Origin of the sequence: Youngiibacter multivorans, assembly GCF_017873395.1 — a bacterium.
Lineage (GTDB): Bacteria > Bacillota > Clostridia > Clostridiales > Clostridiaceae > Youngiibacter > Youngiibacter multivorans.
Genome location: NZ_JAGGKC010000003.1, coordinates 57,672 through 148,756, shown reverse-complemented (window position 1 = coordinate 148,756; position 91,085 = coordinate 57,672). Strand labels below are relative to the sequence as shown.

Annotated in this window: 87 protein-coding genes (1 of these 87 only partly in view); 12 read left to right on the top strand and 75 right to left on the bottom strand. The window is 45.9% G+C overall.

The window, feature by feature from the left end; genetic code table 11:
• Window positions 1–158: 158 nt before the first annotated feature.
• The 7 genes from J2Z34_RS03260 to ychF all read right to left on the bottom strand — a co-directional run bounded on the left by J2Z34_RS03260 (window position 159) and on the right by ychF (window position 6,083).
• Window positions 159–881 (bottom strand): NmrA family NAD(P)-binding protein, encoded by a 723-nt coding sequence (locus J2Z34_RS03260; RefSeq protein ID WP_209458423.1) that lies wholly within the window; start codon window positions 879–881, stop codon window positions 159–161.
• Window positions 878–1,294: a MarR family winged helix-turn-helix transcriptional regulator gene (locus J2Z34_RS03255; RefSeq protein WP_209458422.1), complete on the bottom strand. Its 417-nt coding sequence runs from the start codon at window positions 1,292–1,294 to the stop codon at window positions 878–880. The genes J2Z34_RS03260 and J2Z34_RS03255 overlap by 4 nt, the downstream gene beginning before the upstream one ends.
• 217 nt (window positions 1,295–1,511) lie before the next feature.
• Window positions 1,512–3,209, bottom strand: a complete 1,698-nt coding sequence (locus tag J2Z34_RS03250) for a M3 family oligoendopeptidase (RefSeq protein ID WP_209458421.1) — start codon at window positions 3,207–3,209, stop codon at window positions 1,512–1,514.
• Between the two features lie 9 nt (window positions 3,210–3,218).
• On the bottom strand, window positions 3,219–3,509 hold the full coding sequence (locus J2Z34_RS03245) for a DUF503 domain-containing protein (RefSeq protein ID WP_209458420.1): 291 nt from the start codon (window positions 3,507–3,509) through the stop codon (window positions 3,219–3,221).
• Entirely contained in the window at window positions 3,506–4,048 is a 543-nt protein-coding gene (locus J2Z34_RS03240) for a cyclase family protein (protein WP_209458419.1), read from the bottom strand. The genes J2Z34_RS03245 and J2Z34_RS03240 overlap by 4 nt, the downstream gene beginning before the upstream one ends.
• Window positions 4,042–4,875, bottom strand: coding sequence for a CPBP family intramembrane glutamic endopeptidase (locus J2Z34_RS03235; RefSeq protein ID WP_209458418.1), 834 nt, complete (start codon window positions 4,873–4,875; stop codon window positions 4,042–4,044). Before J2Z34_RS03235 ends, J2Z34_RS03240 begins: the two co-directional genes overlap by 7 nt.
• A 113-nt stretch (window positions 4,876–4,988) precedes the next feature.
• Window positions 4,989–6,083 carry a redox-regulated ATPase YchF gene (gene ychF, locus J2Z34_RS03230; RefSeq protein ID WP_209458417.1) on the bottom strand — a complete coding sequence of 365 codons (1,095 nt, stop codon included), beginning with the start codon at window positions 6,081–6,083 and terminating at the stop codon, window positions 4,989–4,991.
• A gap of 413 nt (window positions 6,084–6,496) precedes the next feature.
• On the opposite strand from ychF, the gene J2Z34_RS03225 reads away from it, so the two are divergent.
• Both J2Z34_RS03225 and argH read left to right on the top strand, forming a co-directional pair.
• Entirely contained in the window at window positions 6,497–7,720 is a 1,224-nt protein-coding gene (locus J2Z34_RS03225) for an argininosuccinate synthase (protein ID WP_209458416.1), read from the top strand.
• A gap of 24 nt (window positions 7,721–7,744) precedes the next feature.
• Window positions 7,745–9,136: an argininosuccinate lyase gene (argH, locus tag J2Z34_RS03220; RefSeq protein ID WP_209458415.1), complete on the top strand. Its 1,392-nt coding sequence runs from the start codon at window positions 7,745–7,747 to the stop codon at window positions 9,134–9,136.
• Window positions 9,137–9,243: 107 nt separating this feature from the next.
• Here the strand turns inward: argH and J2Z34_RS03215 are convergent, their stop codons facing one another.
• The 28 genes from J2Z34_RS03215 to hflX all read right to left on the bottom strand — a co-directional run bounded on the left by J2Z34_RS03215 (window position 9,244) and on the right by hflX (window position 38,628).
• On the bottom strand, window positions 9,244–10,023 hold the full coding sequence (locus tag J2Z34_RS03215) for an HAD-IIB family hydrolase (protein WP_209458414.1): 780 nt from the start codon (window positions 10,021–10,023) through the stop codon (window positions 9,244–9,246).
• A gap of 68 nt (window positions 10,024–10,091) precedes the next feature.
• On the bottom strand, window positions 10,092–10,736 hold the full coding sequence (locus J2Z34_RS03210) for a cyclodeaminase/cyclohydrolase family protein (protein WP_209458413.1): 645 nt from the start codon (window positions 10,734–10,736) through the stop codon (window positions 10,092–10,094).
• Between the two features lie 12 nt (window positions 10,737–10,748).
• The gene (gene hutH / locus J2Z34_RS03205; protein WP_209458412.1) at window positions 10,749–12,245 is read right to left on the bottom strand and encodes a histidine ammonia-lyase; all 1,497 of its coding nucleotides are present in this window, start codon (window positions 12,243–12,245) and stop codon (window positions 10,749–10,751) included.
• A 94-nt stretch (window positions 12,246–12,339) separates the two neighbouring features.
• Window positions 12,340–13,752: a sugar transferase gene (locus tag J2Z34_RS03200; RefSeq protein ID WP_209458411.1), complete on the bottom strand. Its 1,413-nt coding sequence runs from the start codon at window positions 13,750–13,752 to the stop codon at window positions 12,340–12,342.
• A 104-nt stretch (window positions 13,753–13,856) separates the two neighbouring features.
• On the bottom strand, window positions 13,857–15,638 hold the full coding sequence (gene aspS, locus J2Z34_RS03195; protein ID WP_209458410.1) for an aspartate--tRNA ligase: 1,782 nt from the start codon (window positions 15,636–15,638) through the stop codon (window positions 13,857–13,859).
• Window positions 15,639–15,649: 11 nt separating this feature from the next.
• Window positions 15,650–16,894: a histidine--tRNA ligase gene (hisS, locus tag J2Z34_RS03190; protein WP_209458409.1), complete on the bottom strand. Its 1,245-nt coding sequence runs from the start codon at window positions 16,892–16,894 to the stop codon at window positions 15,650–15,652.
• Between the two features lie 10 nt (window positions 16,895–16,904).
• Window positions 16,905–18,329: a coproporphyrinogen dehydrogenase HemZ gene (gene hemZ, locus J2Z34_RS03185; protein WP_209458408.1), complete on the bottom strand. Its 1,425-nt coding sequence runs from the start codon at window positions 18,327–18,329 to the stop codon at window positions 16,905–16,907.
• The gene (locus J2Z34_RS03180; RefSeq protein ID WP_209458407.1) at window positions 18,313–18,915 is read right to left on the bottom strand and encodes an MBL fold metallo-hydrolase; all 603 of its coding nucleotides are present in this window, start codon (window positions 18,913–18,915) and stop codon (window positions 18,313–18,315) included. The genes hemZ and J2Z34_RS03180 overlap by 17 nt, the downstream gene beginning before the upstream one ends.
• A gap of 14 nt (window positions 18,916–18,929) precedes the next feature.
• Complete coding sequence (dtd, locus tag J2Z34_RS03175) at window positions 18,930–19,379, bottom strand: D-aminoacyl-tRNA deacylase (protein ID WP_209458406.1); 450 nt, start codon at window positions 19,377–19,379, stop codon at window positions 18,930–18,932.
• Window positions 19,380–19,393: 14 nt separating this feature from the next.
• A complete protein-coding gene (locus J2Z34_RS03170; RefSeq protein WP_280922293.1) occupies window positions 19,394–21,601 on the bottom strand; it encodes a RelA/SpoT family protein in 2,208 nt (735 codons plus the stop codon).
• Window positions 21,602–21,679: 78 nt separating this feature from the next.
• A complete protein-coding gene (locus J2Z34_RS03165) occupies window positions 21,680–22,198 on the bottom strand; it encodes an adenine phosphoribosyltransferase (RefSeq protein ID WP_209458404.1) in 519 nt (172 codons plus the stop codon).
• 13 nt (window positions 22,199–22,211) lie between these two features.
• Complete coding sequence (locus J2Z34_RS03160) at window positions 22,212–22,988, bottom strand: single-stranded-DNA-specific exonuclease RecJ family protein (RefSeq protein ID WP_209458403.1); 777 nt, start codon at window positions 22,986–22,988, stop codon at window positions 22,212–22,214.
• An 86-nt stretch (window positions 22,989–23,074) separates the two neighbouring features.
• Entirely contained in the window at window positions 23,075–23,986 is a 912-nt protein-coding gene (secF, locus tag J2Z34_RS03155; RefSeq protein WP_209458402.1) for a protein translocase subunit SecF, read from the bottom strand.
• On the bottom strand, window positions 23,979–25,229 hold the full coding sequence (secD, locus tag J2Z34_RS03150) for a protein translocase subunit SecD (protein WP_209458401.1): 1,251 nt from the start codon (window positions 25,227–25,229) through the stop codon (window positions 23,979–23,981). Before secD ends, secF begins: the two co-directional genes overlap by 8 nt.
• Before the next feature lie 97 nt (window positions 25,230–25,326).
• On the bottom strand, window positions 25,327–25,611 hold the full coding sequence (gene yajC, locus J2Z34_RS03145) for a preprotein translocase subunit YajC (RefSeq protein WP_245250488.1): 285 nt from the start codon (window positions 25,609–25,611) through the stop codon (window positions 25,327–25,329).
• A 98-nt stretch (window positions 25,612–25,709) separates the two neighbouring features.
• The gene (tgt, locus tag J2Z34_RS03140) at window positions 25,710–26,840 is read right to left on the bottom strand and encodes a tRNA guanosine(34) transglycosylase Tgt (protein ID WP_209458400.1); all 1,131 of its coding nucleotides are present in this window, start codon (window positions 26,838–26,840) and stop codon (window positions 25,710–25,712) included.
• Between the two features lies 1 nt (window position 26,841).
• Window positions 26,842–27,867, bottom strand: coding sequence for a tRNA preQ1(34) S-adenosylmethionine ribosyltransferase-isomerase QueA (gene queA / locus J2Z34_RS03135; RefSeq protein WP_209458430.1), 1,026 nt, complete (start codon window positions 27,865–27,867; stop codon window positions 26,842–26,844).
• Between the two features lie 13 nt (window positions 27,868–27,880).
• Window positions 27,881–28,909, bottom strand: coding sequence for a Holliday junction branch migration DNA helicase RuvB (gene ruvB, locus J2Z34_RS03130; protein ID WP_209458399.1), 1,029 nt, complete (start codon window positions 28,907–28,909; stop codon window positions 27,881–27,883).
• Between the two features lie 9 nt (window positions 28,910–28,918).
• Complete coding sequence (gene ruvA / locus J2Z34_RS03125) at window positions 28,919–29,506, bottom strand: Holliday junction branch migration protein RuvA (RefSeq protein WP_209458398.1); 588 nt, start codon at window positions 29,504–29,506, stop codon at window positions 28,919–28,921.
• 116 nt (window positions 29,507–29,622) lie between these two features.
• Window positions 29,623–29,946: a hypothetical protein gene (locus J2Z34_RS03120; protein WP_209458397.1), complete on the bottom strand. Its 324-nt coding sequence runs from the start codon at window positions 29,944–29,946 to the stop codon at window positions 29,623–29,625.
• 115 nt (window positions 29,947–30,061) lie between these two features.
• Window positions 30,062–30,988 carry a pseudouridine-5'-phosphate glycosidase gene (locus J2Z34_RS03115; protein WP_209458396.1) on the bottom strand — a complete coding sequence of 309 codons (927 nt, stop codon included), beginning with the start codon at window positions 30,986–30,988 and terminating at the stop codon, window positions 30,062–30,064.
• Window positions 30,969–32,081, bottom strand: coding sequence for a PfkB family carbohydrate kinase (locus J2Z34_RS03110; RefSeq protein WP_342453082.1), 1,113 nt, complete (start codon window positions 32,079–32,081; stop codon window positions 30,969–30,971). The genes J2Z34_RS03115 and J2Z34_RS03110 overlap by 20 nt, the downstream gene beginning before the upstream one ends.
• Window positions 32,082–32,198: 117 nt before the next feature.
• The gene (locus J2Z34_RS03105) at window positions 32,199–32,963 is read right to left on the bottom strand and encodes a zinc ribbon domain-containing protein (protein ID WP_209458395.1); all 765 of its coding nucleotides are present in this window, start codon (window positions 32,961–32,963) and stop codon (window positions 32,199–32,201) included.
• A gap of 699 nt (window positions 32,964–33,662) precedes the next feature.
• Complete coding sequence (locus J2Z34_RS03100; RefSeq protein WP_209458394.1) at window positions 33,663–34,475, bottom strand: ZIP family metal transporter; 813 nt, start codon at window positions 34,473–34,475, stop codon at window positions 33,663–33,665.
• A 32-nt stretch (window positions 34,476–34,507) separates the two neighbouring features.
• Complete coding sequence (locus J2Z34_RS03095; RefSeq protein WP_209458393.1) at window positions 34,508–35,245, bottom strand: YebC/PmpR family DNA-binding transcriptional regulator; 738 nt, start codon at window positions 35,243–35,245, stop codon at window positions 34,508–34,510.
• A 52-nt stretch (window positions 35,246–35,297) separates the two neighbouring features.
• Window positions 35,298–35,948: a YigZ family protein gene (locus J2Z34_RS03090; RefSeq protein WP_209458392.1), complete on the bottom strand. Its 651-nt coding sequence runs from the start codon at window positions 35,946–35,948 to the stop codon at window positions 35,298–35,300.
• Window positions 35,948–36,841 carry a nucleotidyltransferase domain-containing protein gene (locus tag J2Z34_RS03085; RefSeq protein WP_209458391.1) on the bottom strand — a complete coding sequence of 298 codons (894 nt, stop codon included), beginning with the start codon at window positions 36,839–36,841 and terminating at the stop codon, window positions 35,948–35,950. Before J2Z34_RS03085 ends, J2Z34_RS03090 begins: the two co-directional genes overlap by 1 nt.
• Window positions 36,838–38,628 carry a GTPase HflX gene (gene hflX, locus J2Z34_RS03080; protein WP_209458390.1) on the bottom strand — a complete coding sequence of 597 codons (1,791 nt, stop codon included), beginning with the start codon at window positions 38,626–38,628 and terminating at the stop codon, window positions 36,838–36,840. The genes J2Z34_RS03085 and hflX overlap by 4 nt, the downstream gene beginning before the upstream one ends.
• Window positions 38,629–38,726: 98 nt before the next feature.
• Here hflX and hpt point away from each other — a divergent pair, with 98 nt between their 5' ends.
• Window positions 38,727–39,248 carry a hypoxanthine phosphoribosyltransferase gene (gene hpt / locus J2Z34_RS03075; protein WP_209458389.1) on the top strand — a complete coding sequence of 174 codons (522 nt, stop codon included), beginning with the start codon at window positions 38,727–38,729 and terminating at the stop codon, window positions 39,246–39,248.
• Between the two features lie 157 nt (window positions 39,249–39,405).
• On the opposite strand, the gene J2Z34_RS03070 is transcribed toward hpt, so the two are convergent.
• Window positions 39,406–41,136, bottom strand: coding sequence for an IS1634 family transposase (locus tag J2Z34_RS03070; protein WP_209458388.1), 1,731 nt, complete (start codon window positions 41,134–41,136; stop codon window positions 39,406–39,408).
• A 299-nt stretch (window positions 41,137–41,435) separates the two neighbouring features.
• Between J2Z34_RS03070 and J2Z34_RS03065 the strand changes: the two genes are divergently transcribed.
• Together J2Z34_RS03065 and J2Z34_RS03060 are read left to right on the top strand one after the other, a co-directional pair.
• Window positions 41,436–43,772, top strand: coding sequence for a transglycosylase domain-containing protein (locus J2Z34_RS03065; RefSeq protein WP_209458387.1), 2,337 nt, complete (start codon window positions 41,436–41,438; stop codon window positions 43,770–43,772).
• Between the two features lie 5 nt (window positions 43,773–43,777).
• Window positions 43,778–44,248: a methylated-DNA--[protein]-cysteine S-methyltransferase gene (locus J2Z34_RS03060; protein WP_209458386.1), complete on the top strand. Its 471-nt coding sequence runs from the start codon at window positions 43,778–43,780 to the stop codon at window positions 44,246–44,248.
• Window positions 44,249–44,304: 56 nt separating this feature from the next.
• Here the strand turns inward: J2Z34_RS03060 and J2Z34_RS03055 are convergent, their stop codons facing one another.
• Both J2Z34_RS03055 and J2Z34_RS03050 read right to left on the bottom strand, forming a co-directional pair.
• On the bottom strand, window positions 44,305–44,946 hold the full coding sequence (locus J2Z34_RS03055; protein ID WP_209458385.1) for a lactate utilization protein: 642 nt from the start codon (window positions 44,944–44,946) through the stop codon (window positions 44,305–44,307).
• Between the two features lie 41 nt (window positions 44,947–44,987).
• Window positions 44,988–46,961, bottom strand: a complete 1,974-nt coding sequence (locus J2Z34_RS03050) for a transketolase-like TK C-terminal-containing protein (RefSeq protein WP_209458384.1) — start codon at window positions 46,959–46,961, stop codon at window positions 44,988–44,990.
• A 119-nt stretch (window positions 46,962–47,080) separates the two neighbouring features.
• Between J2Z34_RS03050 and J2Z34_RS03045 the strand changes: the two genes are divergently transcribed.
• Together J2Z34_RS03045 and J2Z34_RS03040 are read left to right on the top strand one after the other, a co-directional pair.
• Entirely contained in the window at window positions 47,081–47,818 is a 738-nt protein-coding gene (locus J2Z34_RS03045; protein WP_209458383.1) for a YaaA family protein, read from the top strand.
• Window positions 47,815–49,089: a DUF1576 domain-containing protein gene (locus tag J2Z34_RS03040; RefSeq protein WP_209458382.1), complete on the top strand. Its 1,275-nt coding sequence runs from the start codon at window positions 47,815–47,817 to the stop codon at window positions 49,087–49,089. The genes J2Z34_RS03045 and J2Z34_RS03040 overlap by 4 nt, the downstream gene beginning before the upstream one ends.
• A gap of 47 nt (window positions 49,090–49,136) precedes the next feature.
• Here the strand turns inward: J2Z34_RS03040 and hemW are convergent, their stop codons facing one another.
• Both hemW and lepA read right to left on the bottom strand, forming a co-directional pair.
• Entirely contained in the window at window positions 49,137–50,267 is a 1,131-nt protein-coding gene (gene hemW, locus J2Z34_RS03035) for a radical SAM family heme chaperone HemW (protein WP_209458381.1), read from the bottom strand.
• A gap of 1 nt (window position 50,268) precedes the next feature.
• The gene (gene lepA, locus J2Z34_RS03030) at window positions 50,269–52,071 is read right to left on the bottom strand and encodes a translation elongation factor 4 (protein ID WP_209458380.1); all 1,803 of its coding nucleotides are present in this window, start codon (window positions 52,069–52,071) and stop codon (window positions 50,269–50,271) included.
• A gap of 275 nt (window positions 52,072–52,346) precedes the next feature.
• Here lepA and rpsT point away from each other — a divergent pair, with 275 nt between their 5' ends.
• Window positions 52,347–52,610 carry a 30S ribosomal protein S20 gene (gene rpsT / locus J2Z34_RS03025; RefSeq protein ID WP_209458379.1) on the top strand — a complete coding sequence of 88 codons (264 nt, stop codon included), beginning with the start codon at window positions 52,347–52,349 and terminating at the stop codon, window positions 52,608–52,610.
• A gap of 90 nt (window positions 52,611–52,700) precedes the next feature.
• Here rpsT and J2Z34_RS03020 read toward each other — a convergent pair whose 3' ends face one another.
• The 24 genes from J2Z34_RS03020 to msrA all read right to left on the bottom strand — a co-directional run bounded on the left by J2Z34_RS03020 (window position 52,701) and on the right by msrA (window position 76,270).
• The gene (locus J2Z34_RS03020; RefSeq protein ID WP_342453081.1) at window positions 52,701–53,405 is read right to left on the bottom strand and encodes an alpha/beta hydrolase; all 705 of its coding nucleotides are present in this window, start codon (window positions 53,403–53,405) and stop codon (window positions 52,701–52,703) included.
• Entirely contained in the window at window positions 53,402–54,217 is an 816-nt protein-coding gene (locus J2Z34_RS03015) for an alpha/beta hydrolase (RefSeq protein WP_209458377.1), read from the bottom strand. Before J2Z34_RS03015 ends, J2Z34_RS03020 begins: the two co-directional genes overlap by 4 nt.
• 8 nt (window positions 54,218–54,225) lie before the next feature.
• Window positions 54,226–55,278, bottom strand: coding sequence for a DNA polymerase III subunit delta (gene holA / locus J2Z34_RS03010; protein ID WP_209458376.1), 1,053 nt, complete (start codon window positions 55,276–55,278; stop codon window positions 54,226–54,228).
• Window positions 55,279–56,853: a ComEC/Rec2 family competence protein gene (locus tag J2Z34_RS03005; RefSeq protein WP_209458375.1), complete on the bottom strand. Its 1,575-nt coding sequence runs from the start codon at window positions 56,851–56,853 to the stop codon at window positions 55,279–55,281.
• A 26-nt stretch (window positions 56,854–56,879) separates the two neighbouring features.
• On the bottom strand, window positions 56,880–57,482 hold the full coding sequence (locus J2Z34_RS03000; protein WP_209458374.1) for a sigma-70 family RNA polymerase sigma factor: 603 nt from the start codon (window positions 57,480–57,482) through the stop codon (window positions 56,880–56,882).
• 408 nt (window positions 57,483–57,890) lie between these two features.
• Window positions 57,891–58,688 (bottom strand): ABC transporter ATP-binding protein, encoded by a 798-nt coding sequence (locus J2Z34_RS02995; RefSeq protein ID WP_209458373.1) that lies wholly within the window; start codon window positions 58,686–58,688, stop codon window positions 57,891–57,893.
• The gene (locus J2Z34_RS02990) at window positions 58,654–59,577 is read right to left on the bottom strand and encodes an ABC transporter permease (RefSeq protein WP_209458372.1); all 924 of its coding nucleotides are present in this window, start codon (window positions 59,575–59,577) and stop codon (window positions 58,654–58,656) included. The genes J2Z34_RS02995 and J2Z34_RS02990 overlap by 35 nt, the downstream gene beginning before the upstream one ends.
• A gap of 16 nt (window positions 59,578–59,593) precedes the next feature.
• Window positions 59,594–60,559: an ABC transporter substrate-binding protein gene (locus J2Z34_RS02985; protein WP_209458371.1), complete on the bottom strand. Its 966-nt coding sequence runs from the start codon at window positions 60,557–60,559 to the stop codon at window positions 59,594–59,596.
• A 280-nt stretch (window positions 60,560–60,839) separates the two neighbouring features.
• Window positions 60,840–61,400, bottom strand: coding sequence for a hypothetical protein (locus tag J2Z34_RS02980; protein ID WP_209458370.1), 561 nt, complete (start codon window positions 61,398–61,400; stop codon window positions 60,840–60,842).
• Window positions 61,401–61,546: 146 nt separating this feature from the next.
• Complete coding sequence (locus J2Z34_RS02975) at window positions 61,547–62,833, bottom strand: murein hydrolase activator EnvC family protein (protein ID WP_209458369.1); 1,287 nt, start codon at window positions 62,831–62,833, stop codon at window positions 61,547–61,549.
• An 83-nt stretch (window positions 62,834–62,916) separates the two neighbouring features.
• Complete coding sequence (locus J2Z34_RS02970; protein WP_425348036.1) at window positions 62,917–63,330, bottom strand: HutP family protein; 414 nt, start codon at window positions 63,328–63,330, stop codon at window positions 62,917–62,919.
• 18 nt (window positions 63,331–63,348) lie between these two features.
• Window positions 63,349–63,690 carry a DUF1622 domain-containing protein gene (locus J2Z34_RS02965; RefSeq protein ID WP_209458367.1) on the bottom strand — a complete coding sequence of 114 codons (342 nt, stop codon included), beginning with the start codon at window positions 63,688–63,690 and terminating at the stop codon, window positions 63,349–63,351.
• Window positions 63,691–63,743: 53 nt separating this feature from the next.
• Window positions 63,744–65,711, bottom strand: a complete 1,968-nt coding sequence (locus J2Z34_RS02960) for a beta-galactosidase (RefSeq protein WP_209458366.1) — start codon at window positions 65,709–65,711, stop codon at window positions 63,744–63,746.
• Between the two features lie 22 nt (window positions 65,712–65,733).
• The gene (locus J2Z34_RS02955; protein WP_209458365.1) at window positions 65,734–66,774 is read right to left on the bottom strand and encodes an aldose epimerase family protein; all 1,041 of its coding nucleotides are present in this window, start codon (window positions 66,772–66,774) and stop codon (window positions 65,734–65,736) included.
• Entirely contained in the window at window positions 66,761–68,272 is a 1,512-nt protein-coding gene (locus J2Z34_RS02950; RefSeq protein ID WP_245250487.1) for a UDP-glucose--hexose-1-phosphate uridylyltransferase, read from the bottom strand. Before J2Z34_RS02950 ends, J2Z34_RS02955 begins: the two co-directional genes overlap by 14 nt.
• A gap of 17 nt (window positions 68,273–68,289) precedes the next feature.
• On the bottom strand, window positions 68,290–69,279 hold the full coding sequence (gene galE / locus J2Z34_RS02945; RefSeq protein ID WP_209458364.1) for a UDP-glucose 4-epimerase GalE: 990 nt from the start codon (window positions 69,277–69,279) through the stop codon (window positions 68,290–68,292).
• A 118-nt stretch (window positions 69,280–69,397) separates the two neighbouring features.
• Entirely contained in the window at window positions 69,398–70,558 is a 1,161-nt protein-coding gene (locus tag J2Z34_RS02940) for a galactokinase (RefSeq protein ID WP_425348035.1), read from the bottom strand.
• A gap of 17 nt (window positions 70,559–70,575) precedes the next feature.
• Window positions 70,576–71,565 carry a LacI family DNA-binding transcriptional regulator gene (locus tag J2Z34_RS02935; protein ID WP_209458362.1) on the bottom strand — a complete coding sequence of 330 codons (990 nt, stop codon included), beginning with the start codon at window positions 71,563–71,565 and terminating at the stop codon, window positions 70,576–70,578.
• A 28-nt stretch (window positions 71,566–71,593) separates the two neighbouring features.
• Window positions 71,594–72,619 (bottom strand): galactose/methyl galactoside ABC transporter permease MglC, encoded by a 1,026-nt coding sequence (gene mglC, locus J2Z34_RS02930; protein WP_209458361.1) that lies wholly within the window; start codon window positions 72,617–72,619, stop codon window positions 71,594–71,596.
• 9 nt (window positions 72,620–72,628) lie between these two features.
• A complete protein-coding gene (gene mglA, locus J2Z34_RS02925; RefSeq protein ID WP_209458360.1) occupies window positions 72,629–74,161 on the bottom strand; it encodes a galactose/methyl galactoside ABC transporter ATP-binding protein MglA in 1,533 nt (510 codons plus the stop codon).
• 62 nt (window positions 74,162–74,223) lie between these two features.
• A complete protein-coding gene (gene mglB / locus J2Z34_RS02920; RefSeq protein ID WP_209458359.1) occupies window positions 74,224–75,255 on the bottom strand; it encodes a galactose/glucose ABC transporter substrate-binding protein MglB in 1,032 nt (343 codons plus the stop codon).
• 180 nt (window positions 75,256–75,435) lie between these two features.
• Window positions 75,436–75,651: a TrmH family RNA methyltransferase gene (locus tag J2Z34_RS02915; RefSeq protein ID WP_342453084.1), complete on the bottom strand. Its 216-nt coding sequence runs from the start codon at window positions 75,649–75,651 to the stop codon at window positions 75,436–75,438.
• On the bottom strand, window positions 75,648–75,791 hold the full coding sequence (locus J2Z34_RS02910; RefSeq protein ID WP_209458357.1) for a hypothetical protein: 144 nt from the start codon (window positions 75,789–75,791) through the stop codon (window positions 75,648–75,650). Before J2Z34_RS02910 ends, J2Z34_RS02915 begins: the two co-directional genes overlap by 4 nt.
• Complete coding sequence (gene msrA, locus J2Z34_RS02905; protein WP_209458356.1) at window positions 75,791–76,270, bottom strand: peptide-methionine (S)-S-oxide reductase MsrA; 480 nt, start codon at window positions 76,268–76,270, stop codon at window positions 75,791–75,793. Before msrA ends, J2Z34_RS02910 begins: the two co-directional genes overlap by 1 nt.
• 322 nt (window positions 76,271–76,592) lie before the next feature.
• On the opposite strand from msrA, the gene J2Z34_RS17710 reads away from it, so the two are divergent.
• On the top strand, window positions 76,593–76,724 hold the full coding sequence (locus J2Z34_RS17710; RefSeq protein ID WP_280922292.1) for a hypothetical protein: 132 nt from the start codon (window positions 76,593–76,595) through the stop codon (window positions 76,722–76,724).
• Between the two features lie 562 nt (window positions 76,725–77,286).
• On the opposite strand, the gene J2Z34_RS02900 is transcribed toward J2Z34_RS17710, so the two are convergent.
• Window positions 77,287–77,634 carry a hypothetical protein gene (locus tag J2Z34_RS02900; RefSeq protein WP_209458355.1) on the bottom strand — a complete coding sequence of 116 codons (348 nt, stop codon included), beginning with the start codon at window positions 77,632–77,634 and terminating at the stop codon, window positions 77,287–77,289.
• A 25-nt stretch (window positions 77,635–77,659) separates the two neighbouring features.
• Here J2Z34_RS02900 and J2Z34_RS02895 point away from each other — a divergent pair, with 25 nt between their 5' ends.
• A complete protein-coding gene (locus J2Z34_RS02895; RefSeq protein WP_209458354.1) occupies window positions 77,660–78,025 on the top strand; it encodes a CAP domain-containing protein in 366 nt (121 codons plus the stop codon).
• Window positions 78,026–78,097: 72 nt separating this feature from the next.
• Here J2Z34_RS02895 and J2Z34_RS02890 read toward each other — a convergent pair whose 3' ends face one another.
• The 8 genes from J2Z34_RS02890 to gcvT form a co-directional block, all read right to left on the bottom strand.
• On the bottom strand, window positions 78,098–79,546 hold the full coding sequence (locus J2Z34_RS02890; RefSeq protein ID WP_209458353.1) for a tryptophanase: 1,449 nt from the start codon (window positions 79,544–79,546) through the stop codon (window positions 78,098–78,100).
• Between the two features lie 137 nt (window positions 79,547–79,683).
• Window positions 79,684–79,926 (bottom strand): hypothetical protein, encoded by a 243-nt coding sequence (locus J2Z34_RS17945; protein WP_425348034.1) that lies wholly within the window; start codon window positions 79,924–79,926, stop codon window positions 79,684–79,686.
• 71 nt (window positions 79,927–79,997) lie between these two features.
• Complete coding sequence (lplA, locus tag J2Z34_RS02885; RefSeq protein WP_209458352.1) at window positions 79,998–80,972, bottom strand: lipoate--protein ligase; 975 nt, start codon at window positions 80,970–80,972, stop codon at window positions 79,998–80,000.
• Complete coding sequence (gene lpdA, locus J2Z34_RS02880; RefSeq protein WP_245250486.1) at window positions 80,972–82,375, bottom strand: dihydrolipoyl dehydrogenase; 1,404 nt, start codon at window positions 82,373–82,375, stop codon at window positions 80,972–80,974. Before lpdA ends, lplA begins: the two co-directional genes overlap by 1 nt.
• Window positions 82,357–83,814: an aminomethyl-transferring glycine dehydrogenase subunit GcvPB gene (gcvPB, locus tag J2Z34_RS02875; protein ID WP_209458351.1), complete on the bottom strand. Its 1,458-nt coding sequence runs from the start codon at window positions 83,812–83,814 to the stop codon at window positions 82,357–82,359. Before gcvPB ends, lpdA begins: the two co-directional genes overlap by 19 nt.
• On the bottom strand, window positions 83,815–85,155 hold the full coding sequence (gcvPA, locus tag J2Z34_RS02870; RefSeq protein WP_280922291.1) for an aminomethyl-transferring glycine dehydrogenase subunit GcvPA: 1,341 nt from the start codon (window positions 85,153–85,155) through the stop codon (window positions 83,815–83,817).
• 2 nt (window positions 85,156–85,157) lie between these two features.
• On the bottom strand, window positions 85,158–85,544 hold the full coding sequence (gene gcvH, locus J2Z34_RS02865) for a glycine cleavage system protein GcvH (RefSeq protein WP_209458349.1): 387 nt from the start codon (window positions 85,542–85,544) through the stop codon (window positions 85,158–85,160).
• A gap of 17 nt (window positions 85,545–85,561) precedes the next feature.
• Window positions 85,562–86,647, bottom strand: a complete 1,086-nt coding sequence (gene gcvT, locus J2Z34_RS02860; RefSeq protein WP_209458348.1) for a glycine cleavage system aminomethyltransferase GcvT — start codon at window positions 86,645–86,647, stop codon at window positions 85,562–85,564.
• Window positions 86,648–87,034: 387 nt separating this feature from the next.
• On the opposite strand from gcvT, the gene J2Z34_RS02855 reads away from it, so the two are divergent.
• Together J2Z34_RS02855 and J2Z34_RS02850 are read left to right on the top strand one after the other, a co-directional pair.
• Window positions 87,035–88,717, top strand: coding sequence for a 2-oxoacid:acceptor oxidoreductase subunit alpha (locus J2Z34_RS02855; RefSeq protein WP_209458347.1), 1,683 nt, complete (start codon window positions 87,035–87,037; stop codon window positions 88,715–88,717).
• Window positions 88,714–89,565: a thiamine pyrophosphate-dependent enzyme gene (locus tag J2Z34_RS02850; RefSeq protein ID WP_209458346.1), complete on the top strand. Its 852-nt coding sequence runs from the start codon at window positions 88,714–88,716 to the stop codon at window positions 89,563–89,565. Before J2Z34_RS02855 ends, J2Z34_RS02850 begins: the two co-directional genes overlap by 4 nt.
• 118 nt (window positions 89,566–89,683) lie before the next feature.
• Here the strand turns inward: J2Z34_RS02850 and J2Z34_RS02845 are convergent, their stop codons facing one another.
• Both J2Z34_RS02845 and J2Z34_RS02840 read right to left on the bottom strand, forming a co-directional pair.
• Entirely contained in the window at window positions 89,684–90,850 is a 1,167-nt protein-coding gene (locus tag J2Z34_RS02845; protein WP_209458345.1) for an MFS transporter, read from the bottom strand.
• A 124-nt stretch (window positions 90,851–90,974) separates the two neighbouring features.
• Window positions 90,975–91,085 carry the 3' end of an amino acid ABC transporter ATP-binding protein gene (locus tag J2Z34_RS02840; RefSeq protein WP_209458344.1) on the bottom strand. The gene runs 630 nt beyond the window's last position, so 111 of the gene's 741 nt are visible here — the last part of the coding sequence; its start codon lies off the right edge, out of view — the gene reads right to left on this strand; it ends in the stop codon at window positions 90,975–90,977.

Below are 91,085 nucleotides of genomic sequence, written 5' to 3'. Positions count from 1 at the left end.
GGATTTTGAGCCTGTCGTCAAATGTCAGGTGAGAGTGCTTATCCATGCTTACCTCCAGTGAGGCACCATCACCAACATCTTACCCTTCTGTCAGATTAACTTCCACTTCCCACTTTGCCAGGGTAACTTCTACTGATATCTCTTTTAAATCATGGAATTTAATTTATCAAATTAGCGTCCAAACCACGTTCTTTTATGCAGTAATTCCTGTATTGCAATAACCCAGGCTTAGTGTATATTATTCTTCTGCCTGTCAAATCGCTCAAGATTTCAGCTACCTGATAATAATCCAAAGCTTCAGAACCTGTTATCGTGTATGCAGAATTCCTGTGCTTCTCAGGCTCATGGAGAACGGTAGCTGCTGCAAGCCCAATATCAGAAGCATCTATGGAACTTGTACGGCTTTTTCCTGCTGGAATAAATACTTTATTTTCTTCGTTTATCTCCTTCAAATGCAATCCTGTAATATTCTGCATAAAGAATCCTGGCCTTATATGTGAGTATGGAATCCCTGAAGCTTCAATGCGCTTTTCAATCTTATGGTGTGGAGGAATTTTATTTTTCTCAATTCCCATCAGTGAGAGGAACGAGACAAGTCTAATTGAATGTCTCTCAAGCGCTTCAATGAACGGATATATGTCTTCAGGCTTTCCAAGATGAGGAGGCCTCATCAGAAATACCCTGTCCACATCTTTCAGCGCATTCTCATATGTTTCTTCTCTGCTAAAATCAAACTCTGCTGCAGTAATCTTATCACCAAACATGCTATGAAGCTTTTTTAAGTCCGTTCCAGCAGCAATAACTTCTTCTCCTAAACAAATCAGCTCCTTAACAACGTGACTTCCGACGTTGCCTGATGCTCCTGTAACAAGTATCTTCATCTTGCCTCTCCTAATATGCAGTTAGCTAGTTGTACAAGTTCTATAAACCGATTGAACTTCTCCTCACCCATCTTACCTTGCAGCAATTCCATTGATTTTACATACTCAGCAAAGGTTGATTCTACAAGTTCTTTTCCCTCTCCTGTAATCACTAATGAATAGCTTCTCCTGTCAAGCTCAGATGATTCTTTCTTCAGATACCCTTTCTTAACCAGAGCACTTATCAGGGAAGTCACAGAAGGCTTGGAAATCCTAAAGAACCGGCTGATCATCAGCGGTGTAACTGGAACAGCTTGATTACCTGTATAAACCAGGACTCCCATCTCGCTTGGTCTGATTGGTATGTCTGATTTCAAGTTCATGCGCAGACGACAAAACAAACCCACTGCATCTGCACTTTCTTCAATGTTCATTGCCCTTATCCTCCGAAAACATAGTTAGTCTAACTAACTATATTCTACTATTCTATGTTAGAATGTCAATACTAATCGGTCCTGCAGTTTTACGGAAAAAGCTCTGAAGCACGGCGTTGCTGTATCACAAGACACAGTCACACTGGAGCTTCAGAGCTTCAATTCTTTACAACACTGAATTTTTTGGGATTGGAGGGGTCCTTTATTAGCAGAAACTTCAGTTAAGCCTCATGTCGTCTACTGAATCCAGATACTCCTCGATTCCAGGGATCACCTCTGGTATTGTCTCCTTTTCAAATGGAGATTTAAGTCCTGCAACCTTGACAAGCTCAAGGAACGGCATGCTTCCACCCTTGTCACAGAGCCTCAGATAGTCCTTCCATGCTGTTTCCCTGTCTTCCTTTGCCCTGTTGAAGAACTGGAAAGCGCACACCTGAGCAAGTGTATAGTCAATGTAGTAGAATGGAGAAACGAATATGTGCAGCTGTTTGAAGAAGAAGCCGCCTCTGTTGTAGAGGTCGTTGTCCTCGTAGTCCCTTACAGGAAGGTATTTCTTCTCAATCTCCCTCCATTTCGACTTCCTTTCAAGAGGTGTTGCACCCGGGTTCTCGTATACGAAGTGCTGGAATTCATCCACGGATACTCCGTAAGGGAGGAACAGCAATGAGTCCTGAAGATGGTTGAACTTGTACTTTCCGGTATCCTCCTTGAAGAACAGGTCCATCCACGGCCATGTCAGGAACTCCATCGACATGGAATGAATCTCGCATGCCTCAGAAGTCGGGAATCCATATTCAGGAACCTCGTATCCCCTTGACCTGAAAACCTGGAAAGCATGTCCGGCTTCATGAGTCATGACATCGATGTCTCCGGAGGTTCCATTGAAGTTGGAGAATATGAATGGGGACTTGTATTCGGAAATATATGTGCAGTACCCGCCTGCCTGCTTGCCCTTCTTTGTGACAAGGTCCAGGAGCTCCTTCTCTGTCATGAACTTGAAGAATTCGTCTGTTTCCGGAGAGAGTTCAGAATACATCTTCTTTGCGTTATCAACTATCCATTCAGGACTTCCCTTGGGGGTAGCGTTGCCTGAAGTGAATTGCACCGGCTCGTCGTAGTACTTGAGTGAATCCAGTGAAAGTCTTCTTGCCTGCCTTTCCTTCAGCTTTACAGATAACGGGACTATGTGTTCCCGGACAGCGTCCCTGTATACCTTGACCATCTCAGGTCCGTATTCGGTCCTGAGCATCCTTGCATATCCTACAGGCACGAAATTCTCAAAACCAAGCTTTCTGGCTATAGTATCCCTGGTCTTTACAAGTTCGTCGTAGATCCTGTCGAATTCAGCCTCGTGTGCGGCGAAGAATCCGCTGTATGCCTCATAGGCTTCCTTCCTGGTTGCCCTGTCCGGATCCTCCATGAAAGGCACAAGACCTGAAAGGTTCCTCTCCTCGCCTCTGAACATTATGGCTGCGGATGCGACAAGCTTTGAATATTCAGTGCAAAGCCTGTTTTCAAGCTGAAGCTCCTCGATGATTTCAGGCTTGAAGGTCTTTATAGAGAGCTCTGCAAGGTCAAGAAGGTGCTTCCCGTGCTTTGTCTCGATATCCATTCTGTAAGGACTCGAGATCAGGACCTTGTAGAAGTCAGTTACAAGTTCCTGGTAATGGGGCATCATCTCGTCCATATATGCCTGTTCCTTATCATAGAACTCGTCCCTAGTGTCAATACTTTGTCTTATGGATGCCAGAGTGAACATGGTTTCAACATGGTTTCTCAGGGCGATGTACTCATCCATTGCCTTTACGAAGCCTTCCCCGTCTGAAGCACCCTCCATCTCTGAAAGTATCCTCCTGGCATTTTCCTGAACCTCTTTGATTTCCGGTCTGGTGTATGCATATTCGCTGAATTTCATTTTAACCTCCTAAAAACTATGAATGTCTATCTCCTCGGATACAAGTTCAGCTTCTCTGTTAAGATCGATAAAGTCCGCAATCTTGTCCATTTCGCGCATCGCCGCCTCCTTGCTCCCGGATACGACTGCAACGCCAATTACAATATCCTTGTGTGAATCCATGAGTTCTGCTTCGCAGCTTGATGCGTTAAACCTTGAAGACACCCTGTTCTTAAGGCCTGACACTATACTTCTCTTTTCCTTCAGGCTGTTCACATGGTCAGCACGGAGCGTAAATCTTCCAATTGCAGTATAGATCATGTCAGAAGCACCGCCCGAAGCGGAGCTCCGTCGCCATCCCTTATCCTTAGTGGAAGCGCAACAAATCCGTAAGTCCCGTCTGGAGCATTTGACAGGTCAAGGTTCTCAATCATTATTGCACCAGCACCGAGCAGTATCCTATGAACACCATATTCAGAATCCCCCTCAGGCTCCAGGGAATTCTCGTCTGTGCCGAACACATCTATCCCTATCCGGAGAAGTTCGACAGCCCTCTTTTGGTCAAGGTCTCCCTTTCTGGAGAGAAGTATCCTTGTCCCGTCAGGGAATGCATCTCTGAAGCTTCCAGTAACGTAGGCATGCCCCAGGAGCCTTGAAATATCAAGGTCAGACATGGTGCTTCCATCCGAGTGGAAGTGGCTTGGAGCATCCATATGTGTTCCGGCATGGGTGGACATCCTTATCTCCCTTAGTGAATAGCCGTCACTTTCCACAGTCTTTTCCTCCTTGACGCTGACCTCAGGGTCACCTTCAAAGACCTCCATTCCGGAATAGATCTCCCTTGTAATGTCTATTACCAATATCCCACCTCCCTGTAAACCGGAGCCCTCTCCCTCAGGTATCTCCTTTCACTGATAAAGTATCTTAAAAACCAGGCAATGAACACAAAATCAAGGATAATGATGATAATCCCGAGTCCTGACTCAATAAGGCCTGGTTCGTTGAAGTCAAGAAACGGAATGTATGCCATCGAAAAAGAAACCAGATTGTTGAAAATATGAGCCTTGATGCTAGTTCTTATGTCACCGGTGCGGTGGTATATGAATCCAAGGACGAATCCCATTATCGCAGCCGGGAAGAACGTGGCAAAATGAAGTATTCCAAAAAAAGACCCCGATATGAATAGAGAAGCTACTACGCCAAGCTTCCTGTTAAGCATGTTGAAAAGCACACCTCGAAAGACAAGCTCCTCAATAACCGGTGCCAATATGACAATGACTATGAAGGAAGTCAGGAATCCCAATGGGTCTGTGATATCCCCCATGTTTGAAGCAAGGTTCGGACTGTTTATGAAGGCTTCATACAGTTCCGGACTGAGTGCAGAAATCAGGTTCACATATATCACCGAAGTGACGCTCATTATGAAGAATGGCGCAGCAGTCAACATGAAGCTGCCAGCATCCTCATAGGGTTTCCTTAGAATCGCAGCCCTGTCCTCAGGGGTATTTGGTGCGACAAAAAGGACGAGGTAAAGCATCAGATATGTGATTATATCTACAAGGACCAGATATGGAGAATCTTTAAAGACACCATAAGCGATCACTGCAATTATCGACATGAGGATGAAAAAGCCTACTGTTGTAAGAGTGAATTTCAGAAAGCTGTTGCGCGGAAAGTACTCATTCAAAATATCACCTCGTTCCCTTCGATTATACCACATGCCCTGTCAAGCAATAGCATACATATTGGAAACAATACAGGCCAGACAAGAAAATCTCCTTGCCTGGCCTGTATTGTAATCTACACGTTGAACCTGAAATGAACGACATCTCCGTCGCGCATGATATAGTCTTTGCCTTCGAGCCTGTAAAGGCCCTTTTCCTTGGCTGCCGACTCTGAGCCACAGGCCATAAGGTCCTTGAAGTCTACTATCTCAGCCCTTATGAATCCACGCTGTATGTCAGAATGTATCTTGCCCGCTGCATCCTGTGCCCTGGTGCCCATCTTTATAGTCCATGCCCTTACTTCCTGGGGTCCTGCAGTAAGGAAGCTCATGAGTCCCAGCAGTCTGTAGCTTTCATGTATGAGCTTGTCAAGGCCGGTCTCGGACAGGCCATATTCGTTCAGCATCTCAAGCTTTTCATCATCCTCAAGTCCTGAAAGCTCTTCCTCAAGCCTTGCACATATGGTTACAAGTCCCGATCCCTCATTAGTTGCGAACTCCTTGACCTGGGCTACCATCTCGTTCGATCCTCCTGCAAGCAGGTCTTCCTCGGAAATGTTTGCTACGTATAGCACATCCTTGGTGGTTATCAGGAACATGTTCCTGATCGCTTCTTCTTCTTCAGGAGTGACCTCCATTGTACGAAGAGGCTTTTCAGACTCAAGGTGAGCCTTCATTTTCTCCATGAGTGTATATTCTTCCTTGGCCTTCTTTTCCCCTGCCTTGGCACCCCTTACTCCCTTTTCCATCCTTCTCTCAAGGACCTCAAGGTCAGCAAGTATAAGCTCAAGGTTTATGGTCTTTATATCCTCGATCGGGTCGACTTCGCCGCTGACATGAACGATGTTATCGTCCTTGAAGCACCTGACCACGTGAACGACTGCCTCAACCTCCCTGATATGGGAAAGGAATTTGTTCCCAAGGCCTTCTCCCTTTGAGGCTCCCTTGACGAGTCCTGCTATGTCATAGAATTCGACTGCAGTGTATACCTTCCTCTTTGAATTATAGAATTCCTCAAGCGCGTCAATCCTCTTGTCAGGGACACTTACGACACCTATGTTAGGCTCTATTGTGCAGAACGGATAATTGGCCGATTCCGCTCCTGCTTTAGTAATTGCGTTGAAAAGTGTGCTTTTGCCGACATTCGGCAGTCCTACTATACCTAATTTCATTTCAATCTCTCCTTGTCTATCCATAGAATTATACCTACAATGTGACATTAATTCAAGTTATTCAATGAAAGGAGAGACTTAACAGTGTTAACTGACGCTGTTAACACGCAGTTCAAGAAAATCTTCACTACATTCTGCTATAATTAAGGAAGCGGTTCATGCAATTGAAATGACTAGAATCTGTCCTCTCATTATAGCTGCATAACTTCTGCATTTATTTCCCAATCCCGCAATTCATGCAACATTTAAACGGAGGCGATAAAATATCCAAATAATCTAATCGTTATCAGCATCAAGTTGCTTAGTCAATTCTTCAACTTATTGCCAAATGAATAAATCAGCCGAAAAATATTGCATGATTATGCTTTTTTATCTATAATTATAACATCGACTAAAAAAAGAGGGGTAATAATATGGGATCCAAAGAAAAGGTAATACTGGCATATTCAGGAGGTCTGGATACGTCCATTACAATTCCATGGCTGCAGGAAAATTACGACTTTGAAGTCATCGCGGTATGCGTAGATGTAGGCCAGGGCGAAGGCGAAACCTTCGGTGTTGAAGAAAAGGCAATAAAGAGCGGAGCCAACAAGGCATATCTTCTCGACGTCAGGAAGGAATTCCTTGATGAGTATGCATTCCAGATGCTCAAGGCGGGAGCTATATACGAGGACAAGTATCTTCTTGGAACCTCAGTGGCAAGGCCGCTCATAGGCAAGAAGCTTGTTGAGATCGCCGAGAAGGAAGGCGCAGCATACATAGTTCATGGCTGCACTGGCAAAGGAAATGACCAGGTGAGGTTTGAGCTTGCGATAAAGGCTCTGAATCCATCGATAAAGATATTAGCACCCTGGAGGGTCTGGGACATCAAGTCAAGGGAACAGGCCATCGAGTACGCTGAAGCAAGGAACATTCCGGTTCCAGTAAAGAAGAAATCTCCTTACAGCATGGACAGGAACCTTTGGCATCTAAGCCATGAGGGAGCTGACCTCGAGTCGCCATGGAACGAGCACCAGAGCTCGATCTACAAGATGACCGTGGCTCCTGAGGATGCGCCGGACAAGGCGACCTACGTGGAAATCGGCTTCGAGAAGGGAATCCCTGTTTCTGTAGACGGCGAAAAGCTGGACAGCATAGAGCTCATGGAAAAGCTCAATGACATAGCGGGCAAGAACGGAGTCGGAGTAGCCGACATGGTTGAGAACAGGCTGGTAGGCATGAAGTCCAGGGGAGTATACGAGACTCCTGGCGGAACAGTCCTTACTATCGCACACAGGGAACTCGAGAGGATAACTCTCGACAAGGATACATCACTATTCAAGGCCATGGTTTCACAGAAGTACGCTTCAATACTTTACGATGGACAGTGGTTCACACCACTCAGGGAAGCACTCGACGCATTCGTCGATTCAACCCAGGAAATGGTTACAGGAACTGTGAAGATGAAGCTTTACAAGGGAAACTGCACAATCGCAGGAAGCAAATCAAAGTATTCACTCTACAGCGAAGAGCTCGCCACCTTCAGCTCTGACGATGTTTACAACCAGAAGGATTCTGAAGGATTCATAAACCTCTTCGGACTTCCGCTCAAGGTAAGGGCAATGCTCAACAAGAAGCTGAAGGAAGAAGAAAAATAGTTACCTAAAGAAAGGGTGTCACATATGAAGCTTTGGCAAGGCAGGTTCCAGAAGGGAACCAGCTCAATTACGGAAGATTTCAACAGCTCTATAGCAGTCGACCAGAGGATGTATAGGGAAGACATCCTTGGAAGCATAGCCCATGCGAGGATGCTTGGGGAGTGCGGTATAATTCCAAAGGAAGATTCTGTCCTGATAATCAATGGTCTCGTCTCCATACTGGAGGATGCCGACAAGGGACTTTTGGAATTCACCGTAGAGGCTGAAGACATACATATGAACGTGGAGACGATCCTTATTGAAAGGATCGGAGAAGCGGGAAAAAGGCTTCATACAGGAAGGTCACGAAATGACCAGGTCGCCCTTGATTTCAGGATGTATATGAAAAAAGGAACAAAGGAGGTTGAGGACATGGTCCTTGACCTTCTGAAGGTAATACTTGACCTTTCATCTGAACACAGGGATACGATAATGGCTGGGTATACACACCTTCAGAAGGCTCAGCCTGTCACTTTAGGCCACCACCTTATGGCATACTTCCAGATGTTCTCCAGGGACCTTACGAGATTCATTGATTCCGAGAAGAGGATGGACCATATGCCGCTTGGCAGCGGTGCCCTTGCAGGCACAACCTACCCGATTGACAGGCATATGGTAGCTGCAGAGCTTGGATTCGGAAGTCTCACTGAAAACTCCATGGACGGAGTATCAGACAGGGATTTCGCACTGGAATTCCTGGGAGCGTCATCAATACTCATGATGCACCTTTCAAGGTTCTGTGAGGAAATAATAATCTGGAACTCAAACGAGTTCGGGTATGTTGAAATGGATGATGCATTCTCCACAGGAAGCAGCATCATGCCTCAAAAGAAGAATCCTGACATTGCAGAGCTTGTAAGAGGCAAGACAGGAAGGGTCTATGGTGACCTGGTAGCGCTTCTGACTATAATGAAGGGTCTTCCACTCGCCTATAACAAAGACATGCAGGAAGACAAGGAGACCACCTTTGACGCGCTTGATACTGTCAAGGCATGCCTTGCAGCATTCACACCCATGCTTTCCACAGCCACCTTCAACAAGGACAGGATGATGGAGAAGCTAAGGGGTGGATTCCTCAACGCAACTGATGCAGCTGATTACCTCGTCATGCAGGGAGTCCCCTTCCGCAGCGCCCATGAGATCATAGGAAGGATGGTAAACTACTGCATAATAAACGGCAAAGCTCTCGACGACCTTTCTGCAGATGAATTCAACTCATTCTCCGAAAAGTTCGGTGAAGACATACTCGAATTCATTAAGATGGTAAACTGTCTCCAGAGAAGGAAAACATATGGCGGTCCATCAGCAGCTGCCATGGACACTGCGATTCATAACGCCGGTGCATTCATCTCATCAATCGAAGCGCTGAAAGCATAGCTGTTCAAATACCCCGGAGGATTTCACCTCCGGGGTATTATATGTCAGCGATCAGATTTTTCGGTCCAAATACTGCCATAGTCAATCCAGGCCTTCCTAATGCCCTTCTATTCTTCAGGCAGAACATGACTTTCAATGCATTCAGCTACAGAATCAACAACAAAGTCCGCATGACCCTTAAGCTCATCCTCTGTATGCGACAGTGTGTATGAGAAACCAGCTTCCCTGAACATGGGTATGTCATTGAACGAATCTCCGATGACATGAACGTTTTGTCTTATTATACCTTCCAGTTCCATGATCGTCCTGATTCCTTCACCCTTGGAGATGCCTTTTGGTACCACATCTATGTACTTTACATTTCTATATGCTTCAATTTCCTTTCCAAATCCTGATTCGATTTCATTTCTCAGTGCCTCGATTTCATCCAAGCCCTTATTGGCAGTGATTGAAATCAGATATACCTGGTCCTTCATTTCAGCAATATCATCTATGGCGTAGACTCCTGCTACAGAATCTGAAATTCCATCAGGGATCTCACTCCTGTAGAACCAGGTATTGCTGCCGCCTTCGAATGCCACATCGAACCCGCGTTCAAGGCAAAGGTCAGCAATGATTGTGGCAGTGTCTATACCTATGGTCCTTCCGGTGATGGTCATTCCTCTTGAATCAAGAACAAGGGCACCATTCATAAGGACCATATAGTCAGGTTCGAATCCATGGTTCCGGAACACTTTCTCAACGCCATTTAGAGGCCTTCCTGTGGCTACAGCTATTGTTGCACCCAGGTTCTTCAGCTTATTAACAGCTGCCAGATCCGCCGCATCCATCTTGTCATGGTGCAGTATGGTTCCATCCAGGTCAGTTGCGAAAAGTATCTTGCCCATAGGTTGCCCTCCATTCAATATTCAGATGCAGAAAAGGACCCTTTGGGGTCCTTTAAATAAATATATTCTTATCTGCCGTAAATCTTGTCTATTACCTGGGATACTATGTCTTCCTTGATGCACCTGGAGTTCTCTACAATCTTGTCCGACTCTTCCTTTATGGCTATAGTCTCTTCATTGACCTCCATGCTTGCAAGGTTTATGAATACATTGAGGGCTGCACCCTCAATCGCACCATGCACCATGATCGCGCCTACTCCTGCATCAGAAATAGCATTCTTGTTTCCATACTCGGAAGCAACCTTCAGTGAATCATACAGTTTGTAGGATTCATTCAGAAGCTGCCTTGGAACCTGCAGTACAAGCTCCTTTGCTTCACATATCTTCTCGTTCCTTGCTGCCTTCTCCTCATCTGTATCCTTTGGCAGTTTGTAGGCTGCCATAAGGAGGTTGAATGAGTCCGCATCCTTGTCTATGAATTCGATATATCTTGCCCTCAATTCATCAGATGTGACAAGTGCGTCCTTCATCGCCGACTTTACATCTTCCGGATAATTCTCCGAAGCCTTCCTGTCCACTGTAAGGTTAAAGACCATGGATGCAAGGCTGGCTCCAATGGCCGCTGATAAGCCTGCCGCTGCGCCGCCTCCGGGAGCAGGGCTGCCGGATGCCAGTTCGTCTGTGAATTCCTTAAGGCTGAGATCTTTTAACATTTTATCACCTCGTTAGATTATTTTTCCAAGATCATATTCCTTCATTATTTCCAATACCTTGTCCATCTCTTTATACATTATGGTGTCGCTTTCTATGAACGGCACCCTTTCCCGTATCTTCCTGTATGCTTCTCCTGTTCCAGCACCAAGCATAAGGTCACCTGGTCTGAAGTCCACTGCCTGGCAAGCTGTAAAAGCCTCCATTGAAATTACCCTGGTCGTGTTCCTCACGATTTCCCTGAATTTCCTTGCTGCAAAATTTCCCATGGATACATGGTCTTCCTGGTTTGCTGAGGATGGTATCGAGTCTACAGATGCAGGATGTGCAAATGTCTTGTTCTCTGATACAAGTGATGCTGCCGAATATTGCACTATCATGAAGCCTGAGTTGAGACCACCCTTTTCTGCAAGGAAAGGCGGAAGTCCGCTCAGCTGGTGGTTTACAAGCCTTTCCAGCCTTCGCTCGGATATTGAAGCCAGCTCGCTGACAGCAATCGAAAGGAAGTCGAATACAAGAGCCATGGGTTCTCCATGAAAGTTGCCGCCTGAGTATATCTCACTGTCTGACAATACGATTGGATTGTCAGTCACCGCATTCATCTCGATTTCCACCTTTTCCCTGGCATAGTCCAAAGTGTCCTTGACGGCGCCATGTACCTGTGGAATGCAGCGAATCGAATACGCATCCTGAACCCTGATCTCATTTTGGATAGTTGTGAACTCGCTTCCTTCAACCAGCCTAAGCATTATATCAGCAGTTTCCATCTGTCCCATATGTCCTCTGGCACTGTGAAGCCTTGGATCATAAGCTGTAGTTATTCCCCTGAGAGCTTCCATCGTAAGTGCCCCTGAAAGGTTTGCAAGGTAGTATGCTCTGAATGAATCTATAAGCGATAAAGCTCCAATTGCCGTCAGCGCCTGTGTTCCATTGATCAGGGCAAGTCCTTCCTTTTCCTCAAGTATGACAGGCTTTAGTCCTTCTTCTGAAAGCACTTCGGATGACGGCACCCTGATGCCATTGTATTCAACTTCACCTTCGCCGATCATCGCCAGCACCATGTGGGCCAGCGGTGCAAGGTCACCTGATGCTCCCAGTGACCCCTTTTCAGGTACCACAGGGTGGATACCCCTGTTCAGCATCCTGACGATCATTTCAACTGTCTCCAGTCTGATTCCGGAATACCCCCTAGCAAGGGCATTTACCCTGAGGAGCATCATGGCTCTCACTTCATCCCTTGACATAGGTTCCCCGGTGCCGCATGAATGAGATACAATAAGGTTCCTCTGGAGGTTCCTGAGATTCTCCTTGCTTATCTTGATTTCAGAAAAGTCGCCAAATCCGGTATTCACGCCATATACCGGCTGTGAACCTGATGCAGCCTTTTCCAGCCTTCTTCTGGACTCCCGTATGCTGAACCTGGCAGCATCTGAAAGTTCTACCGATTCGTTTCCTCTAGCTACCCTTTCAAGTTCTTCGAGTGTAAGGGAGCTGCCGCCGAGAATGACCATGTTACGCCTCCTGCAAAAGAAAATGCAATCACGCCTTGTAATCCACGAAGTCTTCCAATCTCAGTATAATTGAAAACGTTGCGATATAAAAGGGCTAAGGCATATCTTGCGAAAACGCAGCCTCCGAGATGTCAATTGTTATGTCGAGTCCCCTTTCACGGGCTAACTCGTAAATATCAGGTTCCTTCCTAACTCCGCCGGCTTTATCCTTCATGAACATGATCTTCATTGTCAATAGGATAATCTTGATGTCCCTGAGGAAGCTGTATTCCTTGATATAAAGAAGGTCATATTTTGCCTTGTCTTCAGGACTTGATGTATAGCTTCCGTAGACCTGTGCATATCCTGTGAGACCTGCTTTAACAACTGTCCTGTACTTGTAGTCCGGTATGTTCCTTGAGAATTCCTCAAAAAAGCTTTGCCTTTCAGGCCTTGGCCCGACAATGGACATTTCGCCCTTAAGCACATTGAAAAGCTGAGGTATCTCATCCAGTCTGTTTGCCCTGAGTCTTCTTCCGATAGGAGTAACCCTCTCATCCTCGAAGTTCACGAGGGACGGCCCGGTTTCCTTCTCAGCGTCGATCACCATTGACCTGAGCTTGCATATCCTGAATACTTTATTTCCTCTTGTCAGCCTTTCCTGTGTGTAGAAAACAGACCCTTTGTCATAGGCCTTTATCTTCCATGCAGCTGCTGCAACCACTGGTGAAAAGAGTATAAGCCCGATGACAGATAGAACAAGATCCAGTATCCTCTTCAGGAACCTCTGTTCAATCGTAAGTTCGAGCCTCCTGAGCTTAATGAGAGGCTTGTCTGATACCCGTTCAAAGTGCGCCTTCAGGATATTTATCTCATAGCTCTTAGGTACTACGTATACGCTTTTCTTCATGCTCATCAGCATATCAATAAGTCTTGACTTTTCCTCTCCTCCAATGTCGTCAGAAAGGAATACAACTTCATTTTCCTCAATGTATTTTGAGACATTTCTGCTTCTCCAGTCTGCCACCGCCCGCACCTGATACAGTCTGGACATTCCTTCAATGGCCTTCACTGCTATCCTTCCGGCATCCTTCCCTCCGATGATAAGAAGGTTTTTCCTTCCATGCTCTGCAATCTGCAGCCAATACACTAACGTCCTCCAGATTGACAGCAGGATAAATGCAAGGACAAATCCCGCCATGAATATGTATTTCGGATATGCCCGGTCGATGATGAATCGGGATATCAAAAAATTCAGAGCTGAAAGAGTTCCGGCTGTCAGGAACACTGAATATATTACCTCTCCTAAGCTAAGCCTCATGGTCTTCCATAAACCGTAGGAAGTCATCAGGAATATGTACAAGAGGACCATGACTGGAACCGATTCGACAAATGGATTCCAGACCAGAGAGTTCGTTGATGTTCCGTATACCAGAAAATAGGAAAGGATGTACGCGATAACAAGAAGCATGATGTCGACAGTTAGGATCAAGAGGTCCCCAAGGTCAGTCCGCACTCTTTTGCCCATTTCCTTCCCTCCTCTTTGGTTATAATCCTATTCTAATGCCTATGGCCTTCTGCATTCAACTAAGAAAGCAAAGAAAGCCAGGAATGTTCCCGGCTTTCCATAGGCTATTGCTGTTTTTCCACTGCTATTCCAAGGTCTGCAAGCTGCACAGCTTCTACCCTGTCAGGTGCCTCTGTCATCGGATCGAAGGCATTCTGGTTTTTGGGGAACGCAATGACATCCTTTATGTTGTCAGTTCCGGCAAGGAACATAACAAGCCTGTCCATTCCAAAGGCGAGACCGCCATGTGGAGGAGGACCATATTTGAATGCCTCAAGAAGGAATCCGAATCTCTCCCAGGCTTCCTCTTCGGTAAAACCAAGAAGTCCGAATATCTTTGCCTGAAGGCTAGTATCATGGATCCTTATGCTGCCTCCGCCAAGTTCCTCACCGTTGAGGACCATGTCGTATGCCTTTGCCCTTGCTTTGCCTGGTTCTGTCTCAAGCAGCTCCAGGTCTTCTTCCATGGGGCTTGTGAACGGATGATGGAGTGCCACATATCTTCCGGCCTCCTCATCCCTTTCAAGAAGCGGGAACTCAGTGACCCAGGCGAACCTGAACCTTTCGCTGCCCTCAAGCATTCCTGTCTTCTTCGCAAGTTCGAGCCTGAGTGCTCCAAGACTCTGGAATACTACTTCGTTCTTATCAGCTACTATAAGCACCAGGTCTCCATCCACAGCATCCATCCTGGATATTATGGCTGACATTGTTTCTTCGCTAAGGAATTTTGCTATCGGCGACTTTACTTCTCCATCCTTCAGCATTACATAGGCAAGTCCCTTTGCCTTATAGGTCTTCACGAATTCACCGAGCCTGTCGATGTCCTTCCTGCCCATTGAAGCTCCGCCCTTGAGGCATAAAGCCCTTACAGATCCGCCGGCATCTATGGCGTCATTGAATACCTTGAAGCCGGTACCTCCAGTTATGTCAGTCAGGTCAGAAATCTCCATTCCAAACCTGAGGTCAGGCTTGTCAGATCCGTATCTGTCCATAGCTTCCCTGTAGGTTATCCTCTGGAACGGTATTTCCACGTCAACGTCAAGTACATCCTTGAATACCTTCTGTACAAGCCTCTCATTCAGGTCAATAATGTCATCGATTTGAATGAAACTCATCTCCATGTCGATCTGGGTGAACTCAGGCTGCCTGTTCGCTCTCAGATCTTCGTCCCTGAAGCACTTCGCTATCTGGAAGTACTTGTCGAAACCCGATACCATGAGAAGCTGCTTGAAAAGCTGAGGCGACTGTGGAAGAGCGTAGAACTTGCCCTTATAGTTCCTGGATGGAACTAGGTAGTCCCTTGCGCCTTCAGGCGTGCTCTTCGTAAGTATCGGCGTCTCCACCTCCAGGAATCCTTCCTGGTCCATGAATGCCCTTACTGACATGTATGCCTTGCTCCTCAGCTTGAAGATCTTCTGCATGTCAGGTCTCCTGAGGTCAAGATACCTGTACTTAAGTCTGATGTTCTCAGATGCATCCAGGTTTTCCTTGATCATTATCGGGGGCGTTTCTGCCTCAGACAGGATCTTCAATTCACTTCCTATGAGCTCGACCCTGCCTGTAGGCATCGAGTCGTTCACTGATTCCCTGGTCCTTACAATTCCCCTTACCGCTACCACATACTCGCTCCTAAGTGTATCCGCCTTGTCGTATGCCTCTTTTGATGCATCTTCGGTAAACACTACCTGCAGTATTCCTTCACGATCCCTGAGGTCACAGAAAATGAGCGATCCAAGGTTTCTTTTCTTGGCCACCCAGCCCATTACGGTTATCTCTTCACCTACCTGCTCTTCTCTCACGAGTCCGAGCATATGGGTCCTTTTAAAATTTCCAAGCATTTCTCCCATTGCGATCACTCCTATAGTATTGCTTTCTTTATACTTTCAGCATCAAGTGAGACTTCTGTCTGGGTCCTGTCTCGCATGTTCTTGATTACGGCTTCGCCCTTTGAAAGCTCATCGCCGCCCAATATCATCGTGTTCCTTGCACCTATCTTGTCAGCGTACTTCATCTGCGCCTTGAGGCTCCTTCCCATATGGTCGGAATCCACCTTCACTCCAAGAGTCCTCAGGCTGTTTGCAAGAGATGCGGCCTTAAGAGCTGAATCCTCTCCCATGGTACAGAGGTACAGGTCGTACCTGTCCGGCTCCTCGATAACTATGCCTTCACTCTCAAGTGTCAGCAGCAGCCTCTCAAGCCCCAGGCCAAAACCAACAGCAGGCATCTTGGGTCCGCCGATTCCCTCAATGAGGTAATCGTACCTTCCACCTCCGCATACTGTTATCTCGTCATTCACTATTTCAAAGACTGTCTTCGAATAGTAATCCAGTCCCCTCACTATCTTGGGATCAACCTCATATTGTATTTCCATCGCATCAAGGTATTTCTTGAGTAAGGTAAAATGTGTCTCGCACTCTTCACAGATGTGGTCCAGCATGAGCGGCGCATCGTGGATGAGCTTTTGACAGCTCTCTACCTTGCAGTCAAGTATCCTCATGGGATTCTTCTCATATCGCTCCTTGCAGGTGGAGCACAGACTGTCATACTTAGGGGTCAGGTAGTCCTTCAGTAAGGTATTGTATTCATTCCTGCAGCCAGGGTGCCCGATCGAATTGACCTTGAGCCTCAGGCCTTTTACTCCGAATTCGCTGAAGGCCCTCATTGCAAGGGAAATTACCTCCGCGTCAACTGAAGCGCTGCCGGCGCCAAAAACCTCAACGCCGAACTGATGATGCTCCCTCAGCCTTCCTTTCTGCACGTTCTCATATCTGAAAACGGGAGTGAAGTAATAAAGCTTTGTAGGCTGCGCTTCATTGTAAAGCGAAGATTCCACGAATGCCCTTACAGCAGGTGCAGTTCCTTCAGCTTTGAGGGTTATGCTTCTTCCGCCCTTGTCGTTAAATGTATACATTTCCTTCTGGACCACGTCAGTGGTTTCTCCGACTCCACGAAGAAACAGCTCCGTAGCCTCGAAAATAGGTGTCCTGATTTCCCTGAAGCCATATTCGTCGGCTATCCTTCTGAATTTTTCCTCTACATAATGCCATTTGTAGGCATCCTGCGGAAGCATGTCCTTAGTGCCCTTCTGAGCTTGTATCGCCATTTTGTCCTCCTTAGGTTTCAAGAAACCTGATCTTTTTTTCCATCAGTTCATCGTGCCTCAGCACATATTCCCTGACATCCTTGAAATTGGCAAATCGTTCTATCTTTCCGTTTCCAACTTTTTTAGATATTCCATCAGCACCGATGGCTATTATGCTTTCAACCTCCTCGATCATGAGGATGTTGTAGAGATTTTCCCTGCCTTGCTTTGCAAAGCCTACATTTTCATGGCTGCCTGCAATGTTCTTCTGCCTGTACATGTAGTACGGAAGAAGGCCAAGCTTTTCAGCTTCTATGTGGGCTGCAGCATACATTTCATTTAGCTCTGCCTGTGACCTTATCGGGAACCTTCCAGTCGCCACGAACTCCTCGTATAGTCTCGATGCCCTCTTCATGGACAATCCATGTACAGTCAGGCTTTCAGGTGATAATGCACTGATTCCTTCAAGTGTTCTTCTGACCTCATCAATGCCTTCTCCCGGAAGACCTATTATGATGTCCATGTTGATGTTGTCAAAACCTTCTGACCGAGCCATTCTGAAAGCCCTTTCCACATCAGCTGAATCATGATTTCTTCCAATAAGCTTTAAAGTCCCGTCATTCATGGTCTGGGGATTTATCGATATCCTGTCCGCTCCGAACTCCTTCATGGCCCTGAGTTTGTCCAGGGTTATCGAATCAGCCCTGCCGGCTTCCACAGTGAACTCCCTGACATTTCTTCCTGAAATGATGTCATTGCCTATGCACTCCATGATTTCCCTGAATTCTCGGTCTCCCACGGAGGTCGGAGTTCCACCGCCAAAATATACCGTCGTTACCTTCTTGCGGTTCCTGTCAAGGTACCCTGAAACGAGTCCGATCTCCTTTTTCATGAGCCTCAGATAATCCTCGGCATACTTGTTTCCCTTATAGGGATACGAGGCGAAGGAACAATATGCGCACCTTGTGGGGCAGAATGGCATTCCAAGATAGATCGAGACGCTGTCAGTTGTATCCAGCCCGCTGATCAGTTCCGTCTCCCTTTGTGCCACAAGCGCAGCCAGTCTGGCCTTTTTATCTGTCGCAAGGTATCTCGTTCTGATTTCAGCTGCGGCCTGATCAAATGTCATGCCTCCGTCCAGAAGCTTCCTGGCAACCTTTGATGGCCTTACGCCCACAAGTATCCCCCATGGCAGCTCCTGTCCTGTCCTTTCTTTAAGCAGTGTGAACAATGCTCGCCTCAGGTCATCCTTTTCAGCATATCCGCAAAGATGCTCCGTACCATAGAATAGGATACGGAGCCTGTCTGATGATAAGCTGATGCAGATGTCACTATCTTCATCAACCATCCTTATGTCAGCATACGGATGATACAGGGATACGATGTGGTAGGCATGATACCCCAGATCCACAGGACAGGTTATCTTGATCACATTGCTGCTATGCGAGATATCCATTGTACTTTCTTTCCCTGCCGATTGTTGTAGTCCTGTCATGACCAGGAAGTACGACAGTGTCATCAGGAAGCACCATCAGCTTTGTCTTGATTGACCTTATAAGATCATCAAAATTTCCGCCAGGAAAGTCCGTTCTGCCAATGGATCCAGAAAAGAGTGTATCTCCTGAGAAAAGGCTGTTTCCTGCAAGATAGCACATGCCGCCCCTGGTATGCCCCGGAGTGGCAATAACCTTTATCCCGTATCCGGAAAAGTCAATTGAGTCTCCGTCTGATATGATATCCATAGCTGCACTGGTGCTTCCGAACACCTGTGTATTTGTTCCCATGCTTTCCTTATCCTCGGAGGATACGTATGCCCTGATTCCAAAGTGGCTGCAGACATCATCCAGCGCTGACACATGGTCTATATGTCCATGTGTGAGGAGAACAAACTTTGGTTTTACCTTCAGTTCCTCCGCATACCCGATTATCGCACCCGGCTCTTCACCAGGATCCACTATGAATCCATCCATGCTCTCATCATCGTATGCAATGTAACAGTTTTCCATGTACATGCCTACTACAATTCTTTTTATGACCAGCATATTTGTTCCTCCTGTCAGAATTTCTTATCACTGTCCAGCAGTATGGTAACAGGTCCGTCATTGACAATGGTGACTTCCATCATCGCACCGAATTCTCCTGTCTCAACTCTGAATCCTCTCGACCTTAGCCTCTTAAGAAGCTCTTCATAGAGCGCTTCTGCCTCAGGTCCCTTTGCAGCCTGAATAAAGCTTGGTCTTCTTCCTTTTCTTGCGTCGCCGTAAAGGGTAAACTGCGAGACTACAAGGATTTCGCCGCCAACATCAGATAGGGGAAGATTCATCTTGCCATCATTGTCCTCGAAAATCCTAAGGCCTGAAATCTTTTCTTCGATGTAAGACAGGTCTTCTGCAGTATCCATCGTTGATATGCCAAGAAGCACCATGAACCCTTTCCCGATGCTTCCTGTTATCCTTCCTTCAACTCTCACGCAGGATGAAGAAACCTTCTGTATCACTGCTCTCATAATAACAACTCCATTCAGGCATTTCCGATCCTGAATACGTCGGTAACGCTGCTAATTTTCCTGAGACGCTTCATAGTCTCGTTCAGAAGATTTATATCCCTTATAAGCAGCGACATATGGACTACGCAGGTTCCATCCTTCTTACTCTCAGCATCGATGGCATTCAAAGGAATCTTCAGCTCAGTCACCACTCCCATGACATCTGTGACCATGTTCGGCCTGTCCACAGCATTTATCTGAAGCCTTGCGCTGTAAAGCTCCTTGCTTTCAGTCTCCCACTCCACATCGATCATCCTGTGCTCATCATCAATATTCAGGCTCGAAAGGTTAGTGCAGTCAGTCCTGTGGATTGATATTCCCCTGAAATTGGTGATGTACCCGACTATGCCGTCACCTGGCAGTGGATTGCAGCATTTGGCAAACCTTACCTGCACATTGTTCATTCCGGTGACCCTCACACCGAAGAAGGATTTGGACTGTTTTTCCTTTGCCTTCTTCCTGGATGCCTCTATCTGCTTTTCAGCGTTCTTGAGTGATGCCTCATTATCCTCATTCTGCTTCGCACGGATTGATTCTTCAATCGCTTCCTTAAGTGCGCTTACAACTACTGAGGGTATGACCTGGTTTGCTCCCACCACTACAAAAAGGTCTTCGATAGAATTCCCGTGGTATCTCCTGATAAGCTTTTCCAGCGTCTCGCCCTTGGCAATGTCGGCAAAATTCCTGTCCTGCCTCTTTGCTTCCTTCTCAAGAAGCTCCTTGCCCCTTTGCATGTTCTCTTCACGCTTTTCTTTCTTGAACCATGCCTTGATCTTAGTCCTTGCCTGGTTCGAAGTAGCGATGTTGAGCCAGTCGATGTTGGGACCCTTCGGCTTTGACGACGTGAGCACTTCGACTATCTCGCCGGTCTTAAGCTTATAATCAAGAGTCACCATGTTTCCGTTGACCTTTGCACCGATGGTCTTGTTTCCAATATCTGTATGGATCCTGTACGCGAAATCTATGGGCGTAGCTGCCTGAGGAAGGTTTATGACCTCTCCTTTAGGTGTGAATACGAATATTTCATCAGCGAACAGGTCTATCTTGAAGGCTTCCATGAACTCTTCAGCATCAGATGTCTCCTTCTGCCATTCGAGCATGTCCCTTATCCAGACAATATTCTGGTCAAGGGAATCCTTCGATCCTTCCCTGGATGTCCCGGTTTCCTTGTATTTCCAATGAGCAGCAATACCATACTCAGCAACCTTGTGCATCTCATAGGTCCTTATCTGAATCTCGAATGGCTTTCCCTGAGGTCCGATGACGGTGGTATGGAGGCTCTGGTACATGTTGGGCTTTGGCATCGCAATATAGTCCTTGAATCTGCCTGGTATCGGCTTGTATATTGTATGTACTATTCCAAGCGCAGCATAGCAGTCCTTGATGGAATCCACAATTACCCTTATTGCTGTCAGGTCGAAAATCTGGTCGATCCCCTTGCTCTGCGACATCATCTTCCTGTATATCGAGTAGAAGTGCTTGGGCCTGCCGTCTATATCACAGGTTATGCTGGCATTCTTAAGCTTGTCTACTATATCTGCCATGATGTTCGAGATATAGGCTTCCCTTTCCTTCCTCTTCTCGGCTATCTGGTTGACAAGGTCGTAATATTCTGTAGGATACATGTACCTGAAGGCCAGGTCCTCAAGCTCCCACTTTATCCTGAACATTCCAAGCCTGTGGGCAAGAGGTGCGTAGATGTCGAAGCATTCCTTCGCCTTCTCCTTCTGCTTGTCAGGGCTCATATATCTGAGCGTCCTCATATTATGAAGTCTGTCAGCAAGCTTTATTACTATGACCCTTATGTCCTTGGCCATAGCAAGCAGCATCTTCCTTACATTGTCTGCCTGTTCCTCTTCCTTTGACTTGTACTTGATCTTACCAAGCTTTGTAACTCCATCAACAAGCTCGGCGATTTCAGTTCCGAAAATCTCCTGAAGCTCAGCATACGTATATTTCGTATCTTCGATGACATCATGAAGCAGCCCTGCCGCCACAGTATTGGTATCCATACCCATGTCGACAAGGATCGAGGCGACCTCAACAGGATGCGTCACGTAAGGCTCTCCAGATTCCCTCTTTTGTTCCTTGTGCGCTTCCACAGCCAGGTTATATGCTTTTATGACAGTTTCCTTGTTAATGTTTCCCGCCTTGTCAATCTTCGCCAGAAGCTCATAAAGCATTGCCTTCACCACCCGATGATGTGTAAGGCCGCATTTGACGGCCATTTTTTACATTATATTGATATTGTACGTATTTGTCTAGAATTCGTACTGGACGACTGACTCGACGCTATATCCGTCAAGCTTGTCACGACCCTTCAGTCCAGTAAGCTCGATTATGAAGTCCACCGATGCAATTTTGCCTCCGGCAAGCTCAATAAGCCTTGCACAGGCTGATATTGTGCCACCTGTCGCCAGAAGGTCGTCGACAAGAGCGATCCTTGCACCCTTCTCGAAGGAATCCTTGTGGATTTCAAGAGTGTCAGTGCCATACTCAAGATCGTAGGTTATAGCCACCGTTTCTGCCGGCAGCTTCCCTCTTTTCCTTATCGGAATGAATCCAATCCCCAGCGCATACGCAAGTGGTACTCCGAATATGAAGCCTCTTGCTTCGGGTCCAGCGATATAATCAATGTTCTGGCCTTTCAGTTTTTCTGCCATGTTGTCAATAAGAGTCCTGAAAGCCGGACCGTTGCCTATAAGAGTTGTAATGTCCTTGAAGCTTATTCCCTCTACAGGAAAGTCCTCGATTATCCTGATATTCTCCTTGAAATCCATGTTATCCCCCATTTCAGCATAGTGCCAGGTTCTGAAGATATTTTGCGATCTGCTCCGCTCTGTTTCCATCGCCAGTCGTGAGCATCTCGATAATAATTCGTGAGTTGTCTAAAGCGCCTACCGGATTGTCCTTTGGCGTTATGAATTTTCTGATTCCATCGATATCGCCTCTTGTAATAGCCTTGGCTGCGCAAAGTCCGTAGTTGGTGGTGCAATCAAGCTGTTCCCGGCCAAGCGACCTGTACAGGTTTTCGTCCTTTCCTAGAGGACTCCCGGCAGGAGCACCAAGATACACGAGATCCGAGTATCTCATGAAATTCCTTGTATTGTAATACCTTGAAAGAAGCTCTGAAAGCTGGTATACATTCCCTACAAGGGACAGGTCTTCCTTATAGTATGAGAGAGCATCTCCTTCAGTTCTTGCGCCAATTGCCATTGCCAGACCTTCGCCGCCGCCGGCAGCCTCACAGGCAGCTCTTGTTATCCTCTCAGAGAGAGTTATCATAAGTCCAGGTGAGAAGAAGTCGATGTGTCGCCTTACCAGGTCCTTCAGTTCATCAGCGCTTTCGTTGCCGTCGACCACGAAATACTCCACATCTGAATTGAAATACCTAAGTACCAGTACGAGTATGGATATCCCGCAGATTCCCTCCCTGTCGCCAGTACCGTAGACTATTACCTTTTCCCTGTTGTTGATGGCCTTCGTCAGTCTTTCTATGTAAGGCGGTTTATACTCAGGAACTGCCTGAGTCCATGATGCGCCTTCTATTATTCTTTTTAGGATTCTCACCATGGAAATTCACCGTCCTGAAAACACTATAATTATAATACAAAAGAGCTGCGCCTACAAACGGCACAGCCCGGCTGCATGAGCCGTTATTTTGCCTTCGCGGCCTTGAAGGGGGCCTTCTTCTTTGCAGTATGCTTCTCTATCATCTTCTTCTCAAGCATCGTCCAGACAGGACTTGCAATGAACGTTGATGAATAGCCTCCGGAAATTATTCCGATGGTTATCGGAAGCGCAAAATCCCTGACAGCAGGTACGAACACATAAACTGCAACGATTGTGAAAAGCGTTGTTGCCAAAGTATTGATGGACCTTGTTATCGACTGGTTTATCGACTGGTCAGCAACTGCTTCAGGCGTCTTGTGCTTGTTGCTCTTTAGGTTTTCCCTTATCCTGTCGAATATTACTATCGTGTCATTTATCGAGTAGCCGAGAATTGTAAGTACTGCAGCGATGAACGGAGTATTGAGCGGTATCTGGAATATCGCATATACCGATAGCGTTATGAGGATGTCATGCAGCAGCGCGATAATTGCAGCCAAAGCAAAATTGAATCTGAACCTGAATGAGATATAAATCAGCATAAGGAGTGAAGCAATGAGTACCGCTTTGATACCGCCAGAAGTCTGCTCCGCACCTATTGCAGCACCTATTGTACTCTCAGATATTACCGGATTTTCAGAAAGCTTATATGCTGTCTTGAGCTCAGCAACAAGGTTTGCAGTGTTTTCAGTATCAAGGCTCTGGCTTCTAAGCTCCAGCTGAGTACCGTTGACCTTGGACGAGACTGCATTCGTATCGTATTTCTTTACAACCGCATCCACATCCGCCTTGTTGAAATCACTTCCCATTTCGATCACAACGCTTGTGCCGCCAGCAAAGTCGATTCCCATATTAAGTCCTTTAGTTGCCATGAAGCCAAGACCAAGGATTATTATCGCCATTGAGAACGTAAACCAGATTCTCCATTTTCCAACTATCTTGAAATTCGTCTTACGCATTTGCTATAGCCTCCTTGACACCGAAGTCGGAAGGCTTTTTTAGCATACCGGTATGCAGGCCTATCTTCAGCAGCTGTTTTGTTATTACTATTGCACTGAACATTGAAACTACAATACCTATCATGAGCGTCAGTGCAAATCCCTTCACGGCTCCTGTTCCGACAAAGTAGAGTACAAGTCCGGCTATTATCGTAGTTATGTTGGCATCAAGAACGGATGACATTGCCCTGTGGAAGCCTGCGTCAAGCGCCTTCTTAACATCCGACCCCGACTTCAGCTCTTCTCTTATCCTCTCAAAAATCAGGACATTGGCATCAACCGCCATTCCTATGGTTAGTAGGAATCCTGCGATTCCTGGAAGGGAAAGAGTAGCATCTATGCTGTAGAAAATAAGCAGAACAAGATATATGTAGAATCCCAGCGCCAGTGATGCGAGGAATCCAGGCTTCCTATAATACCCTATCATAAGGATTACGACAAGCCCGATGCCTACCATTCCCGCTTTCATTGTGTTTGGGAGTGCGTTCGCTCCAAGAGTAGGCCCTACTGTCTTGACTTCAACAGCCTTGACTGGATAAGGAAGTGCTCCGGAAGCGATGATGCCAGCTACGAACTGAGCCTCTTCAAGGGAATCCATTCCCGTGATCATTGCTTCTCCGTTTGATATCTCAGCATTGACAACAGGATTTGAAATCTGTTCAGCATCCATGTTGATTGAAATCTGCTTCCCGATGAATTTCTTTGTTGCTTCAGCGAACTTCGTCGTTCCGGACTCGTTAAGCTCAAGCGATACGATTGCCGCGCCTGTGTTGTCTACCCTGGCTTCTGCCAGCTTGACGTCACTGCCAGTTAGAATTACATTGCCGTCCGGGTCCTTGAATGTGAGGACTCCTGTGGTCGACAGGCTCTTCACTATTTCGCTGGAATTGAACGCGCCAGGTATGTCAATCCTTATCCTTTTGGCACCTTCCGTGGTTACCACGGTTTCACTGACTCCAACCTTGTTTACCCTCATTTCGAGAAGGTTCTTGATGACATCAAGCTCCGTTGTCTCAAGGCTGTCTGTCTGCACTTCCATGACGACAGTTACTCCACCCTGAAGGTCGAGGCCTCTCTTTATGACCTCCCCGAAGGATTTGAACCTGTATCCCTGCAGAGTGAAGCCCTCAAGGCCCATGTACGCAAGGAATGACAATATTAATATAATTGCGATTAGAATTGTTGTGTATCTTCCCTTTTTCATAACCTTCCTCCGTAAAATTCGATTTGGTTGCCCTTTTTCATCAAAACAGGCAACAGCCTAGGCTGCTGCCTGATTGTCATATGCTTTCTGTTCCATGTCAATCGTCCGGATTGGTTTCTTTCCTGACAAGATTCGCGACAGCGTTCCTTGCCATTTCAATCCTGACAGCATCCGGCCCGGTCTCCAGAATTATCTTGTCTTCACTTATGACGGCAATCCTGCCTACTATGCCGCCCCTCGTAGTCACTATGTCTCCTGTCTTCAGACTTCCTATAAGCTCCAGATAAGCCTTCCTTCTCTTCTGTTCGGGCATGAACGTAAGAAAATAGAAGACAGCAAGGAGGATCAGTATAGGCCAGCTCTGCATGATTATTTCAGTCATCAATGCAACTCCTTCAAATGAATATATCTTATTATAATTAAATAACGCCTTGAATTAAAGTGATTTTCACAAATTGTACATTATTTGATTACAAGAAGCTATAATTTACCCCTTACCATGGCAAGCTTTCGTTCCTTATATTCACTGAAAGTACCGTTATCAAGTGCGTCCCTTATCTCTGTCATCATTGTGTTGTAAAAGTGCAGATTGTGTAGAACACACAGCCTCATTGCAAGCATCTCCTTCGCCTTGAACAGGTGCCTGATATATGCCCTGGTATAGCTTTTACAGGTCGGACAGCTGCAGGTGGAATCTATTGGAGCATCATCAGTCTCGAACCTCGCGTTGTTGAGGTTCAGCCTGCCTGAATTTGTGAACACATGGCCATGCCTTCCGTTTCTTGCCGGAAGGACACAATCAAAGAAATCCACTCCCCTGTCGACAGCTTCCAGTATGTTTTCGGGAAGTCCCACGCCCATAAGGTAAATTGGTTTGTCCTTAGGCAGGTGCGGTACTACAGCTTCGATGACATCATACATCTCATCATGCGTTTCACCGACTGCAAGACCTCCTATGGCAAATCCATCCATGTCCATTCCGGAAATCTGCCTTGCATGAAGCACTCTCAGGTCCTTGTAGGTGCCTCCCTGGTTTATGGCAAACAGCATCTGCTTTCTGTTTATGGTATCCTCAAGGCAGTTCAGCCTGTCCATCTCTTTCCTGCATCGGTCAAGCCATCTTGTCGTACGTTCCACAGACCTTTCCACATAATCTCTCGGGGCTGGATTTTCAACGCATTCATCGAATGCCATCGCTATGGTCGATGCCAGATTGGACTGTATCCTCATGGATTCCTCAGGACCCATGAATATCTTGCTGCCATCTATATGGGAGCTGAAATATACGCCCTCTTCCTTTATCTTCCTCATTGAGGCCAGGGAGAAAACCTGGAATCCACCGGAATCAGTCAGTATGGGCCTGTCCCAGTTCATGAACTTATGCAATCCCCCAAGCTTCCTTATGACCTTGTCGCTTGGTCTGAGGTGCAGATGATAAGTGTTAGACAGCTCCACCTGGCAGCCGATCTCCTTGAGGTCCATTGAAGATACCGCACCCTTGATTGCCGCAAGAGTACCTACATTCATGAATACGGGAGTCTCGATATCGCCGTGTGGCGTCGTAAGCCTTCCTCTTCTCGCAGATCCTTCTGTTTTCAATAAAGTATACATGTTATTTAATGAACATGGAGTCGCCGAAGCTGAAGAATCTGTACTTCATCCCGACAGCCGTCCTGTAGGCCTCCATGGTCTTCTCCTTTCCCGCCAGTGCTGACACCAGCATTATAAGCGTTGATTCCGGCAGATGGAAGTTAGTGATCAGAGCATCGACGCATTTGAACCTGATGCCGGGATATATGAATATGTCGGTCCATCCCGACACTTCCCTTACATATCCCTTATCATCAGCCACCGTCTCGAGGGTCCTGGTTGAAGTGGTGCCTACTGATATCACTCTTCTTCCTTCAGCCTTCGCAGCGTTGATCCTGTCTGCAGTCTCCCTTGATATTGAAAAGTATTCTGAATGCATAACGTGAGCATCGATATCCTCAACCTTCACCGGCCTGAATGTCCCGAGCCCCACGTGAAGAGTCAGGAACACAGTTTCCACACCCTTTTCCCTGATCCTCTCCAGCAGCTCGGGCGTGAAGTGAAGCCCAGCTGTCGGTGCCGCTGAAGACCCCTCTTCTCTCGAGTAGACTGTCTGATACCTTTCCCTGTCCAAGAGCTTTTCAGTAATATAGGGAGGAAGCGGCATCTCTCCCAGAGTGTCAAGGATCTCCTCGAATACGCCTTCATACTCGAACCTTACTATCCTGTTTCCGTCATCGAGGACCTCAACAACTTCAGCCGAAAGGAGTCCCTCTCCGAAGGTGAACCTGGCTCCTGGCCTTGCACGCCTTCCAGGCTTTGCTAAAGCTTCCCAGGTATCCTTGTCTTTCCTCTTCAGGAGCAGGAACTCGATCTTTCCTCCCGAGCCTTCCTTGGACCCGATAAGCCTTGCAGGGATTACCCTGGTGTCGTTCATCACAAGCACATCGCCTTCTGTCAGATATTCCGGAAGGTCTGAAAATACCCTGTGCGATATCTCACCGCTAACCCTGTCAACTACCATCAGTCTCGAACTGTCCCTTTTTTCCAGAGGATGCTGAGCAATCAGTTCCTCAGGAAGATCATAATAAAAATCATTAACCTTCAAATCAATTTCCCTTCTAATCGAACAGGGATGCCTGTCCCTCTTCCTTATCATCCATATTTATTCCCAGATGGTCATAAGCTCTTTTAGTTGCGCACCTTCCCCTAGGAGTCCTTATAAGGAACCCCTTCTGGAGGAGGTATGGCTCATATACATCGACTATGGTATCAAGTTCCTCCCCAATGAAATAGGAGAGTGTCTCTGCACCTACAGGTCCGCCTCCGAAATTCTTAACTATAGCTTCCAGGATCTTCCTGTCTATCCTGTCAAAGCCTTCCTCATCAACATCAAGCATGTCAAGTGCCCTTGAAGCGGACTCAGTATCTATTGTATCCCTGCCAAGAACAGTAGAGTAATCCCTTACCCTTTTCAGAAGTCTGTTTGCTATCCTTGGTGTTCCTCTGCTCCTTCTTGCAATTGCAAGAGCACCCTCGTCGGTTATCCTGCAGTTTAGGATTCCTGCGCTCCTCGTAATAATCTCCCTCAGCTCATCATAGGTATAGTACTCCATGCTCAGATGAACCCCGAACCTGTCCCTGAGAGGAGAAGTCAGAAGGCCTACCCTGGTTGTTGCCCCGATTAGCGTGAACCTTGAAAGGTCGAGCCTTATCGATTTGGACTGTGCTCCCTTTCCAATTACAATGTCCAGGGCATAATCCTCCATTGCGGGATATAGTATCTCCTCAACTGTTCTTGACAGCCTGTGGATTTCATCTATGAAAAGCACATCGTTATCCTTCAGCGAAGTCATTATAGCCGCAAGGTCCCCTGCCCTTTCGATGGCAGGTCCGGAGGTTACCTTGAGCGAACCTCCCATTTCACGGGCGATTATGTTCGCAAGTGTAGTCTTTCCAAGCCCCGGTGGTCCGTGAAGCAGCACATGGTCAAGGGACTCCCCTCTGATCTTCGCAGCCTTTATGAACACCTTGAGACGGTCCTTGACCTTCTCCTGACCGATATACTCTGCAAGCCTCAAAGGCCTTAGGGAAAACTCGCTTGATATGTCCTCCTCAATGAAATCGCTTGCTGTTATTCTGTCATCCATATATCACACCTACCTCATAAGCAATTTCAATGATTCCTTGATGGAATCTTCAAGAGTTAAGCCGCCACCAGCTGACTTAAGCGCACCTTTTGCTTCCCTGTCGGTATAACCCAGTGCAATAAGTGCTGCGAGAGCTTCATTTTCCGTATTCTCTGCTGACGTATCTTCTGCCGATTCCTCACCATCGATGCCGTCGGCATGCAGCTTGCCCTTCAGCTCAAGTATTATCCTCTGTGCTATCTTTTTGCCTATTCCAGGCGCTTTCATAAGCAGACTTTCATTCCCGTTTATTATCGCAAGCTTAAGCCTGTCTGGCATACTTACCGATAAAAGTGACAAAGCAGCTTTCGGTCCGACTCCGTTGATTGTTATAAGTACCTGGAACAGATCCAGCTCATCCCTTGTTGAAAAGCCATACAGACCAAGGAAATCCTCCCTTACGATCTGTACTGTATAAAGGATGACCTCTTTCTTCTTCTCAGGCATCATAGCCATTGTATTTCCGGACGTAAATACCTTGTAGCCAAGCCCCCCGGCTTCCACCACAACACAGTCCTTCAATATTCCCATATAGATTCCTCTTACATAGTCGTACAAACTGCCACCTCCTGATTCCCTATCCTCTATGATAACATGAAGTCTCTGTCCTAACCATATTCACGGACACAAAAAGACCGCAGCCTCCATTGACTGGAGCCTGCGGCATTCATATATTATTTTTCTTCCTCATCATAATCCACATCAACAACATCATGTGTCTGTCTGAAAAAATCTTCATCCTGTACGCTTTTGACAACATTGTCAACCTCGGGACCCCTGGTTTCCTGGGGATTGCTGGATGTCGTATCCTTCTTCCCCTCCCATTCTGTCCTGTAGGTTCCGCCGGATTTGTTCATAGTCGGCCTGAGAACCCTCGAAACCACATACCATATGAGGATGAATATCGCTATGTAGGGCAATGCAGTGATTGCTATTGATATTATGAAGAATAGAATCAGCCCGCCTATGATCATTCCAAAAATGTTTCCAGTTTTCATTCAAAATCCCCCTTGGAGCCCTATGCTTCCTGAGGCACTACTCCCTTATGCTTTATCATGGATCAATCATCGATTAATCATGAGTTAATGATAACAGCAAAGGATTAAACAAGGATTAAATTTTGGAAAGACCTGCAGCAATCCATGAAGCTACCTTCGCATTGTTGAGCACAAGCTGTATGTTCGATTCAAGTGACTCTCCGCCTGTAAGCTCCATGACCTTCTCAAGTATGAAAGGTGTAACCTTCTTGCCCTTTATACCTTCTGCCTTGGCATCTGCTAGAGCCTGAGAAATTGCCGTATCGATGACAGCCTTGTCCATTGCATACTCTTCTGGAATCGGATTTGCGATTATCGCTCCGCCATCTAGTCCCATTCCCCATTTTATTTTAAGTGACTCAGCGATTTCCTCAGGGCTGTCAAGCCTGTAGTCGACATTAAAGCCACTTTCCCTTGTATAGAACGCAGGCAGCTCCTCCGTGCCGTATCCGATAACCGGGACGCCCTTCGTTTCAAGGTATTCAAGAGTAAGACCGATATCGAGGATGGATTTTGCTCCTGCACATACTACAGCCACATTTGTCCTTGCGAACTCTTCAAGGTCAGCTGATATGTCCATTGAAGTTTCAGCACCCCTGTGAACACCGCCAATTCCACCTGTTGCAAACACCTTTATTCCTGCCATATCAGCCATGATCATTGTTGCAGCTACGGTAGTACCACCATCCTTCTTTCCTGATACTACGAATGGTATGTCTCTTCTAGAGCATTTCACTACATCCTTTGCAGATCCCACGTAGTCAAGCTCTTCACGGCTCAGTCCCACCTTCAGCCTTCCTTTGATTATCGCCATGGTGGCAGGCACTGCTCCGTACTTTCTGATTTCATCCTCAACCATAAGTGCAGTCTCTACGTTCTGCGGGAATGGCATCCCGTGGGTTATTATAGTTGATTCCAGTGCGACCACCGGCAATCCCTTTTCAAGCGCTTCCTTCACCTCTGGTGCAATGTCCATGTACTTTTCAAATTCTGTTGATTTCATAATTACCCTCCATAATTTTATTTATTGATTCAACACTTGTGTTTTTGTTGATCGTATCGCTAGAAGCAAGATTGATTAGTGAAGCCCCAGTTCCAAAAATCGCAGCATCCCTTATATCAAAGCCTTCGGTTTCTGCATATACTGCGCCTGCAAGAAATGCATCTCCAGCTCCTGTCGCGCTCCTTATGTCCACCTTGAGCGCTCTGCAGATTCCTCTGTCGGTTCCGTCACTGAAGAATGTGCCATCTGGTCCTAGAGATATGAACACCTTTGACACTCCGATCTCATGAAAGTGATCTGCGTTCTTCAGAAGACCTGAATGGCCCTCAGCGCTAATACCGGAAATGGCCTCCGCTTCCAGCCTGTTTGGCTTTATGCAGTCGAATCTTCCGATCAGGTCCTTTATCCTCAGCGCCTTTGTAATGGAAACTGTGTCCAGGTATTTCATGTTTTTCTGTGCCATTCCCAGTGCTGTCTCGATAACATCATAACTAAGGTTTGCATCGAACACCGACACCCTGCTTCTTTCAAGAATCGGCATCTTGTCAAGTAGATATGACGTGTCGAGCTTGTCGTAAATCTCCATGGATGAAACAGCGATATACATGTCTTTATCTTCATCAAGTACCGAGAGGTATATGCCTGTGGACTCTCCGGTAATCTTCCTTATATGTGAGACATCGACTCCTGCTGCTCTCGTTTCCTCAAGCAGACGCCTTCCGCTTTCATCGTCGCCAACTACTGAAATAAGCTTGACCGGAAGCCCCAGTCTTGCCAGATTTTCAGCAATGTTCCTTCCGACACCTCCAGGGGAAAAAGTAACGCTTCCGGGATTCGAGTCCCTTCCGGACAGCTTCCCATATGGGGAACCCGAGATATCCATATTGCAGCCACCAATCACAGTCACATAGCTCTCGTCATCCAGCACATATCCCTTGCCCTTCACAGCGCCCTTCTTCATCAGGTTAGCAATATGCACAGCTACTGATGATCTTGTGATCCCAAGCATTTCTGCGATATCCTTCTGGGATATCATGGGATCTTTCCTTATTATGTCGAGGATCTCCTTTTCACGGTCAGTCACTGCATTCACCTCTCATAAGCTTATGTTTGCTCTCTAAATATTTGCTTATACTAATTGTACTCCTGACTATTCCAAAAATCAACATAAAAAAGAAGCATATCGAAAAAAATCGACAGCTTCATTTAATCATCTATTTATGTCTGTTATCAGCTTTGTGTATTCAACCCTTAACTCTTCAAGCTTTTCTCGTTCCTCGCTGGTGACAGAATTCTCGAAATATGTCACAATCTCCTTTTCTGTCTCGAGCAGCTTTTCCATAAGCTCATACTTGCCCTCAAAAGTCTTTGGCGGGTTTGCAAGTTCTCCCACAAGGACATCAAGAGTCTGGCTGTTTTCCCTCATGGACTTTACAGTAGATACATCCAGCAGCCTGTCAACCAGGCCGTCAGCTGCAGTCCCCAGTCCAAGCCCCTTGAAGAAGCTATTTAGGTTGAGCTTCCCGATTGAGGCCACGCTCTCATCTATCAGGGCACCCTGCTCCTCAAATCCCGAAACCACTGTGCCATACTTTTCCCTGTAGTTTTCAAGCTTTGCCAGCTCTTCAGCCTCTTTTTTCTGGTTGGCAAGCATCACTGCTTCTTCGGTGCGTTTCTGGTTAGTTGCAACTGCCAGATCAACGCTGTAAAAAGCAAGAATCGCTGCCACTGCAAGAAACACAATCAGAACAAGCCTCAGGAATATCCCGCCCTGTCTGCCGCTTTTCTTCTTCAGGGAGGCGTCCCTGTCATATATGTAATCCTCAGTAAGAGGATTTGCTATCATGTCATTCGCTTCATCATATTCGCCAAGGCTCACTTTATCGTAACCCTCCATTCCAGCGAAGGGTTTGCCGCACTGGCTGCAGAATCTGCTTCCGACCGGGTTTTCATATCTGCAATTCCTGCATTCCAATCCTTATCACCTGCCCACGTCAAATGATAATACTCATTATTTATCAAGGCCTTTTGAGAAGCTTAAAAATGGTTTAATTTTCAAAGTAAATCGGTACCGGGTAACAATTGCCAACCGTTACCAATTATTCCTCAGTAAAATATATATTATTTATAACTTGTTATTAATCTGTTAGCAAAAAATAAACATTAATTGAAGTTAGTCATACATATTTTACCAATTATAATACAATTACAATAATATATTGAGATAATTATATTTATTCCCAGATCTATTGATATTTATTTTATTTTATATATACTTATTATATCTAGTTAATAATGTCTTTAGAAAGGAAGTGCGAGATTGCCACAATTCATTATCATTGCTCTTATTGTACTAATTATTGCTAAGATGGTATCTAGGAATTCATCAAATCCAAATACTCGCAATGAAGCAAAGAAAGTTGCAGATCACATTCTTTACGGTAGAATAGGTAAACAAGCTGCTCATCAATTGTGGGGGTGCTTTGGAGTAATATTCTTAGTTACAGCATTCTTATTTGGATTCATTATACTAGGCACTGTACTTTAATACATCTACATCCATTACTATGCTATAAAAAGGGTGGTTATAAACTAATTTGTTTATAACCACCCTTTTATACTATCGGTTGTTATCAATACCTTATATTGATTCAATATAGTTTGAGATCAAAACTTATCCCAAAGCCACATCAAGTACCATCATGACAGTAAATCCTATCAAAGCTCCCATGGTCGCCACATCGGAATTCCCATTTGACTGGGCTTCCGGGATCAGCTCTTCGATTACCACATATATCATGGCACCAGCTGCGAAGCAAAGCGCATATGGCAGTATCGGTCTCATTATCGAAACAAGATAGGCACCGAGTACACCAGCTATTGGTTCTACGATACCTGAAGCCTGTCCCAGAATGAACGCCTTGAACCTTGACATCCCTTCCCTTCTGAGAGGTATTGATACCGCTGCTCCTTCAGGGAAGTTCTGAAGTCCAATACCTATCGCAAGGGCTACTGCCCCGGCAAGTGAAGCTGTGGAGATGCCATGGTATACAGCACCAAATGCCACACCTACCGCAAGGCCTTCAGGTATGTTATGAAGGGTTATTGCAAGTACCAGGAGTATACTTCTCTGCCATGAGGTCTTTATTCCCTCGGCTTTGTTAGTTGCAAGACCCTGGTGAAGGTGTGGAAGCAGTCTGTCGACAATATAAAGGAAAATACCTCCGCCCATGAAGCCAATGGCTGCAGGGACCCAGGCCACATAGCCCATTTCTTCTGCAAGAGTGATTCCTGGGTTGAGCAGCGACCAGAAGCTTGCAGCAATCATTATTCCTGCAGCAAAGCCAAGCATCGCATCGAATACCTTCTTGTTGATGGTCTTGAAGAAGAAGACAAGCGATGCTCCAAGCGCAGTTACGAACCATGTGAACATGGTGGCCATGAGTGCCTGGGTTATTGGTGACATACCGTTCAGAAAATCAAACATTTGTGTACCTCCCTCAATATGAGATGGAAGTCCTAATCTTCAAATCCCTCTGCAAACTCAGCATTGTGCCATACCGAATCCACATCATCATCCTCATCAAGCTTGTCGAGAAGCTTCTGGAACTTCTCAGATGCTTCCATGTCAAGATCAGTGTATACATTTGGAATCATAGTGATTTCAGCTTCAAGGAATTCAATTCCTTGTGCCTCAAGCGCTGCCTTCACTGCATCGAATTCCTCCGGTGCGGTAATCACTTCGTATACCTCTTCTTCAGCACTGAAATCCTCGGCTCCTGCTTCAAGTGCAAGCATCATCAGCTCTTCCTCATCCAGTTCATCAGTCTTCTCAATGACCAGCTGGCCCTTCTTGTTGAACATGAATGTGACTGAACCTGATGTCCCGAGATTCCCTCCGAACTTGTCGAAAGTGTGCCTTACATTTCCTGCGGTCCTGTTCTTGTTGTCAGTATAGGACTGAACAATTACAGCAACTCCGTTAGGTCCATAGCCCTCGTATGTGATATCTTCATAATTCACACTTTCGAGTTCGCCGGCACCTTTCTTTATCGCCCTGGTTATGTTGTCCATTGGCATGTTTGCAGCCTTTGCCTTCGCAATTACGTCCCTGAGCTTTGCATTGGTATCCGGACTGCTGCCGTCCTTGGCTGCCATGATGAGCTCCTTGCCGATCTTAGTGAATATCTTGCCCCTTTTCGAGTCCATTTTGCCTTTTTTGGCCTGTATGTTGTGCCATTTTGAATGTCCTGACAAATCTATCTCCTCCGTTTCTTACGACTCTGAATTATACCACATGGACCCCGGTCTATACAATATCCATATAGAGCCTGTCGTCCTCCTTGTAGTAAAGAGTCCTCTCCCCTGCCCTGACCTCAAGTCGACCTGATGCCGCTTCTGTCAGCCGGGATATCAGCCATGCCGTCCTTTCTTCTTCCAGATATATAGTGATTTCAACATCCTCTGAATATACAGTATCCTCGATGTGTATTCCGTCCTCTCTGAGAAGATGCTGAAATTTACCAAGGAGCTCATATGCTATCTTAACCTTCACTTCATTTCCATACACCCGTTCAACGGATCCGCATGCCCCAATCGCATCTGACGCCCCTCTAATATATGCTCTGGTCAGCCCGCTGGCACCCAGCAGCACACCTCCGAAATACCTGGTCACGACAATGACGGAATTTCTCAATCCACTTTTCCTGATGACATCAAGCACCGGAAGTCCTCCTGTCCCCTGAGGCTCTCCATCGTCGCTGTACCTTTGAATATTCTCATTTTCTCCTATGGTATACGCATAGACATGGTGCCTGGCTTCCTTATATCTGCTTCTCACCTTGTCTATGAACGCCCTTGCTTCCTCCTCGGTTTCCACTCTCCTGCCGGAACCGATGAACACTGATTTCTTTTCAGTGAACTCCGATGACCCTTCGTTCCTTAGCGTCCTATAACCCATTATATCTGGTACACATTCTCTCTGATCAGTTCTCTTCTTTCGAAGGTCTTTACCGGCCGAAGCTCCATCTTAAGGAGGTTCTTGGAATGGAGCAGTGAGAGTATCCCTTCCATCTCAATTGAAAAATCCGAGAAAAATGGATCCCTTGATATTTCCCTGGCGCTCTTGAATCCAGGATTTTCCCTGAGGTAAGCCAGGAGAATTTCTGATGCCTGCTGAATTTCCATGTCGATCGTGGTCTTCAGATATCTGTTGACCTCGGTTATCCTTGTTTCAAGGTCTCCCTCTCCGACCAGTATCCTGAACTGCCTGTCAAATTCCCTGTCAAGGTTCGCAGCCATTGACAATGTATCCTTTGATATCATATAGCCCCTTGAATTCACATATACCGAAGCGTACAGCTCCATGGAATCTATGAGCGTCCTGAATGCTCCGAACAGGTTGGATCCAACAAGGAACTTCTCTGTTGAATCTATTGTCTTTATCAACCTTCCAAGGTATGAGAGCGTCCATTTCCTTCTGTCCATATCAGGATAGAATCTTTCATCATTATACTTTGCCCTTATTTCCTCGTCCTTGGAAAAAACTATCTTCGAAGAAGAGAATATCCTGTGCATATAGCTGCCCTTCACCCTGAACCCCTTAAGGTTCAGGAATTCTTCCTTTGAAATGACCTTAAGGTGCACGGGCACGCCGAACTCTGTGGAGTAGACATTTCTAATTCCGCCTTCGGCTTCCCTCATTATCACAAAAAAATCAATATCGGAATTTTCCCAGAGGTCTCCTGTAACCATGCTGCCGAAGACGAACGCACCCAGAACCTCATGGTTGGCTTCGAGAGCCTGTGCGACATTCTGGTATGCCTTCTGATATTCCAAAATCAGGTTCTTCATTCATTTCCTCCGATCAGGAATTTCTCATACATATAGAGGTCCCTGTCAGGCACCTCGGCCTTTACATATGTTCCATCTTCCCTGTATTCCTCCGCAATCACTGTTCCTCTTGCCCTTATTGAAGAGAGCAGCTTCTGTTCGCTGTAGGGCACAAGTACCTCGATTGCGCTATGGGTCCTCGGCAGAGTTTCCATGATCATATCAAGGATCAGCTCAAGGTTCTTGCCGTTCTTTGCGGATATTTCGATGATCTTGTGCTTGCCCTCATAGAGCTCACGTATGTCATCCACTACAAAGCTCAGACCCTTGTCCACCTTATTCAGTGCAATTATCGTATCCTTGTCTCCGCATCCAATTTCTTCAAGGACGCTGTCTACAGTAATCGCCTGTTTATAGGCATCATCCGAGGATGCGTCGATGACATGCACAAGCAGGTCTGAAAAGACCACCTCTTCAAGAGTTGATTTAAATGCTTCTATAATGTCATGGGGAAGCTTCCTTACAAATCCGACTGTGTCTGTAAGGGTTATGATCCGCTTGTCCCTAAGAGCTATGGCCCTGGTTGTCGTATCAAGGGTCGCGAAAAGCATGTCGGCTTCGAAGACCTTCTCTTTGACGACTGAGTCCTTGGAAGATATCTCGTATAGAGCGTTCCTTAGAGTGCTCTTGCCAGCATTTGTGTATCCTACAAGAGAAACCTTCTGGATTTCATTTGTTTCACGGTTCTCCCTCTGGACTTCCCTGACACCGGTAATCTTCGTCAGTTCCCTTGTAAGGTCTGTAACCTTCTCCCTTATCCTTCTCCTGTCTATCTCAAGCTTAGTCTCACCTGGTCCCTTTGTACCGATTCCTCCGCCAGTCCTCGACATCACCGTTCCAAGGCCTATAAGCCTGTTCATCCTGTACTTCAGCTGGGCAAGCTCCACCTGCAGCTTTGCCTCCCTGGATCTGGCGCGTCTTGCGAATATCTCAAGAATGAGCGTCGTCCTGTCGATTACCTTCACTCCGAGCTGCTCTTCGAGGTTCCTTATCTGGGTTCCAGTAAGCTCATCGTCGAATATGACCACGTTGCTCCTTGTCAGCTGCAGCCTCTCACCAATTTCCCTGACCTTTCCGCTTCCTACAAAGAAGGCATTGTCAGGCCTCTCCCTGTTCTGGATCACAATATCCGCAACCGGCAGGTTGCAGGCTTTGGCAAGTTCCCTAAGCTCCTCGAGACTATCCTCGGTATCTATTCCAACAAGTACTGCCCGTTCTTCAGGCTCCGATATGCTTTCTCCCTGCTTCATGAGGGTTTCATTGAAAGTAATCCTGTCCAGAATGTCAAATGACAAAGCTGACTGAATGTCCATCGGCTGCGTAGCCTGTGCTGCAAGCCTTCCTTCATCGACAGTAAGGAAGCCTAACACCATTGTCGGCTCTTCACCAAGTCCTATGGCTGCAATGCAGTCCAGCTTCATCTTCACAAGGGCTGAGACATCAAGGGCTGAAAGCCTTGGGTTTCCGTTAGGATGAGTATGAATTATCCTTGTACCCGACAGCTTCCTTTCCTTAACGTCGAGAAGCGGCAGAGATACGCTGCTGGAGTCGCCTATTGTGACTTCCTGCACCTTTCCCCTTCTGTCGATTGCAACAGATATCTCCCTTTCGGTCTCCCCGGACAGCCTTAATATGAGGTCCGTGATCTCCTGCGATGCTATCTGGTATTTTGGTGTCTTTATCTCGAATATAGTCTCCAGTTCATCCAGAATCCTTTTTCTGATCCCGTCAATATTTCCTGAAATCACAAGATTTCCTCCTTCTTTTCCAAATTCTTGACATATTTCCTTTAATTATATAGTATTTAGTACAAGAATTACAGTGTACGCACAGTGCGGAGGTTCACATGGAAGATAAAAAGATGAATGTATTGATATCGGCAGATGAAATAAAGGAAAGAATCAGGGAACTCGGCGAAGAGATAACAAAAAAGTACAAGGGCCAGAAGCTCTATGTGCTCTCCCTCCTGAGAGGCAGCTTCATCTTTACCGCTGACCTGGTCCGCGCCATGGATACCGAGGTAAAGATAGGATTCATGACAACTTCATCCTATGGCCATGGAGAGGAAACAGCCGGCAGAGTTACAGTAGTCACTGATATCGCGGATGACCTTGAAGGCTTCAACGTTCTTGTTGTGGATGACATCATAGATACCGGAATCACAATGGATTTTGTCATGAAGCACGTCATGGCAAAGGGTGCAAAGGCAGCCACATGCTGTACGCTCCTGGACAAGCCATCAAGAAGAAGGGTAGAAATAGTACCTGACTTCTGCGGATTTGTGATTGACGATATTTTTGTCGCTGGTTATGGCCTCAACTACGGCGACTACTACAGGAATATTCCGTTTGTCTTCAACTGGCAGTAGAATATTCTGAAAATCCCACTAAATATTAAGATTTTCTAAAGATGCCGTTCCTTAAGGTGCGGCATCTTTTATGATATAATCCTGTCTTTGACACTTTAAGGACGATAAAAGCCTGGAAAACGTTGATATTATGCGTTTTCCGGGCTTTACAATTTTGCTATTTTTTGCGTAATGTTTTTGGGTTTTCGGTGTGTTGAATAATTTTTTTCATCATATTTTGTGTCAGCACTTCGCGGTCAGTCTGGAATCCGAACTTCTCATGCAATGTGTCTGTCAGATCTGTCCTTGTGTATGCCGGAATGTATCCCTTGGACTTTATGGGAACCATCTCCATATCTCTCAAAGTAGTGATGATCTCAGGAACTGTGTACTTATTTTCAATCTTCTGCTCCAGTATCCTCAGTATCAGCAGTGACAGGAAGCATGTCAGGAAGTGGGCCCTGATGCGGTCTTCTCTTGAAAGGTGCACTGGTCTCGCCTTGAATTCTGTCTTCAGGACCCGGAAGGACTCTTCAATTTCCCACCTTCTTCGATTGATTTTAAGTATGTCATCCACATCGCCTTCCAGGTTCGTGCATACCCCATAGAACCCGTCATATTGTTCCTCATTGGCTATTCGGTCAACATCAAGACGGACTAGTTCTTTTTGTGCAATTTCCCCATCCTGAGTGCAGTGGGTAGAACTAAGGAACCTCTTTGGGTCATTGCTTCGCTTCTGCTTGAGCTTGGCCGGCTTGTCAGCCAGTGCCTGGGCCCTTTCGATCTGCCTGCCTCGGATAGTCCTCATGTAGTTCTTGTACTTGGGGGAGTAGGTGACAATCAATCTCTGCGACAGTCCATCTTCGTTGATCCATCGTTCCTTGTAGTAGATACGTGTATTGCTGGACAAGTCGCTTACTCTCCGGATATCTATGTCCGCGTCGACATTGGGCAGATGCCAACCTGTTGGATCAAGCGCCCATTCCTTCAGGTGAGCTTTCAGTCTCTTGATGGATTGGGTGACTATGTAGGAGCGATTCTGCTTGTTGTTGAACTTGCGGTTGTCAGTGCTGCCCAAGCCGGCATCAGTGCAGACAATGAACTCGGAAAGATTGAAATCCTTGATTATCCTCTTTTCCAGTGGTGTCAGTGTATTCTGCTCATTTTTTGATCCCTCATCTATACAAAATGCCAGAGGCATTCCGCTTCCATCCATGAACAATCCCATCTGAACCAATGGATTGGGCTGATGCTGCTTCCCAACACCATATTTGCGGAGTGAATCCTCTTCTTCTATCTCAAAAAAGTAATTGGTGCAGTCGTAGTAGAGGACTTTAGTATTCCTCTCCGCTAGCTGGAGACTGTTCTTGTACACCTGCATCTCAATCTTTTCAATGTTCTGGCTAAGTAGGCTCAAAGCCCTGTAAACCTGATGCAACGAGAAATCAGGCGGTTCAATGTAATTAAGGCTGGCTTCGTAAGATGAGCGCTTGGATGAAGGGTTTAAGATCCTCGTATATAGCAGCCTGGAAAGTATGGAGTCCAGGTTGTATTCAGTTTTCGTCTCACTGGAAATGGAATGGCATATCTTGTCCAGTTCCAAACCAGTGTAGATGCTCTGGAGGAACAGATATCCGCTTTGCACCTTGTTGATCTTCTCTTTTGGAATCTGCTTTGCAGTGGAGAGCTTCTGGATTACAGTTTCCTGATCCTGGCTCTTCTTCTCATTGAGCTCCTTGACATAGGCCTGTGCCCATTCTATTGGGTCCTGGCCGTTGAGCTTAGCTTCCAATTCTTTGACAGAGCCTAAAGACTCCACAACACGGGTAGTTCGCTTGCCGTTTTCTTTGACATCCTCAATTACGAAGATATTTGTAGCGTTAGGAGATTTGGAAATGGTCAATCTCATAATTCATTCACCCCTATATATTGTAACACATTACGACACATTACGCAATATATAGAGATCAAATTTGACACAAAAAAAGAAAAAAGTCCTTGAATCCAAAGACTTTTGAGATTTGTTCAATTTGAGGAAGTGTCAAACTCCCGTCTTCAACTGGCAGTAGAATATTCTGAAAATCCCACTAAATATTAAGATTTTCTAAAGATGCCGTTCCTTAAGGTGCGGCATCTTTTATGATATAATGGTTTATAAATTTCAATGGAGGTTGTTTTCAAAGTATGAATGGAAAGCCCAAAAGAAGGGTGAACGCAAAAACTAGCGGATTCACGATGGTCATAAAAACAATAAAATTCCTTTTCATAGCTCTTGTGGTTGCGACACTTGTAGGTGGATTGTATGCCGCCAAGATAAGCCTTGCCATTGCGGAGGATGCCCCTGAACTGAACGCTGCAAAATTTATTCACCAGAACCAGCCTTCCGTCATCCTTGACTCGACTGGTACGCAGTATGACATCATCCACACTGATGAGGTGAGGTTCCCGGTTTCCCTTGAAGAAATGGGGACTACTCTGCAGAACGCCTTCATATCAATTGAAGACGAGAGGTTCTACAAGCATAACGGCGTTGACTACAGAAGGACTATTAGTGTCGTTATTCAGGATGTGGTCGGAAGAATAACCGGAAACAGAAGTATGCAGGGCGGATCAACCCTAACCCAGCAGATAATAAAGAACACATTCCTCACCAGGGACAAGGAATATACAAGGAAGATAAAGGAAATATTCATGGCCCTCGAGGCTGAAAAGGTCCTTTCAAAGGAACAGATCCTCGAGACTTACATGAATGGTATTTTCCTCGGCGGAAAGGCTAACGGAGTAGAAGCTGCTGCTAGGCAGTACTTCTCAAAGAGTGCAAAGGACCTGGCTCTGATAGAAGCTGCATATATTGCAGGTACGACACAGAGCCCATCTGTTTACTATGCGTTTTCAGACAGCTCAAAGGCCAATCCTGCAAAGTACATCAACAGGACAAAGCTCGTACTTCAGGCTATGCTCAGGAATGATAAGATCACCCAGGTGGAATATGATACAGCAATATCTGAGCTTGACGCCACCGGGATTGCCTTCAACCAGACCATGCTCATAACTGACAAGTACAACTATGAATATTTCACCAGGCCTGTAATCGACCAGGTCAAGGCAGACCTCAAGGAAAAGAATGGTCTGACCGACGAGGAAATCAATGAGCTGTTAAGCTACGGAGGCCTCACTATACACTCCACCATGAACAGGGCTGCACAGGATTATGCGCAGTCAATACTCAATGACTTCAATAACATCAAGAGCGAATACGATAAGCCGGAGCTCAGGGAAGCAACTGCAGCAGATCCGGAGAGCAAGGTCAAGACCCTTAACGATGGCTCAAGGTGGGTTGAGGAAAAGATTACTACTGAAGCACAGGCAGCTTTTTCAGCTGTGGACTATAAGACTGGACAGGTTCAGGTCATAGTTGGAGGAAGGAACCAGGATGCAGCCTCAGGCTATAACAGGGCCTATTACTCCCCTACATTCACAAATTCAGTCCTCAGGTCAATTGGTTCCACAACAAAGCCTCTCGCCGTTTATGGACCAGGAATCGATACAGGCAAGATCACGCTGGGAAGTCCTGCAAATGACACTAAGCTTGAAGCGACTCTATATAAGAGTCTCGGTTTCCCCGCTAGCCCACTTAACGTCAACAACAAATACACAGGCATGACGGACATACGCACCGCCATAGTAAATTCATACAACACCGTATCAGTCAGGACCTTTTCAGTCGTAGGAAAACAGACTTCCCAGAGCTATGGTGAGAAGTTTGGAATGATATATGCAAAGGATACGGAGAATGTTGGAGCATCTACCCTCGCCCTCGGATCGAATCATGAGGACGGCAAGGATGGAGGAAACCCACTTATACTTGCAACTGCCTATGGTGCCTTTGGAAACAGCGGAATCGTCACAGAATCGATACTCTATACAAAGGTAACTGATGCATCCGGAAACGTGATCCTTGAGAATGTGCCTGAATCAAGGCAGGTCATCAAGCCACAGACAGCTTACATCCTTTATGACATAATGAAGGACGTTGTGAAAAAGAACGTACCTAATGCCAAGCTTACAAGCATGCCAATCGCAGGAAAGACAGGAACATCCCAGGGAAGGATAGACACCTGGTTTGCAGGTCTCAGCCCATATTATTCAGCTTCAATGTGGATCGGTTCCGATACGCATGAAGAGCTTCACAAGGCAGGCTCCCGGGCAGTACAGACATCCTATGCCACCCAGGTTGCATTTGGCAAGATCATGAAATTCCTTCATGAGGGACTTCCGGTCAAGGACATCACGAGACCAGGAGGAATCGTACAGGGTTCGTTCTGTACAGAATCCGGTGCAATCCCGAATGACTACTGCACAGCGGCTGGAACTGCAAGGACAGACCTCTTCATCGATGGGACTCAGCCAACAGAGCTGTGCACAATACACATCCCGCCGGTTGAGCCAGAGCCAATACCTGTCGAACCTACCGATCCCCTTGCCCCGGTAGTAGTACCACCAGCAGGGAACAACAATAATGATAACAAACCGAAGAATCCTTGAGGCAAATGACGAAAGAAGTCGCTGTAATTAAAAGTATTGTTGGTAATATCGAGCTTGAAGGTGATGACGGAGCTGTTACAGGACTCGCCTTCACATCCAAGCCCCTTAGTGCTCCACCTGCAGGTTCAGTCCTTGAGGAAGCAGCAAGGCAGCTTGATGAGTATTTCAAACACCAAAGGAAGGAATTCAGCGTTCCCTTGGTGTTTCAGGGGACCAGCTTTCAGGAAAGGGTCTGGAAAGAGCTTTTGAACATTCCATACGGAAGTGCCATATCTTATGGTGAGCTCGCAAAAAGATGCGGAGATCCAAAAGCAGCCAGAGCCATCGGAGGAGCGGTAGGAAAAAACCCTATCGGCGTAATCATACCCTGCCACAGGATAATTGCTGGTGACGGCACTCTTGGCGGGTATACAGGCGGAACTGATTTCAAGAAGCTTCTTCTGAAGCTTGAAGGAATATCCTGGAAAAATGCTTGAAAATCAAAGAGTTAGAGAGAGAGCCGGATATGCTTGATTGCACATCCGGCTCTTTTTTAGTATCCCATGTTTTCCTTGACTATGATTACTTCTATCCTGTCCTTCACATTCTGCCTTCTTATCAGGGTGTATATGTTGCATATCCTTCCCTGACTTGAGCAGTCCATGCAGGTTCCTGAAACTGTACATGGGTTTCCTGTAGCAAGTCTAACATTATTTGCAGGTGCTGCTATTCCCTGTACCCTAGAGACTGCATCGACCTCATCCTCTACTATCTTGTTGAGACCAATTATGACAAACACCTTGTCAGGTCCATAGATCATAGCTGCTGTCCTGTTGCCTGTTCCGTCCACGTTGTAAAGTGTACCGTCCATAGTTACGGCATTGGTTGATGCTATGTAAAAGTCGCTTGAGAAGCTGTTCCTGAAGACCTGCTTCATATCTTCCTTTGACAGGTTTGGAGCATATCTGTCATGGAACACAAGGTCCCTACTCCTCAGATACTCAGGAATCTTCAGGTCGATGACTGTCATCGAACCGCCGAGAGCAACACTGGCCTTGTCCGGTATCCTCTCATCAAGGAATCCCTTGACGTCCTCAGCCCTTTCAAGTATGACTGTCTTTATGTTGTTTTTCTCCAGTGCCTTCGAAAGCCTCTCCAGCTTGTTGTCGTAAGTCTTAAGTAAATTCTTGTCCATGACTTCCTCCCTTTAAATGTTTTTCATATTGCCCGATACTATTATTTTAACAGCTTAAGTGCTTCCTCTGCCACTTTTTCAGGTGTAAGTCCGCATTTTTTAAGGAGCGTCTGCGATGGACCTGTACCGTTGCAATCATCGCTTATTGCAAATCTTCCCTTCTTACCCAGGAACCACTGCCATCTTGAAGGGCTGCCTGCCTCTACAGCCATTCTCTTCTTTATGTCCTTTGCCAGGACCCCATCCACGTAATCTTTGGACTGAGCCAGGAAAAGCCCCTTTGACGGTATGCTTATAACCCTGACATCCATTCCCTTCTCAATGAGTATTTTCCTGACTTTAAGCGCTATTCCCGCTTCATAGCCGGTTGATGCGATTATCAGGTCAGGTTTCTTCGATGTCTCCTTAGCCAGTATATATCCGCCTTTCTCCGCCTCTTTTGAAGACCCTTTCATAATCGAAGCGCTTATCCTTGAAACCATTATTACTGTAGGACCTGTAACTGACTCCATCGCTTTTATCCATGCAGATGCTGTTTCAACTGCATCGCCAGGTCTGAATATTACAAGTCCTGCAATACCCTCCATCAGTTCCTGAACTTCCAGAGCTCTCCCTGAAGGTCCCCGTTCTCCAAGTGACAGGCTGTCATCAGTAAGCACGAATACACTATCCAGCTTCATCATTGCTGAAAGCTTCATAGCCGGCAGCAGTCCGTAACCCGATGATGCTCTTGCAAAAGAGATGTATTTGATCCCGCCATGCAAAGCGGCTCCATTTGCGATTCCCCCAAGCGCATTAACCCTGCTGCCGAGTTTCAGTGCCTTCATACCGGATGACCTTATGGTGCCGCTGTCAGCTTCAGTCACTTCAAAGCCGGCAGTTTCAGAAAACCCTGCCATCAGGCTGCCTATACCCTCCATGAAGATATCAAATATCTTCTTTGAACTCTCCATAGTTGATTCCTTGTCTTTTCCATTTTTATAAAGACCCTCTACGTCAATGTTTCTGAGGTGCTTTCCTCCGTACCAGCATTTAAGCTCCTCGCTCAGTTCAGGGAAATCATTTTTGTAGCCTTCAATTAGGTTCCTCCATTTTAAGGCTTCACGTGACTTCACCATAATTATCTCTTTGATCCTCGACCTGATGTCATCAGGCACTACAAAGTTGCCATATGTCCACCTTAAGCTTTCTCTCGCCTTGCTGATCGAAGCCCTTCCAAGCGGTCCTGTAAGGGCTTCCCTGGTGTTTGCCTTCCCAGGACATCCATACCCTGTCTGAACCTTGATGCAGATCAGGGCTGGCTTACCATGTATCCTCTTGGCCTGTGATATTGCATTATCAATCACAGCCGGATCGTTACCGTCCCGGACATCCTGTACCTGCCATCCCATAGCCTTGAATCTCATCCGAATATCCTCTGGATACATTTCTGCGGATGATCCTTCGGGAGTCATCCCATCATCCTCATAAAGCACGATGAGATTGCCAAGCTTAAGCTTACCGGCTACTGCGCAAGACTCCGATGCATTTCCATTCATCAGGCTCTCATCGGATGCCAGAACATAGGTATAGTGCGAAATCACATCATAGCCGGGCTTATTGAACCTTTCAGCCAACTGCTTTTCAGCCAAAGCCATTCCGACCGCATTTGCAATTGCCTGTCCGTATTGTCCGATAGTTGCCTCAACACCCCTCCTGGTATCTTTTTCGGGGTATACAGGCATGTTTGCTTCCCATTGGCCGAACCTCTTCAATTCCTCAATGCTTATGCTTCCGGTGAAAAGATGAAGCAGCGCATACAGCAAAGGTCCACCCTGTTCAGATGCCATGATGAACCTGTCTCTGTTTTCCCACTCAAGATTTTCAGGATCGAATTTCAGATGGTTGGAAAAAAGGCTGTAAGCAATAGCTGCAGACCCCATTCCAGTTCCGGCACTTCCTGCGCCAGCTCTTTCGACCATGTCCGCTGAAAGGAATCTGATTGCATTTATTGTTTTCAAATCTACGGAATTCATATAAGACCCCCTGATTTACAGTGAACTTCAATTCAATTATAATGATTGTAAATGTATTCAGCAACAAATGTTGAAATTTTCGGACAAAAGAGAATTCATTCACAAATATAGGAGGTACTATGCTCGCAGTCATCTCACCGTCAAAGACTATGCATGAAGTAAAGGTTAATGTTCGGACCTCCACTCCAAGGTTTCAGGTCGATGCTGAGCTACTCGCCGCCACAATGAAGAAGTACGATCCTACTGGACTCATGGACCTTATGGACATCAGTGCCGAACTTGCCGAAATCAATTTCGCGAGGTATCAGGGCTTTTCAAAAGCACACTCATACCCTGCAGCCTATCTCTATCGGGGAGATGTATTCAGGGGACTTGCAATCGATGATATGGATCCAGAATCGATAAAGCATCTGAACCGCCACATCAGGATCTTGTCCGGTCTTTATGGCTATCTAAAGCCCCTTGACAGGATAAAGCCCTACAGGCTTGAAATGTGTACTAAAGTAATGACAGACAAAGGACCCGACCTTTATTCATACTGGGGTGACAAGCTTGCAAGGAATCTGGAACTTGAATCGGATGATGGAATCCTATTGAATATTGCCTCGAAGGAATACTCAAGGGCTGTTATCAGAAAAGACCTTAAATTAAGGGTCGTAGATGTTGAATTCAGGGAGAAAAAAGGTAGTTCATCCAGGATAGTCCCTCTTTTTTCCAAGATTGCTAGAGGGATGATGGCAAGGTACATCTCTGAAGAAAGAGTAAACTCCCTAGATGGGATCAAGGGCTTTAGCTCTGCTGGATACTGCTTCGAAGATTTATTGTCAAACAACGACAGGCTGGTGTTTATCAGATGAGAATATTGAAAAGACTGTCTCCAGACCTTCCTCATGGCGAAAGGTACATGTTTCTCTATATTATTGCGTTAATTGAAATGATATTTTCACTGGTCCTTAATTCACCTTCTGAAATAGTATCCGGACTCTACAGGATAATGATATCTCCCAGCACGTTGATCTCCGACTATTTTGTCATAGGAAATCCAGGGGCTGCATTCATGAACAGCGGTCTTCTGCTGATACTAGGCCTGGGAATATCAAGGCGGGCGAAAAAAGAGCTTTCAGGACCGATGGTAGCAGCATATCTGACACTTGCAGGTTTTTCATTCTTTGGAAAGAACCTGTACAATTCATGGGCTGTACCACTGGGAATATATCTGTATTCAAAGTATGAGAAGGATAGGTTTTCAAATAATATTATCTTTGCCCTTTTTGGGACAACTCTGGGACCGCTGACAAGTCTCATCACTTTCGGTCTGGGACTCCCCCTTCCTCTTGGCATCGTATTTGGAAATCTGGCAGGAATAGCCGCCGGTATAATGATCCCTCCTCTTGCTGCTCAGTTCATCAGGTTTCATCAAGGATTCAACCTGTACAACATTGGATTCACCGCAGGAATAATTGGCATGTTCATGATGGGTTTGCTGCGAGGTTTTGGTTTTGATAGTCCTGCCATTAATATTACAGCCTCCGGCTATAATATTCAGATGGGAATCTTTATCTTTACGATTGCAAACGTGATGCTGTTCATTGGGCTTTCACGGTGCAGCTGGAGCCTTGATGGATTCAAAAGGATTCTGGAGAGCTCGGGCAGAGGGACCGACCTGATTGCAATCGGCGGATTCGGGGCAGTCCTGATAAACATGGCAATCATGAGTACAATAGCTACCTGCTACGTTCTACTTGTCGGAGGGCAGCTGAACGGTCCGATAATGGGAGGAATCTTTACCATAGCTGGTTTTTCAGCATCAGGTAAGCATCCGAGGAACACTGTCCCTGTGCTTGCGGGAGTATTTCTTGCAACTACCCTGCATATCAGTGACACCAATTCAACAGGTGCTCTCCTCGCTGCACTGTTTGGCACAACCCTTGCCCCCATTTCCGGTCACTACGGCTGGTTCTATGGGATACTCGCTGGTCTTGCCCATATGTCGGTAGTATCGAACATCGGATATGTCCATGGCGGAGTGAATCTATACAACAATGGCTTTTCAGGCGGCTTCATTGCTGCTGTAATGGTTCCGCTGATTGAAGCATTAAGAGGAAATAAGACCGGAACTGTAAAATGAGAAGAGAGGCTTAGCCTCCCTTCTCATTTTTTTATATTGAATAACATTCAGGCAGTCAGGATCATGTCGCTAAGTACATGGTTTGAAAGGTCCATTCCCTTTTCAGTGAATCTCATGTTGTCGCCTTCTAAAACCAGAAGTCCATCCCTGACATGCTTTCTCAAGACATCCCCAAAAATATCCATCAGGTCTTCAGAAAACCTCTTCCTAAAACTGCTCAGGGAGATTCCATCAACAAGTCTCATTCCCATGAACAGGAATTCCTCAATGCTGTCTTCCCTTGAATTTTCATGGACCCTTACTGAAGGATCCCCATTGGCCTCAATCGCCCTGATGTAGCCTTCTACTGTCCTTATATTTTCACGCCTGAAGCCTCCAATGAATTCATGTGCTGCTGCACCACAGCCAATGTATTCACCGAATTCCCAGTAAAGCCTGTTATGCCTGCACTCATAGCCTTCCTTTGCATAGTTTGAAATCTCATACCTCAAGAATTCAAGTTCATTCAATCTTGACCTTACAAGGTCCTTCATGGCATCCTCAGTATCCTCATCCGGCAATGACAGAGTATTTCTTCGCCTTCTCTCGTAGAACTGCGTATTCTCCTCGATTATGAGAGAATAGCAGGAAATATGCTCTGGTTCAAGCTTAGCCGCATCATCAAGCGTCTTGCCAAGCATCTTGAGAGTCTCACCTGGCAGCCCATATATTATGTCAATATTGATATTGTTGAATCCAGCTTCTCTCAGCATCAGGAAATTCTCGCGAAATTCCCTGAATGTATGAATTCTTCCGATATCCATCAGCAGAGTGTCATTTGACGACTGAAGCCCTATTGATATCCTGTTCACACCCATGACCTTCAGAACCTCGGCCTTCTCTTTTGTAATATTTCCGGGATTGCACTCCATGGTAAACTCGCAATCCACTGTCCTTGAAACCCTTGAGAGAATGTTTGACAGCATGCCAAGTTCCTCAGCTGACAGATATGAGGGAGTCCCTCCCCCTATGAATATGGTGTCGAAACGCCTGCCCTTTGTCTTTACATCAATCTCCTTAGCGAGTGCATTGATATATGGCACTACAAGGGCTTTTTTGCCTGAATATGATGCAAAATCACAGTAGTAGCATTTCTTTTCGCAGAATGGTATGTGGATATAGAGTCCGAGCCTGTCCAAGTTACTCAACCTTCAGGACAGCCATGAATGCGTCCTGAGGAACCTCTACGGAACCGACCTGTCTCATTCTCTTCTTGCCTTCCTTCTGTTTTTCAAGCAGCTTCTTCTTTCTCGAAATATCTCCACCGTAACACTTTGCAAGAACGTCCTTCCTCATTGCCTTGACGGTCTCCCTTGCGATTATCTTGGATCCGATTGCTGCCTGTATCGGTATTTCGAACATCTGCCTTGGAATGACTTCCTTGAGCTTTTCAGTGATGTTCCTCCCCTTGGTATATGCCCTGTCTTCAGGAACAATCATGGAAAGTGCATCAACTAACTCGCTGTTGAGAAGTATGTCCAACTTGACAAGGATAGTCCTCTGGTAGCCGCTGATTTCATAGTCAAGGGATGCATAGCCTCTGGTCCTTGATTTCAGGGTATCGAAAAAGTCATATATTATCTCATTCAGCGGAAGTATGTAGTTAAGTACAGCCCTTGTCTGCTCAATATACTCCATGTTGAGATATGTGCCTCTTCTTGTCTGGCATAGGTCCATTACAGCCCCGACATACTCTGTCGGTGTAATTATTGAGGCCTTTACCACAGGCTCTTCCATATACTCAATTTCATTGGGTGATGGAAGATTCGTCGGATTGGTAATCTCAACTACATCTCCATCTGTCCTGAACACCTTGTAAATGACTGAAGGTGCCGTAGTAATGATGTCTATGTTGAATTCACGTTCTATCCTCTCCTGTATTATCTCCATATGGAGCAGTCCAAGGAATCCGCATCTGAATCCAAATCCAAGCGCAACGGAATTCTCATATTCGAAGGAAAGCGCCGCATCGTTAAGCTGCAGCTTCTCAAGTGCTTCCTTAAGCTCCTCGTACTTTGCTCCGTCTATTGGATATATGCCCGAGAAAACCATCGGTATCGCTTTCTTATACCCCGGAAGAGCTTCTTTTGCAGGATTCACAGCATCCGTAATCGTATCTCCAACCCTGGCATCCCTGACATTCTTGATGGATCCGGTAACATAACCGACATCACCGGAATAAAGCATCTCAACCGGCAACATGCCGGGAGTGAATACACCCACTTCGGTAACCTCATATATCTTGTTGGAAGCCATGAACTTGATCTTCTTTCCTGGAAAAATCACGCCTTCCTTTACCCTTACATATGCCACTACTCCCTTGTAGGAGTCGTAGTATGAATCGAATATCAGCGCTTTGAGCGGTGCATCATCCTCTCCTTTTGGAGCAGGTACTCTGTCAACTACTGCATCGAGGACATCGACAATGTTGAGTCCAGTCTTCGCTGAAACCTTCGGAGCAGTGTGTGCTTCAAGTCCGATGACATCCTCTATCTCCTTGACGACCTCATCAACCCTTGCTGACGGAAGGTCTATCTTATTTATGACTGGTACGATCTCCAGGTCATTGCCCATGGCCAGATAGCAGTTAGCCAGCGTCTGTGCCTGGATTCCCTGAGTCGAATCAACAACAAGTATCGCTCCTTCGCAAGCTTGTAGACTCCTTGATACCTCGTAGTTAAAATCCACATGACCCGGAGTGTCTATGAGATTAAGGATATATTCCCCGTCTTCCCTTTTGTATATCAGCCTTACAGCCTGAGCCTTTATTGTAATTCCTCTTTCCTGTTCAAGCTCCATATTGTCCAGTACCTGAGTCTCCATTTCCCTCGTCGTCAGAGTCCCAGTGTACTCGATGAGTCTGTCTGCCAGAGTGCTTTTGCCATGGTCGATATGCGCGACTATGGAAAAGTTTCTGATGTGTTTTTGTCTTTCGCTTCCCATCTTGTTCACCTCGTAAATCATCTCAGCATAAATTATAACACATGGATGCGCAATATTCTCTTTTTATGTTTTCATACCCGATGCAATGAAAACATTGAAAAACATTGAAAACGGAGTGAATCTTTATTTTCTTTTCTCTTGAAAGCAAATCCCTTAAATGCTATAATACTCATGTTATAAACCACTCAATTGCAGGTTTCCCCAAAATCGGCGTTGAGACCCTTAAGGGAGCGGTCGTTCCGCACCCGCACAATCAAACCGGAGGGGGTGAAACAATGGCAAATATCAAATCATCTATCAAGAGGATAAGAGTCACAGAGACTAAGACAATGAGAAACAAGATGGTTAAGTCCGCACTCAAAACTTCCATAAAGAAGTATGAGGCAGCAGTAGCTGAAGGCAACAAGGAAAGCGCAGCAGTGCTTTTTACAGCTGCTACTAAGTCACTTGACATGGCTGCAAGCAAGGGCATAATCCACAAGAACATGGCTTCAAGAAAGAAGTCCAGGTTGGCTGCAAAACTCAATGCTATGGCATAATAAATAAAACCGGTCATTTGACCGGTTTATTTATTTGCCCTAAAACTTCAGCATCCCTATGAATTCAATTTTTACACAAATATTCAAGACCTATCCGATGCACTTCTTACCCTCCAGGAACTCCAATACGCAATCGCAGGCTTCATCACATGATGAGCTGTTAAGAACGACATGTCCGCCTTCCTTTAAGTATCTGAGGCTCTTTCTGTCCGAATCCACATGACTGTATATGTATGATGCGCTGCCAATTCTTGTGGTGTCGTCATCCCTTGCCTGAATGACGAGCAATGGACACTTGATTCCACCGATTTTAGGCTTTGAATCTCTAAGCAGCCTCAGAAACTGAAGCATCGATGGAATCGGTGAATTTCGCTTTGCCTGAAGATACCGTCTTGTATTATCAAGTTTCCTGCCCTTCAGATCATCCAAAAGATTGGTCATGACCTGTGGTATGTTCCAGTAATAGATCGGTGTGTTTATCATTACCACCGAACTTAAGTCGTGCCTTTCTGAAAGATTGGCAGCAATAAGGCCTCCCATCGAAAACCCGATAACTGCTGCTTTGTCTCCATCGCTCTCAAGTTCGTCCAAAGCTTCTTCAGCTGATTCAATCCAGTCCTCGCAGGTCGAATTACCAAATTCCTTCAAATCACCAGAGTGGCCATGCAGAGTCGGACATGCCACTATGAATCCTGATTTTTCAAGCTTTTCCACAAGGTTTGCAACCTCGTGCACGCCGCCTCCGAAACCATGCAGGACAAGGCACTTCATCCTGGTTGCATTTCCTTGTGTCACCTGCTCAACCCGAACAGGAACTCCAGTGCTTCCGGAAGCCTCTTTGCCCATTCCTTTTCATTGTGAAGAGCTCCGTCATCTATGAACAGCCTGACATCATCGTCTGACAGCCCCTTCTCCCTCAGAGTCCCATATACCCTTACCGACCCGTCGACATAGCCTCTGTTCAGTATTCTCTTTCTCCTGTCACCTGCTTCATTCGTTCCTACATCGAGGTACCATTTCATAGGATATTTAAGCTTTGACTCCCTGATTGTATCCAAAAGCTTTTTCTCTTCAACCCATACTGAGGTTGACATGGCACCGATCATCGAAAAAATTTCAGGATACCTGGTACCTATGTAGATTGATATGTAGCCCCCCATTGATGAGCCCATGACTGCTGTTGATTTTCTGCCTGGCTTAGTCCTGTATTTGTCATCAATCAGCGGCTTAAGGGTTTTTACCAGGAATTCGCCGTACTTAAACCCTTTTCCTCCAAAAGACCATTGGAGTCCGTGGACCTTCTCGAACTTATCAGCGGGCGGGCATATCCAGGGAGAATACTCGTCAAGCCTTTCATCGCCTCCGTTGTCTATTCCTACGACTATTACCGGCATCCCCTTTTCCCTGAGCCTGTCTGCTGCACCTTGCGCATCCCATATGTCACCATATGCCGAGTCCTCGCTGTGGTATAGATTCTGCCCATCATGCATGTAAACTACAGGATATCTCCTTCGTCCCCTGTCATAACCATCCGGAAGATATACCCTTATTATTCTTTCTCTCTGAAGCTCAGGTATTTCTAACACGAAAAAATCAAAACGTCCCATAATCCTAATCACCTGTTTTCCTTTGCATCGCATATCGAAAGAACCATAACCTCAAGAAGCGATGCCGGATCTACCGAGCTGCTCTTCAGTGTGAGCTCGCTTTCGAGCAGAATCCTGAATATCCGTGAATATTCCTTGTATGAAATGGAGCCTGAAATCCTGCTCATCCGCTCCGCGTACCATGCGCTTGAAGTCCGGAGTTTCGAGGCGATTTCCGTCATCGGCCTTCCCTCTTCTATCAATGGCCTCAATCCGAAAAGCAATCGGATCCTGCTGCCTATAATGCCGATTACTGCCTCAGGCTTTTCGCCCCTGTACATCAGGTCATTCTGAAGGCTTAATATATCCCTTATGTTCCTTCCAATGCCTCTTTCTGTGAAGATCAGGTCCAATAGGTTCATTACATGTCTCTCATCGGATATCGTCATGACCTTCAGAACATCAGCTTTGGTGATTTCTCTGCCTGCTGAATAAGCAAGCAGCTTATCAGCCTCCTTCTCCAACTGCAGAAGGCTTCCCTTGAAATTGTCAGCAATGAAAGATACCATTGGTTTTGGCAATGCTCCTCCCCTCTTTGAAAAGGCTTCCTCCACAAATTCAGGCATTCCTTTCTGCTTAACTGCGTCTATGTGCTCTATTATGCTTGCACCTGAAATCTTCTTCTTCAAAGAATCGAGATAGAAATTTTTCTTTTCAAGCTCATTGTCATATTTGTAGGATGCAAAAAAGTAGAGGTCCTCTCTTGGATTCTCCAGATATCCTGCGACCAGATCCCTTAGGGGAGAATCGTTTCCTGCCTCCTTGTCCATGAATGTGCATTTAGATATCTCCACCAGTATTCCACCAGGGAACATGGAGTATGTGGACAGTGCATTCAGCGCATCATCATATGTCGCCTTGGTGCCATCCAGCCGAATGTGGTTCATTCCGCCAATCTCATCCAGTACAGCCTCCCTTAGCGCATTCCTGACTTCGAAAATCAGCTGTTCATCCTGTCCATATATGAAGTATGCCCTCTTTGCCTTTCTTCTTGCTGTTCCGACCAGTTCCTTGTAGTCCATTTATTTCAACCTGTATACCTTTCCGAATATGAATATGAAATCCGCTTCAACGGCCATACCATTATAATAACTCATTTCAGTTGGTATTTTAAGTCTTTTCCCTTCTACACGGACCTCTGGCAAGCTATTCCAGCCTGTTCCTCTAGATATTTCAACGCGTCTGCCCCCAAGGGTAAAGAATATTGGTTTTTCGAGAGCTATCTCTCCGGCCTCAGGCACCCTTTCCCCGGATATGACAACCGTCCTGAATCCTGAGGATACGACTACTTTACAGTCACCCCAATCGTTTATAATTTCTACCCTTTCAAAAATAGGCACTGAAATCAAAAGACCGCATATGAAAAAAGCGAATAGAAGTCCGAACCGCCTTTTCCTGAATGATATCCATCCTGCAGCAAGAAATGCAGGATAGTACATCAGGATCCTGAGAAGTCCCAAATCAGCGGAAAAGGCTGAAGCCGCTTCGCCAGCCCTGAGTGCAAGCTCCATCATCGAGGAAGTTACCGGCTCGAGCATAAATCTTGCCAAAGTTATCGGACCGAGCAGCACGGATGCAAACGAAGCATAGGTAACCGCTGTGTATATCGGCACCATGGCGATATTGCCTGCGAAGACTCCGGCAGACATTCCACCAGACATGGACACTACGAAAGGAAATGAAAGCGCAAGTGCAGATACAGTCGTTGCCAGTGATGAACCTAATGAAGATGGCATCCACGTCATCCTGCGTCCAATCCTTTTTCCAAGGAGCATCATACCAAGACTTGAAACATAAGTTAACGCGAAACCGTAGCTGAACACAAGGTAAGGTTTTAGTGAAGCCTGTATCATGAAGCTTGCTGCAAGGCCTGTAAGTGGGTCTGGATCTCTCCCTGCTGCTCTTCCAATAGCTTTATAGATACTCATGAGCACCGCCCGGTAGGATGGCACAGAATCGACCACAGCTCCATACAATAGTATCGCAGCAAATCCTGACCTCCTAAGCCTGAGCCTCTCGAACAGCTTCTCAAGCAGGGCAATATGAAAACCTGAAATCGATAGTATATGGAGGATTCCCAGGGATTCCATGGTCGCCATCCTGTCAGGTGACAATTCAGTCCTGTAGCCCAGCACAAGAGAGCCCATGAGGCTGCCGCGGTCGTACCCGTACCACTCTTTCAGGTTTTCTCCCAGATCAGCTCTAAATCGCTTGACACAGCTGACTAAATCGATTGAAATCCTGTAGTCAGAAAAAACCAATTTGCCAATGTATCCATCCTTGTTGATTGGCATTGCCTCATAAACGAATCTCCCTGATATGATGTCGCCTTCCTTCAAACCTTCTTCGATTCCTTCAACCAGATATTTCCTTCCCGCTGCCGTTCCCTCTGCCCTGTATGAATAAATTCTGCCAATCCTCACTGATTCAGGGATTGGAGCGCTGTAATACAAATTTACCGACAGAAAAGCAGCCGCTGCTGCAGCTGCCGGAATGATCAGTACACTTCTGCCATATCTCGTTAACGGTATTGAAGCAGATACCATGCAAAGGAATATGGCTCCTGGTGAAATACCTGCACAAAGAGCCTGAATCATCAGGCATTCAATGAGTGCAGCCAGGGCTAAAGAGTGCAATCTTCTGTCAACAAAAGCGAAAGCATCTTATCCCTCGCCTTCTTTTCCTCCCTTGAGACGTAAACCTGGTGCAGTCCCAACATCTCGCTGATCTCTTTCTGTGTAAGATCCTCGAAATACCTGTAGATCAAAATTTTCTTTTGCACTGGAGTAACCTTTTCAAGCATCTCCTCCACAAGGACTTTGTCGATGACAGAATCATAGGTATTCCATTCGGATTCCTCGTCCCTTCTGCCTTTCCTGATATACTCGAAGATATCTTCGTTTGATTCGACACCCACCCCTTCCTCCATCACCATGGATACGTCGCTGATCGTGAGTTCTCTTTTCTTAAGGCCCTCGTGAGCCCGCCTTGCCTCTCCCCTTATGAAGTAATAGGCATACGTGATGAACTTGTTCTCATATGAGAAATCATAGTTCTTCATTGCCTTGATGAGGCCGAGGCAGCCCGCCTGGAAGATGTCCTTCATATCCTCAGGCTCTTTGCATGCGTAGTAATAGTCCTTTACAAGCCTGTACACAAGTGGAGTGTTCTGCCTTATCAGTTCTTCTTCAGCATTCTTGTCGCCGCTTCTCAGTTGTTTCAGCAATGCTTCATTATAATATATGATAACCCCCCCTTTCATGAGAATTATATATATTAGAGAATACCTTTTCAAATAATGTTATCGACATTTTTAACAAGCTGAATCGTTTGCTATTTTCACATAATTACAATTGAAAATATGCTACTTTATGAATAGGTAATACCAATTTTTTGTTTATAATATGATAATATTATTTTTAGCTTTGCATATACTAATATAGCATCTTGGTTTAAAAACATCTTTTTAATGCTATTTAAAAAAATAAATTCCGCAAATACCGGAAATTGAGTCCCAGTGCCGATTGCAGCGTTTTTCAGGCCAGTTTATAGGCACATAATAAAACAAATATCTGCACGCGCAAAAAAAGCGGTGTATAAAACACCGCTTTAATGGCACTCTCCGAATTTCTTGTCATAAGCTGAGCAGGGACCTGTCTTCCATGGCATCCTCATTGGCATTCTTCTTGAACAGTTCGATAAGGTCCTTCGATGTAAGCCTGGATTTTTCTTCTCCAGCCACATCGAAAACTATCTTGCCCTCATGCATCATGAGAAGTCTGGAGCCATGCTTAACAGCATGCTTTAGGTTATGGGTTATCATCAGTGTTGTTATGCTGTCCTCTTCGACGAGCTGGTCTGTGATCTTCATTATGATCTCACTCGTCTTCGGGTCAAGCGCAGCTGTATGCTCATCAAGCAGAAGCAGCTTCGGTCTCTTCATGACTGCCATGAGCAGAGCCACGCCCTGCCTCTGACCTCCTGACAAAAGTCCCATCTTGGTGTATAGCTTGTCCTCCAGCCCCAGCTCGAGGCTCTTAAGCCTCTCCCTGTAGCCTTCTACTCTGTCCTGAGACACTGCTTTCTTAAGGCTCAGACTTTCGCCTTTTGCGTCAGCAAGCGACAAATTTTCAAGAAGCGTCATTGATGAAGCAACCGACATCTTGGGATCCTGATGGACCCTGCCGATATTGTTAGCCCTTCTAAATGCTTTTACATGGGTTATATCCTGACCGTCGAGTATGATCGTACCTTCATCAGCATCAAGGGTACCCGCAATGAGATTCAGGAATGTTGACTTTCCTGCTCCATTCGAGCCAATTATTGTCGCAAACTCACCCTGCCTGATGTCAATATCCAGTCCGTTTATGACCCTGTTTTCGAGAGGAGTCCCTATGCTAAAGCTCTTGTACAGTCCTTTTATCTGAAGCATTTAAGAGCCTCCCTTCAGCTTTTTTTGATTTTTTTGTTTTTTTTAAAGCTCCTCCTGAGAAGCCAAGAGCAACTACCACAGCTGCAGCGGATACGAGCTTGAATTCATTCGGCTCGATTCCCCAGCCAAGTACGATTATAAGAATCGCCTTGTATATTAGTGCTCCGGTTATTGCCAAATTGCTCATTCCCAGGTTAATGTGCTTGAATATGCTGAGTGCAATGATTATGGCAGCAAGTCCCATGACTGTGGTTCCTACACCCATTCCGATGTCTGCATAACCCTGGTACTGGGCAGTTAGCGCTCCCGAAAGTGCAGCAAGGAAATTGGCGATAGCCAGCCCTATGATTTTCACCTTATGGCTGTCTGAGCTAAGCGACTCAAGTATAGCCTCATTGTCACCTACAGCCCTCAGAAAGAATCCTAGCTTGGTCCTGAAGAATATGTCATAAAGCACCTTAAGCACTATGAGAATTGCAGTAATAAGCAGAAGCGTGCTCAAATTTACTCCAGCTACCTCGACCTCAGGAAGAGTGAATACTGTCTTGTATGTGAAAAGAGGCATATTCGCCCTTCCCATTATTCTTAGGTTTATTGAATATAATCCCGTCATCACAAGGATTCCTGACATCAGCTTATTTACGCCCAGTTTGGTATGTATCAGTCCTGTTATTATTCCACCACAGGAACCGATGAGCGCAGCCAGGAATGTTGCAAGAAATGGATTCACCCCTCTCGAAAGAAGCAGGGCAACGCCTGCAGCTCCCATAGGGAATGTACCGTCAACCGTCATGTCGGCGAAATCCATTATTTTGTATGTTATGTATATCCCGAGACACATTATCGCAAACAATGTGCCCTGTTCGAGAATACTGATAAAGATTCCCATCAGTCTCCTCCTCGAGCTACTTGATTATCGCACCCTTAAGTATGTCTTCAGGTATTGTTATTCCGAGCGCTTCCGCAGTAGCTTTGTTGATAGTAATAGTAGGATTAGCTATAGTGGTTATTGCAATGTCCGTTGGAGCCTTTCCCTTAAGTACTTCAATTGCTTTCTGTCCTGCTTCTTTTCCAAGCTGGTAGTAGTCGATTCCTGCGCTGAGAAGCGCACCTGCCGTTACTCCTGCATCTTCAGCAGCGAATACAGGTATCTTCTTTTCCAGCGCCAGCTTGTTAACGAGAGCATACGCCGAAGCTACAGTATTGTCAGTAGGGATGTAAAGTGCATCGACCTTGGCAAGAAGAACAGGCATTACCTGATTCATTTCGTTTACGTTGGTGACTCCAGCTTCCTCTACAGCAAGTCCAATCTTTGCTGCAGCTTCCTTAAGTCTCTTTACCTGCAGTACGGAATTAGCTTCTGATGTATTGTAAACAACACCAAGCGTCTTGATACCAGGCATTATCTTGACGATAAGGTCCAGCTGAGGTCCTATTGGAACATCATCAGATGTGCCCGTAACGTTGGTTCCAGATTTATCAAGTGCTTTCGCAATTCCGGCATCCACCGGATCAGTAACCGCCGTTATGATTATAGGAATGTCCTTGGTGGAATTGTACGCTGCCTGTGCTGTTGGCGTAGCAATTGCAAATATCATATCTACCTTGTTTGTAACAAAGTCTTTCGCGATAGATTGAGCCGTCTGAGGGTCTCCCTGTGCATTCTTGTAGTCAACTACAAGATTCTTTCCTTCTTCGTAACCGCCTTCCTTCAGTGCATCCAGGAATCCTTTTCTTGATGCATCCAGGGCATCATGCACGACTATCTGGGTTATTCCGATTGTTACCTTTCCATCATCTTTTGCAGAACTGCATCCTGCAACGGCGAGTGATGCGACTACAAGTGCTGCAGCCACCAATTTCTTTACCATACTACCATCCTCCAATAATTCATGAATTAATTATGAATGTATAAATTATAATTGCCTTTGTGAATTTTTGCAAGTTTCATTTGATTGTTTGGCATAACGAAGCCATCACACTTATCGATTGATTGCACCATATCAGCATAGAATTGACATATCATCAAAATCAGCCCGTATAATAATACAGTTTCTTCTATCTTTACACATGGTAACCATTACAGCTTCTAAAATGATATATTTCTTGCAAACAAAAAAGGGATTCCCTCTTCTGAAAATCCCTTTCATATTACGCTGGCCCCATCCTTCTCTGTGTCCACTTTCTGCTGCTTCTGTAGTTTCTGAGCAATCCCTGGTATGCTACCTCAGCATCAAGGTGCATGAAGTCATCCGGCTGAATCAGACTGCCATGCTTCTCAAATTTCGCTATCTTAGCACCTTCAATCACATGAGTCACGAATCCGCTGCACGTATACTTGTAGTTGTTGTACCTTGGTACTCCCAGTATAAAATAGATAAGTCCGAGAATTGAATACCCATAGGCATGCCTGTTTGCCCTGAACCTGTTTATGATATCTTCTACCAAAGCATACTGCTCATCAGTAACCTTTACTTTGAGTACCATGCATTGTGTTTCAGTCTTTACCCCAAACACTCCATCTTCAATATCCTCATCCATGAATGCGCCGATGAATGGATACCATTTATACTTTCTGCTGAAGCTGTAAAGCTCCTTCAGATTTTCATCCAGAGCGATGGATACATGAGACCATTCACCTCCTGTGTACAGCTTTATAGCATTTCCCACTACAGTACCCGGACGAGAAAGGAGTAAATATATATCTTTCAAATCATCACCTCGTTTACAAAATTATATTTTAAACTCTTCAGAGGCTGATTACAAGATATTGTTTCAAATTCTATCTCAAATTCAGAATTCATTAAATAAATACAAAATCCGGGCGAATACTCGCCCGGACGATAGGCTAAATTGAATCAGATATAATTTGCGGGATTGACGTGTTCGCCGTTAACCCTAATCTCAAAGTGGAGATGAGGCCCGGTACTCATGCCTGTGGATCCTACAAATCCAATTGTCTGGCCCTGTGAGACCCTTGAACCCAAAGAGGTGTTGAAGCCCTTCAGATGCGCATAAAGAGACGATACTCCGTTGCCATGGTCTATGATGATGTAGTTGCCATATGATGAGTTATATTTTGCAAGTATAACCACACCACCTTTGACAGCCTTCACTGCTGTTCCTGATGCTGCAGCAAAGTCAACTCCGGTATGGAACTTTGAATACCCAAGTATCGGGTGGATTCTCCATCCATACGGTGATGATATCCTTCCTGAAACAGGTTTAATATATTCAGCAGATGGTGCCTGTGCAGCATTGTTGTTCGAAGCCGGAGCATTCGAAGAGGAAGACGATTCACGAATGAGCTTCTGGATTTCCTTTTCAAGTGCTGCATTCTCTTCGATTATATCGCCAATCTCAGATGCTATTGCCTTTTCTTCAGCTGAAAGCCTGGACAACGCCTGGTTTTTACTGTACTCAATATCCCTTAGAGCTGCAAGCTTTTCTGAATATTTCTTCTTCTCAGCCTCAAGTGCCTTTTTCTCGGTTTCCAGCTTAATCTTTTCAGACTCAAGCTCTTCCTTGGAGGCGAGGAACTGCCGCTTGGTTTCTTCAAGCTCTTCCTGCTTCAACCTAAGTTCTTCCATGAGAAGCTTGACAGCTTCAATTATCTCGTTATCCTTTTCCACAAGCCTGTTGATCATAGTCAGCCTGTCGGTGAACTCAAGCAAGCTCTCTGATTCAACCAGAGCAAAAATCACATCACCGAATGAGCTGTTCATGTAGGATGCCCTGATTCTCGCATCAAGCATTTCCTTCTTTGCAGCCAGTGCGGCTTCCGTCTCGGCGATTTCTGCAAGCTTCCGCTCAATCTCCGCTTCAGTTTCCGCTATCTTCGCGGTCAGATCTGTAATTTTCTTGTTGGTCAGGTTTATCTCAGCTTCCTTAGCCCTTATTTCGGACTTTATCTTGTCTGCCTCTTTAGTAAGCGCAGTCTGCTCCGCTATTATCCCCTGGAGTTCGGCATTAAGTACGGATTTTTCACCAGCTACTTCCGATTTATCCTCCTGGAGCTCTTTTATGGTCTCTTGATTCTCTTTAATCTGGTTTTCCTTGTTAGTCACGGTACCAGTAGCATAGGCACTGGTCTGGAATGCCATGACAATAACCAGGGTCATTGCAATGATTTTAATCTTACCCATAAAAGCCTCCTTTCTACAGTAATAATTTTACTACAAATATCAGGGAACATTATAGTTTCACCAAAATTTCACAAATAGGATTCTTATTTCTCAAGTCCCCTATGTCCCATACCGACGACGACTTCGTCGAGATGAAGCAGACCGATGCTTAGGAATATGCAGATGCATATATCATGCTCAGATCTGGCAATACCGATTTTCCCGCCCACATTCAGATTGCTGGCCTTCATCATCACCTGAGCGAGCGCATCTCTGCAGGCTCCGATTACGGCACCTTCCTGTGCGTATTCGTCAGCGATGAGTCCGCCTCTCTTTGAAGCGACCAGAGACCTCTCAAGTATTTTTGGTATGCTTTGTGAGATATTGCCTCCGATATCGACTGCAGCTCCCTTTATCCCCATCCCATCAAGATGGATGAGCATGTCCTTTTCCTCTTCCCTAGTTGTTATCGCCAGCTTCATAGCGGCTTTTCCAACATCTATACTATTAAACATGATCCTCCAGACGAAATAAGGCTAGGCTTCCCCATTATTCGAACCTTCCTTTATTTCCCAATGCAGGATGAAAGTAAATACTATTCTAAGTGCCATTACTATGACAAGAATCAGGAGCTCATCCAGAGTTCCTATTATGATTGTCTTCAGAAGCTCCGATGCGAGAAGGAATTCGAGCGCTACTCCAAGTCCTCTTGCAAAATCCAGCTTGATCAGGTGGTCAGGTACGTGCCTGTTTATAATTCCCTTGACGTACATGTAAAACCCCTTGAGTGATGAAATAAGTATGATTACGATACCCATCAGCTCGAGCGGATAAATAGCGTAAGGGATGATATCGTGTAGTAATTCTGATATGTGCATTTGTTCCTCCAAATGTTTATTCAAGTATATGATATGCCATGTATTAAATAAATTCAATCCATATATTTAGCAGGATTCAAAACAGGCTGGAATTCTCCTGAAGCGAAAGGACCTATCTCTTCTCCCTCATATGTTACAGCCTTCCCCGTATGATTCATGTAGAAAAGATGGTCTTCGCAGTCCATGGTCCTAAAAACCAGTTCGAGCCCTTCAGGTGAAGCATGGGTCGTCAATCCGGCGCCTTCTGCAATTTCTCTTGCCATGGTATCCATGGTCAGATCATCCGCACCTCCACCAACGTAGTATACAAGGCCTTTGCCATACCTGTTTACCGTTATGCATGCCTTGTCCTTGTAGAATGGGTCATCGTACCTGTAAAGCACTTCAGCGTCAACCGCATCAACCATATCCCGCCAAACGCTGCAGCTGCCTGTTGAACCGTCAGTCCCGATCAGTCTGGCATCCTGTCCCTGCTGTAAGCTCTCGCTTTCCAGGATGCTTATGCCAGCAAGGTCGCTTATAAGACCAGGACTTACAATTCCTCTGTGGACATTGTTGTTTCTCTTCTTGATACCTGCCCTGTAGGAGAATATGACTGTTCCTCCCTGGCTTGCAAATTTCTTTAGCCTTTCAGACAGATCCTCATCTATTAACTGCATGACAGGCACTGCAACAACCTTGTAACCGCCAAAATCCCTGTTTGCCGGAATGACATCGGTTGAAGCATTCATCCTGTGGAAAGGACGGTAAAGCCTTATCATCTCGGTAGTGAAGTCGAACATGGCACTGGCCCTTTGTATTCTCCATGACCAAATGTTGTCATAGTCGTAAACCACCGCAACCTCACTCTTCATCTTACTTTCAAATCCGGACCCGATGCTTGCTGCTTTCTCGAATACGCCTTTGGCCTCCCTGAACTTTCTTCCTTCTCTGTCGTTATGGTCGATTATTCCAAGGCAGAATTGTTCCTGCCCCCTGTCCATGGCTCTCCACCTGAAGAAGAGCATTCCGCTGCAGCCCCTTGAAAGCGCCTGCCATGACCACATCGCGGATTGCAAAGGTCTTGGCAGATACCCTATGATATCATGACCCTGTGCTCCCATAAGCTGTTCAACAATCAGGAAGCTCCTGTCCTTCAGACACCTCATGAAATCATGTGCCATAGCCGTATGAGCTGGGCTGACTGGCTCCTTCAGTCCTCCCCAGACTGGATAGTTGTCGTAGGATACGATATCGAGCTGGTCAGCAATTTTACCGAAATCAAATGCCTTTTCAAAAAATCCTCCTGAAAAATTGTGGGTAACGACCTGCAATTCGCCCTTGCACTCCCTGATCGCATTTAGCTGTACCCTTGCGAACTCCTCTACAGAATTGCTTCTGAACCGGAAATGATCAAGAAGCAAGGACGGGTTGTGGACAGTTATAGTCTCCTTTGGAAGTACTATCTCATCGAAGCTGTTGTAGGTCTGTCCCCAGAAGATTGTCCCATATTCCTTGTTAAGTGAATCGATGTCGCCATACTTTTTTTCAAGGAACTTTCTGAATGCGCTCTCGCACTTCTCGCACCAGCACATGTCGCTGCCTTCGTGGCCGAACTCGTTATCGGCCTGCCAGGCGATTATGCTCTTCCTTTTGCTGTAATGCGATACAAGCTTCCTTACCAGCCTCTCAGAGAGCTCCCTGTATTTGGCCGAGTTGAAGCAATATTGCCTTCTCCCGCCAAATACTCTGGTCTGTCCGTGGATGTCTTCCGAATGGACTTCAGGATATCTTCTGCTTAACCATGCGGGGAATGTTGCGGTAGGTGTCCCAAAAATCACATCAAGACCAGCATTCTCAGCCTTGTCCAGGACATCATCCCAATACGAGAAATCGAACTGGCCTTCTTCCTTCTCAAGCATATGCCATGCGAATTCGCCTATTCTGATGGTATTTACTCCCATCTCTTTCATCCTTGCGAAATCTCTCTCTATTTCATCATTTTCCCAGTGCTCGGGGTAGTAATCGACTCCAAGAATCATATCTTTTCTCCCTTTCCCATTTCTACAGGATTCCGAATCTATATTCCGTATTGCTTCTGAATGTTTCTCCCTGTTTCAGGATCGAGTCCTCCAGAAATATCCCGTCCTTTCCAATTGGAAGCCTCTGCACTTCAAGCGCTGCGGAAACCCTCTCAGGCAAAGTAAAGCCTCCCGCAATGACCTGACCCTGAGCATAATTCTGCGAATACAAGACCAGTGCCCTGTTGTCAGTCGAGATTTCCATGAACCTTCCTGTTTCCCTGTCCCAAAGTCTTGCCTTCACTCCGGTTCCTTCTTTAAGTACGAACGGATGGTCATATCCTTTCCCAATGAACAGCTGACTGTCTTCATCTGCAATATCCCTGCCGATTTCTTTCATCGAGTTGAAATCAAATGGCGTACCCTTTGTTTCAATCAGTTTTCCAGTCGGTGCCGATGTATCATCAAGCTCCGCGTAATGGTCAGAAGCTATCATCAACAAATGATTTTCAATGCTCCGTGAAAAGTCGCCGCTCAGGTTGAAATACGAATGGTTTGTCAAGTTAACAATCGTATCACTGTCTGAAACCGCCTTATAGCTTATTTTGAATACGTTTTCTTCAGAGAGTGAATAAGATACCGCAATCTGAAGATTACCGGGGTACCCTTCCTCCAAATGAGGCGAGGTACGTCTAAAAACCATCGCGGCCATACTTTCAGATGTGTTGACGGAAAAACTGTATCGCTTCTTGTCGAAGCCCTCTCTCCCGCCCTGCCCGGAATTGGTCCCATAATTTAGTGCGAGATTGAATGTCTCTCCAGATAATGTGAACGTGCCGTCTTTGATCCTGCCTGACGTCCTTCCGATCAGTGCACCAAAGTAGGCAGGATTAGACAGGTAGTCATCTGGATTCTCATATGAAAGCACTACGTTTTTGAAGTTTCCATGGCGGTCAGGAGCATATATTCCGGTGATTATGCACCCGAAATCCAGGGCGGTGACTTTCATCCCCGCTCTGTTCTCAAGTGTTATTTCATGAACCTCTGTACCCTCAAGGTCAAGCTTCCTGCTATAAGCCTTCATACATTGCCTCACAGCATCTTCTGAAAGCTTCCCTTCCATCATTGTCTCCCTTGAAGACTCCGGCATCCTTCAGGACGCTAAGGAATACTTTCCCGATTTCTTCATATATAATATTGTCGGCATTTTCCTTGTTTATTGCATACTCTTCCATAAGCTTCAGTGCGAAATGTCCATGCTTCTCAAGCTCATCGTCCCTGAATAATCCTTCGATGTCGTTTGCAAGGATATGGTCCCTGACCAAGGCCATTTCTTTCTTAAGCCTCGCTGGCAGAACTGCAAGTCCCATTGCCTCAATAAGACCTATATTCTCCCTCTTGATATGATGATGACTTTCTGCAGAATGGAAGATTCCGAATGGATGGTCATCATCTGTCCTGTTGTTCCTAAGGACTATATCCACCTCGTACAAGCCGTTCCTGAACCTCGTGATCGGAGTTACCGTATTATGGCTTTCGCTGTTGGTATGCGATATTACTCCTACTGATTCATCACTGTAATGTTTCCACCTTGAAAGTATTATACCGGAAACCTCTACAAGTTCCTCGATACTCCTGCCCTTAAGCCTTATTACGCTCATGGGCCAGAAAAGCGTGCAGGCTTCAACATCGTGATCCTTGAGCATTACGCAATTCTGCTCTTCTGCCCTCGCCATGGGAAACTCATAGTTCCCTCCCTGGAAATGGTCATGCGTAAGTATCGAGCCTCCTACAATCGGCAGGTCAGCATTGGAACCGATGAAATAATGAGGGAACATCCGGTTGAAATCAAGCAGTCTCCTGAACGTTTTCTCTGTAACCCTCATGGGCTCGTGCTCCGCCTTCAGAACAATGCAGTGCTCATTGTAATAAACGTAAGGAGAATACTGCATGAACCAGTCTTCATCTGCAAGCCTCAATGACACCATCCTGTGGCTTCCCCTGGCAGGGTGGTTAAGCCTTCCGGAATATCCTTCATTTTCCTTGCATATCAGGCACTTCGGATAGAATGAATCCTTAATCAGTTTGGCTTTGGCAATTGCCCTGGGGTCTTTTTCCGGTTTGGAAAGATTTATGGTCATGTCTATAGGCCCATATTCAGTATCTAAGCTCCACCTGATGTCCTTCTCTACCCTCTTCACCCTTATATAGTTTGAGTTCCTCGCGAAATCGTAATAAGAGAGAGTAGCGCTTTCGGGTGAAGTCTCATACCTTTTCCAGAATTCCCGCTCGAATTCCGAAGGGGTCTTTACAAATGCCGCCATTACCCTTGTATCGAAAAGGTCGAGCAAATCTATGCTGTCGTTTTCCACTCTTCCGGACTCGACTGCCCATTCACGAATGTCATCAAGTATCGCTTCAACATCATTGCATCCGTCATGATACTCCGGCATATCCTCGTATCCGTCCTCACCGCATGCTTCAAGGGCTCTGTTGATCGAGTAGATCCGGTCCCTTTCGTCAGTTATTCCTTTTTCTACGCAATAATCTGCAAGCCTTGTGATTTCTCTGAAAATGTTCAAAATACCATCCCGCCTTTTCAGTTCTCAAATCCATTTGTATGGGTCTTGTGGAAATCCCATGCTGATGCGATTATTCCCACGATATCGGTATGCTTCGGCTCCCATCCAAGGATTTTCTTTGCCTTTTCTGACGACGCGACAAGCACAGCAGGGTCCCCTGCTCTCCTTGTTGCAATCTCTCTCCTGATCGACTTTCCAGCAGCCTTCTCAGCAGCATCAATTATCTCATTTACCGAGAAACCTTTCCCGTTGCCGAGATTGAAGACGTTGCTTTCGTTCCCTCCCCTGAGATACTCCACAGCCTTAATATGGGCATCCGCAAGGTCATCCACGTGTATATAGTCTCTTATGCAGGTGCCGTCTTCAGTCGGATAATCATCTCCATATACCATGATCCTGTCACGTTTTCCAAGTGGCACCTGGAGAACCAGCGGTATTAGGTGCGTCTCAGGCGAATGATCTTCACCGATCACTCCTCCATCTGCAGCACCCGCCACATTGAAATATCTGAGAGCGACAAATTTAAGGCCATGCGCCTTGTCAGTCCACTTCATCATCTTTTCCATTGCCAGCTTTGTCTCGCCGTATGTGTTCGTCGGTTCAGTTGCGTCTTCTTCCCTGATTGGAACACTCTTTGGTTCTCCGTATACCGCCGCTGTCGAAGAGAAGACAATCTTTCCCACCTTCATGTCTGTCATTGCCTTCAGGAGCACCATTGTGCCATATACGTTGTTTTCATAGTACTTCAATGGATCTGTCATGCTTTCGCCGACCAGGGAATTGGCTGCAAAATGTATGACTTCAGTTATATCATGCTCTTTAAGAACCTCTGACATGAACTCATAATCTCTTATATCCCCTACGATGAGCTTTGCTTCCTTATGTACTGCAGCCCTGTGTCCTGTCTGAAGATTATCAACTACGACAACCTTCTCTCCTCTTGATACCAATTCCCGGACACAGTGCGAGCCGATATAGCCAGCTCCCCCGCATACTAATACTGCCATATTATCCTCCTTGTATTGTCCATATTCCACATCCAATTATATCAATTAATAGCACCCGGCGCCACATATTGAACGTGCCCACCCGCTGAAGCGGATGGGCACAAATCGTCAGGCTATTTCAGCAAAGTCTTCTGGCACCTTCACCTATGCTGACCACATAGAAATCTGCCTTGTATCCCACTGCTTCCTGGTATTCCTTTGAAACCTTTTCGATGAAATTTTCTATGCTTTCATTTTTCACTATGCTCACAGTGCAGCCCCCGAATCCTGCTCCAGTCATCCTGGACCCGATGACCCCAGCCACCTTTGAGGCCAGTTCTACAAGAGTATCGAGTTCAAATCCCGTAACCTCATAATCATCCCTTAATGAAGCATGGGACTCATACATCAGCTTTCCGAACTCTTCCATGTCGTTTCTCTCAAGGGCATCTGCGGCTATCACTGTCCTCTCATTCTCAAGGACTGCATGTCTCGCACGTCTTCTAAGAACACCATCCGGTATAAGGTCGATGTTCCTGTCCAGTTCCTCACCAGTCAGCTCTCCAAGGCTTTTAATAGAAAGCTTCTTCTGCAGATATGCAAGGGCTTCCTCGCATTCGGCACGCCTCTGATTGTACTTGGAGTCAGATAAACCCCTCCGCTTGTTAGTGTTCGCGATTATTATCGCAGAGTCCTTGAGGTCTACCTTTTCGTAACTGAACTCCAGCGTTTCGGTATCAAGCAGCATCGCATGCCCTTCCCGACCCATCCCGACAGCGAATTGGTCCATGATTCCGCAATTTACGCCTATGAACTCATTCTCAGCCTTCTGCGACATCTTTACCATCTCTATCATCTGTACTCCAAGTTTATTGATGTCATTCAGCACTACAGCTGTAAGCACTTCTATTGATGCAGAGGAAGAGAGACCGGCACCGTTTGGAATGTCGCCACGAACAAACATGTCGAATCCCTGTGTGATTTCAATTCCTGACTTATTGAACGAGTAAATCACGCCTTTTGGATAATTTGCCCATCCATGTGATTCGATGAAGGCAATGTCCTTGAGCTGGAACTCAATTATCCCATCTTCAGGAAAGTTTTCAGAGTACATCCTTACAGTTGAATCGCCCCTTAATGCCACAGCGCCGTAAGTGCCTATGGTCAATGCGCACGGAAACACATGCCCGCCGTTGTAGTCTGTATGCTCACCTATGAGGTTAACTCTACCCGGAGAAAAATATACACCCTCCGGATCATATCCGAATATTTCTTTAAATCGACTTATTGACTGGTCCACAGAACACCTCCATGGCATCAAGAATTATCACTTACGCTATCTCTTTCCATCAGTTTGACCGGTATTACTACCTTCTTTCTGAATTCCCTGCTGCTTCCAATACTTTCCAGAAGAAGGTCCACAGCTGCATGTCCAAGATAATCCTGGTAGACCCTTACAGTAGTAAGTGAGGGTACCATGTATTTGGATCCGGGCAAATCATTGAACCCGATAATGCTTATATCCCTGGGAATCACAAGGCCAGCTTCTGAGATGGCTTTGTAGGCACCAAGAGCCATGCTGTCGTTTCCGAGAAAGAATGCAGTCGGCCGCTCTGGTTTTTCCAATGCTTCCTTCATCAGCCTGTAACCGCCTTTAAGGGAAAAATCCCCAAAATAGCAGTCTGACTCAAGATATATATCATTCATGAGCATGAATTCCTTATAAAACTTGAACCTCAGGTCAGATACTTCATCCCTGTCAGGGAAGAATTCCCTTCCACCGATGTATCCTATCCTTCTGTGTCCCCTTTCATATAAATATCCGAGGGCCAGGTCCATAGCTTCCTTGAAGTCAATAACCACAGAATCACACCTGTTGTCTGTTGAGAAGTCAGTGAATACAATCTCATCGTTCAGCTTCATCAGATTGTCTATATCGCTTCTGCCGTATTTGCCTATGGCAAGTATACCGTCGAGTTTTCTCGCAGTATCCTCATCACAGTCGAAATCAATTCTGACGACCTCTACGCCGAGATCATGGCATCTTTTTTCCGCAGCAAGCCGTATATAAAGATAGTAAGGGTCTCCAAGCTCTTTTTCAGAGTCGTACCAATTCAGTATCCCTATCTTCTGACCGCTTTTGCTTTTTCTGTCCCTGACCGTCACATAGTCGAATTCCTCTGCTATTTCAAGTATGCGGCGCTTGGTCTTGGCCGTTACCTTAAGACTTTCATCGAAATTCAGCACCCTTGAGACCGTCGAAATCGACACTCCGGCTTTCTCTGCAATGTCCTTGATCGTTGCCACTTTCACACCTTCTTCTGTTTAGACAGCATCAGTTCTTCCTGATATATTTCCTTATATCGATTGCCACTGCCGTAATTATGATCAGTCCTTTGATAATATACTGAAGATACGTCGAGACACCCATGAATGTCAAGCCATAATTGATAACTGTGAATATCAGTACGCCGGTCAGTATGCCTGGTACGGTTCCGATACCACCAGATGTGGATACTCCTCCGACTACGCAGGCTGCTATGGCATCAAGCTCATACATGTTAGCAGTGTTGTTGGTTGCAGAACCAACTCTGCCTGCCTCAAGGAAACCACCGAATCCATACAGGATACCTGCGAGAATGTACACCAATATGACATACTTTCTTACATTTACACCTGATACTGTAGCTGCTTCCGGATTTCCGCCGATTGCATACATGTTCTTGCCGAAACGTGTCTTGTTCCAGAGTATATAAATGAAGACAATAACTACCAGGGCATAAACAACAAGATAAGGAATCTCGAAGTTCGTACCGGCAAAGAATTTACCCACAACGAAATCTGTGAACTTCTGGTCAAAGCCTCCAATGGGCTGTGCACCATACGGTGGCCTGTCGAAGTATATTGATGTTATTCCATAAACAACGATTTGCATACCGAGTGTTGCAATGAACGCTGGCACCTTGAATACAGATACTGCAACGCCATTTATTCCACTTAGGAGCGATGTTGCAAGGATTGCTATCAAAACAGGAACTATTATCGGCAGTTCCTGCAGATTGGGATACATCCTGTATGCATAGCTCGTAGCCTGCAGCATGGATCCTGTCAGGACAGCTGCTAGTCCTACCTGCCTTCCTGCAGAGAGGTCAGTCCCCTGAATTATCAGTATGCCACCGACACCGAGTGCGATAATCATCCTAATGGCCGACTGAGAGAGAATGTTCCTGAAATTCCTGATATGCAGGAAATTCGGTTCCCTGATTATTATCACAAGAATAAGCAGAAGCAGCACTATGTATATGGCGTGGTCTACGAGCCACTGTGGGTTAGCATATTTTTTTAATTTGAACTTTTCCATATAGACCTCCTATAGATACATTGCGGAGAGGCGCATGATCTCCTCCTGGTCCGTCTCTTTAGTATCGACGATACCCGCCAATCGTCCATTGCTCATGACAAGTATCCTGTCAGTGACTCCGATGAGCTCAGGCATTTCCGAAGAAACCATTATGATTGCCTTGCCTTCGGCTGCAAGACTGTTCATCAGCTGATAGATTTCGAATTTTGCACCTACATCGATTCCTCGAGTGGGTTCGTCAAGAAGCAGTATGTCTGGCTTTGTCAGGAGCCATCGACCTATAATCACCTTTTGCTGATTTCCTCCGGAGAGTGAACCAATCTGGGTTTTCTGCCCTGGGGTCTTAACGCTCATAGAGTCAATTACCCACTGGGTGTCCTTTTCCATGGACTTTGAGTCCAGGATAATACCTCTGACATAGCTTCCAAGGTTAGCAACTACAGAATTGAAGTTCACGCTGAGCTTATCGAATATTCCGGTTGCTCTTCTCTCCTCTGTAACCATGGCAAAGCCATTGGCCATTGCCGCTGCGGGACTTGTATTAAGGCATTTCTTCCCCTTAAGGATTATCTCACCCTTGCTGACCTTTCTGATTCCGAACAGGGATTCGAGTATATCAGTCCTTTTCGCACCGACCAGACCTGCTACACCGAGAACCTCACCTTCCCTAAGGTCAAATGTTATGTCCCTGATGGATGGTTGATACAGCGAGGTCAGACCTGATACTTCAAGTATCCTGCCGCCAGGCTTATGGCTTCTCTCAGGAAATCTATGGGACAGATCCCTTCCAACCATCATTTTGATTATGCCATCGATCGTCAGTGTCTTTGCATCTTCTGTAGAAATCCACTTACCGTCTCTCATTATAGTAACATCATCGGAGATTTTAAGGATTTCCTCCATCTTATGCGAAATGTATATTATCGCAACATTCTTTTTCCTCAACCTGTCGATTATCCTGAACAGATGGTCAACTTCCTTCTCAGTCAGAGAGGAAGTAGGCTCGTCCATGACAATTACCCTGGACTCATATGAGACAGCTTTTGCTATCTCTACCATCTGCTTCTGGGAAACAGAAAGTGTATTGACCTTTCTTCTCGGATCCAGGTCGATGTCGAGGTCCTCGAATATCCTCTTCGTGTCCTCATACATCTTGGACTCTTCGATGAATCCACCTTTAGATGGATATCGGCCGAGCCAGATGTTGTCCATTATGCTCCTGTGAGGTACCTGGTTAAGTTCCTGATGGACCATGGATACTCCATGGTCAAGGGCCTGCTTCGAGTTCTGGAATTCGACCTTGCTTCCGCTGAGATAAACTTCACCGCTGTCCTTCTTGTACATACCGAAAAGGCATTTCATCAGAGTCGATTTCCCCGCTCCGTTTTCACCCATGAGCGAATGCACCGTCCCCGGCCTAACCCTGAATGTGACCCCGTCAAGGGCCTTGACTCCGGGAAACTCTTTTGTTATCCCAATCATCTCAAGTATATAGCGGTCACCGTTATTATCGGCTATTGTGTTTTCCGATGCGCCTGTCATCACGGCACCTCCTTATTAAAATGCATGAGACACTTTCGTGTCTCATGCCTGGTTGAAATCAGTTATTTGTAGGATTCCTCTGCGAAAGCTATGTTGTCAATAGTAACCGCAACATAAGGTACCCTGACTGCCTTGTTGGAATCAAGCTTCCAGCTTGTTCCTGTGAGGACGTCTTTTCCAAGAGCTGCATTGAGTGCAAGGTCAAACGTCGCCTTGGCCTGGTTCTTCGCATCGTTAAGCACTGTTCCGACAAGCTTGCCTTCCTTGATCTTTACAAGGGCTTCAGGAATAGCATCTACTCCTACTACTGGCATGAACTTGTTGTCTTTGAAATATCCTTCGCCTTCAAGTGCAGTTATCGCTCCAAGAGCCATACCGTCATTGTTTGCTATTACGAACTCTATCTTGTCGCCATAGGCAGCAATCCATGTCTGCATCTTCTCAGAAGCCTTGGCTCCATCCCACATTGCTGTATCCATCGCAAGTTCTTCAACTTCGATTCCGGCTTCCTTGACAGTCTGTATTACATATGTTGTTCTTGCTTCTGCATCAGGATGTCCTGGTTCGCCCTTAAGGAGAACATACTGTATTTTCCCGTCTCCATTGAGGTCCCACTTAGCCTTGTTCTTCTTCCATGCGTCAGCTACTACCTGTCCCTGCATGATTCCCGACTCCTTGGACTCAGTTCCTACATACCATGTCTTGTCATAGCTTGCAAGCGCTGCAGCCTCAGGCTCCTTATTGAAGAATATAACGGGAAGCTTAGCCTCCTTGGCTTTAGCGATTATCGTAGGAGCAGCCTTCGGATCAACAAGGTTAATTGCAAGCGCCTTAACACCCTTCGATATGAATGTATCAACCTGCTCGCCCTGCTTCGCCTGGTCATTCGCGGAGTCAACCAGCTCAAGTGTAGCCTTACCTGTAGCCGCAGATTCAAGTCCTCTTCTTACATATGACATGAAATTGTCATCGAATTTGTAGATTGTTGCTCCAATCGTTGGAAGCTCCGTCTTTGCAGGTTCCTTTGAACCGCAGGCTGTGAAGGAGATGGCTGCGACAGCGAGTACTGCAGCTGCAATGAGTTTTTTCTTCATGAATATACCCCCAATATATCTTTTTGTCTCCATCTGATGAACTTCATCAAACGTTTACACCTTGATTGTATTGTTTAAAGAAAACGATGTCAACAGCTTTAGTAAATTTTTACTAAATTTTTTACTAAAGTTTACTTCGAATATCAAAGCATTAAAAAAAGGGTCCTTAAGACCCTTTTGCTATCTCTTCATGCAGCCTTTGTTTGACAGCGATGCCTCATAAAGTACTATTGTTGCCGCCACCCCGACGTTTAGAGAATCCAGTTCACCCATCTTCGGAATCATTATTCCTTCTTGCCGCAGATTGTAGTACCCTTTAGATACTCCATACTTCTTGGAACCCATAACTATGGCAAGCCTTTCCGGATTAGGTCTTGTATTGCTGTTTAGGCTTATATCATTTCTATTACAGGAGTTTTTCTCCCCACCGCCTTAATACGTCCATCATACCTTGATAGTATTACTGATATCTTCTCCTCATTGTTCAGAGTTCCAATATCCTTGAATTCCATTGCATTTACCTTTTCCAGCCGCATCAGTCCGTATTCAGGTCTATATGACAGTATCCGCGCGGATTTTTCTTAAGGTAATCCTGATGATATTCCTCAGCATCATAAAAGTTCTTTAGCGGCAATACCTCAGTTACGATTGACTTCTTGTAATTTGTCCTCTTCAAGTCAATGAATGCGGTAATTACAGGAATGTCAGCTTCATCCAGGTAATAGATGCCTGTCCTGTACTGAGTCCCTATGTCATTACCCTGCCTGTTCAATATGGTAGGGTCAATTACCTTGAAGAACTTCTCAAGTATTTCAGTCAGGGAGATTAACGACTCATCATACTGTACCAGTACGGTCTCAGCATGTCCGGTCCTTCCGGTACAAACCTCATTGTACGTTGGGTTTTCCTTTATCCCGTTTGCATATCCCGCTTTTGTGGATTTCACACCCTTCTTCCTTGAAAAATATTCATCGACACCCCAGAAGCATCCGCCTGCAAGTGCTATTTCCTTCAATTTAACCACTCCTTCCTTTATTACAATTGTACCAAATGTATTGAGCAAGTGCCATGGATCCAAAAAGCAAGATATCCTTCATCAGTTTCTATGCACACTTCACAAGAAAAATGCTTCCAACTTTCATAATCATAATTTCCACCTCTATATATCTCACTTTCAGCAATATCCGCAATAAAAAGAGCTCTTTCACTATGCAAACTATTATTATGTTATTTTTTTCGCAATTAGACATATTTCCTTCACGAAATTCATACATATGAATCTTGACTTGCATTTATAGAACTGAGATAATTAAGCCATAAGAAAACGGAGGTGCGAAATGAATATAATAAAAGAACTGTTCGTTGCTATAGCAAACGCTTTTGCCGAGGACGAAAAGATGCCTTCGGAGTTTAGGAATCTTGAACAAAAACCAATCATCACTCCATCGGAATATTATAACGCAAACTGATAGCACAAAAAGCTGCGAAACGGATTACCGTATTCGCAGCTTTTTTTATTGAAAAATTTTTCAACATAATACCACCCTATCGGTCTAAAATTTCACAATTCTTTCAAATTTAATTTTAATGACCATTAAATTACTCGAATACAAAATATATATGAACCATAAGGGTTTTCTTCATTCGACAATAATTTTCGATTAACAATAAGTTCACACCAATAGCTCATAAATTTTTTATTTATAATTTAAATTTAATGATATTCAAAGAATGTGCATTAATAAATGTTTTCTGGTAGTATTAATTTACCGAAAAAGTGATACTACGTTAAATCAGGTGCACTCACTTGCTTCCATCGGTGTTGGATATAATTAGATTTAATAAACAGGGGATTCTGAAAATGAAAAAATATAAGATAATATCGGCAGTTCTTCTAATGTCGCTACTGGTTTCATCATGTGCAATCGCAGAAAAAAAAGTACCACCCACATCTGATGGCGATGTGAAGGTCTATGGTCAGGAAACCAAAGAAGAAACAAATTCCGAGCTCAAGAGGCTTCCTTTTGTCCATTACTCAAAGGAAGACAAGGATATGGTACGCCTTCTTGAGAGAGTGAAAGCAATACCAGTTGAAGCTCCCGCACCAGTTGAGGTTCTTGCAGCTGAAGCTCCAGCTGCTGAGCCAGTCGTCAAGGTTGCCACAGCAGCACCAAGTACCCCTGTGACAACAACAGTAAAGAAAAAGACGACTTCACCAGCTCCAGCTCCGGCTCCGGCTCCAGCTCCAGCTCCAGCTCCAACTCCGGCACCGGCTCCAGCTCCGGCACCGGCTCCAGCTCCAGCTCCAGCTCCGGCTCCGGCTCCAGCTCCGGCTCCGGCACCGGCTCCAGCTCCAGCTCCGGCTCCGGCTCCAGCCACACCGTCCTACTCATTTTTAAATGAGATGGCTCAAGAGGTCGTAAGGCTGACAAATATCGAGAGATCTAAGGCAGGACTTCCTGACCTTGTACTGGATTCTTCATTGTCATCTTCAGCAAGAAGCCATTCAGCCTATATGTTCGAGAACAATGTGTTCGAGCATACAAAGGTCTATAATGTCGCTGAGAACATCTATAAAAAAGCATCTACAACTGCGCCAACAGCCGCTACCATTGTTGCAGCCTGGATGGCATCAGCAGGACATAAGGCGAACATACTCAATCCTGAGTACAAGAAGATCGGTGTAGGAATAGTAAAAGGCATGCTTTACAGCACAAATCTCGGCAAAGAGATGCCAACATATTTTGCAACCCAGCATTTCACCAGATAAGACATTTGAATGGCCTTCAGCATTTTTGCTGAAGGCCATTTGTTATTTCTTCGTAATTTCTTCTATTCCTGATCAGAGACTGTCTCCGAAATCCTTCCTGAACTTTTCCGCCAGCCTTTCCTGCCAGTCACCCTTCTCCTGAAGCCTTCCAAAGAAAAACCTGAGGATTGCAGGTTCTTCTGTGAATTCAAGACCACCTATCATCTCTCGGTTCTCATACAGCCAGGTTATCCTGTCTACGGCATACATCACCTGTGAAAGGGTAAATACCCTTCTCGGCAAAGCAAGCCTTACAAGCTCCATGTCAGCATGCTTCTCATTGCCATCAGCATCCCTGTCCTCAGACACAGTACCTCTTTCCATACCTCTGATTCCGCCTGCAATGAACAGAGCTGACGCCAGAGCTCCTGCCGGGTACTCAGACTGAGGGATGTGGTTCACAAATTCCATTGCGTTGATATGGCATCCCAGACCGCCGCCAGGGGTAATGACAGGTACTCCCCTTTTCTTGAGCTCATTCACCATGAACTGGATGAAATCCGGTCCCTGACAGATCATGTCCTCATCCATGGTCTCTTCAAGACCTACTGTCAATGCCTCCATTTCCCTGACTGACATTCCACCGTATGTAAGGAAGCCCTCATAAAGAGTCACAAGCCCCTTCATCCTGTTGAACAGCTCCTTGTCCCTTGTAAGGATAGCTCCGCCTCGTGCGCAGCCAAGCTTTCTTGCCGAGAAGTATATTATGTCACAGAGCGAAGCCATCTTCGCTGTTATCTCCCTTATGCTTGAATCCTTGTAGGCTTCCTCCCTCTTCTTTATGAAGTACAGGTTGTCCGCCAAAAGGCTTGCATCCAGTACCAGGCTTATTCCATTTTCCTTGCATATCGAGCTTACCCCTTCAAGGTTTTCAAGTGAAAACGGCTGACCTCCGATCAGGTTAGTTCCAGCTTCCATCCTTACGAAAGCCACATTCCCTTTCCCGACCTTTTGAATGCTCTTCTTAAGCCTGTCCAGGTCCATATTGCCTTTGAAAGGCTCCTCGCTTGTTGTCTCAAGCCCCTTGTCTGCAATCAGCTCAAGTACGGTACCCCCGTTAAGGTTTATATGGGCCCTGGTGGTAGTGAAGTGGTAGTTCATGGGAACGAATGTCCCTTTCTTGACCATCGCCTGGGATATTATGTTCTCGCATGCCCTTCCCTGATGGGCTGGAAGGAACATGTCCATCCCGAAAATGTCCTTCAGTACTTTAGACAGTCTTGTGAATGTCTCGCTTCCCGCATAGCTGTCATCTGCCACCATCATCGCGGCCTGCTGCCTGTCGCTCATTGCATTCACTCCGCTGTCTGTAAGCATGTCCATGAATACATCCCTGTTCTGAAGTAGGAACGTATTGCTTCCCGCCTCCTGTATTGCTTTGAGCCTTTCTTCAACCGGCAGCAGGTTCAATTTTTGGACTATCTTTACCTTGTGCATTTCCAGCGGCATCTGTTCCATGGTCTTGAATCTTACGTTTGACAATTAAAATCCCTCCGTTTATATCTTTTTGTTTCCATGCCATCTATACATATGTTTTTTAAATAATAACCGTCATCCATATTATTCCCCCCACTTTACCAGTCCATTTCTGGACAATAAAAAACACCCTTTGACATATGTCAAAGGGCGAATCCAATCGCGTTACCACCTTTTTCGTCCATGCCTCGCAGCATAAACCTCATCAGGTACGGTGCATGGCACGATACCCTGGCGCTATAACGGGCGCAATCCGTCTTCAGCCTACTTGAAAGCCTTTCGGTGAGATGCTCATGGGATGTATTCAATTGCGGTCTTTGCTTGCGCTTCTCATCACCCAGCAGCTTTCTGTAAGCTATTCCCGCACCTACTTCTTCCCGGTCCATGCATTTATTTAATTATACTCCCATGATACGTCATGTCAATATGATTTATTGCATAAGTTGTTCTATTATTATCATATAAGCAGATTAATCAAGTCATTTTTTGACACATTGACAATGAATTCTTCAAACCCTACATTGTCAAGAACACCTGCGATATCCTCTTCCCTGTGCCTTGTACCCTTCAAGGCATCTTCAAGCAGCGAAATGTCCTTAACGCCGAAAAAGTCTCCATAAAGCCTAATTTCGCTGATGTATCCGTCCTTCGCTTCAAGTGTTGCCTCCACAGTGCCTCCTGCAAACTTCATCTCCCTGGTCTGGGAATATTTTGGACTCATTCCATAATTCCAATCCCAGGTCGAGTACTTTTCATCCCTTAGCTTCATGATCTCAGAAATCTCATCTTCGGTATATGACTCAATTGCCTTTCCCGAATCCTCCATAATGTGTCTGAAGATCCTGTCGCGAAATTCCAGAACAGTCATCCTTTCAGGCATGTGGTCGCTGATGTTGGTGATCCTTGAAGCAACTGACTTAACAGCCTTGTCCGAAAACTTTATGTCCCTTGGCTTGAGAGCACCGCTTATATCAGCCTTGACAGAAGAGAACAGAAGAGTCCCGTGGTGCATGACCCTGTCTTTGTGCTTGCACTGGGCGTTGCCAGAAAATTTCATTCCGTCTATCAGCATGTCATTTCTACCCGAAAACTCGGAATGAACGCCCATCTGCTCAAGTGCTTCCATAATCGGCTTGGCGAAGCCCTTGAAGTCATTGAAGCTGTCTCCACCGTTGACTATGAAGGTGTAGTTCAGGTTGCCCAGGTCATGGAAAACAGCTCCTCCGCCTGTCTGGCGTCTGACTACCCTAATACCCCTTTCCTTCACGAAATCAGTATTTATCTCAGAAAGAGTGTTCTGGTTCTTACCTACAATGATTGCATTGTCATTCCGCCATAGGCTGAACACTTCCAGGTCCGTATGCTTGAGAAGGTACTCCTCAGCTGCCAGATTAAAATAGGGGTCTGTGCTTTCATTTAAGATATATCTCATCATGTCCTCCTCTTCTGTGGCATCAGGTGTACTGCATCTCCTGCCAGTCCCAATACAGCTTCGTGGAACGCCTCTGACAGCGTAGGGTGAGCATGTATGATCCTCCTTGCGTCCTCCACTCCCTGACCATTTTCCATCATCAAAACTGCCTCATGTATCAGGTCCGAAGCGTGAGGCCCCAGGATGTGAACTCCCAGCAGCCTGCCATCCTTTTCTCCCAATACCTTTATAACACCCTCTCCATGTCCCATGGCGAGGGCCTTGCCGTTGGCCCCAAATTGGAACTTTGATACTTGATATTCGATTCCTGATGCCTTCAGCTGATCTTCGGTTTCGCCTGCCTGAGCTATTTCCGGAAACATGAATACGCAAGATGGGATAATCCTTCCGATTCTCGCTTCATTTCCCGAAATAAGCTCTGAAACATACTCGGCCTGCGCTGATGCTGCGTGCGCAAGCAGCACCTTTCCATTGACATCTCCTATAGCATAGACTCCCTTCACAGAAGTCTCAAAATTTTCATCAGTAATGATGCCTTTTCTGTCATATGCTATTCCTGCCTCTTCAAGCCCCATTCCTTCAAGATTTGGTCTTCTGCCTACTGAAAGGAGCACCTTGTCCGCACTCCTTGTTTCCTCACCTTTTTTTGTTGAATATGACACATTTAGCCTGCCATCGACTCTGCCGATACATGTTACTGCTGCTCCTGTCACAATTTCTATGCCGCTCTTTTTAAGGACTGGTGAAAGCCTTCTGACTATCTCACTATCAACCATCGGCAGTATAGAAGGCATCGCCTCGAGGACAGTGACTTTAGATCCGAATGCGTTCATTATGCCTGCCAGCTCCATGCCAATAACTCCACCGCCAATTATGACAAGTTCCCGGGGTATTTCCTCAAAGCCAAGCAGTTCATCGCTTGTTACGACACCTTCCTGCTCTGCGCCCTTAATTGGGGGCACAACCGGAGTCGAGCCTGTGGCGATGATCAGATTATCGTACTTAAATTCCTCGTTTAGCACCAGGACCCTTCCATCAAGGATCCTTGCCTCGCCTTCAACTACCCTTACACCATTCGCTTTAAGAAGCTGCGTCACGCCTGATACAAGGCTGCCTACGACTTCCGCCTTCCGTTCCTGGATCCTTAATGAGTCGATCACAATCGGCCCATCAATCCGGATTCCGAAGCTGTCCAGGCTCCTTGCGGCATGCAAAGCTTCTGCACTTCCATATAGCGCCTTGGTAGGTATGCAGCCTCTGTTAAGGCATGTACCTCCAAGCTTGTCCTTCTCTATGAGAACGACCTCGTTTCCAAGTCTTGAAAGACGGATGGCGGATACATATCCGCCTGATCCGCCACCTATGATTACTATTTTCTTTCCCATTATTCTTCTCTTTTCCATTTGAGCTTTGGACTTCTAGCTGCCTTTACCTCATCAAGCCTTCTAACAGGCGAGATGTGCGGTGCACTATGCAGAAGCTCAGGCTCTTCCCTTGCTTCCCTTGCTATGTTCTTCATCGCTGCTATGAACTCGTCCATGGTCTCCATGCTTTCCGTCTCCGTAGGCTCAACCATAATCGCGCTGTCCACTATCAGAGGGAAATAAATCGTGGGTGGATGGAATCCATAATCGATGAGTCTCTTCGCTATTTCAAGGGTAGTTACACCGGTATCCTTGTCCTTTATTCCCGCGAACACGACCTCATGCATGCAGGTTTCGTCTATAGCTACCTTGTAGTCATCCTTAAGCCTTTCCTTGATGTAGTTTGCATTTAGTACGGCACTGGTAGATGCCTCCTTCAGTCCGTCAGACCCCATGCTGAGTATGTAGGAGTATGCTCTCAGCACCACACCAAAGTTGCCGAAAAAGTTCTTGATCCTTCCTATAGTCTGGTCAATCCCATAATCAAGATAGTAGTTGTCATTCTTTGATGACACTACAGGTACAGGCAGATGGCATGCCAGATGAGCCTTTACTCCCACCGGCCCTGAACCAGGACCGCCGCCGCCATGCGGGGTAGAGAAGGTCTTGTGGAGGTTCAGGTGCAGGACATCGAATCCCATGTCCCCAGGCCTTGCAATCCCCATTATCGCATTCATGTTCGCTCCGTCATAATAAAGGAGCCCTCCAGCTGCGTGGACAAGATCAGCAAGTTCCATTATATTTTTCTCAAAAAGACCAAGTGTGCTTGGATTTGTAAGCATCAGCCCGGCGGTTTCGTCGTCAAGTACCGCTTTCAAAGCTTCAATGCTTACCGATCCATCCTTCATCGAAGGAATCTCCACTGCTTCAAATCCTGCTACGGTTACTGATGCCGGATTAGTCCCGTGGGCAGAATCCGGAACTATTATCTTCCTTCTCTTCGAATCGTTCCTCACCTCATGATACTTCTTTATTATCATGAGTCCGGTAAGCTCGCCATGAGCTCCTGCTGCAGGCTGCAGAGTGAAAGCATCCATACCTGTGATTTCCTTCAATGCTTCTTGTGTCCTGAACATGACCTCAAGGGCACCCTGAACTGTAGACTCCTCCTGAAGAGGATGAAGTCTGGCGAATTTAGGATTTGCAGCCATGTCCTCATTTATCTTGGGATTATACTTCATTGTGCACGATCCCAGCGGATAGAAACCTGAATCTATCGAGTAGTTCTTCTTTGAAAGCAGCGTATAGTGCCTTACCAGGTCAAGCTCGCTGACCTCTGGGAATTCGAGCTCATCCTTCCTTACATATCCTTCGGGGAGGTACTCGGATACATCGAGGTCATCCACATCCAGCGGAGGAAGAGAATATGCTTTTCTTCCCTTCTTTGAAAGCTCGAATATCATCTTTTCGTATGCCATCTACTCCACCTCCAGTATCTCGACAAGTCTGTCGATCTCAGCTTTTGTCCTGTTCTCAGTGACTGCGATGAGCATCACGTTTCCATGGGATGCATCTGGCCCTGAAATATCAAGTCCGCCGAGAATACCGTTATCCAGCAGCTTCCTGTTCAAGTCCTCAATGCTTCTGTCTGATACCAGTGCAAATTCACTGAAGAACGGCTTGTCATGGAGCAGTCTGAATTTTCCGGTCTCTATCAGCCTTCTGTATGCATAATGCGCCTTCTTGAAGGACTGGTCCGCAACCTCACGGATACCTTCTTTGCCCATTGCTGCCATGTATACCGCAGCTGTAATGGAATTAAGCGTCTGGTCAGAGCATATGTTTGATGTGGCCTTTTCACGTCTGATATGCTGTTCTCTTGCCTGCAGAGTAAGCACAAAAGCCCTTTTCCCATCCACATCAGTGGTCTCGCCGACGATCCTTCCCGGCAGCTTTCGCATGACCTTTTCAGTTGCGGTCATGAAACCAAGTACAGGTCCCCCGAAATTCATGTTTTGACCAAGTCCCTGGGCTTCACCTACGACAATGTCAGCCTTCAGTTCACCCGGGCTGGTGAGTATCCCCAAAGATACCGGATCAGTGCTTACGATGAGCAGTGATTTGTTTCCATGCACCGCTTCCTCACTTCCCCTGATATCCTCGATTATCCCGTAAAAATTTGGGTACTGTACTATAAGACCTGCAATATTGCCATCAAGCTTCATTTTCAGGTCGTCACTGTCTGTTTCCCCGTCTTTCTCCGCAACAAATTCAAGGTCCACATTCCTGAACTTCAGATAGCTTGAAAGTACCTCCCTGACCATTGGATTTACGGTCATGGAAACCAGCACCTTGGGTCTTCTTGTGTGAACTGAAGCTAGAATTGCTGCCTCGGCAGCAGAAGTGGCACCGTCATACATCGATACGTTCGACACATCCATTCCTGTAAGGCTGCAGATCATCGACTGGTATTCGAATACGCTCTGGAGCGTCCCCTGGCTTATCTCAGGCTGATATGGTGTATAGGCGGTATAGAATTCGCTTCTTCCGACAATGTGCTTTACTGCTGAGGGTATGTATCTGTCATAGGACCCTGCTCCCCTGAAGCAGACAAGGTCATCGGCACTGAGGTTTTTCCCTGCCATTTTCCCTATCTCTCTTCTTACCTCGATTTCCGATTTTGACTGAGGTATATCAAGTTCCCTTCCAAGCTTCACTCTATCTGGTATAGTCCCAAACAGTTTCTCCGTGCTGTCTATCCCGATGACTTCAAGCATCTGCCTTATGTCTTCGGTAGTGTTCGGCAAATAACGGTGCATCATTAATCCTCCTTGGCGATGAATTCCTCATATGCCGCCTTGTCAAGCAGCTCCTGGAGCTCTTCCGCATCCTTCAGCTCTACTACGACAAGATGGTTCTCGTACGGTGCCGCATTGATTATGGCAGGGTCCTCGACAGAATCCATGTTGACTTCAAGTATCGTTCCACTTACAGGCATAAGAATATCTGATGCTGCCTTTACTGACTCGATTACACCAAGGTTCTCATCCTTCTCAATTTCAGATCCAACCTCCGGCAGCTCCACGTATACGATTGCTCCAAGCGCATGCTGAGCAAAATCAGTGATTCCGATGTACGCCTTCCCTTCCTCTACTCTAACCCATTCGTGGTCCTTTGAATAATAAAGTCCATTCAATACTATTGACATCTCAATCTCTCCTTTTATCATTTATTTTCTAGAAACTTCCTGCTTGTGACTACTGCCTTCGCAGCCTTGCCTCGTACTTCAATGAAAATTTCAGTGCCCAGCTTTGAATACGCTGCATCAACCAGTGCAAGTCCGATAAACTTTTCAAGCGTCGGAGACTTATAACCCGTTGTGACTGTTCCTATAGTCTTCCCATCCGCAGTTACCGGGTAGCCATGCCTTGGGATCTTCTTCTCGATCATCTCGAATCCGACAGTCTTCCTGGTTACACCCTCCACCTTTTGCCTGGATAGAACCTCCTTGCCAATGAACCTCTCCTTGTCAGTCTTTACGAAGAATCCGTAGCCGGCTTCGATTGGGCTTACTGTGTCTGACAGCTCGTTGCCATACAGCGGGAGATTCGCCTCAAACCTCAGAGTGTCCCTTGCTCCAAGTCCTATCGGCTCGACTCCCAGGCTAATTATCTTGTGATAAAGCTCCGGTGCGTCTTCATTGTCGAGGTAGATCTCAAACCCGTCTTCACCTGTGTAGCCAGTCCTTGAAACCATGCATTCTATTCCGCCTACCTGTACGTTTCGGCTAGCATGGAAGAACTTGATTGAGTTAAGGTCCTTTCCAACAATCGTCTGGAGTATCTCCTGAGCTTTCGGGCCCTGTACCGCAAGCTGAGATACATTATCCGAAATATTTTCGATGGTTACATCAAAGCCTGTGCTGTTGGTTCTTATCCACTGATGGTCCTTGTCTATGTTCGCTGCATTGACTACCAGCAGAAAATCATCAGCTGCGAACCTGTAGACCAGGATGTCGTCAACGATTCCTCCATCTTCTCTGCAAAGGAATGTATACAGGACCTGGTTGTCTGCGAGCTTCCCTGCATCGTTAGTTATCAAATAGTCAGTGAACGCCAGTGCGTCTTTGCCTTTTACTGTAATTTCCCCCATGTGTGAAACGTCAAATATTCCAGCCCCTGTTCTTACTGCCTGGTGCTCGGGAAGGATCCCCTTGAATTCGATTGGCATGTACCAGCCCGCGAAATCCACCATTTTGGCCCCATATCTGCCATATTCTTCAGAGAGCGGTGTTCTCTTCAATGTGTCCACTTCATACCTCCTTGTGTTTATCTTGCCTACACTATTATCATACCATTTATTCAAACGTATTCAACGATTCAATGTAATCAGTTTCATCCGGCCAATAAAATCTTTTCATTAATCAGATAAATGTCTTTGATGGAAGGACACATAGTATCCAATCCGGAACCATGACCGTTAAGGTCTGCTTTTCATGGGCAGATTTGCTGATTCTTATATCATAATTCAAGTTGTCACATCCACTGTTAATACACATGGCTCGCACATATCCCTACCTACATTATATTTCCTTTCCATGTGAACAAAGAGTGAAAGTTAAGAGAATCTTCTGTGAGCCCGATAAATTCTATCAGTTTATTCGATATACTATGTTCATGAAAAGAGAGGTGAAGCCAATTGAAATACAATATTCTTATAGGCGGAGCTGCAGGACAGGGAATGGAGACGTTAAGCTCCCTGTTTGCCAAGCTGCTGCAGCGAAATGGTTACCATATCTTCACACTTCAGGACTACATGTCAAGAGTTCGTGGCGGCCATAATTTTTTCCAGATACGCTTCGGAGACGAAGAGGTCAAATCTCACAGCGATGAGCTTGACGGCATCATTGCACTTAACGATGAAACACTGGAGCTACATGCGATGCGGCTAAAGTCCACCGGATTCATAATATGTGATGATGAAGTCACTTCAGATGATCCAAGAAGGCTTTCAGTCCCGGCAAAAAAGCTGGCAACAGAATCAGGAAATCCGAAGGCAGCTTCATCAGTCCAGCTTGGAGCACTTGCTGGTCTGTTTGGTCTGGATGCTCTGCATCTGGATACCATACTTACTGAAAAGTTTGATGAGAAGGTTGCAAAGGAAAATCTTGCGGCATTTGGCAAGGGGCTGGCACTGACTCAGAAGAGATTCGATATCGGTCAAGGACCACTTAAAGGCCAGATGCTGGTACATGGCAATGACTCCATTGCACTTGGCGCACTTGCGGCAGGAATGAAATTCTACAGCGCATACCCTATGACCCCATCAACATCAATAATGAGCTACCTGGTCAAAAGGGCAAGGAAAGCGAAGATTGTCGTTGAACAGGCTGAGGATGAGATAGCAGCGATCAACATGGCCATCGGTGCATCCTATGCAGGTGCAAGGGCCATGACCGGCACATCCGGAGGTGGATACTCGCTGATGGTTGAAGCTGTAGGACTTGCCGGAATAACCGAGACGCCGCTTGTCATAGCTGAAATACAAAGACCAGGCCCAGCAACAGGACTGCCAACGAGAACCGAGCAGAGTGACCTTAGGTTTGTTATCAGCTCGTCCCATGGTGAATTTCCAAAGATGGTCATAGCACTTAGAAATCCTAAGGATGCATTCTACCAGACTGCAAGGGCGTTCAACCTTGCAGACAAGTACCAGCTGCCTGTGATACTTCTCGGCGACCAGTACCTTGCAGACTGTACCAGGACTATAGAGCCTTTTGATTTAGCTTCTGTAGAAGTCGACAGGCAGCTTGCAGATCCAGACCAGTATTCAGAGGACATAACCTACAGCCGTTACAAGGTAACGGACTCAGGAATATCCCCAAGGCTTATTCCCGGACTTGTTCCCGGAACCAGCGTAAACTCCGACAGCGATGAGCATGACGAGAACGGGAACATCACAGAATCAGCCGAAGTAAGAGTCATGATGGTTGAGAAGAGGGAAAGGAAATTCCAGCTTCTTAAGGGCGAAGTTCAGGAACCTGAATACATTGGCGATGACAATCCGGATATCCTTCTGGTTGCCTGGGGAAGCCTTGACAGCCCTGTGAAGGAAGCTATGGACATTCTCCAGAGCGAGACAGGCACAAGCTATGGAGCTCTCGTTTTCGGCGACATTTGGCCTCTGCCGCAAAGGCTTCTGCTTGAAAAGGCACAAATTTCAAAGAAAGTTGTGAATGTAGAGCAGAATCATGGTGGTCAGCTGGCTTCTCTCATAATGCAGGAGACAGGTATACGAATGGACCACAGCATTCTGAGATACGACGGCAGGCCGATGTCCGGCGCTGAAATCGCATCCAGGATAAAGGAGGCATTGAAATGATCGCAAAAAAGGAATTCATAACCTTTGATACCGCATGGTGCCCTGGGTGCGGAGACTTCAGCATACTGGAAGCACTGAAGGAAGCTCTTACAGAACTCGGCCTAAGCCCGCACCAAGTACTGGTTGTAGGCGGAATAGGACAGGCTGCCAAGCTCCCTCAGTACATCAACACCAACGGGTTCGAGGGCCTGCACGGAAGAGCCCTGCCACCGGCAGCAGCCGCCAAAATAGCAAACAGCAACCTGACCGTAATAATTGATACGGGAGATGGTGATTCCTATGGAGAAGGCGGAAACCACTTCCTTCACAATATCAGAAGAAACGTAAACATGACCCATTTCGTCCATGACAATCAGATTTACGGACTTACAAAGGGTCAGGCGTCCCCTACCTCCGACCTTGGATCAATCACTGATTTCACTCCGGACGGAGTTACAAATCAGCCGCTTAACCCCATGCTTGCTGCAATAGCAATTGGATGCGGCTTCGTGGCAAGGTCCTTCTCAGGGGACAAGGAACATCTTAAAGCCATGATGAAGGAAGCCATCAACTACAATGGCTATGCCCTGCTTGACATACTGCAGCCATGCGTGAGCTTCAATAAGGTCAATACTTACCAGTGGTACAAGAAGAGAGTTTATGCCCTGGATGATTCCTACGATCCGAGCGATAAGGCAAAAGCCCTGGTCAAAGCTATGGAGTGGGGAGACAAGATTCCCATAGGCATAATCTACAGGGAGGAAAAAATGTCTTATCTTGACCATCTGCCACATCTCTCTGACATGCCGCTATACACCAGAGAAAGGGAAACCGAAGCCATAGAAGGCTTCATAAGGGAATTCATGTAAAATAATCCGGCATATCCAAATGATATGCCGGATTATTTTTATACCTTAATTAACTTAACCAACTATTTTCAACTCAACGTTTTGAACAATATTATTTGAACAATATATTTCAGCCTGCTTAAGCAGGCTGATCTTCGATGCTCCTGCTTATCCTGGCAAGGTAGATAACTACAGCACAGGATAAAAGGGATACTGCTGCAAGAACCTTGAAAAGCACGAATACCCCGGTCGATTCAATTATCTGCCCGCCCGCCATGTTACCAAGGAAGTTTCCAAAGACTGTCACTGCCCCAAACACTGTCATTGCGGTCGCCTTCATGTTGGCTGGTACTACACTGTTCAGATAATGCATCGATGACACCATGTAGAATGCAAACGAGATTCCCTGCACCAGTTGGATGACCATAACAGGTACAAAGCTGTCAAGAGTCGAGACTATGAAGAACCTTCCTGCATATATGGCTCCTGAAACAAGAAGCATCCTGAGAGGGCCATACTTTGAAATAAGCCTGTCACCGTTGAAGAAGAATGGCAGCTCCACCATGGCGATGAGGAAGCTCATTAGTCCCACATGGGACAGGTCCCCCCCTGTAGATAATATGAGCACAGGAAGATAGGAGTTGTTGCTTCCTATGGATATATTCAGGACTCCAACAGCGATAAGAAAAACAATCACTCTCCGGTCACCCAGCACTCTACCTACATCCTCGATCTTCAGAGGAGCATGTGAATCCCTTTTTACTGACCTTATCCCAGAAAGTATCACAACACCTAAAATCGACAGTGCCCCGAATACCCAGAATATCCTTGATACTCCTACACGTGACACAATCTGGCCCATGGCAAGTGCGCCTACAGCAAATCCGAAGGAACCCATCAACCTGAACCTGCCGTACTTCATTCCCGGATTATCCTCAGCAAGCTCATATACCAGTGAATCAAGCACCATGGCTGCAGGACTCTGGAAGAACACGAACATGAGCATTACTGCGAGTATTGAAGCGAAAGTGTAGGCGCCGTTGAATCCAAGGGCAGCAACAGTCGCACCAAGAAGAAGCACCATAAGAGTCTTCCTCTTACCCAGCAGCTTGTCCGAGATATATCCCCACATTGGCTGAACTGCTACGCCTGTTATGGAATAAACAGATAGTATGATTCCTATCCTTCCGAAATCAAGCCCCTTGCCTTGAAGGTAAACCGCGATAAATGGCAAGAATGCCGCAAGCGATGCAAAATAAATGATATAAAATAATTTCAGCCTGTTCTCAAGCTTTCCATGTTCCATAACCTACCGCCTTTTCTACTTATCTCTACCCTTATATTATATCCCTTAAACCGTTTTCGGCTCTCTTTTTTCAATTCCTGAAACAACAAAGGCGCAGTTCAGGGTTGAACTGCACCTTTGTATCCTAATATTTATCGAGCACCCTTTTCAGGAACTCCCTTGTCCTTTCATGGGACGGGTCGTTGAAAATCTTTTCCGGATGACCTTCTTCCACGATGACTCCATTGTCCATGAA

Excerpts from the sequence above, each read along its gene's own strand:
- J2Z34_RS02845 (WP_209458345.1), bottom strand. The coding sequence starts at position 90,850 with ATGGAACATGGAAAGCTTGAGAACAGGCTGAAATTATTTTATATCATT.
- mglC (WP_209458361.1), bottom strand. The coding sequence starts at position 72,619 with ATGGAAAAGTTCAAATTAAAAAAATATGCTAACCCACAGTGGCTCGTA.
- J2Z34_RS03210 (WP_209458413.1), bottom strand. The coding sequence starts at position 10,736 with ATGTTAAAAGATCTCAGCCTTAAGGAATTCACAGACGAACTGGCATCC.
- J2Z34_RS17710 (WP_280922292.1), top strand. The coding sequence starts at position 76,593 with ATGAATATAATAAAAGAACTGTTCGTTGCTATAGCAAACGCTTTTGCC.
- ruvB (WP_209458399.1), bottom strand. The coding sequence starts at position 28,909 with ATGGATGACAGAATAACAGCAAGCGATTTCATTGAGGAGGACATATCA.
- J2Z34_RS03180 (WP_209458407.1), bottom strand. The coding sequence starts at position 18,915 with ATGCTGGTCATAAAAAGAATTGTAGTAGGCATGTACATGGAAAACTGT.
- J2Z34_RS03085 (WP_209458391.1), bottom strand. The coding sequence starts at position 36,841 with ATGAAGAACCTGATTTTGGAATATCAGAAGGCATACCAGAATGTCGCA.
- yajC (WP_245250488.1), bottom strand. The coding sequence starts at position 25,611 with ATGACTGAAATAATCATGCAGAGCTGGCCTATACTGATCCTCCTTGCT.
- rpsT (WP_209458379.1), top strand. The coding sequence starts at position 52,347 with ATGGCAAATATCAAATCATCTATCAAGAGGATAAGAGTCACAGAGACT.
- argH (WP_209458415.1), top strand. The coding sequence starts at position 7,745 with ATGAAGCTTTGGCAAGGCAGGTTCCAGAAGGGAACCAGCTCAATTACG.
- J2Z34_RS02985 (WP_209458371.1), bottom strand. The coding sequence starts at position 60,559 with ATGGTAAAGAAATTGGTGGCTGCAGCACTTGTAGTCGCATCACTCGCC.
- J2Z34_RS03120 (WP_209458397.1), bottom strand. The coding sequence starts at position 29,946 with ATGAAAACTGGAAACATTTTTGGAATGATCATAGGCGGGCTGATTCTA.
- J2Z34_RS03250 (WP_209458421.1), bottom strand. The coding sequence starts at position 3,209 with ATGAAATTCAGCGAATATGCATACACCAGACCGGAAATCAAAGAGGTT.
- gcvH (WP_209458349.1), bottom strand. The coding sequence starts at position 85,544 with ATGTCAATAGTATTGAATGGACTTTATTATTCAAAGGACCACGAATGG.
- J2Z34_RS03115 (WP_209458396.1), bottom strand. The coding sequence starts at position 30,988 with ATGAAATCAACAGAATTTGAAAAGTACATGGACATTGCACCAGAGGTG.
- mglB (WP_209458359.1), bottom strand. The coding sequence starts at position 75,255 with ATGAAGAAAAAACTCATTGCAGCTGCAGTACTCGCTGTCGCAGCCATC.
- lplA (WP_209458352.1), bottom strand. The coding sequence starts at position 80,972 with ATGAGATATATCTTAAATGAAAGCACAGACCCCTATTTTAATCTGGCA.
- aspS (WP_209458410.1), bottom strand. The coding sequence starts at position 15,638 with ATGGGAGAAATGCTTGGAAATTTTAAAAGGACCCATATGCTCGGACTC.
- J2Z34_RS02995 (WP_209458373.1), bottom strand. The coding sequence starts at position 58,688 with ATGCTTCAGATAAAAGGACTGTACAAGAGCTTTAGCATAGGGACTCCT.
- J2Z34_RS02850 (WP_209458346.1), top strand. The coding sequence starts at position 88,714 with ATGATCGCAAAAAAGGAATTCATAACCTTTGATACCGCATGGTGCCCT.
- lepA (WP_209458380.1), bottom strand. The coding sequence starts at position 52,071 with ATGGGAAGCGAAAGACAAAAACACATCAGAAACTTTTCCATAGTCGCG.
- J2Z34_RS03170 (WP_280922293.1), bottom strand. The coding sequence starts at position 21,601 with ATGCTTTATGAGCTTCTGGCGAAGATTGACAAGGCGGGAAACATTAAC.
- tgt (WP_209458400.1), bottom strand. The coding sequence starts at position 26,840 with ATGTATACTTTATTGAAAACAGAAGGATCTGCGAGAAGAGGAAGGCTT.
- J2Z34_RS03015 (WP_209458377.1), bottom strand. The coding sequence starts at position 54,217 with ATGGGACGTTTTGATTTTTTCGTGTTAGAAATACCTGAGCTTCAGAGA.
- lpdA (WP_245250486.1), bottom strand. The coding sequence starts at position 82,375 with ATGGAAAAGAGAAGAATAATGGGAAAGAAAATAGTAATCATAGGTGGC.
- J2Z34_RS02965 (WP_209458367.1), bottom strand. The coding sequence starts at position 63,690 with ATGCACATATCAGAATTACTACACGATATCATCCCTTACGCTATTTAT.
- J2Z34_RS02910 (WP_209458357.1), bottom strand. The coding sequence starts at position 75,791 with ATGCGGCTGGAAAAGGTAAATGCAATGGAATTCAAGGATATTGGAACT.
- J2Z34_RS03090 (WP_209458392.1), bottom strand. The coding sequence starts at position 35,948 with ATGGGTTATAGGACGCTAAGGAACGAAGGGTCATCGGAGTTCACTGAA.
- J2Z34_RS03100 (WP_209458394.1), bottom strand. The coding sequence starts at position 34,475 with ATGTTTGATTTTCTGAACGGTATGTCACCAATAACCCAGGCACTCATG.
- secF (WP_209458402.1), bottom strand. The coding sequence starts at position 23,986 with ATGCGTAAGACGAATTTCAAGATAGTTGGAAAATGGAGAATCTGGTTT.
- J2Z34_RS03060 (WP_209458386.1), top strand. The coding sequence starts at position 43,778 with ATGACGAAAGAAGTCGCTGTAATTAAAAGTATTGTTGGTAATATCGAG.
- J2Z34_RS03165 (WP_209458404.1), bottom strand. The coding sequence starts at position 22,198 with ATGGATTTCAAGGAGAATATCAGGATAATCGAGGACTTTCCTGTAGAG.
- J2Z34_RS02975 (WP_209458369.1), bottom strand. The coding sequence starts at position 62,833 with ATGGGTAAGATTAAAATCATTGCAATGACCCTGGTTATTGTCATGGCA.
- J2Z34_RS03255 (WP_209458422.1), bottom strand. The coding sequence starts at position 1,294 with ATGAACATTGAAGAAAGTGCAGATGCAGTGGGTTTGTTTTGTCGTCTG.
- hisS (WP_209458409.1), bottom strand. The coding sequence starts at position 16,894 with ATGGCGATACAAGCTCAGAAGGGCACTAAGGACATGCTTCCGCAGGAT.
- ychF (WP_209458417.1), bottom strand. The coding sequence starts at position 6,083 with ATGAAATTAGGTATAGTAGGACTGCCGAATGTCGGCAAAAGCACACTT.
- J2Z34_RS03045 (WP_209458383.1), top strand. The coding sequence starts at position 47,081 with ATGCTCGCAGTCATCTCACCGTCAAAGACTATGCATGAAGTAAAGGTT.
- J2Z34_RS02960 (WP_209458366.1), bottom strand. The coding sequence starts at position 65,711 with ATGATTCTTGGAGTCGATTACTACCCCGAGCACTGGGAAAATGATGAA.
- hutH (WP_209458412.1), bottom strand. The coding sequence starts at position 12,245 with ATGGTCATTCTCGGCGGCAGCTCCCTTACACTCGAAGAACTTGAAAGG.
- J2Z34_RS03200 (WP_209458411.1), bottom strand. The coding sequence starts at position 13,752 with ATGGGCAAAAGAGTGCGGACTGACCTTGGGGACCTCTTGATCCTAACT.
- J2Z34_RS02895 (WP_209458354.1), top strand. The coding sequence starts at position 77,660 with ATGGCTCAAGAGGTCGTAAGGCTGACAAATATCGAGAGATCTAAGGCA.
- J2Z34_RS03070 (WP_209458388.1), bottom strand. The coding sequence starts at position 41,136 with ATGAGATTGACCATTTCCAAATCTCCTAACGCTACAAATATCTTCGTA.
- J2Z34_RS03040 (WP_209458382.1), top strand. The coding sequence starts at position 47,815 with ATGAGAATATTGAAAAGACTGTCTCCAGACCTTCCTCATGGCGAAAGG.
- J2Z34_RS17945 (WP_425348034.1), bottom strand. The coding sequence starts at position 79,926 with ATGGACCGGGAAGAAGTAGGTGCGGGAATAGCTTACAGAAAGCTGCTG.
- hpt (WP_209458389.1), top strand. The coding sequence starts at position 38,727 with ATGGAAGATAAAAAGATGAATGTATTGATATCGGCAGATGAAATAAAG.
- gcvPA (WP_280922291.1), bottom strand. The coding sequence starts at position 85,155 with ATGCACCGTTATTTGCCGAACACTACCGAAGACATAAGGCAGATGCTT.
- J2Z34_RS03215 (WP_209458414.1), bottom strand. The coding sequence starts at position 10,023 with ATGGGCAAGATACTTTTCGCAACTGACCTGGATGGAACCATACTGCAC.
- J2Z34_RS02955 (WP_209458365.1), bottom strand. The coding sequence starts at position 66,774 with ATGAAGGCTTATAGCAGGAAGCTTGACCTTGAGGGTACAGAGGTTCAT.
- dtd (WP_209458406.1), bottom strand. The coding sequence starts at position 19,379 with ATGAGAGCAGTGATACAGAAGGTTTCTTCATCCTGCGTGAGAGTTGAA.
- holA (WP_209458376.1), bottom strand. The coding sequence starts at position 55,278 with ATGGACTACAAGGAACTGGTCGGAACAGCAAGAAGAAAGGCAAAGAGG.
- J2Z34_RS03055 (WP_209458385.1), bottom strand. The coding sequence starts at position 44,946 with ATGGACAAGAATTTACTTAAGACTTACGACAACAAGCTGGAGAGGCTT.
- J2Z34_RS03260 (WP_209458423.1), bottom strand. The coding sequence starts at position 881 with ATGAAGATACTTGTTACAGGAGCATCAGGCAACGTCGGAAGTCACGTT.
- galE (WP_209458364.1), bottom strand. The coding sequence starts at position 69,279 with ATGGCAGTATTAGTATGCGGGGGAGCTGGCTATATCGGCTCGCACTGT.
- secD (WP_209458401.1), bottom strand. The coding sequence starts at position 25,229 with ATGAAAAAGGGAAGATACACAACAATTCTAATCGCAATTATATTAATA.
- J2Z34_RS03005 (WP_209458375.1), bottom strand. The coding sequence starts at position 56,853 with ATGATTCAGGCTCTTTGTGCAGGTATTTCACCAGGAGCCATATTCCTT.
- gcvPB (WP_209458351.1), bottom strand. The coding sequence starts at position 83,814 with ATGGCATACGAAAAGATGATATTCGAGCTTTCAAAGAAGGGAAGAAAA.
- J2Z34_RS03245 (WP_209458420.1), bottom strand. The coding sequence starts at position 3,509 with ATGATCTATACTGCAATTGGAAGATTTACGCTCCGTGCTGACCATGTG.
- J2Z34_RS03050 (WP_209458384.1), bottom strand. The coding sequence starts at position 46,961 with ATGAATTCCGTAGATTTGAAAACAATAAATGCAATCAGATTCCTTTCA.
- mglA (WP_209458360.1), bottom strand. The coding sequence starts at position 74,161 with ATGACAGGCGCATCGGAAAACACAATAGCCGATAATAACGGTGACCGC.
- J2Z34_RS03225 (WP_209458416.1), top strand. The coding sequence starts at position 6,497 with ATGGGATCCAAAGAAAAGGTAATACTGGCATATTCAGGAGGTCTGGAT.
- J2Z34_RS02990 (WP_209458372.1), bottom strand. The coding sequence starts at position 59,577 with ATGGGAATCTTTATCAGTATTCTCGAACAGGGCACATTGTTTGCGATA.
- hemZ (WP_209458408.1), bottom strand. The coding sequence starts at position 18,329 with ATGGATATCTCGCATAGCAGCAATGTGATCAAGATAACCTGTCCTGTG.